Annotated in this window: 92 protein-coding genes and 2 tRNA genes (1 of these 94 only partly in view); 68 read left to right on the top strand and 26 right to left on the bottom strand. The window is 68.0% G+C overall.

Going from position 1 to position 103,326, the window contains the following annotated elements; genetic code table 11:
• The 4 genes from KF871_RS08620 to KF871_RS08605 all read left to right on the top strand — a co-directional run.
• Positions 1 to 546 (top strand): acyclic terpene utilization AtuA family protein (locus tag KF871_RS08620; protein ID WP_291140709.1); only part of this gene is annotated, 546 nt, incomplete at its 5' end.
• Positions 543 to 908, top strand: a complete 366-nt coding sequence (locus KF871_RS08615) for a hypothetical protein (protein WP_291140707.1) — start codon at positions 543 to 545, stop codon at positions 906 to 908. The genes KF871_RS08620 and KF871_RS08615, both read left to right, overlap by 4 nt.
• Before the next feature lie 31 nt (positions 909 to 939).
• Positions 940 to 1,941: a tripartite tricarboxylate transporter substrate binding protein gene (locus KF871_RS08610; RefSeq protein ID WP_291140704.1), complete on the top strand. Its 1,002-nt coding sequence runs from the start codon at positions 940 to 942 to the stop codon at positions 1,939 to 1,941.
• A gap of 36 nt (positions 1,942 to 1,977) precedes the next feature.
• Positions 1,978 to 2,394: a PPC domain-containing DNA-binding protein gene (locus KF871_RS08605; protein WP_291140702.1), complete on the top strand. Its 417-nt coding sequence runs from the start codon at positions 1,978 to 1,980 to the stop codon at positions 2,392 to 2,394.
• A gap of 88 nt (positions 2,395 to 2,482) precedes the next feature.
• On the opposite strand, the gene rpoD is transcribed toward KF871_RS08605, so the two are convergent.
• The 3 genes from rpoD to KF871_RS08590 all read right to left on the bottom strand — a co-directional run bounded on the left by rpoD (position 2,483) and on the right by KF871_RS08590 (position 8,984).
• Positions 2,483 to 4,873, bottom strand: a complete 2,391-nt coding sequence (gene rpoD / locus KF871_RS08600) for an RNA polymerase sigma factor RpoD (RefSeq protein WP_291140699.1) — start codon at positions 4,871 to 4,873, stop codon at positions 2,483 to 2,485.
• A 323-nt stretch (positions 4,874 to 5,196) separates the two neighbouring features.
• The gene (gene dnaG / locus KF871_RS08595) at positions 5,197 to 7,089 is read right to left on the bottom strand and encodes a DNA primase (RefSeq protein WP_291140696.1); all 1,893 of its coding nucleotides are present in this window, start codon (positions 7,087 to 7,089) and stop codon (positions 5,197 to 5,199) included.
• A 38-nt stretch (positions 7,090 to 7,127) separates the two neighbouring features.
• Complete coding sequence (locus KF871_RS08590; protein WP_291140693.1) at positions 7,128 to 8,984, bottom strand: gamma-glutamyltransferase family protein; 1,857 nt, start codon at positions 8,982 to 8,984, stop codon at positions 7,128 to 7,130.
• A 165-nt stretch (positions 8,985 to 9,149) separates the two neighbouring features.
• Between KF871_RS08590 and KF871_RS08585 the strand changes: the two genes are divergently transcribed.
• Positions 9,150 to 11,069 carry a GspE/PulE family protein gene (locus KF871_RS08585; RefSeq protein WP_291140690.1) on the top strand — a complete coding sequence of 640 codons (1,920 nt, stop codon included), beginning with the start codon at positions 9,150 to 9,152 and terminating at the stop codon, positions 11,067 to 11,069.
• Between the two features lie 16 nt (positions 11,070 to 11,085).
• On the opposite strand, the gene KF871_RS08580 is transcribed toward KF871_RS08585, so the two are convergent.
• Together KF871_RS08580 and KF871_RS08575 are read right to left on the bottom strand one after the other, a co-directional pair.
• Complete coding sequence (locus KF871_RS08580; RefSeq protein WP_291140687.1) at positions 11,086 to 11,844, bottom strand: 3-hydroxyacyl-CoA dehydrogenase; 759 nt, start codon at positions 11,842 to 11,844, stop codon at positions 11,086 to 11,088.
• 93 nt (positions 11,845 to 11,937) lie between these two features.
• Positions 11,938 to 12,618 carry a hypothetical protein gene (locus tag KF871_RS08575; protein WP_291140684.1) on the bottom strand — a complete coding sequence of 227 codons (681 nt, stop codon included), beginning with the start codon at positions 12,616 to 12,618 and terminating at the stop codon, positions 11,938 to 11,940.
• Positions 12,619 to 12,822: 204 nt separating this feature from the next.
• Between KF871_RS08575 and ppk2 the strand changes: the two genes are divergently transcribed.
• The gene (ppk2, locus tag KF871_RS08570; protein WP_291140681.1) at positions 12,823 to 13,731 is read left to right on the top strand and encodes a polyphosphate kinase 2; all 909 of its coding nucleotides are present in this window, start codon (positions 12,823 to 12,825) and stop codon (positions 13,729 to 13,731) included.
• Between the two features lie 57 nt (positions 13,732 to 13,788).
• Here ppk2 and KF871_RS08565 read toward each other — a convergent pair whose 3' ends face one another.
• Positions 13,789 to 14,844: an extracellular solute-binding protein gene (locus KF871_RS08565; protein ID WP_291140678.1), complete on the bottom strand. Its 1,056-nt coding sequence runs from the start codon at positions 14,842 to 14,844 to the stop codon at positions 13,789 to 13,791.
• Between the two features lie 101 nt (positions 14,845 to 14,945).
• Between KF871_RS08565 and KF871_RS08560 the strand changes: the two genes are divergently transcribed.
• The gene (locus KF871_RS08560; RefSeq protein ID WP_291140675.1) at positions 14,946 to 15,875 is read left to right on the top strand and encodes a patatin-like phospholipase family protein; all 930 of its coding nucleotides are present in this window, start codon (positions 14,946 to 14,948) and stop codon (positions 15,873 to 15,875) included.
• 22 nt (positions 15,876 to 15,897) lie between these two features.
• Here KF871_RS08560 and KF871_RS08555 read toward each other — a convergent pair whose 3' ends face one another.
• Entirely contained in the window at positions 15,898 to 16,554 is a 657-nt protein-coding gene (locus tag KF871_RS08555) for a phosphatase PAP2 family protein (RefSeq protein WP_291140672.1), read from the bottom strand.
• Between the two features lie 269 nt (positions 16,555 to 16,823).
• Here KF871_RS08555 and KF871_RS08550 point away from each other — a divergent pair, with 269 nt between their 5' ends.
• Genes KF871_RS08550 through fabG form a run of 16 tightly spaced genes read left to right on the top strand, consistent with a single transcriptional unit; the run spans position 16,824 to position 30,250 of the window.
• Positions 16,824 to 17,063, top strand: a complete 240-nt coding sequence (locus tag KF871_RS08550) for an acyl carrier protein (protein WP_291140670.1) — start codon at positions 16,824 to 16,826, stop codon at positions 17,061 to 17,063.
• Between the two features lie 2 nt (positions 17,064 to 17,065).
• Positions 17,066 to 18,325, top strand: a complete 1,260-nt coding sequence (locus KF871_RS08545) for a beta-ketoacyl synthase (protein WP_291140667.1) — start codon at positions 17,066 to 17,068, stop codon at positions 18,323 to 18,325.
• A 25-nt stretch (positions 18,326 to 18,350) separates the two neighbouring features.
• Positions 18,351 to 18,638, top strand: a complete 288-nt coding sequence (locus KF871_RS08540; protein ID WP_291140664.1) for a phosphopantetheine-binding protein — start codon at positions 18,351 to 18,353, stop codon at positions 18,636 to 18,638.
• Positions 18,635 to 19,297, top strand: coding sequence for a hypothetical protein (locus tag KF871_RS08535; protein ID WP_291140661.1), 663 nt, complete (start codon positions 18,635 to 18,637; stop codon positions 19,295 to 19,297). The genes KF871_RS08540 and KF871_RS08535 overlap by 4 nt, the downstream gene beginning before the upstream one ends.
• Positions 19,294 to 20,703: an AMP-binding protein gene (locus tag KF871_RS08530; RefSeq protein WP_291140658.1), complete on the top strand. Its 1,410-nt coding sequence runs from the start codon at positions 19,294 to 19,296 to the stop codon at positions 20,701 to 20,703. The genes KF871_RS08535 and KF871_RS08530 overlap by 4 nt, the downstream gene beginning before the upstream one ends.
• A gap of 37 nt (positions 20,704 to 20,740) precedes the next feature.
• Complete coding sequence (locus tag KF871_RS08525) at positions 20,741 to 21,052, top strand: hypothetical protein (protein WP_291140743.1); 312 nt, start codon at positions 20,741 to 20,743, stop codon at positions 21,050 to 21,052.
• The gene (locus tag KF871_RS08520) at positions 21,049 to 21,951 is read left to right on the top strand and encodes an acyl-CoA synthetase (protein WP_291140656.1); all 903 of its coding nucleotides are present in this window, start codon (positions 21,049 to 21,051) and stop codon (positions 21,949 to 21,951) included. The genes KF871_RS08525 and KF871_RS08520 overlap by 4 nt, the downstream gene beginning before the upstream one ends.
• Positions 21,948 to 22,517, top strand: coding sequence for a LolA-related protein (locus tag KF871_RS08515; RefSeq protein ID WP_291140653.1), 570 nt, complete (start codon positions 21,948 to 21,950; stop codon positions 22,515 to 22,517). The genes KF871_RS08520 and KF871_RS08515 overlap by 4 nt, the downstream gene beginning before the upstream one ends.
• Positions 22,514 to 24,844 (top strand): MMPL family transporter, encoded by a 2,331-nt coding sequence (locus KF871_RS08510; protein WP_291140651.1) that lies wholly within the window; start codon positions 22,514 to 22,516, stop codon positions 24,842 to 24,844. The genes KF871_RS08515 and KF871_RS08510 overlap by 4 nt, the downstream gene beginning before the upstream one ends.
• Entirely contained in the window at positions 24,841 to 25,494 is a 654-nt protein-coding gene (locus KF871_RS08505; RefSeq protein ID WP_291140648.1) for an alpha/beta hydrolase-fold protein, read from the top strand. Before KF871_RS08510 ends, KF871_RS08505 begins: the two co-directional genes overlap by 4 nt.
• Positions 25,491 to 26,291 carry a polysaccharide deacetylase family protein gene (locus KF871_RS08500; protein ID WP_291140645.1) on the top strand — a complete coding sequence of 267 codons (801 nt, stop codon included), beginning with the start codon at positions 25,491 to 25,493 and terminating at the stop codon, positions 26,289 to 26,291. Before KF871_RS08505 ends, KF871_RS08500 begins: the two co-directional genes overlap by 4 nt.
• Complete coding sequence (locus KF871_RS08495; RefSeq protein WP_291140642.1) at positions 26,288 to 27,007, top strand: trans-aconitate 2-methyltransferase; 720 nt, start codon at positions 26,288 to 26,290, stop codon at positions 27,005 to 27,007. Before KF871_RS08500 ends, KF871_RS08495 begins: the two co-directional genes overlap by 4 nt.
• 35 nt (positions 27,008 to 27,042) lie before the next feature.
• On the top strand, positions 27,043 to 28,233 hold the full coding sequence (locus KF871_RS08490; protein ID WP_291140640.1) for a beta-ketoacyl-[acyl-carrier-protein] synthase family protein: 1,191 nt from the start codon (positions 27,043 to 27,045) through the stop codon (positions 28,231 to 28,233).
• Positions 28,230 to 29,021: a beta-ketoacyl synthase chain length factor gene (locus KF871_RS08485; RefSeq protein WP_291140637.1), complete on the top strand. Its 792-nt coding sequence runs from the start codon at positions 28,230 to 28,232 to the stop codon at positions 29,019 to 29,021. The genes KF871_RS08490 and KF871_RS08485 overlap by 4 nt, the downstream gene beginning before the upstream one ends.
• Before the next feature lie 39 nt (positions 29,022 to 29,060).
• Complete coding sequence (locus KF871_RS08480) at positions 29,061 to 29,534, top strand: 3-hydroxylacyl-ACP dehydratase (protein WP_291140634.1); 474 nt, start codon at positions 29,061 to 29,063, stop codon at positions 29,532 to 29,534.
• Positions 29,531 to 30,250, top strand: coding sequence for a 3-oxoacyl-ACP reductase FabG (fabG, locus tag KF871_RS08475; protein WP_291140631.1), 720 nt, complete (start codon positions 29,531 to 29,533; stop codon positions 30,248 to 30,250). Before KF871_RS08480 ends, fabG begins: the two co-directional genes overlap by 4 nt.
• Positions 30,251 to 30,261: 11 nt before the next feature.
• On the opposite strand, the gene KF871_RS08470 is transcribed toward fabG, so the two are convergent.
• The 5 genes from KF871_RS08470 to KF871_RS08450 all read right to left on the bottom strand — a co-directional run bounded on the left by KF871_RS08470 (position 30,262) and on the right by KF871_RS08450 (position 34,978).
• Entirely contained in the window at positions 30,262 to 31,017 is a 756-nt protein-coding gene (locus tag KF871_RS08470) for a glycosyltransferase family 2 protein (protein ID WP_291140628.1), read from the bottom strand.
• Positions 30,987 to 31,808 carry a 1-acyl-sn-glycerol-3-phosphate acyltransferase gene (locus tag KF871_RS08465; RefSeq protein WP_291140625.1) on the bottom strand — a complete coding sequence of 274 codons (822 nt, stop codon included), beginning with the start codon at positions 31,806 to 31,808 and terminating at the stop codon, positions 30,987 to 30,989. Before KF871_RS08465 ends, KF871_RS08470 begins: the two co-directional genes overlap by 31 nt.
• Positions 31,809 to 31,811: 3 nt before the next feature.
• Entirely contained in the window at positions 31,812 to 32,798 is a 987-nt protein-coding gene (locus tag KF871_RS08460) for a hypothetical protein (RefSeq protein ID WP_291140622.1), read from the bottom strand.
• Positions 32,795 to 34,108 (bottom strand): NAD(P)/FAD-dependent oxidoreductase, encoded by a 1,314-nt coding sequence (locus KF871_RS08455; RefSeq protein WP_291140618.1) that lies wholly within the window; start codon positions 34,106 to 34,108, stop codon positions 32,795 to 32,797. The genes KF871_RS08460 and KF871_RS08455 overlap by 4 nt, the downstream gene beginning before the upstream one ends.
• Before the next feature lie 327 nt (positions 34,109 to 34,435).
• Positions 34,436 to 34,978, bottom strand: a complete 543-nt coding sequence (locus KF871_RS08450; RefSeq protein ID WP_291140615.1) for a phasin family protein — start codon at positions 34,976 to 34,978, stop codon at positions 34,436 to 34,438.
• A gap of 255 nt (positions 34,979 to 35,233) precedes the next feature.
• Here KF871_RS08450 and KF871_RS08445 point away from each other — a divergent pair, with 255 nt between their 5' ends.
• The 14 genes from KF871_RS08445 to KF871_RS08380 all read left to right on the top strand — a co-directional run bounded on the left by KF871_RS08445 (position 35,234) and on the right by KF871_RS08380 (position 48,928).
• Positions 35,234 to 36,232, top strand: coding sequence for a histone deacetylase (locus KF871_RS08445; RefSeq protein ID WP_291140612.1), 999 nt, complete (start codon positions 35,234 to 35,236; stop codon positions 36,230 to 36,232).
• Positions 36,229 to 36,678, top strand: coding sequence for a thioesterase family protein (locus tag KF871_RS08440; protein ID WP_291140609.1), 450 nt, complete (start codon positions 36,229 to 36,231; stop codon positions 36,676 to 36,678). Before KF871_RS08445 ends, KF871_RS08440 begins: the two co-directional genes overlap by 4 nt.
• Entirely contained in the window at positions 36,675 to 37,391 is a 717-nt protein-coding gene (locus KF871_RS08435; RefSeq protein ID WP_291140606.1) for a nitroreductase, read from the top strand. The genes KF871_RS08440 and KF871_RS08435 overlap by 4 nt, the downstream gene beginning before the upstream one ends.
• A 29-nt stretch (positions 37,392 to 37,420) precedes the next feature.
• Entirely contained in the window at positions 37,421 to 37,768 is a 348-nt protein-coding gene (locus KF871_RS08430; protein ID WP_291140603.1) for an FKBP-type peptidyl-prolyl cis-trans isomerase, read from the top strand.
• A 13-nt stretch (positions 37,769 to 37,781) separates the two neighbouring features.
• Positions 37,782 to 39,197 (top strand): sodium:proton antiporter, encoded by a 1,416-nt coding sequence (locus KF871_RS08425; protein ID WP_291140601.1) that lies wholly within the window; start codon positions 37,782 to 37,784, stop codon positions 39,195 to 39,197.
• A 31-nt stretch (positions 39,198 to 39,228) separates the two neighbouring features.
• Positions 39,229 to 40,224, top strand: a complete 996-nt coding sequence (locus KF871_RS08420; protein WP_291140599.1) for a D-glycerate dehydrogenase — start codon at positions 39,229 to 39,231, stop codon at positions 40,222 to 40,224.
• On the top strand, positions 40,224 to 41,681 hold the full coding sequence (gene rmuC / locus KF871_RS08415) for a DNA recombination protein RmuC (RefSeq protein WP_291140740.1): 1,458 nt from the start codon (positions 40,224 to 40,226) through the stop codon (positions 41,679 to 41,681). Before KF871_RS08420 ends, rmuC begins: the two co-directional genes overlap by 1 nt.
• An 8-nt stretch (positions 41,682 to 41,689) precedes the next feature.
• Positions 41,690 to 42,889, top strand: coding sequence for an MFS transporter (locus tag KF871_RS08410; protein WP_291140738.1), 1,200 nt, complete (start codon positions 41,690 to 41,692; stop codon positions 42,887 to 42,889).
• A gap of 78 nt (positions 42,890 to 42,967) precedes the next feature.
• A complete protein-coding gene (locus tag KF871_RS08405) occupies positions 42,968 to 45,793 on the top strand; it encodes a monovalent cation/H+ antiporter subunit A (RefSeq protein ID WP_291140597.1) in 2,826 nt (941 codons plus the stop codon).
• Entirely contained in the window at positions 45,790 to 46,128 is a 339-nt protein-coding gene (locus KF871_RS08400) for a Na+/H+ antiporter subunit C (protein ID WP_367172040.1), read from the top strand. The genes KF871_RS08405 and KF871_RS08400 overlap by 4 nt, the downstream gene beginning before the upstream one ends.
• Positions 46,125 to 47,768 carry a monovalent cation/H+ antiporter subunit D gene (locus KF871_RS08395; RefSeq protein WP_291140594.1) on the top strand — a complete coding sequence of 548 codons (1,644 nt, stop codon included), beginning with the start codon at positions 46,125 to 46,127 and terminating at the stop codon, positions 47,766 to 47,768. The genes KF871_RS08400 and KF871_RS08395 overlap by 4 nt, the downstream gene beginning before the upstream one ends.
• A complete protein-coding gene (locus KF871_RS08390; RefSeq protein WP_291140592.1) occupies positions 47,765 to 48,301 on the top strand; it encodes a Na+/H+ antiporter subunit E in 537 nt (178 codons plus the stop codon). The genes KF871_RS08395 and KF871_RS08390 overlap by 4 nt, the downstream gene beginning before the upstream one ends.
• Positions 48,298 to 48,573 (top strand): K+/H+ antiporter subunit F, encoded by a 276-nt coding sequence (locus KF871_RS08385; protein ID WP_291140589.1) that lies wholly within the window; start codon positions 48,298 to 48,300, stop codon positions 48,571 to 48,573. Before KF871_RS08390 ends, KF871_RS08385 begins: the two co-directional genes overlap by 4 nt.
• Positions 48,574 to 48,586: 13 nt before the next feature.
• Positions 48,587 to 48,928: a Na+/H+ antiporter subunit G gene (locus KF871_RS08380; RefSeq protein WP_291140586.1), complete on the top strand. Its 342-nt coding sequence runs from the start codon at positions 48,587 to 48,589 to the stop codon at positions 48,926 to 48,928.
• Here the strand turns inward: KF871_RS08380 and KF871_RS08375 are convergent.
• Entirely contained in the window at positions 48,843 to 49,544 is a 702-nt protein-coding gene (locus tag KF871_RS08375; RefSeq protein WP_291140584.1) for a TetR family transcriptional regulator, read from the bottom strand. The two genes, KF871_RS08380 and KF871_RS08375, sit on opposite strands and share 86 nt — an antisense overlap.
• A gap of 110 nt (positions 49,545 to 49,654) precedes the next feature.
• Here KF871_RS08375 and KF871_RS08370 point away from each other — a divergent pair, with 110 nt between their 5' ends.
• Genes KF871_RS08370 through KF871_RS08360 form a run of 3 tightly spaced genes read left to right on the top strand, consistent with a single transcriptional unit; the run spans position 49,655 to position 55,424 of the window.
• A complete protein-coding gene (locus tag KF871_RS08370; protein ID WP_291140583.1) occupies positions 49,655 to 50,851 on the top strand; it encodes an efflux RND transporter periplasmic adaptor subunit in 1,197 nt (398 codons plus the stop codon).
• Between the two features lie 42 nt (positions 50,852 to 50,893).
• On the top strand, positions 50,894 to 54,052 hold the full coding sequence (locus KF871_RS08365; RefSeq protein WP_291140580.1) for an efflux RND transporter permease subunit: 3,159 nt from the start codon (positions 50,894 to 50,896) through the stop codon (positions 54,050 to 54,052).
• A complete protein-coding gene (locus KF871_RS08360) occupies positions 54,042 to 55,424 on the top strand; it encodes an efflux transporter outer membrane subunit (RefSeq protein WP_291140577.1) in 1,383 nt (460 codons plus the stop codon). Before KF871_RS08365 ends, KF871_RS08360 begins: the two co-directional genes overlap by 11 nt.
• Before the next feature lie 45 nt (positions 55,425 to 55,469).
• Here KF871_RS08360 and KF871_RS08355 read toward each other — a convergent pair whose 3' ends face one another.
• The 4 genes from KF871_RS08355 to earP form a co-directional block, all read right to left on the bottom strand.
• Positions 55,470 to 56,342 (bottom strand): TIGR00730 family Rossman fold protein, encoded by an 873-nt coding sequence (locus tag KF871_RS08355; protein ID WP_291140574.1) that lies wholly within the window; start codon positions 56,340 to 56,342, stop codon positions 55,470 to 55,472.
• A 26-nt stretch (positions 56,343 to 56,368) separates the two neighbouring features.
• A complete protein-coding gene (locus KF871_RS08350) occupies positions 56,369 to 57,247 on the bottom strand; it encodes an AEC family transporter (RefSeq protein ID WP_291140571.1) in 879 nt (292 codons plus the stop codon).
• A gap of 148 nt (positions 57,248 to 57,395) precedes the next feature.
• On the bottom strand, positions 57,396 to 57,950 hold the full coding sequence (gene efp / locus KF871_RS08345) for an elongation factor P (RefSeq protein WP_291140568.1): 555 nt from the start codon (positions 57,948 to 57,950) through the stop codon (positions 57,396 to 57,398).
• A 95-nt stretch (positions 57,951 to 58,045) separates the two neighbouring features.
• The gene (gene earP / locus KF871_RS08340; RefSeq protein WP_291140565.1) at positions 58,046 to 59,080 is read right to left on the bottom strand and encodes an elongation factor P maturation arginine rhamnosyltransferase EarP; all 1,035 of its coding nucleotides are present in this window, start codon (positions 59,078 to 59,080) and stop codon (positions 58,046 to 58,048) included.
• Positions 59,081 to 59,135: 55 nt separating this feature from the next.
• Here earP and uvrC point away from each other — a divergent pair, with 55 nt between their 5' ends.
• The 3 genes from uvrC (at position 59,136) to KF871_RS08325 (ending at position 62,814) form a co-directional block, all read left to right on the top strand.
• The gene (gene uvrC / locus KF871_RS08335; RefSeq protein ID WP_291140732.1) at positions 59,136 to 61,229 is read left to right on the top strand and encodes an excinuclease ABC subunit UvrC; all 2,094 of its coding nucleotides are present in this window, start codon (positions 59,136 to 59,138) and stop codon (positions 61,227 to 61,229) included.
• Between the two features lie 85 nt (positions 61,230 to 61,314).
• A complete protein-coding gene (gene pgsA, locus KF871_RS08330) occupies positions 61,315 to 61,884 on the top strand; it encodes a CDP-diacylglycerol--glycerol-3-phosphate 3-phosphatidyltransferase (protein WP_291140562.1) in 570 nt (189 codons plus the stop codon).
• 69 nt (positions 61,885 to 61,953) lie between these two features.
• Positions 61,954 to 62,814, top strand: coding sequence for a DMT family transporter (locus tag KF871_RS08325; protein ID WP_291140729.1), 861 nt, complete (start codon positions 61,954 to 61,956; stop codon positions 62,812 to 62,814).
• Here the strand turns inward: KF871_RS08325 and KF871_RS08320 are convergent.
• The gene (locus KF871_RS08320; RefSeq protein ID WP_291140725.1) at positions 62,771 to 63,748 is read right to left on the bottom strand and encodes a LysR family transcriptional regulator; all 978 of its coding nucleotides are present in this window, start codon (positions 63,746 to 63,748) and stop codon (positions 62,771 to 62,773) included. The genes KF871_RS08325 and KF871_RS08320 overlap by 44 nt on opposite strands.
• A gap of 95 nt (positions 63,749 to 63,843) precedes the next feature.
• On the opposite strand from KF871_RS08320, the gene KF871_RS08315 reads away from it, so the two are divergent.
• The 5 genes from KF871_RS08315 (at position 63,844) to KF871_RS08295 (ending at position 67,687) form a co-directional block, all read left to right on the top strand.
• A complete protein-coding gene (locus tag KF871_RS08315; RefSeq protein ID WP_291140560.1) occupies positions 63,844 to 64,929 on the top strand; it encodes a tartrate dehydrogenase in 1,086 nt (361 codons plus the stop codon).
• Between the two features lie 267 nt (positions 64,930 to 65,196).
• Entirely contained in the window at positions 65,197 to 65,469 is a 273-nt protein-coding gene (locus tag KF871_RS08310; protein ID WP_166226995.1) for an HU family DNA-binding protein, read from the top strand.
• A gap of 22 nt (positions 65,470 to 65,491) precedes the next feature.
• Positions 65,492 to 65,567: transfer RNA gene (locus KF871_RS08305), tRNA-Val, on the top strand.
• 92 nt (positions 65,568 to 65,659) lie between these two features.
• Positions 65,660 to 67,573: a SurA N-terminal domain-containing protein gene (locus tag KF871_RS08300; protein WP_291140552.1), complete on the top strand. Its 1,914-nt coding sequence runs from the start codon at positions 65,660 to 65,662 to the stop codon at positions 67,571 to 67,573.
• A 38-nt stretch (positions 67,574 to 67,611) separates the two neighbouring features.
• Positions 67,612 to 67,687 (top strand) — tRNA-His (locus KF871_RS08295).
• A 66-nt stretch (positions 67,688 to 67,753) separates the two neighbouring features.
• Here KF871_RS08295 and KF871_RS08290 read toward each other — a convergent pair.
• Together KF871_RS08290 and KF871_RS08285 are read right to left on the bottom strand one after the other, a co-directional pair.
• Complete coding sequence (locus KF871_RS08290) at positions 67,754 to 68,422, bottom strand: GntR family transcriptional regulator (RefSeq protein WP_291140549.1); 669 nt, start codon at positions 68,420 to 68,422, stop codon at positions 67,754 to 67,756.
• Between the two features lie 25 nt (positions 68,423 to 68,447).
• Positions 68,448 to 70,172: a thiamine pyrophosphate-binding protein gene (locus KF871_RS08285; protein ID WP_291140546.1), complete on the bottom strand. Its 1,725-nt coding sequence runs from the start codon at positions 70,170 to 70,172 to the stop codon at positions 68,448 to 68,450.
• 180 nt (positions 70,173 to 70,352) lie between these two features.
• Between KF871_RS08285 and KF871_RS08280 the strand changes: the two genes are divergently transcribed.
• Positions 70,353 to 71,906, top strand: a complete 1,554-nt coding sequence (locus tag KF871_RS08280; RefSeq protein WP_291140544.1) for a class I adenylate-forming enzyme family protein — start codon at positions 70,353 to 70,355, stop codon at positions 71,904 to 71,906.
• 5 nt (positions 71,907 to 71,911) lie between these two features.
• On the opposite strand, the gene KF871_RS08275 is transcribed toward KF871_RS08280, so the two are convergent.
• A complete protein-coding gene (locus KF871_RS08275; RefSeq protein ID WP_291140542.1) occupies positions 71,912 to 72,664 on the bottom strand; it encodes a phosphatase PAP2 family protein in 753 nt (250 codons plus the stop codon).
• 125 nt (positions 72,665 to 72,789) lie between these two features.
• Between KF871_RS08275 and KF871_RS08270 the strand changes: the two genes are divergently transcribed.
• From KF871_RS08270 to KF871_RS08235, 8 genes are all read left to right on the top strand, one after another.
• Entirely contained in the window at positions 72,790 to 74,466 is a 1,677-nt protein-coding gene (locus KF871_RS08270) for a phosphoethanolamine transferase (RefSeq protein ID WP_291140540.1), read from the top strand.
• Between the two features lie 108 nt (positions 74,467 to 74,574).
• A complete protein-coding gene (locus tag KF871_RS08265; RefSeq protein ID WP_291140537.1) occupies positions 74,575 to 75,729 on the top strand; it encodes an imelysin family protein in 1,155 nt (384 codons plus the stop codon).
• Positions 75,730 to 75,770: 41 nt separating this feature from the next.
• A complete protein-coding gene (locus KF871_RS08260; protein WP_291140721.1) occupies positions 75,771 to 77,165 on the top strand; it encodes a di-heme oxidoredictase family protein in 1,395 nt (464 codons plus the stop codon).
• Complete coding sequence (locus KF871_RS08255) at positions 77,162 to 78,220, top strand: imelysin family protein (RefSeq protein WP_291140534.1); 1,059 nt, start codon at positions 77,162 to 77,164, stop codon at positions 78,218 to 78,220. The genes KF871_RS08260 and KF871_RS08255 overlap by 4 nt, the downstream gene beginning before the upstream one ends.
• A gap of 7 nt (positions 78,221 to 78,227) precedes the next feature.
• Positions 78,228 to 79,322, top strand: coding sequence for a DUF1513 domain-containing protein (locus KF871_RS08250; protein WP_291140531.1), 1,095 nt, complete (start codon positions 78,228 to 78,230; stop codon positions 79,320 to 79,322).
• A 75-nt stretch (positions 79,323 to 79,397) separates the two neighbouring features.
• Positions 79,398 to 80,555, top strand: coding sequence for an aromatic ring-hydroxylating dioxygenase subunit alpha (locus KF871_RS08245; protein ID WP_291140528.1), 1,158 nt, complete (start codon positions 79,398 to 79,400; stop codon positions 80,553 to 80,555).
• 88 nt (positions 80,556 to 80,643) lie between these two features.
• Positions 80,644 to 81,153 carry a hypothetical protein gene (locus KF871_RS08240; protein WP_291140526.1) on the top strand — a complete coding sequence of 170 codons (510 nt, stop codon included), beginning with the start codon at positions 80,644 to 80,646 and terminating at the stop codon, positions 81,151 to 81,153.
• Between the two features lie 216 nt (positions 81,154 to 81,369).
• Positions 81,370 to 84,099 (top strand): hypothetical protein, encoded by a 2,730-nt coding sequence (locus KF871_RS08235; RefSeq protein WP_291140523.1) that lies wholly within the window; start codon positions 81,370 to 81,372, stop codon positions 84,097 to 84,099.
• Between the two features lie 59 nt (positions 84,100 to 84,158).
• Here KF871_RS08235 and KF871_RS08230 read toward each other — a convergent pair whose 3' ends face one another.
• From KF871_RS08230 to KF871_RS08220, 3 genes are read right to left on the bottom strand one after another with little or no spacing between them, the layout of a single operon-like run.
• On the bottom strand, positions 84,159 to 85,418 hold the full coding sequence (locus KF871_RS08230; RefSeq protein ID WP_291140520.1) for an MFS transporter: 1,260 nt from the start codon (positions 85,416 to 85,418) through the stop codon (positions 84,159 to 84,161).
• Between the two features lie 48 nt (positions 85,419 to 85,466).
• The gene (ilvD, locus tag KF871_RS08225) at positions 85,467 to 87,194 is read right to left on the bottom strand and encodes a dihydroxy-acid dehydratase (RefSeq protein ID WP_291140517.1); all 1,728 of its coding nucleotides are present in this window, start codon (positions 87,192 to 87,194) and stop codon (positions 85,467 to 85,469) included.
• 26 nt (positions 87,195 to 87,220) lie between these two features.
• A complete protein-coding gene (locus tag KF871_RS08220; protein WP_291140514.1) occupies positions 87,221 to 87,871 on the bottom strand; it encodes a GntR family transcriptional regulator in 651 nt (216 codons plus the stop codon).
• A gap of 191 nt (positions 87,872 to 88,062) precedes the next feature.
• On the opposite strand from KF871_RS08220, the gene KF871_RS08215 reads away from it, so the two are divergent.
• The 6 genes from KF871_RS08215 (at position 88,063) to KF871_RS08190 (ending at position 93,650) form a co-directional block, all read left to right on the top strand.
• Positions 88,063 to 88,614, top strand: a complete 552-nt coding sequence (locus KF871_RS08215) for a TRAP transporter small permease (protein WP_291140511.1) — start codon at positions 88,063 to 88,065, stop codon at positions 88,612 to 88,614.
• A gap of 61 nt (positions 88,615 to 88,675) precedes the next feature.
• Complete coding sequence (locus KF871_RS08210; protein WP_291140508.1) at positions 88,676 to 89,965, top strand: TRAP transporter large permease; 1,290 nt, start codon at positions 88,676 to 88,678, stop codon at positions 89,963 to 89,965.
• A gap of 49 nt (positions 89,966 to 90,014) precedes the next feature.
• Positions 90,015 to 91,019, top strand: a complete 1,005-nt coding sequence (locus tag KF871_RS08205; RefSeq protein ID WP_291140505.1) for a DctP family TRAP transporter solute-binding subunit — start codon at positions 90,015 to 90,017, stop codon at positions 91,017 to 91,019.
• 5 nt (positions 91,020 to 91,024) lie between these two features.
• Complete coding sequence (locus tag KF871_RS08200; RefSeq protein WP_291140502.1) at positions 91,025 to 91,987, top strand: C-terminal binding protein; 963 nt, start codon at positions 91,025 to 91,027, stop codon at positions 91,985 to 91,987.
• A 71-nt stretch (positions 91,988 to 92,058) separates the two neighbouring features.
• A complete protein-coding gene (locus tag KF871_RS08195; protein WP_291140499.1) occupies positions 92,059 to 92,706 on the top strand; it encodes an RraA family protein in 648 nt (215 codons plus the stop codon).
• Positions 92,706 to 93,650 carry a sugar kinase gene (locus KF871_RS08190; RefSeq protein WP_291140496.1) on the top strand — a complete coding sequence of 315 codons (945 nt, stop codon included), beginning with the start codon at positions 92,706 to 92,708 and terminating at the stop codon, positions 93,648 to 93,650. The genes KF871_RS08195 and KF871_RS08190 overlap by 1 nt, the downstream gene beginning before the upstream one ends.
• Here the strand turns inward: KF871_RS08190 and KF871_RS08185 are convergent.
• A complete protein-coding gene (locus KF871_RS08185) occupies positions 93,578 to 94,672 on the bottom strand; it encodes a hypothetical protein (RefSeq protein ID WP_291140493.1) in 1,095 nt (364 codons plus the stop codon). The two genes, KF871_RS08190 and KF871_RS08185, sit on opposite strands and share 73 nt — an antisense overlap.
• A 211-nt stretch (positions 94,673 to 94,883) precedes the next feature.
• On the opposite strand from KF871_RS08185, the gene KF871_RS08180 reads away from it, so the two are divergent.
• The 4 genes from KF871_RS08180 (at position 94,884) to KF871_RS08165 (ending at position 101,432) form a co-directional block, all read left to right on the top strand.
• Positions 94,884 to 95,381, top strand: a complete 498-nt coding sequence (locus KF871_RS08180) for a c-type cytochrome (RefSeq protein ID WP_291140490.1) — start codon at positions 94,884 to 94,886, stop codon at positions 95,379 to 95,381.
• Positions 95,382 to 95,539: 158 nt separating this feature from the next.
• Entirely contained in the window at positions 95,540 to 96,724 is a 1,185-nt protein-coding gene (locus KF871_RS08175; protein ID WP_291140487.1) for an efflux RND transporter periplasmic adaptor subunit, read from the top strand.
• A 12-nt stretch (positions 96,725 to 96,736) separates the two neighbouring features.
• Positions 96,737 to 99,976 carry an efflux RND transporter permease subunit gene (locus tag KF871_RS08170; RefSeq protein ID WP_291140483.1) on the top strand — a complete coding sequence of 1,080 codons (3,240 nt, stop codon included), beginning with the start codon at positions 96,737 to 96,739 and terminating at the stop codon, positions 99,974 to 99,976.
• The gene (locus KF871_RS08165) at positions 99,969 to 101,432 is read left to right on the top strand and encodes an efflux transporter outer membrane subunit (RefSeq protein ID WP_291140481.1); all 1,464 of its coding nucleotides are present in this window, start codon (positions 99,969 to 99,971) and stop codon (positions 101,430 to 101,432) included. Before KF871_RS08170 ends, KF871_RS08165 begins: the two co-directional genes overlap by 8 nt.
• Positions 101,433 to 101,445: 13 nt before the next feature.
• Here KF871_RS08165 and KF871_RS08160 read toward each other — a convergent pair whose 3' ends face one another.
• A complete protein-coding gene (locus KF871_RS08160) occupies positions 101,446 to 102,432 on the bottom strand; it encodes an NADPH:quinone oxidoreductase family protein (protein WP_291140478.1) in 987 nt (328 codons plus the stop codon).
• A 119-nt stretch (positions 102,433 to 102,551) separates the two neighbouring features.
• Between KF871_RS08160 and surE the strand changes: the two genes are divergently transcribed.
• Positions 102,552 to 103,326: the 5' portion of a 5'/3'-nucleotidase SurE gene (gene surE, locus KF871_RS08155; protein WP_291140475.1), read on the top strand. 8 nt of this gene lie beyond the right edge of the window; the window shows 775 of its 783 coding nt (coding positions 1-775); it begins with the start codon at positions 102,552 to 102,554; the stop codon falls past the right edge of the window.

The raw sequence follows: 103,326 nt of genomic DNA, 5'->3' as shown, positions 1-103,326 counted from the left end.
GATCCGCGCGCGTACCTCACGCCGGATGTGGTTGCCGACATCGGCGAGGTCGACGTCGAAACGCTGAGCGCCGATCGCGTGCGCGTGAGCGGGGTGCGTGGCCACCCGAGACCGGCAACGCTCAAGGTCAATGTGTGCCACGCCAGCGGCTGGCTGGCCGAAGGCGAGGTGTCCTACGCGGGCGCGCGTGCGACTGCCCGCGCACGGCTTGCCGCCGACATCGTGCGAGAGCGCCTCGGTGCGACGGTGCCGCTGCGGGCCGACCTTATCGGCGTGGCCAGCGTCTGGGGCGACGACCAGGGGCGCTGGCTGGCCGGCCTCACGGCAGCGCGGGCCGAAGATGTGCGCTTGCGTCTTGCCATGCGCCACGCCGACAAGTCGCAGGCCGAGCGTTTGCTGCGCGAGGTGACGGCGCTCTATACCTGCGGCCCGGCTGGTGGCGGCGGCATTCGCACCAGCCTGCGGCCGACGCTGGGCACTTTGTCGGCCCTGGTCTCGCGTGAGCAGGTGCCCACACGCCACGTGATGGTAAAGGCCGACGCATGACAGAACCCCTGATCACCGTGCCGCTGTGGCGGGCCGCCCACGGGCGCACTGGCGACAAAGGCAATCGATCCAACATCTCGCTGATCGCGTGGAGCCCCGAGCTGTTCGCGTTGATCGAAGCGCAGATCACGGCGCAGAAGGTGCGCGAGCTCTTTGCGCACCGCCAGCCCAGCGGTGTGCAGCGTTACGTGCTGCCACGCCTGCAGGCGATGAACTTCGTGCTCGACGAGGTGCTTGATGGCGGTGTCAACGACTCGCTCAATCTCGACAGCCATGGCAAGGCGCTGTCCTTTCACCTGCTTGCCATGCCCTTGCAGGTGCCGACCAGTTTGATTTCGCAGTTGCGCGGCACTGCCGTGTGACGACCTTTCCCCAGAACCACAGGAGACACACATGACCCGCCTCACCCCATTTCTGTTTGCCCGGCGGACTGCGCTGGCACTGATTGTCTGCACGGCCGCCGCACCATTTGCCGCGTCAACCGCCTTCGCGCAATCGGGCAGCTTCCCCGACAAGCCGATCACCTTCGTCGTGCCCTTTGCCGCTGGCAGCGCCACCGACAGCCTGGCGCGCGCCATCGGCCTTGGCGTGGCGGCCAAAGGCGGCCAACCGGTGGTGGTCGACAACAAGGCCGGCGCCAGCGGCCAGATTGCTGCGCAACAGGTGGCCAAGGCCGCGGCCGATGGGTACACGGTGCTCATCACCACCAACACCACCCACGCGGCCAACGAGCATCTCTACAAAAAGCTCAGCTACGACCCGGTGAAAGACTTTGTGCCGCTGTCCGGCCTGGGCAAGGGCGGGCAGATCCTGGTGGTGCGTGCCGATGCGCCCTTCAAGAGCGTGGCCGATGTGCTTGATGCCGCGCGCCAGGCGCCGGGCAAGCTGTCGTTTGGCAGCGGCAGCTCGTCCAGTCGCGTGGCGGGCGAGTTGTTTCAGCAGATGGCGGGCGTGCAACTGCTGCACGTGCCCTACCGCAGCAACCCGATGGCCATCACCGACTTGCTGGGGGGCCAGATCACCCTGATGTTCACCGACGCCTCCACCGGCGTGCCGCAGATCTCCGCTGGCAAGCTGCGCGCTCTGGGCGTCACCTCGCAACGCCGCATGGCGGTGCTGCCCGAGGTGCCCACGATCGACGCCTCGGGTGTGAAGGGCTACGACATGGGCTACTGGTTTGCCGCCTATGCCCCGGCCGGCACGCCTGCGCCGGTGGTGGCCCGTCTCAACGCGCTGATCGTCGACGCCCTCAAGGGCGCGCCGGTGCAGCAGTTCTTCGCCACCAGCGGTGGCGAGGTGTTCCCCACCACGCCCGACGAGCTGGCCAGGTTCCAGGCCGCCGAAACCGCCAAGTGGGGGCGCGTGATCAAGGCGGCGGGCATCGAGCCGGAGTGATCGCGCTGGAACGACCCGTGGGGCATCATGCTGGGCATGAGTGTCCCTTCAACTTCTTCCACGCCCCTGCGTCTGATGCCGGGCGAAGACCTGCGCGATGCCCTGCAAGCCGCTGTTCGCGCAAAAGGCCAGCAGGCGGCGTTTGTGGTGGCGGGCATCGGCAGCCTGATCGATGCGCAGCTGCGGCTGGCCGCTGCCGATCGCGCGACGGTGGTGCCCGGGCCGAGCGAGATCCTCTCGCTCAGTGGCTCGGTGGGCGCCGACTACACGCACCTGCACATGAGCCTGTCGGATGCGCAAGGCCGGGTGTGGGGTGGGCATGTGCTGCCGGGGTGCGTGGTGCGCACCGCGGCTGAGGTGTTGATCGCCTGGCTGCCCGATTGGGCGTTTTCGCGCGAACCCGACCCGGCCACCGGATACGCCGAACTGGTGGCGCGGCGGCGAGACCTCTGAGAGGGGCTGCTTCACGCCGCAGCAAAAAAGAGGGGAGCCACTGGCTCCCCTTTGGTCTGGCGACGCGCCTGTCGATCAGCGCCCGTGATCAGAGCGAATCGATGAAGCTGCGCAGCTTGTCGCTGCGGCTGGGGTGCTTGAGCTTGCGCACCGCCTTGCTCTCGATCTGGCGGATGCGTTCGCGCGTGACGTCGAACTGCTTGCCCACTTCTTCCAGCGTGTGGTCGGTGGACATCTCGATGCCGAAGCGCATGCGCAGCACCTTGGCTTCGCGCGGGGTGAGGCTGTCGAGGATTTCCTTCACCACCTCGCGCAGGCCGGCCTGCATGGCGGCCTCGATCGGGGCGGTGTTGGTGGTGTCCTCGATGAAGTCGCCCAGGTGCGAATCGTCGTCGTCGCCGATGGGGGTTTCCATCGAGATCGGCTCCTTGGCGATCTTCATGATCTTGCGGATCTTGTCCTCGGGCATCTCCATCTTCTCGGCCAGGATGGACGCATCGGGCTCGAAGCCGAACTCCTGCAGGTGCTGGCGGCTGATGCGGTTCATCTTGTTGATGGTCTCGATCATGTGCACCGGGATGCGGATGGTGCGCGCCTGGTCCGCGATGGAGCGGGTGATGGCCTGGCGGATCCACCAGGTGGCGTAGGTCGAGAATTTGTAGCCGCGGCGGTACTCGAACTTGTCGACCGCCTTCATCAGGCCGATGTTGCCTTCCTGGATCAGGTCGAGGAACTGCAGGCCGCGGTTGGTGTACTTCTTGGCGATCGAGATCACCAGACGCAGGTTGGCCTCGATCATTTCCTTCTTGGCGTCGCGCGACGAGGCTTCGCCTTCGTTCATGCGCTTGTGGATCGCCTTGAGGTGCTCGATCGGCACGACCACGCTGTTCTGGATGTCGATCAGGCCCTGCTGCAGCTCCTGCACCGGCGGGATGTTGCGCTCGAGCACGACGCTCCAGGACTTGCCAGCGGCGGCCTGCTTCTCGACCCACTTGAGGTTGAGCAGGTTGGGCGGGAAGTCCTTGATGAAGGTCTCCTGCGGCATGCCGCACTTGTCGACGATGATGCGGCGCAGCTCGCGCTCTTTCTTGCGCACCTCGTCGACCTGACCGCGCACCGTGCTGCACAGCTTCTCGATGGCCTTGGCGGTGAAGCGGATGGTCATCAGCTTCTCGGTCAGGGCGTGCTGGGTCTTGGTGTAGTTCGCACTGCCGTAGCCTTCCTTGTCGTAGGCCTTGTGCAGCTTCTCGAACATGCCTCGCATGGCGTCAAAGCGCTCCAGCGCTTCGCGCTTGAGTTCTTCGAGCTTGCGGGTCAGCGCCTTGGAGCCGCCCTTGCCATCGTCGTCGTCGGCTTCGTCGTAGTCGTCGAAGTCTTCCTCTGCCACGTAGTCATCGGCCTCGTCGGCGTCGGCAAAGCCGTCCACCACGGTGGAGATGACGACCTTGCCTTCGCGGATCTCTTCGGCCATGGCCAGGATCTCGGCGATGGTGGCCGGCGATTCGCTGATGGCTTCCATCATGCTGTGCAGGCCGCTCTCGATGCGCTTGGCGATCTCGATCTCGCCTTCGCGCGTGAGCAGCTCGACCGTGCCCATCTCGCGCATGTACATGCGCACCGGGTCGGTGGTGCGGCCGAATTCGCTGTCCACCGTGGACAGGGCGGCTTCGGCTTCTTCCTCGGCTTCTTCTTCGGTGGCGGCGGTGGGGCCGGTGTTGTTGAGCAGCAGGGTCTCGGCGTCGGGCGTCTGTTCGTAGACGGCCACGCCCATGTCGTTGAGCAGGGACACCACGACCTCGAGCGTCTCGGCCTCGACCAGCTTGTCGGGCAGGTGGTCGTTGATCTCGCCGTGCGTGAGGTAGCCGCGGGTCTTGCCGAGCTTGATCAGGGTCTTGAGGCGTTCGCGGCGGGCGCGGGCTTCTTCTTCGGACAGGATGGTTTCATCCAGTCCGAATTCCTTCATCAGCGCGCGCTCTTTGGCCTTGCTGATCTTCATGCGCAGCGGCTTGGCCTTCTCGGCCGGCTGCGCTTCCTCGACCACCTCTTCGGTGACGTCCTCGCCCAGATCGCCGTCACTGTCGACGTCGTCCATGTCGCCCAGGTCGTCGCCCATGTCCTCTTCGGACTTGCCGGCGGCGGCTTTGCCGGGCTTGCGACCGCGCTTGGCAGCGGGCGTGGACTTCTCCGCGGCGGCCTTGGCCGGGCGGCCGGGTTTTTTCTTGGCCGGCACCGCGTCGTCGAGCAGTTCTTCGCTCAGCGCTTCGGGTTTGGCCTTTTTGGCGGTGGTCTTGGCTTCGGCCTTGGCGGCCGGGGCCTTCTTGGCAGGCGCGCTCTTGGCGGCGGCCTTGGCGGGGGTCTTGGTGGTCACTGCAGGGGCTTTCTTGGGGGTCGCCACCGGTTGGGCTTTGGCCGTTACGGCCTTCTTGGCAGGGGACTTGGCACTGGCAGCTACGGACGCACTGGCTTTCTTCGCGGGCATGGATACCTCAAAAAAAATCGTCGAACGGACCGGCAGAAACTCGTCAGCCGCCAGAAGGCCCCATCAGATGGTGCCGAACCGGTGGATTTGAAGGGCACTCAAGCCCACCACGCGCCGGTGCGGGTGAGCCTGCAAGCTGTGGGGGCGAACATTTGGTGTGCAGTCCTTGCGGGTTTCCGCGCGCCTTCTCACGGGGGAGACAGGCGGGGTGGCCAGGAGGGTGATCCATGTAGCCCTTGCATGAGGGCCGGGCCGGTGCCGGAGGTGCTGCTGTCGCGCTTGCGGTGCAAGGCGTGGATTATACCGGCGCGGTCACGGTTTGGTCACGAGGTCTGCGCCCGGGGCAATTGGGCCTGCATCAGGGCTTTCTGCCGGCGGCTGAGCTCGTACAGACGCTCCATGCGCTGGGGGTCGGAGGCCGGCAACTGGCTGGTCTTGACGATCTCATCGGCAATGGCGTCCAGGTGAATGGCGGTCACCAGCCGGCGCAAATCGTCCTCGCCGATCTCCTCGATCTCGTAGGTCTGGCCCGTGGGCTGCAGGTGGTCCAGGCCGATCAGGCGGGTGGCCAGGTCGGCAAACGGCTGTCCTTCGACGCCCAGTTGCAGCACGGCCCAGGGTTCGGCGCCGTGTTCGTTGAAGCGCACGTCGATCCACGAGAACAGGTCACCGTGGGGTGACTGCAGCTCGCACAGCACGTGGTGGTCGTCGTTGGTCAGCTGGTCCCAGGCCGAGGAGTTGCGCAGCGCCGCCAGGGCAATGTGCTCGGCCATGGCGATCGACTTGGGTTTGATGGCGTGCCGTGCGCCGGCGCCATAGGCGCGCTGCTTGTAGCGCGACTCGGCGCCACGGCCGCCCTTGCCGCCTTTGCCACCGCGGGCCGTGGGCGTTCGCTCGTTGGCCGACAGGCCCCACAGCTCGGGCAGGTCCTGGGGGTCGAGCTGGGCCTTCTCGGCCAGCACGCCCATGAGCTGTCGCTTGAGCGCGCCCTCGGGCAGCGCCTTCCACAGCGGCGCCGCGTTGGTGACCATGCGCGAGCGGCCCTCCATGGTGGCCAGGTCGCAGCCGTCGGCGGCCGCTTCCACCAGAAATTCGCTCAGCGGGACCGCCTGGCGCACGAAGCGCGCGAAGGCCTCGGCGCCGTGTTCGCGGATGTAGCTGTCGGGGTCGTGCTCGGGCGGCAGGAACAGGAACTTCACGCTGCGCGTGTCGGTGGCCAGTGGCAGGGCGGCGTCGAGTGCCTTGCGCGCGGCACGCCGCCCGGCGCTGTCGCCGTCGAAACTGAACACCACCGCTTCGGTGAAGCGAAACAGCTTGTGCACGTGATCAGGCGTGCAGGCGGTGCCCAGCGTAGCCACGGCGTTGGCAAAGCCCAACTGGGCCAGCGCCACCACGTCCATGTAGCCCTCGGTGACCAGGGCGTAGCCGTGCTGGCGGATGGCGGTGCGCGCCTCGAACAGGCCGTAGAGCTCGCGTCCCTTGCTGAACACCGGGGTCTCGGGCGAGTTGAGGTACTTGGGCTCGCCCTTGTCGAGCACGCGGCCGCCAAAGCCGATGCACTCGCCCTTGACATTGCGGATCGGGAACATGATCCGGTCGCGGAAGCGGTCGTAGCGTTTGGCCTGTCCGTCGTGCCCTTGTTCGTCGGCGTGCTCGATCACCAGGCCCGACTCGGTGAGCAGTGGCGAGGCGTAGTCGGGGAACACATTGGCCAGGTGGCGCCAGCCTTCGGGCGCGTAGCCCATGCCGAAGGCCTTGGCGATCTGCCCGGACAGGCCGCGGCGCTTGAGGTAGTCGATCGCGCGCGGTGAGCCCTTGAGCTCCTTCTGGTAGGCGGCGGCCGCTTTCTCCAGCACCTCATTGAGCGTGGCCTGCTGCTGGCGCATTTGCGCAGCGCGTTCTCGCTCTTGTGGCGATTCGCCGTCGTCGGGCACCTGCATGCCGACCTGCGACGCCAGCTCCTTCACGGCCTCGATGAAGCCCATGCCGGTGTGTTCCATCAGGAAGCCGATGGCGTTACCGTTGGCTCCGCAACCGAAGCAGTGATAGAACTGCTTGGCCGGGCTGACGCTGAACGAGGGCGACTTCTCGCCGTGGAAGGGGCACAAGCCCATGAAGTTGGCGCCGCCCTTCTTGAGCTGCACGTAGCGACCCACCACGTCGACCACGTCGACGCGGCTGAGCAGGTCCTGAATGAAGCTTTGCGGGATGGCCATGGGAAGGGCAGGGAGCTTACCCGGTCGCAAGCCCGTCTTCAGTCGCCGCTGACCACACCTTCGCGGCGCGGATCGGCCCCGCCCAGCCAGCGGTCGCTGCGTCGCACCAGCGCCTGAGCGCCGCTGGTGAGATCGACCTGCTGCACCTGGTGGCCGAGCGACTCGAGCGCCTGCACGGTGGCGGGCGCAAAGCGGTCACGCTCAAGCAGAAGCGGCCCGCCCAGGCTGCCGAAGTTGGGCAGGTCCAGCGCGGCCTGCGGGTGCAAACCCCAGTGCAGGCTGCCCCAGAGGGCCTTGGCGGTGAAGTGGATGATCATGGCGCCGCCCGGGCTGCCGGCGCTCATCACTGGCGCCCCCGTGTTGGCGTCGAACACCAGGGTGGGCGACATGGAGGAGCGCGGTCGCTTGCCCGGCTGCACCCGGTTGGCAATCGGGCGGCCAGCCTCGTCGGATGGCGCAAAGCTGAAGTCGGTGAGCTCGTTGTTGAGCAGGAAGCCGCCGGGGCGCGTCGGGTCGGTGGTGACCATCAGGCGAGCGCCGAAGGCGGCCTCGATGGTGGTGGTCATGGACAGGACATGACCCTGACCGTCCACGATGCTGATGTGGCTGGTGCCCGACTCGGGTTGGTCGGGCATGGGTGCCATGGCCACGGGCGTGCCCGCAGGGCGGCCGGGCAGGGCCTGCGGCAGGCGCGTGGGGCCGATCAGCGCCGCGCGCGCGTTGAGGTAGTCGCTGGTCAGCAGGCTCTGCCAGTCGCCGCCAGGAGCGGGCACGAAGTCGGGGTCGGCGACGTAGAGGGCGCGGTCGGCAAAGGCCAGCCGTGAGGCCTCGGTCCAGGCGTGCAGCCAGTCGGCGCCCGGAATGCCATTGCGCAAGGAGGCCATGGCTTGCGGCGTGCGCGATAACAGTCCCAGGATCTGCCCGATGGCGATGGCGCCCGAACTGGGTGGTGGCATGCCGCACACCCGCCACCAACGCGCACCTGCCCTCAGCGGGTGGCACAACGCGGGGCGTTCGCGGGCCTGGTAGTCGCGCAGGTCGGCCAGGCTCAAGGTGCCGGGAAGGTCAGGGTGCTGGCGCACTTTGTCGACGATGGCCTGGGCGATCGGGCCTTCACTCAAGGCCGCCGGTCCGCGCTCGGCGATCTGGCGCAGCACGGCGGCAAGCTCAGGGTTGCGCAACACATGGCCGACCGGCCAGGGGCGGGCGTCGGGCTGAAAGAAGTACGCGCGCGCCACCGGGTCCCTGGGCAATGCGGTCTCGGCCGACAGCAAGGCGTTCAGGCGTGGGCTGACCGCAAAGCCCTGTTCGGCAAGCGCAATGGCCGGCTCAAACAGGCGCGCCCAGGGCAGGCGCCCATGCTGTTGGTGGGCCAGGGCCAGCATGGGCACCGTGCCGGGCACACCCACCGATCGGCCGCTGGCCACCGCGCGGCCAAACGGCATCAGGTTGCCGTTGCCGTCAAAGAACAGGCGTTCGGTGGCGGCGGCGGGTGCGGTCTCCCTGCCGTCGTAGGCCTGCACGCGGCGGCCGTCCCAGTGCAGCAGAAAGGCGCCGCCGCCGATGCCGCTGGACTGCGGCTCGACCAGTGTGAGCACCATCTGCACGGCGATGGCGGCATCGACAGCGCTGCCGCCGGCGCGCAGCACCTGCAGGCCGGCGTCAGCAGCGAGTGGGTTGGCTGCCGCCACCGCCTGCCGCTCGAACGACCAGCCGGGTTTGGCGGTGAAACCCGATGCGGCTTCGGGTGGCGTTGGTGTGGCGGCCGCCGCGGGCGGTTTGGTCGAAATGGTTGAGCAGGCCGTGAGTGCAAACGCCAGGCACAGTGCCAGCCAAGGGGACAGGCATCGTGTTTGGCGCCAGAGGCAGGCGAACGTGTGGACCGGACGGAACATGGACGTGACTTTACGCACGTGGAGGACGTTTGCGTTGGCGGTGCCATCCGTCACCTTGCGGTGCATCAATCGAGCACCGGTGCCGATATCTATCGTGGTCACTGTGCTGCCACGGCCCGCGGGATCGGCTCTCGGGTCAATGGGGCACGCTAAGGAGACGCCACCTTGCGCACCGAATCCATCCAGTCGATCACCGTTGGTCCTCTCGCTCGCGACATGATCGAGCTCGCCGAAGCAGCCGACCAGGCCCGCCATCGTGCCGTGGTTGCGCTGGGCGATGCGCTGGTGCTTGATGGTTGTCTTGACGCGCAGCAGGTGGATGCCTTGCGGCGCGAGAACCCTGACCTGCTGCGCTCGCGCTCACACGAACTGGTCGAGCGGTTTCTGATCACCGACGAAGAGTGGCAGCGCGCGCTGGCTCGGGTGGCGGGACTGCCCGACATCGATGCGGATGCGTTCGAGACCGAGGCGGGCGTGTCTGACTTGCTGCCCGCATCTCAGGCGCGGGGCTTCGAGGTGTTGCCATTGGGTCATTTGCAGGGGCAGTTCGTGGCGGCTTCCTGGCGACCCACCGACGAGACGCTGCATCAGCAGTTGCAGCAGGCCACAGGCCACGCGGTGTGGATGGTCTGGGCCGATCGCGAAGCCATTCAGCGCAGACAGCTGGGGCAGCGAGCACCCATGACGGTTGGAGGTGCCACCGCAGCACCGACCTTGCGCCGCCCGGCACCGGCGTCGGCAACGACCGTGCACCCGGGTGCGGTCGATCAGCTGGCGCTCGACCAACTGGTGGCTCTGGCCGTGGACGAGGTGGGTGCTGGCCCTGAGACACAGAGCGATGCGGCCGGCAGCGATACCGTTGGCATGGTGCAACTCGTCAATCGCATGATTGCCGACGCTCAGCGCACGGGGGCGTCCGATATCCACATCGAGACCAACGTGGGCGAGCGGCTGACGCTGGTTCGCATGCGCCACGACGGTGATCTCGAGCCCTACCTGTCGCTGCCCGCCAGTCTGCGCGCGCCATTGGTGTCGCGCATCAAGATCATGGCCCGGCTGGACATTGCCGAGAGGCGACGCCCGCAAGACGGCAAGATCGATTTCTCGACCCACGGTGGCGCGCCGCTTGAACTGCGCGTGGCGGTGTTGCCCACGCACGATGGGCTGGAAGATGTGGTGCTGCGGCTGCTGGCTTCCAGCCACCCGTTGCCCTTGTCGCGCCTGGGTCTTCAGGCGCGCGATCGGGCGGCGATCGAAGCGCTGTCGCGCCGCAGCTTCGGCATGGTGCTGGCGGCTGGACCCACAGGTTCGGGCAAGACCACCACGCTGCATTCGATGCTGGCGGAGGTCAATACACCGGAGCGAAAGATCTGGACGGCCGAGGACCCGATTGAAATCACCCAGGCTGGTCTGCGTCAGGTGCAGATGAACGACAAGATCGGGCTGACCTTTGCCAGCGCCATGCGCAGCTTCCTGCGCGCCGATCCCGACATCATCATGATCGGCGAGATCCGCGACACCGAGACCGCGAAGATCGCGATCGAAGCCTCTCTGACGGGACACCTGGTCCTGTCGACGCTGCACACCAACAGCGCGTCAGAGAGCGTCGTGCGACTGCTCGATCTGGGCATGGACCCGATGAACTTTGCCGATTCGCTGCTGGGCATCGTGGCCCAGCGCCTGGTGCGCTGCCTGTGCCCGGCCTGCGCCCGGCGGCGCGCGATCACGTCGTCGGATTGGGATGCGCTGGTCGATGAATACCGGGAGGGCTCGTCTCTCACCCGCGACGAAGCGGGGCAGCGCCTGCTCGAAGCGGCCGGCGTCGACTCGCCAACCGACATCCGCATCGGCCACGCGGTGGGGTGCAGCCAGTGCAAGGACAAGGGACACCGCGGGCGCATCGGGGTCTACGAAATTCTTCAGAACGGGCGCGAGATCCGCACTTTGATCCAAGACCGTGCACGGCCGTCGGTGATTTTCGACACCGCCGTGGCACTGGGCATGCGCAGCCTGCGCCACGACGCGCTGGAGAAGGTCGTGCAGGGACTGATCGACCTGCCCCAGGCGCGTACGGCCTACCACTGAGCGAGGGCTGGCCCGATCACTTCGGTGCGAGGCGGATCGCGCCGTCGAGGCGGATCACCTCGCCGTTGAGCATGTCGTTTTCGATGATGTGCTTCGCCAGTTTGGCGTAGTCCTGTGGCGTACCGAGGCGGCTGGGGAAGGGCACGCCGGCGGCCAGGGCGTCCTGCACTTCCTGCGGCATGCCGAACAGCATGGGCGTGCCGAAGATGCCGGGGGCAATGGTCATGTTGCGGATGCCGTTGCGCGCCAGGTCGCGCGCAATGGGCAGCGTCATGCCGACTACACCGCCCTTGGACGCGCTGTAGGCGGCCTGCCCGATCTGGCCGTCGTAGGCGGCCACGCTGGCGGTGCTGATGAGCACGCCGCGCTCGCCGGTGGACTCCGGCTCGTTCTTGCACATGGCCTCGGCGGCCAGGCGGATCATGTTGAAGCTGCCGACCAGGTTGACCATGATGGTCTTGGTGTAGACGGCCAGCGAGTGCGCGCCGTTCTTGCCCACGGTCTTCTCGGCCGGAGCAATGCCCGCGCAGTTGACCAGGCCCATGAGCTTGCCCATCGACACGGCCTTAGCCACGACGGCCTGGCCGTCGGCCTCGTTGCTCACGTCGCATTTGACGAAGGCGCCACCGATGTCCTTGGCCACCGCCTCACCCTTGTCGACCTGCATGTCGGCGATGACGACCTTGCCGCCGTTGGCGGCCAGCATGCGCGCCGTGCCTTCGCCCAGCCCCGACGCGCCGCCGGTGACGATGAATACCTTGCCTGCGATGTCCATGTGTGCTCCTCGTTGTGCCGCAACCGGCGTTTGACGTTGACGTAAACGTCAATTATGCGTCGGTTGGAGAGCGAGGGAACGACGCCCCGAAGCCTAGTGTCGATCGTCGCCACCAAGGATGTCGTCAATGTCCGTCATTGGCTGGGGGGCCTGGGGTGTTGCGGGATTGGGCTCGCGCGCGACTGCCGGCTGGACCTCTGCGCGACCGGCAAGGATGTCGTCAATGTCGATATGCGTTGATTGCACTTCTGGCGCATCCGCAGTTGGCGGCTCGGACTGTCGTGCGCGAACAGGGTATTGCGATGCATCGCCATCGAACCGGATGTCGGCAGCCGTCAGCGGACGACTGCTGGGCCTCTCGCCCACAAACCGGATGTCTTCCGGTGTGACGTCACGCTCAGCGGGCAGGGGCGGGTGCTCGGCGGCCCAGGCCAGGTCCTGTACGCATTGCCGCAGCGCTTCCTGACCCGACGTGGGGTTGAACAGCACGCGGGCGGCCTCTTTGGCTTTTGGGTGGCCGGACTTTTCGATCAGTCGCGCGGCGCCAGCGCTGGCTTGGCTGGTGTCGACTGGCTTGCGCCGTGCAGGCTGCCAGAGCGCACTGTGATTCAGCTCAGGGAAGCTGGCCTTGGATGGGGTGCCCGCAGCGCCCTTGGCATGCAAGACCTTGGTCGACCCGGGATCCGGCCGAACCTGCTCGGTGACGGGTGCCTGGTGAGCGCGAAGGACGGCGGCTGATGCGTTCCGCGCGGGATTGAACGAAGGGATGGTCATGTCTTGGATTGCTGATAGGGCGCTGATGCCGGCTCGTTGGCAGGTTACGGCTTGGTGACAAAGGGCGGGTTGTGGTTCCAACCCGGCAGGCGCCCTGGTGCGCTTGCCATGGGTGCTGAGGGTTCACATGACTGTCACCAAACCGTCACGTCATGGCGCCACACTGCCCGTCCGATCCCTCAGCGCTGCTCCGCCCGGCCCACCATGTCCCCTCAAACCGACGATTTCATGCGCCGCGTCAGCGAAGACCTGATGGACGGCTACGACGAAGAGCTGGAGATGGAGATCGAGGACCGCGACCTCGATGAAGAGGCCGATCCGGCGATTGCGGCCGAGCGGCGCGAGGCGCGTCGGGTGTATTTCCGCGAGCTGTTCCGGCTGCAGGCCGAGCTGGTGAAGCTGCAGGACTGGGTGGTGCACACCGGACACAAGGTGGTGGTGCTGTTCGAAGGCCGCGACGCGGCCGGCAAGGGCGGGGTGATCAAGCGCATCACGCAACGCCTGAACCCTCGGGTGTGCCGCGTGGTGGCGCTGCCCGCGCCCAACGACCGCGAGCGCACGCAGTGGTACTTCCAGCGCTATGTGACGCAGCTGCCCGCCGGTGGCGAGATCGTGCTGTTCGACCGCAGTTGGTACAACCGCGCCGGCGTCGAAAAGGTCATGGGTTTTTGCAACGCCGACCAGGTGGAGGAGTTCTTCCGCACCGTGCCCGAGTTCGAGAAGATGCTGGTGCGCTCGGGCATCCAGCTGGTGAAGTACTGGTTCTCGATCTCGGACGAAGAGCAGGAGGCGCGCTTTCTCGGTCGCATCCACGACCCGCTCAAGCAGTGGAAGCTCAGTCCCATGGACCTGGAGAGCCGCCGGCGCTGGGAGCTCTACACCAAGGCCAAGGAAGAAATGCTGGCGCGCACCAACGTGCCGGAGTCACCCTGGTGGGTGGTGCCGGCCGACGACAAGAAGAAGGCGCGCCTGAACTGCATCCACCACCTGCTGTCACTCATTCCGTACCACGAGGTGGAGCGCGCAGGCATCACGCTGCCGGAGCGCATTCGCCACGAGGGCTACCGCCGCCACCAGGTGCCCGGCGAAATCTACGTTCCGCCGACGTACTGAGCCCGCTACCCATGAAAAAGGCCCGCATCGGCGGGCCTTTTTCATGGTGTGTGCGGGTCACTTGTAGCCGGCGCGGTCCAGCATCTGCTGCACCTTGGTGAGGTTCCTGGCCACCGAGGCCAGCGGCACGGTCTCGGCCTTGAAGTCGTCGCCGCCCATGGCCTTGAGGGCTGCGTTGGCGATCTTCACGCCCTTGGCGGCCGGGAACTCGTTGTTGCCGTTGGCGAAGTACTCCTGTGCCGAGGGGCTGGCGAGGTATTCCATGAAGGCCATGGCGGCTTCGGGGTGCTTGGCGTGGCGGGCCACGGCCGCACCCGAGATGTTGACGTGCGTGCCACTGGTGCCCTGGTTGGGGAACACCACGCGCACGCGCTCGGTCACGGCGCGGTCCTCGGGCTTGTTGGACTTGAGCATGCGCGCGAAGTAGTAGCTGTTGGTCAGCGCCACGCCGCATTCGCCGCTGGCCACGCCCTTGATCTGGTCGGTGTCGCCGCCTTTGGGGTCGCGCGCCATGTTGTCGACCAGGCCCTTGAGCCAGGCTTCACCCTTCTGGTCGCCCAGGCGTTCGACCACGGTGGCAAACAGCGACAGGTTGTAGGGGTGCGAGCCCGAGCGGGTGCACAGCATGCCCTTGAGCTTGGGGTCGGCCAGCTGCTCGTAGGTGGCGACGTCGGCGGCCTTGACGCGGGTCGGGTCGTAGACGATCACGCGGGCGCGGGTGGAAAAGCCGGTCCAGGCCACGCCATCGGGCGTGGCGGCGCTGCGCAGGTTGGCGGGAATGGTGGCGTCGAGCTTGGCCGACTTGATGGGCAGGAACAGGCCCTGCGATTCGGCCACCGCCAGGCGCGCGGCGTCGACCAGCAGGATCACGTCGGCCGGGGAGGCTGCGCCCTCGGCGCGCAGGCGCGCCACGATGCCGGCGTCGTCGGCGTCCACGCGGTTGATTTTGATGCCGGTGGCCTTGGTGAAGTCGCTGTAGAGAGCCTCGTCGGTCTGGTAATGGCGGGCCGAGTACAGGTTGAGCACCTTGTCTTCGGCGTGGGCAGCGGTCCAGCCGGCGCTCAGGGCGGCAGCGGCAAGCAGACTCAGGGTGAAGCGGCGGTTGGTGGTCATGGGGAGGTCTCTCGAATCGAAATCGGCGATCAGGTGAACGGCTTTGGAACAATGTGCGGTTTGCCGGGTTCCAATCTCGGTGCATGCTAACAGAAACGAGAATGGTTCTTAATAAGTGTCTGGGTCGTTGGGCGGGGCTTTTCGCCGCCCTGGTGCTGGCGGGTTGCGCCAGCGTGAGCACGCCGCCGGCGCCACCCGAGGTGGTGGCGCCCGCCCAGCCTGAGCCGCCCGTGGTGCTGACCCGCGCACCGCGCGTGGGGCTCGCACTGGGTGGCGGGGCCGCGCGCGGCTTTGCTCACATCGGCGTCATCCAGGAGCTTGAACGCGCGGGTGTGCGGCCGGACATGGTGGCGGGCACCTCGGCGGGCAGCCTGGTGGCTGCGCTGTATGCCAGCGGCATGACCGGCACCGAACTCGAGCGCAAGGCCCTGCAGATGCAGGAGGCCGAAATCGCGGACTGGTCGCTGCCCATCCTGGGGCGCGGTCTGCTGCGCGGCGAGGCGCTGCAGCGCTATGTGCGCCGCTCGGTCGACAACCGGTTGATCGAAGACATGGCACTGCCGCTGGGCATCCTCGCCACCGACCTGCACAGCGGCCGCGGCGTGCTGTTCAGGCGCGGGGACACCGGCATGGCGGTGCGGGCGTCGAGCTCGGTGCCGGGCGTGTTCTCGCCGGTGTCCATCGCAGGCACGGAGTACGTCGATGGCGGTCTGGTGGCGCCGGTGCCGGTGCGTCAGGCGCGGGACATGGGCGCCGAGGTGGTGGTGGCGGTGGACATCTCCAGCGCGCCGGAGGGCAACACCGCCTCGGGCAGCCTGGAGGTGCTGCTGCAGACCTTCGCGATCATGGGCCAGAACATCAACCGCCACGAACTGGTGGGGGCCGATGTGGTGGTGCGTCCGGCACTCAACGGCATGGGTGGCGCCGACTTTTCGGTGCGTCAGCGCGCCATCGAGGCGGGGCGGCAAGCCATGCGCGCGGCGCTGCCGGCACTCATGCGCGTGCTGGTGGAAAAACGGCAGCCGCTGTGAATGGGGTAGCCGAAGCCGACGCCTAGAACCGGTGATCCCGGTGGCGCATCGACAGCCAGGCGAACAGCAGGCCGACCGCTGCCCCACACACCGCGTCGATCGCCACATGCTGGCGGATCGCCAGCGTCGACCAGACGATGGCCAGGCATTGGGCAACGATGGCCCAGCGCGTCCATACCGGCGCGCCCACGGTGCGCATCTGGCCCAGCAGCCAGAACGTGGCGTGCACGGCGGCCGCGACGTGCAGTGACGGGCAGGCATTGCCCGCGGCGTCAATGCCTTTGAGGAAGGCCAGTTGGGGGTGGGCCGACCAGTCGACGTCGAAGTGCGGGGTCTGGGTGGGCCACAGCCAGAAGATGCCCAGACTGAGGGCGCACATCAGGGCCACCCAGGCGCCGTAGCGCAGCAGCGAGCGAAAGTCGCCAATGAAGGCTGGTGGCAGTGAGACGAAGACCCACAGCCAACCGTAGGCGTACAGCGCCACAGGGGTGACGGGGATCCAGTGATCGAGCGCGAGCGCCGGCACCACGGTCGGCGTGCCGCCGGGGTGCTTCAACACCCAGAAGTAGGCCTGGAAGAACAGCACCATGAAGGCCGCCGTGCCCACGGCCTTGAGGTACCACAGGGTCGCAAAGCGCTGGGCGAGTTGGCGGGACCAGCCCGTGGTGGGGTCGTGCATCGGGTGTGGGGCCGCGAAAGGGACGTCAGACGATCGCGGCGTACTGTAGCCGAGCCCTGTGGTCAGGCCTGTGACGGGCCCATGGTGCGGGGGCATGAAACAGGGGCGCGTCGCTATAATCCGCCGCTTCTTCAGGATTGCTCAGGGCATGCCCGAGTGGTTTGCCCCTGACCACCAGGGCCATCACCGATCCCGCCCGTGTACCGGCCTGATTCATTACTCCAAAGACCGATGACCGCCCGGTGGCAGCGCCGGCGGGAGGGAACGACATGAATGCGCTCGAACTGATCCGCCAGTTCCTGGTTGATCGCCTTGGTGTGGCCGAGGCCGATGTGAAGCCCGACGCCGTGCTGGCCGACCTTGGCGTGGACTCGCTCATGCTGGCCGAGCTGATGTTCGAGGCCGAAGACCGCCTGGGCATCGAGATCGCCTCCGACCAGACGCCGCCGAGCACCGTGGCCGACATGGTGGCCATCATCGAGGCACTGTCGTCGACCAAGACGGGGTAAGGATGACGCGGCGTCGGGTCGCCATCACGGGTCTGGGCCTCGTGAGCCCCTACGGGGCCGATCTCTCCGATTTCTTTGAACGCCTGTGCGCTGGTGAATCGGCCGTGCGCTGGATGGTCACGCAAGACGAGCCGCGTCCGCTGAAGACGCCGTTCGTGCTGTGTCAGGGGTTCGAGCCCGACCGCGTGCTCGGCAAACCACTCGCGTCCATGATGGAGCGCTTTGCCCACCTTGGCATGACGGCGGTCTTCAATGCCTGGCAGGACGCCGCCCTGCCGCGCTCTGCCAAGGACGATGACAGCGACCGTTCTGGCTGGGGCTGCTCCTGGGGCACGGCACTGGGCGGCCTGGCCGCGCATGAGCGCGGCGCCCGCGATCTCTGGCTCAAGGGCCGCGAGCGTGTCTCGCCCTTGTCGGTGGTCATGGGCATGAGCAACGCGGTCAACGCGCACGCGTCCATCCAGCTCGGCCTGGGCGGCGTCAGCAGCAGCCACACAGCCGCTTGTGCCTCGGCGTCGATCGCCATCGGCGAGGCTTACCGGCGCGTGCGCTCTGGCGAGGCCACGGTCATGGTCACCGGTGGCTCGGATGTCTGCCAATCGGTCAGCGTGGTGCGCGCCTGGGAGGCCATGCGGGTCATGGCGCAAGGCGATGAACACACCTCTGCGCAGGCCTGCCGGCCGTTCGCTGCCGACCGCACCGGCCTTGTGCTGGGCGAGGGTGGGGCAGCGCTGGTACTCGAAGACTGGGACCACGCGGTGGCGCGCGGTGCGCGCATCCACGCCGAGTTGATCGGCTACGCCACCAACTGCGACCACAGCCACCTGGTGCGGCCTGATCGTTCAGGTCAGGCGCGCGCCATGCGCGGCGTGCTCGACGACGCGGGCATCACCGCCGATGCGGTGGGCTACATCAACGCGCATGGCACGGCCACACCCGAGGGTGACCCGATCGAGGTGCAGTCCATCGTCGATGTGTTCGGCGCTCGCGCGCCCGGCTTACCGGTCAGTTCCACCAAATCCATGCACGGTCACCTGCTGGGTGCCGCCGGCGCCATCGAAGCCGTCGCCACCGTGATGGCGCTGCGCGAGCAAGCCATACCACCCACCGCCCACCTGTCCGGTCGGCTGGACCCCGCCTGCGAAGGCGTCGACCATGTGCTCGAAGGTCGGCGCGTGAATGGGCTGCGTGTGGCCTTGTCCAATTCATTTGCCTTCGGGGGCAGCAACGCCGTGCTGGCGTTTGCCGCCACTCCCGCCTGACGCCCAAGCGTCCCACGAGGAAACCATGTCGTCCGAGACCGTCGATCCCACCGCCGTCGAACAGCTGCTGCCCGAACTCATCGCGCTGATCATCGAAGCCCTCAACCTGGAGGTGAGCGCCGCCGAGGTCGACCCGGACGCGCCGCTGTACGGCGAAGGCCTGGGCCTGGACTCGATCGACATGCTCGAGATCGCTCTCGTCATTTCCAAGCGCTACGGCTTTCAGATGCGCTCGGACAACGACGACAACCTGAAGATATTCGCGAGCGCGCGGTCCCTGGCCGCGCACGTCGTGCAACACCGCACCACATGAATGCCCTTGGCTGGCTGCGAACCGCCCTGGTCGGCCTGTTGCTGCTGGCCTGGATGTTGGCGTCGCACCTGGGGTCGATCGGCAAAGGGCCTGCCGACCTGAACGCAGCCGTGGCCATCGCCCCCGTGTTGCTGGCCTTCGGCATCGTGATTGCGCGCACTTGTGCACCGGTCTGGCGGGTGGTGCTGTGGCTGCTCTGCCTGGCTCTGTTGTGGGCGCTGTGGCCGGTGCTGCGCACCCAGATCGCGTTGCTGCACTACCTGCCGCACCTGGGCGTTCACCTCGCGCTGGCGGCCTGGTTTGGAGCCTCCTTGCGGGGTGACGGCGACCCGTTGATCACGCGCTTCGCCCGCCATTCAATGGGGCAGTACCTTTCGCCGGCGAAGCTGCGCTACACCCGCCAGGCCACGCTGGCCTGGACGCTGTATTTCGTGATCAACGCGGCGGTGTCCACCGGGCTCTTCCTGTGGGCGCCGCGCGAGGTCTGGTCGGTGTACGGCAACATGCTGACGGGCCCTCTGGTGGGCCTCATGTTCGTGCTCGACGCACTGTGGCGCCGTGTGGTGTTGCCACCTCATGAGCGGCCGACGCTGAAGATGGTGGTGCAGTCCTACCGCCAAGACCTCGCCCGGCGGCGCGCCACGCGGGAGCCGACATGACGGCCGCTGCACGCGCACAGGGCGTCGTCCCATTGCCTGCTGATCCCATGGACGTATCGACGCCGCTGGTCACCGGTCTGGGGCTGGACGACGTGCTGGCCTGGACGCCCGGTGCCGCCGTGACCGTGCGCCAGTACATCGCCGACGCCCAGGCGTTGGCCGGGCGGCTGCCGCCGCAAGGCGATCTGATCAACCTGTGTGAAGACCGCTACCGCTTTGCCGTGGGTTTTGCGGCCGGTCTGCTGCGCCAGCGTGTGAGCCTGCAACCTTCGTCCCAGCTGGCGCACAGCCTGCTGCAAGTGGCTGAGGATCACCCGGGCGCGGTGTGTCTGGTGGAGCGCGACGATGTCGACACGGGCGGCTTGCCGCGGCTGGCGGTCGGTCCCGGTGAGGGTCGACCCGACGCGGTGTACGACATTCCCGCCATCGAACACACCCGGCTGGCGGCGATCCTGTTCACCTCCGGCTCGACCGGGCGGCCGCAGCCGCACCGCAAGCACTGGGGTCGGCTGGTGCGCAACGGGCGTGCCGAGGCAGCAGCGCTGGGGCTGGACCGGCAACCCCATGTCCTGGTCGGCACGGTGCCGGTGCAACACAGCTACGGCTTCGAATCCACCTTTCTGCTGGCCTTGCACGGTGGCTGCGCGTTCTGGAGCGGCAAGCCGTTCTACCCCAGCGACATCGATGACGCGCTGGCCAGGGTGCCTGCACCGCGCATGCTGGTCAGCACCCCGTTTCACCTGGCCAACTGGCTGGCCGCGGGTGTGAGCGGGGGGCGTGTGGAGCGTGTGCTGTCGGCCACCGCGCCGCTGGCCGAGGGCCTGGCCCGCCAGCTGGAGGCGGCCACCGGTGCTGAGGTGCACGAAATCTATGGCTCCACCGAGTCGTCGGCGCTGGCCAGCCGGCGCACCGTGCTGGGCGCGGCCTGGACGCCGATGCGCGACGTGACGCTGCAGGCCGATGGCGATGTGACGCACGCCGAAGGCGGGCACGTCGAAGGGCGCGTGCCGCTGGCCGATTTCATCGAGACCTTGCCCGACGGACGCTTTCTGCTGCACGGGCGCCATGCGGACCTGATCAATCTGGCCGGCAAGCGCACCTCTCTCGCTTACCTCAACCAGCAATTGGCCGGCATCGAGGGCGTGACCGACGCGGCCTTCTTTCTGCCCGACGAGGCCGCTGCCAGCGAGCAGGCCGCGGGGCTCACCCGCCTCGTCGCATTTGCGGTGGCGCCGGGCCTTGGCAGCCAGGCGCTGCTGCAGGCCTTGCGTGCACGCGTGGACGCCATCTTTCTGCCGCGTCCGCTGGTGCTGCTGCCGGCCTTGCCGCGCAATGCCACGGGCAAGCTCACGCGCGATGCGTTGCAGACCCTCTACCGCCGCGAGGTGCTCGGTGAGTCCGCCTGAGTCCTCGGCCCCGGTGACCCCATCGGCGTTGCCCCAGGTGCCGGAGCCGCTTGAGCGTGCGTGGCAGGTGCCGCTGGACCACCCGGCCTTCGCGGGGCACTTTCCCGGGCACCCGGTGCTGCCCGGTGTCGTGCTGCTTGACCTCGCGCTTGAGGCCGCGCGCAGCTTCCAGACTTCGGCGGCCGATGGGGTCTGGCTCGTTCCGCAGGCCAAGTTCCTGCAGGTGGTCAGACCCGGCGACCGACTGCTGCTGCGGCTCACACCCACCGCCACCGGCACGCTGAACTTCGAATTCCGGCGCGACGGCGAACAGGTGGCCAGCGGCCAGTTGCGGGCCGGCGCGGCATGACGGCCCCCAAGGCGCCCGCCTGGCGCGCGCAACCCGAACGCGGCCACCAGCTGGTCATGCGCCTGATGGTGCTGATCTCGCTGATCCTGGGTCGCCGGCTCAGCCGCTGCGTGCTGCACGGCATCACGCTGTACTTTCTGCTCTTCGGTGCGTCTGCCCGGCGCGCCAGCCGCGAGTACCTGTCGCGCGTCTTGGGCGGGCCTGTGCGCTGGCGCGACCTGTACCGGCACCTGCTCGCATTTGCCACCACGGTGCACGATCGCGTCTACCTGCTCAAGGACCGCTTCGACCTGTTCGACATCGAAATCGAAGGCAGCGAGGCCTTGCTGGACGCGATGGCCGACGGGCGTGGCGTGCTGCTCATGGGGGCGCACCTGGGTAGCTTCGAGGCCTTGCGCTGTGTGGGCCGGCGCCACCCGGGCATTTCGGTGTCCATGCTCATGTACGAGGACAACGCGCGCAAGGTCAACGCCGCGCTGCAGGTCATCAACCCGGCCCTGCAGCAGGAGGTGGTGCCACTGGGCCGACCCGACTCGATGATCGAGGCCGCCGCCCGGCTTGAGCAGGGGCACCTGCTCGGTCTGCTGGCCGATCGCTCGCTGCACAACGACGCGCGCGCCACGCACGACTTTCTGGGGGCGCCCGCGCCGTTTCCGACGGCACCCTGGCGGCTGGCGGCGGTGTTCAAACGCCCGGTGTTCTTCATGGCCGGGCTGTACATGGGGGGCAACCGCTACCGCCTGGTGTTTCGGCCCCTGGGCAACTTTGCGGCGGTGCCTCGCCTCGAACGCGACAAGGCCATCGACGGTATCCGGCAGGCCTATGTGCAAGCATTGCAGGCCTGCTGCCGGCAGGCGCCGATGAACTGGTTCAACTTTTTCGACTTCTGGCGCGCATGAGGTTTCGTCTGCTGCTGTCTTTGGTCTTGCTGCTGATGGCGCCGCTGGCGCAGGCGCAGGACCTGCTCGATCAACTCATGGCCCGCCTGGCGACCAACGCGGGCGGGACAGTGCGCTTTGTCGAACTGCGTCACCTGGCCATGCTCGATGCCCCGCTGCGATCGACCGGCGAGATGATCTACAACCCGCCGGACTGGCTGGAGCGTCGCACCCTGCGCCCCCGTGCTGAGCGGGTGCTGCTCTACAAGGACACCATCACCATCGAGCGCGAGCGCACCCGTATGAGCGTGCAGATCGCGCAGCGCCCCGAAGTGCAGGCCTTCGTGGCCAGCATCCGCAGCACCTTGCGCGGCGATCGCGCCGGGCTGGAGCGCCACTACAAACTTCAACTGCAGGGCAGCCTGCGCCGATGGACGCTGGTGCTGGAGCCCATCGAGCCCGCCATGCGGGCCATCGTCACCCGCATCACGCTCAACGGCGACGACATCAATGTGCGCCACATCGAATACGCCCAGGCCGACGGCGATCGTACCGAGCTGCAACTCGAGCCGATGGTGACCCGATGAAGGTGCGTGCGCGGTTGGTGCTGGCGGCGACCTGGCTGGCAGCCATGCTGCTGGCGGTCTGGTGGGTGTCGCACAGTCGCTTCACCACCGATCTGTCGTTCTTTCTGCCGTCCGAGCCCACGCCCGAGCAGGAGGTGTTGGTCGATCAGCTGCGCGAAGGCGTGGTGTCGCGGTTGCTGATGGTGGCGATTGAAGGCGGCGACGCGCGAAGCCGTGCGCAGGCTTCGCACGCCCTGCGCGACCGGCTCGCCGCCGACCCGGCGTTTGTGTCGGTACAGAACGGCGAGCTGGGCGCGCTCGATGGCGAGCTGTCGGTGCTGATGCGCCACCGTTACCAGTTGAGCCCGGCAGTGACTGCCGATCGCTTCAGCGTCGACGGCCTGCGCTCGGCGGTGCTCAACACCATCGACATCGTGTCTTCGCCGGCCGGTCTGCTGCTCAAGCCGCACTTTCTGCGCGATCCCACGGGCGAAGTCATCGAGTTGCTGAGCGGCCTGCAATCCCAGGGTCAGCCGGCCATGGCCGAGGGCGTGTGGTCTTCGCGCGATGGCCAGCGCGCGCTGCTGCTGTTGCAGACCCGTGCGCTGGGCGCCGACACCGACGGCCAGGCGCAGGCCGTTGAGCGGGTGCAGCAGCTGTTCGCCGAGGAATCTCAGGCCACGCCCGCGCTGAGCCTGCAGGTGGCCGGCCCGGGGGTGTTTGCGGTGCAGACGCGCGCTGCGGTGAAGGCCGACGTGGCGCGCCTCACGCTCATGAGTGCGGCCGGCATCAGTCTGCTGCTGTGGCTGGTCTACCGCCGCCCCTGGCCGCTGCTGCTCACGCTGGTGCCGGTGCTCAGCGGCGCGCTGGCCGGCTTGGTGGTGGTCTCGCTGGTGCACGGGTCGGTGTTCGCCATCACCGCCGGTTTCGGTGCGGCGCTCATTGGTGAGGCGGTCGACTACGGCATCTATTACTTCGTGCAGGCCGGCCGCGGGGATCTGCGCGAATGGCACAGCCGCTTCTGGCCCACGATCCGCCTGGGCGTGGCCACCTCGGTGCTGGGCTTCGGTGCACTGCTGTTTGCCGGTTTTCCGGGGCTGGCGCAACTGGGCCTGTATGCCTTGAGCGGCGTGGTCACGGCCTCGCTGGTGACGCGCTTCGTGCTGCCCGCGATGGCGGGTCAGGTGCAGGTGCGTACGCCCGGTCTGCCCCCAGGTTTTGTCGGTCTGGTGCGCCGCGCGCGTGCGCTGCGCTGGCCGGTGCTGCTGCTGGGTGCGATCGCGCTGACCTATCTCGCCATGCACCGGCAGGCCCTGTGGGAGCCCAATTTGTCGGTGCTCTCCAGCATCACCGAAGCCGATGCGCAGCGCGACACGCAATTGCGCAGTGACCTGGGCGCACCCGATGCGCGCTACATCGTGGTGGTGCGTGCGGCCAGCCGCGAGCTGGCTCTGCAAGGCGCCGAGCTGGCCGGCGAGCGCCTCGCGCCCCTGGTTGAGCAGGGACGCATCGGCGGCTTCGATTCGCCCGCCCGCTTTCTGCCGAGCGAGGCCTTGCAGTCGCAGCGCCAGGCCAGCCTGCCCGAGTCGCAGGTGCTGAAGGGCCGACTCGACGACGCCCTGGCCGGTCAGCCCATCTCACCCGCGCGCCTTGCGCCTTTCGTCGCGGAGGTGGCCCAGGCGCGCACGGCGCCACCGCTGCGCCGCGCCGATCTGGACGGCACCGCGCTGGCCCTGGCGGTCGACTCGCTGTTGCAGTCGCACCCCTCGGGGTGGACGGCCCTGCTGCCCCTGCGGCCGGTGGCCGGGCAGGGCGGCTCCGATCTGCCGGCGCACGAGCTGGAGCGCGCCCTGCAAGGCAGCGGCGCCTTGTTTGTCGACCTCAAGGCCGAGTTCGAGCACATGTACGCCGACTACCTGCGCCAGGCCATCGTGTTGTCCTTGCTGGGCATGGTGGCCATCGTGGCGCTGCTCTCGCTCACCTTGCGCTCCGCGAGGCGGCTGGCGGCCGTGCTGCTGCCGCTGGTGGCGACGGTGGCGGTGGTGATGGCCGGCCTTCATCTGGGCGGTGCGCGCCTGCACCTGCTGCACTTGGTGGGCATGCTGCTCATCGTGGCGGTGGGCTCCAACTACGCCCTGTTTCTGGAGCGCTGGTGCAGCGACCCGGCGGCGGACGCCACCTCGCTGCTGTCGGTGCTGGTGGCCTGCGGCACCACGGTGATCGGCTTTGGCGCGCTGGCCATGTCGGCGGTGCCGGTGCTGCAGGCGGTGGGGGCCACCGTGGCGCCCGGCGCCTTGCTGGCCCTGGTGTTTGCGGCGGCGCTCGCGCCGCGGGAGCGGGCGGCATGAACGCCGTGCCGGGGCAGGGTTTCACGGGCCGCGCACCCTGGCGGCTGGTGTGGCTGCCCGGTGCGGCCATGCGCGCGCAGGACGTCGTGGACCAGGGCTTCGATCGCCAGGCACAGGCCGCGGGCCTGGACCTTGATCTGGTGGCGGTGGATCTGCAGGCGCAACGACTGGACGGTGTGGACCAGTTGCAGGCCCTGGTGGATCAGCATCTGCGACCAGTGCGCGCGCAAGGCACGCGGGTCTGGCTGGCCGGCATCTCGCTGGGCGGCTGGCAGTCGGTGCTGTGCGCGCGGCGCTGGCCCGAGGCCGTGGATGGCTTGTGCCTGCTCTCGCCCTACCCGGGCGAGCGCAGCGTGTGGCGACGCATCGAGCTGGCCGGCGGCCTGGACACCTGGACCCCACCCGCTGTGCCCGACGACCCGGTGCTGGAGACCTGGGCCTGGTGGCAACAACCTCCGCCCGATCTGCCGGTGTGGATGGGCTATGGCGTGCGCGACCGCTTTGTCGATGGCATGGCGCGCATGGCCTCGCGCCTGCCGCGTTCATCGGTGCACACCCTCGATGGCGACCACGACTGGGCGTGCTGGCAGGGTCTTTGGCAGGCCTTCGTCGCCCACGCGCGTGCGGGCGGCAGCGAGGTGGCGCCGTGAGCGCGCGCTGGCGTCCGGCACCGGCCTTGCCGGCCTCACTGCTGTTGCACGGCGTGGCCGCGGGCGCCGCGCTGTGGCAACCGGCGTGGTGGCCCTGGGCTGCGTCGGCGGTGGTGGCCAATCACGCCGCGCTGGTGGGCGGCGGTCTTTGGCCGCGCTCGCAATGGCTGGGCGTCAACTGGGCCCGCTTGCCCGCGGGCGAGGCCACGCATCAGGCCATCGCCCTCACCATCGACGACGGCCCCGACCCGGCCGTCACGCCGCAGGTGCTCGATGTGCTCGACGCGCTGGGTGCGCGCGCCACGTTCTTCTGTATCGGCCATCGCGCCCAGACCCACGCGGCGCTGTGCCGCGACATCGTGCGCCGCGGCCACCGGGTGGAAAACCACGGCTTCAGCCACTCGCACGCGTTCTCGGTGTTCGGCCCGTCGCGCATGCGCGACGACATCCTTGCCGCGCAACACATGCTCAGCGACATCACTGGGCAGGCGCCGCGCTTTTTCCGTCCCACCGCCGGCCTGCGCAATCCCTGGCTGGACCCGGTGCTGCACGAGCTGGGGCTGACCCTGGCCAGCTGGACGCGGCGCGGCTTCGACACCCGAACCGGCGACGCCGCCACCGTGCACCGTCGTCTGACGCGCGGGCTGCAAGGTGGCGACATCCTGTTGTTGCACGACGGCCATGCCCGCCAGACCGCGCAGGGCACGCCGGTGCTGAACGCCGTGCTGCCCTTGCTGATGGCCGACGCGCATCGGCTGGGGCTTCGCACGGTCACCCTTGCGCAATGCCTGCCATGAACAGCGCGGCCATTCAGCAGCTTGTGGACCACGCCAGTGGGCGCTTCGCACACGCCGGGCAATTCGCATACCACTACGCGCGCGGCAAACTGGGGCACGACACCCTCTTTCACGAAATCGTCCGCACCGGTTTGCTGGGCGACGCGGGCCGCGTGCTCGACCTGGGCAGTGGCCAGGGCAGCCTGTTCGCCTGGCTGCTCAGCGCTCGCGAACTGGCCGACGCGGGCCAATGGCCCGCCGAGTGGCCGCAACCTGAGCGGCATACGCAGTTGCAGGGCATTGAACTCATGGCGCGCGACGTCGAGCGCGCACGGCGCGCCTTTGGCACAGACCATCCGGTGGTCTGCATCGAACAGGGCGACATGACCGAGGTGGCCCTGGGTCGGCCCGACGCCATCACCATTCTGGATGCCCTGCACTATGTCGACCCTGCGCGCCAACGCGCGCTGCTGGGGCGCATCCGCGACGCCTTGCCGCGCGGTGGCGTGTTTCTCACCCGCATTGGCGACGCCGACGCCGGCTGGCGGTTTCATGTCTGCAATGGTGTTGATCGCGCGGTCACGTATGCGCGCGGGCACCGCTTGCCCCGGCTGTACTGTCGCGGCCTTGCCGATTGGCGCGGCGAGCTTGAGCATCTGGGCTTTGCCGTCGAGCACCGCGACATGAATGGGCGCAAGCCCTTTGCCAATGTCATGCTTCACTGCCGGGTGCGCTGACAACGCCCGCCATCATCCTGCTTCGATCCGACCCGATGAATCCCTTGCCCCTCACCGCTTACACCGCCACCTCCTGCCTGGGGGCAGGCATCGACGCGCACGCACTGGCATTGCGCGAAGGCCGCAGCGGCCTGCAGCCGTGTCGGTTCGAAACCGTCGACCTGTCGACCTGGGTTGGCGAGGTGGCGGGTGTGGACGATGTCGCTTTGCCCGATGCGTGGCGCGAGTTCGATTGCCGCAACAACCGCCTGACCTGGCTGGGCCTGCAACAGGACGGCTTCGCCGAGCGGGTGCGCGAGGCAGTGGCGCGTCACGGTGCCGATCGGGTGGGGGTCTTCATGGGCACCAGCACTTCGGGCATTCTGCAGACCGAACTGGCCTACCGGCGGCGCGACCCGGCCACCGGCGCGCTGCCGGACGATTTCAATTACGCAGGCACGCACAACACCTACTCGGTGGCCGCCTTTGTGCGAGCCTGCTTCGGTATCGAAGGCATGGCCATGGCTTTGTCGAGCGCCTGCTCGTCCAGCGCCAAGGCCTTTGCCGCTGCGGCCCGGCAGATCCGCGCCGGCGCCATCGATGCGGCCGTGGTGGGCGGGGTGGACTCGTTGTGTCTGACCACGCTGTACGGCTTCGCCTCGCTGCAGCTCACGTCGGCGCAGCCCTGCCGCCCGGGCGACGCGCAGCGCGACGGCATTTCCATTGGTGAGGCGGCGGCCTTCGCTTTGCTGGAGCGTGGGCCCGCGCAGGCCGGCGACATCGTGCTGCGGGGCGCAGGCGAATCCAGCGACGCGCACCACATGTCGGCGCCGCACCCGCAAGGCCTGGGTGCCTTGCAGGCCATGCAGGCGGCGCTGCGCAGCGCGGGCGTGTCGGCCGATGACATCGGCTACATCAACCTGCACGGAACCGCCACACCCGCCAACGACGCCGCCGAAGGTCTGGCGGTGGCAGAGCTGTTTGCACAGCGTGTGCCCGCCTCGTCGACCAAGGGCGCCACCGGCCACACGCTGGGGGCCGCGGGCGCGCTGGAAGCTGTGGTCTGCGCGCTGGCCCTGCGCGATGGCTGGCTGCCGGGCAGCCCGGGCACCCTGACGCCCGATCCGGCCATTCAGGTGGACTACCGCCTGGGCGGATCGGCGGCACCGGGGCTGCAATTGGCGTTGAGCAATTCCTTCGGTTTTGGTGGCAGCAATTGCAGCCTGGTGTTCGGGAGGTCCGCATGAGTGCGCCGTCGGTGTGGTTGCATGGCGTGTCCTTGATTGCACCGGGTCTGCCGGACTGGGGCCAGACCGCGCGCACCTTGCGCGGCGAGCAGGCCTGGACTTCGGCGCCCACGGTGTTGCCGGTGGCCGAGCGTTTGCCCGCGGCCGAGCGCCGACGCGCCAGTCGGGTGGTGCGCGTTGCGCTGGCCCTGGGCTGGCAGGCACTGGGTGAGCAGGACCCCGCGCCGGTGGCCACGGTGTTCAGCTCCTCCGGTGCCGACGGGCACAACTGCCACGCGCTGTGCGAGCAACTCGCGGGCAGCGACCGCGCCGTCTCGCCCACGCGTTTTCACAACTCGGTCCACAACGCCGCGGCCGGCTACTGGGGCATCGCCTCGCGTTCCATGGCGCCCAGCCAGGTGCTGTGCGCCTACGACGCCAGCTTCGGCGCCGGCTGGCTCGACGCCGTCGGCCAGCTGGCCGATGGGCTCGATCAGATTCTGCTGGTGGTCTACGACAGCGAATACCCCGAGCCTTTGCACACCTGCCGCCCGGTGCCCGACGTGGCCGGTGTGGCGCTGTGGCTGGGCACCCAGGCCCGCGAAACCAGCCTGGGCCAGTTGCAGGGCACACCCACGCGCGAGCCACCCACCACCATGGCAGATGGCGGACTCGATGGCCTGCGCCAGGCCTTCCCATCGTTGCGGGCCTTACCGCTGTTGCAGGCCATTGCAAAGGGGCAGACAACGCGCGCGGTCATCGACCACCTGGCGCCCTTGCACCTCGAGCTGCGCTTCACGCCGCGCTGAACCTTCGCATCGCCTTCGCAGAGCCTTCGCCGAACGCCCATGAGCCCAGACACCCCCCTTGACCGCGCGTGGATCGCGCAGCGCATTCCGCACCAGGGCAGCATGTGCCTGCTCGATGCGGTGCAGCAGTGGTCCGACGACGCCATCACCTGCAGTGCGCACATCGCCCCTGGCACCGAGCACCCCTTGCGACGCGACGGGGTGTTGTCGAGCGCGCACGCCATCGAGTACGCCGCGCAGGCCATGGCGGTGCATGGCGCACTCACCGCCGGCGACAGCCCCGCACCCGCCGCCGGCTACCTCGCCAGCGTGCGCGCGGTGCAGTTGCACCACAGCGAACTGCTGGCCGAGGACTCGCCCTTGCAGATCACCGCACAGCGCCTGTCGGCGGTGGGGGCGAACGTGATGTACGGCTTTCGTGTCGCCTCGGCGCGCGGTTGCCTGGCCGAGGGCCGCGCTGCCGTGGTGCTCGATGTGGGTGCGAACGCGGGCGCGAGTGGAGGTGACGCATGAAACGCGCGCTCGTCACTGGCGCCAGTGGCGGCCTGGGCTCGGCCATCGCGCAGCGCCTCGCGCGCGATGGGCTGGAAGTGCTGGTGCACGCCAACCAAGGGCTGGCACGGGCCGAAGCCCTGGCGCAGCAACTGCGTGAGGCGGGTGGTTCCGCGCGCGCCGTGCAGTTCGATGTGTGCGACCGCGAAGCCACGGCCACTGCGCTGGCCGCGCTGATCGACGAGGCACCGATCCAGGTGCTGGTCAACAACGCGGGCGTGCACGACGACGCAGTGCTGGCCGGCATGCGGGGCGAGCAATGGGACCGGGTGGTCGATGTCTCGCTCAATGGCTTCTTCAACGTCACCCAGCCGTTGTTGCTGCCGATGATCCGTACCCGCTGGGGCCGCATCGTCAACATCACCTCGGTGTCGGCGGTGCTGGGCAACCGCGGCCAGACCAACTACGCCGCGGCCAAGGCGGCCCTGCACGCGGCGGGGCGTTCACTCTCGCTGGAAGTGGCCTCGCGCGGCATCACGGTCAACGCGGTGGCACCGGGCATCGTCGATACCGGCATGGCCGACGGTGCGTTTGATGCCGCGACCATTCGCCAGATGGTGCCGATGCAGCGCGCCGGTCGGGCCGACGAGGTGGCGGCGCTGGTGTCGTTTCTGGTCGGGGAAGAGGCCGGCTACATCAGCGGGCAGGTGATCGGCATCAACGGCGGCATGGGCTGAGACCAAAGGCCTCAGCCGCGCCACTTGCGCCACAGCAGCATGGGCAGGCGCAGCACGAAGCCGATGAACAGGCGCGTGTGCATCCAGGTGAGCAGGGTGTTGTCGCGCAGGTATTTGAAGTGCGACACGCCGCCTTCGTCGGCGCCCAGGTAGCGCACCGGTGCGTCCACATTGATGGGTCGAACACCGGCCCAGCACAGGCGCACCACCGCCTCGGGGTCGAAGTCGAAGCGGCGCATGAAGCGCGTGGACGCCATCACGCGGCGCAGCGCAGCGATCGGGTAGACCCGAAAGCCGTACAGCGAATCGCCCACGCCCATGCCGAGAGTTTCGAGGTTGGCCCAGGCGTTGGACACCCGCCGGCCTTGCACGCGCAGCGCGGGGGCGTCGGCGCCAAAGACCGGCTTGCCCAGCACCATGGCCGCGGGGTCGGCGGTGGATGTGGCCATGAAGTTGGGGATGAGTTCGGCGGGGTGCTGACCGTCGGCGTCCATGGTGAGGGCGTGTGTGAAGCCCGCGGCCGCTGCGGCCTTGATGCCGGCCAGCACCGCCGCGCCCTTGCCCTGATTGACGGGCAGCACGATGACCCGAAGCCCGTCGTCCTGCGCGGCCAGTGCCTGCACCTGCGCGGTGGAAGCATCGGTGCTGCCGTCCACCACCACCCACACCGGCGCCCATTGGGCACGCGCTGCCCGCACGGTGCCGAGCAACAGATCGCCCGGGTTGTAGCTTGGAATCAGGACGAGATGGGTCGTGGAGGCGTGCATGGTCGGGCCGTATCGGTGGCGGCATCGGCGGACTCGGGGCTCAGCGCGTCGTCAAAGTGGCGCTGCAATGCGTCGGTGAAGGTCGGCACATCCTGCGGCGCGTCAAAGCGCTGGCCCAGCCGCGCGGTGACCACCAGCGGCAGCGAGGGGCGGCGCCAGATGGGCCAGCCCTTGCCGAGGTAGGGCGACGAGAAATCGAGCAGCACCACCTGAACGGGCACCTGCGCGCGCTGGGCCACCAGGCCAATCGAGGGCAGGACACGATCGATAGGGAATTGTTCGGTGCGGCTGCCTTCGGGGAACACGATGATCTGCGTGCCTTCGCGCAGCGCAGCGCGGCTGCGCGAGATCAGGTTGACCAGGTTGTCGTTGCGGATGTAGCGCGCCAGCCGGGCGCCCGCGCCGAACATGGGGTTGTCAAGCAAGGCCGCTTTCATGATGCAGACGGCGTTGGGTAGACGGGAAACCAGCAGCACCGCGTCAAGCAGGCTGGGGTGGTTGGCGGCGACGATCATGGCGCCCTCTCGGCCCAAGCCGTCAAGAGCCGCCAGGTCGAAGCGGCAGCCGCAGGCCAGCTCAAGCACCCGCAGGTAAAAGCGGAAGCCGTGGCAGGCGACGCGCCGGCCCAGCCACTGGCCGGTGCGCCGGGGCAGCAGCAGGTGCAGCACGGCGGCCGCGGGGAACCAGCTCAGGCACAGCAGCGCCAGCGTGCCCAGCCCCACCACCATGGCCACGGTCTCGCGTGTGGCTTGCCACCAGGGCATGCGGGGGACGGTTGCTTCGGTGCGCATGGGTCAGCGTGCCGGGTTGGCCACCGATTCGACTTCCACGAGCAGGTCCTGGCGGCACACGTCGGCCTGCACCAGCGCCAGCGGCGCGCCTTGCAGGGCATCTGTCAGGAACGCGCGCACGGCCGCGACGTCGTTGCTGTGGCGAACGTAGACGCGGTGCTCTGCTTGATGGGCGAGGTAGTGGTGGCCGCCACCGGCGTGGCTGGCTTCGGCGAACACGGCGTTCAGGTTGCGCGCGGTCTCTGCGCATTGGGCCAGCACGTCCCCTGCGTGCACCGTCTCGTGGCCCACGATGCTGGCCGTGCCCGAAACGAACAGGGTCGGCTGGCCCATATCGCCCGCCAGCACGGCGCGGGCAAACACCGGTGGTCTCGGGCCGTATTGGTCGGGGTAGTGGTAGGCACTGACCTGACGCGGGTTTTCGATGGCGCGAGGCGGATGACGCCCCGCCAGGCAGGCGATCGACAAGGGGCCGCCGGCCGACCCCAGCGCACTGGCCGCGGGCGCATGCTGCGCCACCGCTGTGCCACGCGCGTCGTAGGCCTGGTGGCGCCCGAGATTGAACCAGCGGTAGCGCTCCAGGCCGTCGGCCTCTGCGTTGATGTCGGGCAGGTAGTTCCAGACCCGCCACAGGTGCGGCGTGCCCTGTGTGGCCATCAGGTCGAACAGCTGGCCATAGGCCCGCTCGGTGAGTGCCCGCAGGGCCTCACCCGCACCTTTGGCCGTTGATCCGGAGGGCTCTTCCAGCTCAACCAGCGCGAACATCACCTCTTGGTTGGCGCGCCACAGCACGTCCCCGTGCTGCCCGGCGTCGATGTCGCCGGCCACGCCCCAGGCCTCGCGCCAGGGCGCATCGAAGCCGGTCATGTGCAGTGTTTGTTCGGGCCAGTCGGGGGCGCCTTGGGCGTCGGCGATCGCCGATCCGCCCAGGACCTGCTCAATGGACGATGGCCGGGTGGGGCAGGGGTGCAGGCGCTGCAGGCGGTTCATGCGCCGGTCTGTGCAGGTGCGGCCTGCACGTTGCCGCGCCGCTGACGCCAGGCCCGCCACGCGCGCCGGGGGTGCACCAGGTTGACCGAGAAGTACAGCGCCTTGAATGCCCACAGCGATGGCCAGATCGGTGTGCGCCCGAACAGGTCGCCCGCCAGCACCGAAAGCAAGGCCTCCTTCATGCGCAAGGGGTTGTGGGGCTGCATGAAGAAGCCGCGCATGGTTGGGTTGGTCATGCGGTAGATGAACCAGGAGAAGGCGCGCGGACCCAGGCGCATGTGGCGATCGAAGCGGGCCAGTTCGGTTTTGGCGCGCTCGGGCGAGCTGAGGCAGGCGTGCACCACCTCGGCGCCGACCTCACCGCCGCTCATGGCCAGCCACACGCCCGACGAGAACACCGGGTCGATGAAGGCATAGGCGTCGCCCAGCAGCAGGAAGTTGTCGCCGTGACACTGCGTGGCGCTGTACGAGTAATTGCCCGCCGCTTCGGCCTCGGTGCACAGCGTGGCTTGTGCGAGGCGTTGCGCCAGCGCCGGGCACTGGCGGATGTTGTCGAGCAGGAAGTCGCTGAGGCTGCGTTCGCCACGCGATTTCATGTGGTACGGCCAGGTCACCATGCCCACGCTGGTGGCGCCGTCGTGCAGCGGAATGAACCAGAACCAGCCGTGCTCGAACCAGAAGACCGAGATGTTGCCGGCGTCCTGACCCGGTAGGCGCTGCGCGTTCTGAAAGTGCGCATAGACCGCCGCGCTGTTGTGGTCCGGGTTCTTGGTCTTGATCTTGAGGCGGCCCGCCAGAAAGGTGTCGCGCCCCGAGGCATCGATCAGGAAGCGGGGGCGCCAGGTGGCGCTGGCCCCGTTGTCGTCGCGCGTGGTGACCGAAGCGACCTTGCGGCCGGGCGCATCCCACTGCACGTCGACCGCGCGCGTGCCTTCAAACACCTCGACACCGCGGGTGCGCGCGTTGTTGAGCAGGATGTGGTCGAAATCGGCCCGGCGGACCTGGTAGGCGCCGGGCATGGTCTTGTCCCAGGCGTCGGCGAAGTAGTAGGTCTGCGTGTGGCTGTGCTGCGGGGAAACGAACTCGGCGCCGGGCTTGGGCATGCCGATGGCACGCACCGCCTCGCCCACGCCCATGCGGTCGAGCAAGGGCAGGTTGGCCGGCAGCAGGGATTCACCGATGTGAAAACGCGGATGGTGGTCCTTGTCGACCAGCACCACGCGGTGGCCCTGGCTGGCCAGCAGTGCCGATACGGTCGAGCCGGCGGGGCCGCCCCCGATCACGAAGACGTCGCAATCTTGGGCAGGCATCTGGGCAGGTGAATGGTCTGGTTGCACGAAGTCCTCGCCCGTTTGGAATCTGTGTGGGTTGCGCAGCCGGCCATTCTAGGCGTCGCGATTGCACTCAAACCCCGGGGGAGTGGGCGTCGAACCAGGCAAAAAAAAGCCCTCACCGTGTGGTGAGGGCTGATAAGGGTCCGATGAAACGGAATTTCGAAAAGGACCCGAGGAGACAACCAAAAAAACCGGGTGGACAGCAAACCTTGGGTCAGAGACTAAGGCTTGCGACCATGGAGCAATTGTGGCCGGGCGACGAAATGTCAAGTCCTGCGATCAACGGCTCCAAAAGTGTGCAATTCAGCGCTTCTTGGCAGCGGTCTTGGTGGCGTTGACGGCGGTGGCCGTCACGGTGTTGAAGTTGGCTTCGGCCATTTCGGTGGCTTGCTTGACAGCCTTCTGCACCGATTCGATGGCGTTGTTGGCAGCCGAGACAGCGCTCTTCATGACGGCGACGGCGCTCTCGGAGCCGGCGGGGGCGTTCTTGGCGGCGTTGTCGACGACGGCCATGAATTTCTTCTGGGCGTCGGTGGCGGTGGCTTCAGCGGCTTTGCTGAATTCGGCGCCGGTGCCCGAAGCGATGTCGTACAGGTGGCGGCTGTAGGCCACCGACTTCTCGGCCAGGGGCTGCATCATGCTGGCTTGCAGGTTCAGCAGTTCCTGGGCGTCTTTGACGCTCAGCAGGGCCTGGGTGTTGTTGGCGGACTCCGACAGGGCGGCCTTGGTGGCCTGGATGTTCAGTTCGACCAGCTTCTCCACGCCTTCGAAAGCCTTTTGCGTCAGGCCAAAGAGGGTGTCGATCTGGGTTTTCTGGGCGGCGATCACTTGTTCAACGGTCAGCATGTCAGTACTCCTAAGGGTGGATGAAAAAAAGCAAGGCACTCGGTTGCGGCGTGGACGCAGGCACTGGGTTCAGGCTCTTGTTTCGTCCGTTTATGCTGCGCTGCAACATGGGTCGAATTATAGGGAGGGGACAGGGGAGCGCAAGCACTTTTTGCTGCGGCGCAACATTCTAGGGAGGCGTTTCTAAAACCCGGGGGCCGCGCTCGGAAGGCACGCCCTCGCCACAATGCGCCCGACGCCCCGTTTCCCCGAGCCGTGCACGCCTACTACGCCGACCATTTCGTGCTGCCCTTGCCCACAGGGCACCGCTTCCCCATGTCCAAGTACGGTCGTTTGCGGGAGCGGCTGGCGCTGGACCTGCCAGAGGTGAACCTGAGCGAAGCCTTGCCGGCCACGGATGGCGAACTGGCCTTGGTCCACACGCCGTCGTACATCCAGGCGGTGGCCACTGGCACGCTGGCGCCCACCATGCAGCGCGAGATCGGTTTTCCCTGGAGCCCGGCCATGGCCGAGCGCGCGCGCCGCTCGGTGGGCGCCTCGGTGCTGGCGGCGCGCCGGGTGATGGCGCAGGGCGGCGGGGTGGCCGCCAATCTGGCGGGTGGTACCCACCATGCCTACGCCGACAAGGGCGGTGGCTTCTGCGTCTTCAACGACTTTGCGGTGGCCGCGCGCCTGATGCAGGCCGAGTACCTGCGGCGCCATGGCAGCCGGGCGCCGCTGCGCGTGGTGATCGTCGACCTGGATGTGCACCAGGGCAACGGCACCGCGCGCATCTTTGCCAACGACGCGTCGGTGTTCACGCTGTCGCTGCACGGCGCCAAGAACTTTCCCTTCCGCAAGGAGCCCAGCGACCTCGACGTCGAATTGCCCGATGGCACGGGCGACCACGACTACCTGCACGCGCTCGACCTGGCCCTGGATGAGCTCGATCGGCGCTTCGAGCCGGGCCTGGTGATGTACCTGGCCGGCGCCGATCCGCACGAGGGCGACCGGCTGGGGCGCCTCAAGCTCAGCTTTGACGGCCTGGAGGCGCGCGACCGGCGGGTGATGGACTGGGCCTGGCAGCGCTCGCTGCCGCTGGTGATGGCCATGGGCGGTGGCTACGGTCGCGACATGGAAGCCACCGTGCAGGTGCAGGTCAACACCTATCGTGTGGCCCTTTCCTACGCGCAGCGCTGGTCGCAGCGAACGCAGGCCCACGCGCCGTTGGCGACATCGGTGCACGGAGCGCACTGGCAAAATGCCCGCCCATGACCGCGAACGCACCGGCCGAACGCCCGACCCCTCGCCCGCGCAGCGACTACCGCGCCTTTCGCTCCATCACCACCCGCTGGTCCGACAACGACGTCTACGGCCACGTCAACAACGTCGTTTACTACAGCTGGTTCGACACGGCGGTCAATGCCCACCTCATCGAGGCGGGCGCGCTCGACATCCATGCCGGCGGCGTGATCGGCCTGGTGGTCGAGACGCAGTGCCACTACTTTGCGCCGCTGGCCTTTCCGCAGACCGTGCTGGCAGGCCTGCGGGTCGCACACCTGGGCAAATCCAGCGTGCGCTACGAAGTGGGCCTGTTTGCCGACGGCGCCGACACCACAGCCGCACACGGGCATTTCGTGCACGTCTACGTCGATCGCGAAACGCGCCGCCCGGTGCCGCTGCCCGACGCCCTCAAAAACGTTCTGGAGACCTTGCGATGACCCTCGCCGCCCCCGTGATCGACCCCGCCAGCGTCGATGCGGCTATCACTTCGCGCATGTCGGTGCGCGCCTTTCTGCCCAAGCAAGTCCCGCGCGAGACCATCGAGCACCTGCTCGACGTGGCGCGGCGTGCGCCATCGGGCACCAACACGCAACCCTGGAAGGTGTACGTGTTGCAGAACGCGGCCCGCGACGAGCTGGTGGCCAAGGTCTGCGCGGCGCACGACGCCATGTACGCCAACCCGGCGCTGGCGGCCGAGTACCGCGAGGAATACGACTATTACCCCGAGAAATGGGTCAGCCCGTACATCGACCGCCGCCGCGAAAACGGGTGGGGCCTCTACGGCCTGCTGGGCATCGCCAAGGGCGAGAAGGACAAGATGCACGCCCAGCACCAGCGCAACTTCCAGCTGTTCGACGCCCCGGTGGGGCTGATGTTCACGCTGGACCGCGTGATGGGCCGCGGCTCGCTGGTCGACTACGGCATGTTCCTGCAAAACATCATGGTGGCCGCGCGCGGCCACGGCCTGCACACCTGCCCGCAGGCGGCCTGGAACGGCTTCGCCAAAATCATCCTCCCGCACATCGGTGCGGGCGAAGGCGAAATGCTGGTCTGCGGCATGGCCCTGGGCTATGCGGACCCGAACGCCCCGGTCAACGACTTCATCACCCCGCGCGAGCCCGTGGCCGCGTTTACCCACTGGCTCGGTTGAGCCACCCTGTTTTTCCCGAGGAGAAGACCATGAACACCACCCCCAGCGGCCTGCAATACGAAGACACCGTGGTCGGGCAGGGCGATGAAGCCCGTGCCGGGCGCCCGGTGCAGGTGCACTACACCGGCTGGCTCTACACCAACGGCGCGGCCGGCGCCAAGTTCGACTCCAGCAAGGACCGTGGCCAGCCGTTCGAGTTTCCGCTGGGCATGGGCCACGTCATCCGTGGCTGGGACGAAGGCGTGCAGGGTATGAAGGTGGGCGGCACGCGCCGCCTGGTGATTCCGCCCGAGCTGGGCTACGGTGCGCGCGGCGCCGGTGGTGTCATTCCGCCCAACGCCACCTTGCTGTTCGAAGTCGATCTGCTGGCCGTCTGACGCGGGGTTCACCATGAAGCGTTGCGTGCTCAGGGCCTTGACCCTGTGGGCGTTGCTCGCGCCTGTGCTGGCCTCGGCGGCCGAAGTCGACGGACGTGCGCTGGCGGTCTGGTGGGGCGTGCCCTTTGCCGGTGTGCTGCTCTCGATCGCCGTCGTGCCGCTGGTGGCGCCGATGTTCTGGCACCACCATTTCGGCAAGGTTGCCGCGGCATGGGCGCTGGCCTTTCTGGTGCCTTTTGCGGTCGTGTTCGGCCCGGGCGCAGCCGGTGCCGCGGTGATGCACGCGGCGGTGGCCGAGTACATCCCGTTCATCATCTTGCTGACTGCGCTGTTCACCGTGGCCGGTGGCATTCACGTGCGGGGCAACCTGCACGGCAGCCCCGGCCTGAACACGGCCATCCTGGGCATCGGTGCGCTGCTGGCCAGCTTCATGGGCACCACGGGCGCTTCCATGCTGTTGATCCGCCCGCTCATTCGTGCCAACGACAACCGCCGCCATCAGGTGCACGTGGTGGTGTTTTTCATCTTCATCGTGTCCAACGCGGGCGGCGCACTCACGCCGCTGGGCGATCCGCCGTTGTTCCTGGGTTTTCTCAAGGGCGTGGACTTTTTCTGGACCATCCAGCACGTCTGGCCGCAGACGCTGTTTCTGGTCGGCGTGTTGCTGGCGCTGTTCTATGTGATCGACTGGTGGTACTACCACCGCCGCGAAGAGATTCGCCCGGTTGATCCGACTCCCGACACCTCGCCGGCCTTCGGCCTGGACGGCGCCGCCAACCTGGCCCTGCTGGCGGTGGTGGTGGGATTGGTGCTGCTCAGCGGCCTGTGGCACCCGGGCGTGGCCTGGCACGTGGCGGGCACCGACATCGCGCTGGAAGGTCTGGTGCGCGACATCGGTCTCATCGGTGTGGCGCTGCTGTCGCTGCGTATCACGCCCGACAGCGCTCACGAGGGCAACCAGTTTGGCTGGGGCCCGATGCAGGAGGTGGCCAAGCTGTTCGCTGCCATCTTCCTGACCATCGTGCCGGTGATCGCCATGCTGCGCGCCGGGGTGGACGGCCCGTTTGCGGCCGTGGTGCGCGCCGTGACGCTGCCCGATGGCACGCCCCACAACGCCATGTACTTCTGGGCCACGGGGGCACTCAGCTCCTTCCTCGACAACGCGCCCACCTACCTGGTGTTTTTCAACAGCGCCGGCGGCGACCCGCAGACGCTGATGACGACGCTGGCGCCCACGCTGGTGGCGATTTCGCTGGGCGCGGTGTTCATGGGCGCCAACACCTACATCGGCAACGCGCCCAATCTGATGGTCAAGGCGATTGCCGAGGACCGCGGCGTCAGAATGCCCAGCTTCTTCGGCTACATGGCCTGGTCGTTCGCCATCCTGGTGCCGCTGTTCGCACTGATCACCTGGCTGTGGTTCCGCTGATTCACACACCCACACAACAAGGAGACATTCCATGGGCAAGCCCGCCATCCTGATCACGCGCAAGGTGTTCCCCGACGTGGTCGAGCACCTGCGTCAGCACTTCGAGGTCGACCACAACGATGCCGACGAAGTGTTGTCGCCGGCGCAGCTGGTCGAGCGCCTGCAGGGCAAGGTGGGGGCGCTCACCACCGGCAGCGACCGCATCGACGGCGCCGTGGCAGCGGCATGCCCGGGCCTGCGCATCGTGGCCAACATCGCGGTGGGCTACAACAACTTCGACGTGCCGGCGCTGAGCTCGGCCGGTGTGCTGGCCACCAACACCCCCGATGTGCTCACCGAAACCACGGCCGACTTCGGCTTTGCGCTGGTGATGGCGACCGCGCGCCGCATGACCGAGAGCGAGATCTTTCTGCGCGAAGGCCGCTGGAACCGCTGGGCGCTCGACATGTTTGCCGGCGCCGAGGTGCACGGCAGCACGCTGGGCATTCTGGGCATGGGCCGTATCGGTCAGGCCATTGCGCGCCGCGGCGCGCACGGCTTCGGCATGAAGGTGATCTATCACAACCGCTCGCGCCTGGACGCCGCCACCGAGTCCGAATGCAAGGCCAGCTACGTGGACAAGGCGACCCTGCTGCGCGAGGCGGACCACCTGATCCTGGTGCTGCCCTACAGCGCCGAGAGCCACCACGCCATCGGCGCCGCCGAGATTGCGCAGATGAAGCCCACCGCCACGCTGGTCAACATCGCTCGCGGTGGCATCGTCGATGACGCGGCGCTGGCACAGGCACTCAAGCAGGGCCGCATCGCGGCCGCGGGTCTGGATGTGTTCGAAGGCGAGCCCAAGGTGCATCCCGATCTGCTCACCGTGCCCAACGTCGTGCTCACGCCGCACATCGCCAGCGCCACCATCGGCACGCGCCGGGCCATGGCCATGCTGGCCGCCGACAACGTGATCGCCTACCTCACCACGGGCCAGCCGCGCACGCCGATCAACGCCGACATCCTTGGCAAGGGCGCGCGCGCATGATGGCTTCGTGGGTGATCGTCCTGCTGCTGGTGCTGGTGGGCATCGGCGTGCTGCTGCAGCTGTTGCTGCTGCGCCGCCGCCCCGGGCCCGACGCGGACGAACTCGCCCACCGGCAGGCGGTGCTCAATCAGTTGCAACAGACCGCGCAGCGCGTTGAACATGTGGAGGCCGAACTGCGCCGCGAAATGGGCGACGCCGCGCGCGCCACCCGCCAGGAGCTGCTGCAGTCCATCACCAGCTTTCGCGAGGCGTCCGCCCACCAGGCCGCGGAGGCCGCGCGTGCCGCGCGCGTGGAGCAACAACAAAGCCTGAGCCGCTTTCAGGAGTCGATCACCGCGCAATCGGCCGAGACCACGCGCACCCAGAACGCGCAGCTCGACGGGTTTGCGCAGCAGTTGGTGCAACTGCGCGGTGCGCTGGGCGACGCCCTCACGCGCCAGTTGCAGGACATGAGCGAGGCCAACGCGCGCCGGCTGGCCGAGATCCGCACCACGCTGGACGCGCAGCTCACCCAGCTGCAACAGGGCAACGCCGCCAAGCTCGACGAGATGCGCGCCGTGGTCGACGAGAAACTGCAGAGCACGTTGCAGGCGCGACTGGGCGAGAGCTTCAAGCAGGTGGCCGACCGGCTGGAGCAGGTGCACAAGGGCCTGGGCGAGATGCAGACCCTGGCGCAGGGTGTGGGTGACCTCAAGCACCTGCTCACCAACGTCAAGACGCGCGGCATGTTCGGCGAGGCGCAACTCGCGGCCTTGCTGGAGCAGGTGTTCGCGCCCGACCAGTACGCCACCCAGGTGGCCACGCGCCCGGGCAGCCGCAACGTGGTCGACTTCGCCATCAAGCTGCCGGGCCGTGGCGACGACGGCGCGCCTTGCTGGCTGCCGATCGACGCCAAGTTCCCGAACGAAGACTACGAACGCCTGCTCGACGCTCAGCAACGCGCCGACGTTGACGGTGCCGAGGCCGCGGGCAAGGCGCTGGAGCAACGCATCCGCCTGGAGGCGAAGTCCATGGCCGAGAAGTACCTCGAGCCGCCGCACACCACCGACTTCGCCATCCTGTTCCTGCCCACCGAAGGCCTGTACGCCGAGGTGCTGCGCCGCCCGGGCCTCATGGAGCTGCTGCAGCGCGAGCACCGCGTCACGCTGGCCGGGCCGACCACGCTGATGGCCATGCTCAATTCGCTGCAGATGGGCTTTCGCACGTTGGCGCTGGAGAAGCGCAGCAGCGAGGTCTGGCAGGTGCTGGGGGCGGTCAAGACCGAGTTCGCCAAGTTCGGCGACGTGCTGGCCAAGGTCAAGGGTCAGACCCAGACCGTGCTCAACACGCTGGAGGCCGCCGAGGTGCGCAGCCGCGCCATGGGCCGCGCGCTCAAGACCGTCGAGGCTTTGCCACAGGACCGAGCAGCCAGCCTGCTGCCGCTCGACAACGATCCGCCCGAACGCGAGGCCCCGTGAACCCCGCCATACGTTCTGATCTGGCGCGGCTGATTGCCTCCCAGATCAGCGTTCATGCCTGCATGACGGGCCTGCGCATGGCCGCACCGCTGATGGCGCTGCGTGCCGGCCACAGCGCCGGCACCGTGGGCATCCTGCTCGCGCTGTTCGCGCTGGCGGCCATCTTTCTGGCCTTGCCCGCGGGTCGCCTGGCCGATCGCCGTGGCCTGCGCCAACCCATTCAACTGGCGGTGGTGGTGGCCAGTGTGGGCGCGCTGGCCTCGGCCGCGTGGCCGCATTTCGCGGTGCTGTGCCTGTCGGCCGTGGCCTGCGGTGCGGCCAGCAACCTCGCGCAGATCACGGTGCAACGCCACGTGGGCCGGCTCGCGCACGACGCCACCACGCTCAAGCAGGTGTTCAGCTGGATGGCCATCGGCCCGTCGATCTCCAACTTTCTCGGGCCTTTGCTGGCCGGGCTGGTGATCGACTTCGCGGGCTTTCGCTGGGCCTTCCTGATGCTGGGGCTGTTGCCCTGGCTGGCGCACCTGTGGGTGCGCGGCGTGCGCGAGCACGAGCCTGTGGTGCCGTCCGCACGCCGTCGGCAACGTTCGTCCTGGGACCTGTTGCGCCACCCGGCTTTTCGCCGACTGATGGTGATCAACTGGTTGCTGTCATCGTGCTGGGATGTGCACACCTTTCTCGTGCCCGTGCTGGGCCATGAGCGCGGTCTGTCGGCCACCGCCATCGGCGCCATCCTGGGTGGCTTCGCGCTGGCGGCCACGACCATCCGTGTGCTGATGCCCTGGGTGGCGGCACGCCTGCGCGAATCGCAGGTGGTGGCCAGCGCCATGCTCATCACCACCGTGCTCTTCGGTGCCTATCCGTTCGCGCACACGGCGGCCACCATGGCCGTGCTGTCGGTGCTGCTGGGCCTGGCGCTGGGCTCGGTGCAGCCTATGATCATGAGTACCCTGCACCAGATGACACCGCCGCACCGCCACGGCGAGGCGTTGGGCCTGCGCTCCATGGCGATCAATGGCTCCAGTGTGGTGATGCCCTTGTTGTTCGGATCGGCCGGCGCGCTGGTGGGACCGGGCGTGGTGTTCTGGGTGGTCGGCGCGGCGGTGGGCTCGGCCTCGCCGCTGGCCTGGCGGCTGCGCCCCGAGCCACCGCCGCCGGAGCGCCTTGACAGCCAGCTGGACAGCCGCATCGACACGCGACAGGAGTGACAGGGGCCGAATTGAGGGGCTTTGTCGGTGACGCTTACGTGACCGTTTAGCATCGCGGGTTGACCTGAGAGAGACACCGTGCTGCTGATCACCGTTCTACTGCCTCTGCTGCTGGGGACCCTGACCACCGCCTGGTTGGGGCGCTTGTCCCGCCCACTCACCGCGCTGGTCGCGTTCGGCGTGACGCTGGCCAGTCTGGCCTCGCTGCTGGTGAACGCGCCCGCCGTGATGCGCGGCGAAACCGTGTTCAACCGCTGGGACTGGGTGCCCGAACTCGGGCTGAACCTCACCTTCCGGCTCGACGGCCTGTCGCTGATGTTCGCGGGCCTGATCCTGGTGATCGGCCTGCTCATCGTCACCTACGCGCACTGGTACCTCAGCGCCAAGGATTCGGTGGCCAAGTTCTACAGCGAGATGATGCTGTTCATGGCCGCCATGCTCGGTGTGGTGCTGTCGGACAACCTGCTGCTGCTGGTGGTGTTCTGGGAGCTCACCAGCCTGTCGTCGTTTCTGTTGGTGGGCTTCTGGAGCCACCGGCCCGACGCGCGCGCCGGTGCACGGCAGGCGCTGGCGGTCACCGGTGGCGGCGGCCTGGCCATGCTCGGTGGCGTGGTGTTGCTGGGCCAGATCGCTGGCAGCTACGACATCAGCGCCATGCTGGCCATGGTGCCCACCATTCAGGCCGATGCGCGCTTCGTGCCGGCGCTGCTGCTGATCCTGCTGGGCTGCTTCACCAAGAGCGCGCAGTTCCCGTTCCACTTCTGGTTGCCCGACGCCATGGCCGCGCCCACGCCGGTGTCGGCCTACCTGCACTCGGCCACCATGGTCAAGGCGGGCGTGTTCCTGCTGATGCGCCTGTACCCGGTGCTGGCCGGCACCGGCCTGTTCGAGACCATCGTCACCACGGCCGGCCTGGTCACCATGGTGTTCGCGGCCTTCATCGCGCTCTTCAAGCACGACCTCAAGGGCCTGCTGGCGTATTCGACGGTGAGTCACCTCGGCCTCATCACCTGCCTGATCGGCCTGGGCTCGCCCCTGGCTGCGGTGGCGGCGGTGTTCCACGTGCTCAACCACGCCAGCTTCAAGGCCTCGCTGTTCATGATCGCAGGGATCGTCGACCACGAGACCCATTCGCGCGACATGCGTCAGCTCGGTGGCCTGTTCTCGCTCATGCCCTGGACGGCCACGCTGGCCATGGTGGCGGCGGCATCCATGGCGGGCGTGCCGCTCACCAACGGCTTCCTGTCCAAAGAGATGTTCTTCACCGAGGCGGTCAACGCCACGGCGGGCGTGTGGCACCTGGTGGTGCCGGTGCTGGTCACGCTGGGCGGCATCTTCAGCGTGGCGTATTCGTTGCGCTATGTGCACGACACCTTCTTCAATGGGCCCATCGGCGACGTGCCCAACCCGCACCCGCACGAGCCCCCGCTGGGCATGAAGGCGCCATCGATCCTGTTGGTGATCGTGTGCCTGGTCGTCGGCTTGCTGCCGGCGCTGACCTTCGGCCCGCTGGTGCATGTGGCCGCCACGGCGCTGACTGGCAAGGCCTTGCCCGACTACCACCTGGCGCTGTGGCATGGCTTCAACCTGCCGCTGCTGATGAGTGTGGTGGCGCTGGTGGTGGGTGGCCTGTTGTACCGCGCCTTGATGGGGCGGCGTCGCCTGCACGGCATCGAGAGCGAGCGCTGGTTCGGCGCGGCCAATGGCCGCCAGTTTTTCGAGGCGCTGGTCAACGGCCTGTTCGGCCTCGCCGGTCGACTCACCCAGCGGCTGGAGAACGGCTCGCTGCAGCGCTATGTGGCCAGCTTCGTGGTGGCGGCGCTGGTGCTGGGTGCCGCGCCACTGGTGGGCAGCGGCCTGGGCGCGGGCGAGCGGGCACCGCTGGCCGCCACGCCGCTGGCCATGGTGGTGTGGGCGCTGCTGGTGGCCACGTGCGTGGCCATCGTGCTGGGCCACCACGACCGGTTCCGCACCGTGGTGCTGGTGGGTGTGGTTGGCCTCATCGTGTCGCTCACCTTCGTCGGCCTGTCGGCGCCCGACCTCGCGCTCACGCAGTTGTCGGTCGAGGTGGTGTCGACGGTGTTGCTGCTCATGGGCCTGGCCTTGCTGCCGCAGCGCTCGCCGCGCGAATCGCCGGCGCTGCGCCGCGGTCTGCACGCGCTGATTGCGCTGGGCGCCGGTGCCGGCATTGCGGTGGTGGCGTGGTGGCTGCTCACGCGCGGCCACGACTCCATCGCCTGGTACTTCCTGGAGCAGTCCCTGCCCAAGGGCGGAGGCAGCAACGTCGTCAACGTGATCCTGGTGGACTTCCGCGGCTACGACACCTTTGGCGAGATTACGGTGCTGGGCATTGCGGCGCTGGGTGTGCTGGCCCTCATGGACGGCATGCGCACGCGGCGCGGCACGGCCGACACCGAGGGTCGCGACTGGACCTTTGCGCGCCAGCCGCTGCTGCTGCGCGTGGCCGCGTCCGTCGTGCTGCCGGTGGCACTGGTGTTTACCGTCTACATCTTCATGCGCGGTCACAACCTGCCGGGTGGTGGCTTCATTGCCGGGCTGATCACCGCGGTGGCACTGGTGTTGCAGTACATGGCCATGGGCCAGTCGCGCGCCGAGCTGCTGTTGCGCGCCGACGGTGGCCGCCGCTTCGTGCGCTGGATCGGCACCGGGCTGGGCATCGCCGGGCTCACCGGCGTGGGCGCCTTCGTGATGGGGCGCCCCTTCCTCACCAGTGCGCACGGCCATCCGCATGTGCCGGTATTGGGTGACCTGCCCTTCGCTTCGGCCGCGGCGTTCGACCTGGGCGTCTACCTCACGGTGGTGGGGGCAACGCTGTTGACCATCTCGGTGCTGGGCACCGTCTCGCGCGAGGCCCCGGCCGCCGCGTCCCGGAGCAACGCATGATCAGCATGGAATTCCTGTTGGCCAGCGGCATCGGCATCGTCACCGCCACCGGCGTGTACCTGATGCTTCGGGGCCGCACCTTCCCGGTGGTGCTGGGCCTGTCGCTGTTCGGCTATGCCGTCAACGTGTTCATCTTCGTCATGGGTCGCCTGTGGACCAACGCCAACCCGGTGCTGGTGGGCGAGGGCGCCATTGCCGACCCGCTGCCGCAGGCCCTGGTGCTGACGGCCATCGTGATCGGCTTTGCCACCACCGGCTTCATCATCGAGCTGGCGCTGCGCAGCCGGCACGAGTCCGGCACCGATCACATCGACGGTGAGGAGCCCCGCGCATGACGGCCCTGTTGGACTTCTGGCATCAGCACGCGCCGGTGCTGTCGGTGCTGCTGCCGATCTTCACCGCGGTGGCCTTGCTGCTGATTGGCGACCGCGGTGGCATGGCGGGCCTGGGTGGTGCGCACGACGATGCCCGATTGCGCTGGCGGCGTCGGCTGTCGCTGGGCTCGGTGGCGCTGGGCCTGGTGATGGCGATCGGCCTGGTACGCCAGGCCGCGGGTGGCGAGATCCTGGTCTATCGCCTGGGCGAATGGCCCGCACCCTATGGCATTGCTCTGGTGGTCGATCAGCTGTCTGCGCTGATGGTGCTGCTGACGCAACTGGTGGCGCTGCCGGTGATCTGGTACGCCAGCTGCGGCTGGGACAGCCGCGGCCGACACTTCCATGCCATCTTCCAGTTCCAGCTCATGGGCCTGTGCGGCGCCTTCCTCACTGGCGACCTGTTCAACCTGTTCGTGTTCTTCGAGGTGCTGCTGATCGCCTCGTATGTGCTGCTGGTGCATGGCCAGGGCCGCGAGCGCTTCCGCATGGGCGTGCACTACGTGGTGCTCAACCTGACGGCGTCGGGGCTGTTTCTCATTGGCCTGGCCATGCTGTACTCGGCCACCGGCACGCTCAACATGGCCGACGTGGCCCTGAGGCTGACGCACCTCCATGCCGACGCGGTGCCGATCGCTCGCGCAGCGGCTTTGCTGTTGCTGGTGGTGTTCGGCCTCAAGGCCGCGCTGGTGCCGCTGTACTTCTGGCTGCCTGGCACCTACGCGGCGGCCAGCGCGCCGGTGGCGGCGCTGTTCGCCATCATGACCAAGGTCGGCGCCTACAGCATCATCCGCGTGCACTGGGGCATCTTCGGCGTCGAGGCCGGTGAGGCCGCGCTGGTGGCTCAGCCCTGGTTGTTGCCCGCGGCACTGACCACCAGTGTGCTGGGCGTGATGGGGGCCCTGGCCGCGCACACCATGGGTCGCATGGTGGCCTACCTCACCGTGTCGTCGGTGGGGACCATCCTCGCCGGCGTGGGGCTGTTCAGCCCCGACACCTTGTCGGCGGCGCTGTATTACACGCTGCACAGCACCATCGTGATGGCGGGTTTGTTCCTGCTGGTCGAGCTCATGGCCGCGCAACGTGGCGAAGCCTGCGACCGGCTGCAACCGGCCGCGGCGCTGCGCGAGCCGGTGCTGCTGGGCGTGATGATGCTGTTCGGCGCTGCATCGGCCGCTGGCCTCCCACCCATGCCGGGCTTCCTCGGCAAGCTGATGATTCTGGACAGCGCCTCGGGCATGGCGGCGCAGGCCTGGGTCTGGACCATCGTGCTCACCGTGGGCTTCTTCACGATCCTGGGTCTGGCGCGCGCCGGCGTGGTGGTGTTCTGGCACATCGCGCCCGAGGCCGACCAGCCCGGTGCTTCGGGCTCGAGCTGGCGCATGGTGGCCTCGGCCTGGATTTTTCTGGCGCTGGGCGTGGCCATGGCGGTCTTTGCTTCGCCGATCAAGCGCTACACCGACGCTGCCGCCGCGCAACTGGGCGATCCGGGGGCCTATGCCCGCGCCGTGCTCGGCCCCGACGCCGAGGGCCAGCCCACAACGCGTCCCTACGACGGTCGCCGACCCAGGCCCCAGACCCCCACCAAGGAGCAGCCATGACGATGTCCACCGACACCGCCCCCCGCCGCCCCGGCTGGTTCGATCACCCCGTGCTGTCGGCCTTGCTGGCCGGCAGCTGGCTGGCGCTGTCGCGCAGCGTCGAGCCGGTGCATCTGCTGTCGGCCGCCCTGCTGGCGCTCATCGTGCCGCGCCTGCTGCACCGCTTTCTGGCGCCGGCCAGCCGCGGCCTGCACTGGCCCACCGTGGGTCGCCTGCTGATCGTGGTGATCTACGACATCGTCAAGTCCAACCTCATCGTCGCGCGCATCGTGCTGGGTTCGATGGACAAGCCGCAACCGGCCTGGCTGCCGGTGCCCCTGGCCAGTTCGCACGAACGGGTCAACGCCATCTTCGCCAGCATCATCACGACCACGCCGGGCACGGTGTCGGCCACCATTGACGAAGCGCGCGGCGTGATCTGGGTGCACGCGCTCGACTGCAGCGACCACCAGGCCACCATCGACGACATGAAGGCGCGCTATGAAGCGCCGCTGCTGACCATCTTCCGCGTGGGCGAGGAGGGCCAGGCATGAGCGTGCTCGACATCGCACTGAACATCGGCGCCGGTGCCGTGGCGCTGGCCATGGTGCTGTGCGGCTGGCGCCTGCTGCGCGGGCCCGAACTGACCGACCGCATTCTGGCCATCGACACCCTGTACCTCAACGCGGTGGCGCTGGTGGTCATGCTGGGCATGCGCTGGTCCACGCCGCTGCTGTTCGAGGCCGCGCTCATCGTGGCCATGCTGGGTTTTGCGTCCACCGTGGCGCTGGCGCGCTACGTCACGCGTGGCGACGTCGTCGAGTGAAGGAGAACGCCTGATGCATCCCGTCATCGAATGGCTGGCCGCCGCCCTGATCGTGGTGGCCGCTTTCTTCATCCTGGTGGGCGCCATCGGCCTGTGGCGCCTGCCCGACTTCTACATGCGCCTGCATGCGCCCACCAAGGCGTCCACGCTGGGGGTGGGCGGCGTGCTGCTGGCGTCGATGCTGGTGGCCACGGCTCAGGGGCGCTGGGGCGTGCCCGAGTTGCTGATCACGTTGTTCGTCTTCGTCACGGCGCCGGTGTCGGCCAACCTCATGGCGCAGGCCGCGCTGCACCTGCGGCTGGTTTCGCGCGCACCGCTGCCGAAGGACGTCGTGCCCGAGCGGGCGACAGACTGAGCCCCAGCCCGCTGAGGTAGGTGTCCATGGTCTGGCGGCCGTGGCGCACCAGATCGAATGCCTGCGGGTCCAGCAGCCAGTTCTGGATCAAGCCGTCGACCATCACGTGCAGACCCAGTGCCGCGGTGGCCAGCGGCACCGGCAGCGTCACGCCCTGTCGTCGCACGGCTTCCTGCAGGGCGACGCGCGTCATGGCCATGCATTCGTTGCGCACCCGCAGGTGGCGATCGCGCACGGCCTGCATCTCGTCCACGTACTCCACCTTGTGCGTGGCCACCTCGAACACGCGGCGGGTGCGTTCGTCGTTGGCGGTCTGGCGCAGCGCATGCAACATGGCATCGCGGATGGCCTGCAGTGGGTCCTCGGTGTCTGGCGCGCCGCAGCCCACATCGGCCAGGGAGGCCTCCAGCGGCATGGTCACGCGCTCCATCATGGCGTTGAACAGATCGGCCTTGTCGTGAAAGTGGTGGTACACCGCGCCGCGTGTGGCGCCGGCCGCCGTGGCGATGTCGGCCAGCGTGGTGCTGGAGACACCCTTGGCCTGAAACAGCCGCTCGGCAGCGTCGAGCAGGCGGTTTCTTGTCTCCAGAGCTTCGGTTTTCGTGCGGCGGACCATGAATGGGCTTTCAACAGGGCGGGCTATTTCCGGCTGCGGACTATACATACATACGCGTATGTATACTCGCTCGCTTTCCGAATTCCTCTTCTCTCCCGAGGCCTTTCCCCATGCATCTTTCGTCCGATCTGCCGCGGCGTGGCGCGGTCATTTCCGTTGCGGCCCTGACCCTGGCCGCCGTATTGACCGCTTGCGGCAAGACCGAGGCGCCGGCCCAGGCCGGTGGCGGCGCACCGCCGCCGGCCGAGGTGGGGGTGGTCACCATTCACCCGGGCGACGTCGGTCTGGTCAACGAACTGCCGGGTCGACTCGAAGCCTCGCGCGTGGCCGAGGTGCGTGCCCGGGCTGCGGGCATCCTGCAGCGCCGCCTGTTCCGCGAAGGCAGCGAGGTGAAGGCGGGGCAGCGCCTGTTCCAGATCGATTCGGCTCCCTACGCGGCCGCCTTGCAGAGCGCGCGCGCCACGCTGGCCCGCGCCGAGGCGAACCTGACGCAGGCCACCGCACTGGCCGAGCGCTATGCGCCGCTGGTGAAGGAGAACGCCATCAGCGCCCAGGAGTACGCCAACGCGGTGGCGGCACAGAAACAGGCCGAAGCCGATGTGGCGGCCGGGCGTGCCGCCGTGCGCACCGCCGACATCAACCTGGGTTACGCCAACGTCACGGCACCCATCGACGGTCGCATTGGCCGTTCGCTGGTCACCGAGGGCGCGCTGGTGGGTCAGGGCGAGGCCACACAGCTGGCGGTCATTCAGCAGATCAACCCCATGTACGTGAACTTCACGCAGTCGGCCAGCGAGGTCTACCGCCTGCGTCGTGCCTTCGAGGCCGGCAGCCTCAAGGGCGCGGGCAGCGAGGTTGCCAAGGTGCGCGTGGTGATGGAGGACGGCTCCGTCTACAAGCGTGAAGGCCGCTTGCTGTTCTCCGACCTGACGGTGGACAGCACCACCGGCCAGGTCACGCTGCGCGCCGAAGTGCCCAACCCCGACGGCGTGCTGCTGCCCGGGCTGTATGTGCGCGTGCGTCTGGAGCAGGCCACGGCCAGCAACGCGGTGTTGCTGCCGCAGCAGGCGGTCACGCGATCGGCCCAGGCCGACACCGTGATGGTGGTGGACGGCGAAGGCAAGGTGGCGTCGCGCAACGTCACGCTGGGTGGCGAGCAGGACGGCCAGTGGGTGGTGGTCGATGGCCTCAAGCCGGGCGAGCAGGTCATGGTTGATGGCTTCCAGAAGCTGCGCCCCGGGGCCACGGTCAAGCCTGTGCCCTGGAAGAAGCCGGGCGAGGCCGCTGCGCCCAGCACGTCGAGCTGAGGCCCGTTCATTCCCATCCGCCGAATCTAGGAACGCCGACGCATGGCCAAGTTCTTCATTGATCGCCCCATCTTTGCGTGGGTGATCGCACTCTTCATCATGGTGCTCGGCGCGGTGTCGATCACCCAGTTGCCGATCTCGCAGTACCCGCCGGTGGCGCCGCCGTCGATCGTGGTCAGCGCCACGTACCCCGGCGCTTCGGCCAAGACGCTCGAAGAATCGGTGCTGTCCATCATCGAGCAGGAGATGAACGGCTCGCCCGGCCTCATCTACATGGAGTCGACGGCGCAGGCCAACGGCACCGGATCGATCACGCTGAGCTTTCAGCCCGGCACCAACCCCGACCTGGCACAGGTCGACGTGCAGAACCGCCTCTCGCGCGCATCTCCGCGCCTGCCCTCGGCGGTGACGCAGCAGGGTGTGCGCGTGGACAAGTCGCGCAGCAACTTCCTGCTGTTCACCATCCTCACCAGCGACGACCCCAAGTGGGACCCGGTGGCCCTGGGCGACTACGCCACCCGCAGCGTGCTGCCCGAGATCCAGCGCGTGCCCGGCGTGGGGCAGGCGCAGCTGTTCGGCACCGAGCGCGCCATGCGCATCTGGATCGACCCGGCCAAGCTGCTGGGGCTGAACCTGAGCGCGGCCGACGTGACGGCGGCCATCCGCGCGCAGAACGCACAGGTCTCGGCCGGCGAAATCGGCGCGCTGCCCAACGTGGCCGGGCAGGGCATCTCGGCCACGGTGGTGGTGCAGGGCCAGCTCAGCTCGGTGGAGGCCTTCGGCAACATCGTGCTGCGGGCCGAGGCCAGTGGCGCCACCGTGCGCCTCAAGGACGTGGCGCGCATCGAGCTCGGCGCGCAGGCCTACGCGACGTCGGCCCGTCTGAACGGCAAGCCCTCGACCGGCATTGGCGTGCAGCTCTCGCCCAGTGGCAATGCCCTGGCCACGGCCGACGCGGTGCGCGCCAAGCTCACCGAGCTGGAGCGCTTCTTCCCGCAGGGCATGAAGTGGGTGATCCCCTACGACAGCTCGCGTTTTGTGCGGATCTCGATCTCGCAAGTGGCCGAGACGCTGGTCGAGGCGGTGGCGCTGGTGTTCCTGGTGATGTTCCTGTTCCTGCAGAACTTCCGCTACACCGTGATTCCCACCATCGTGGTGCCGGTGGCGCTGCTGGGCACCTTCGCCACGCTTCTGGCCATGGGTTTCTCGATCAACGTGCTCACCATGTTCGGCATGGTGCTGGTGATCGGCATCGTGGTGGACGACGCCATCGTGGTGGTCGAGAACGTCGAGCGCATCATGAGCGAGGAAGGCCTGCCGCCCTTGCAGGCCACGCGCAAGGCCATGGGCCAGATCTCGGGCGCCATCATCGGCGTGACGGTGGTGTTGATCGCGGTGTTCGTGCCGCTGGCCTTCTTCGCCGGCTCCATTGGCAACATCTACCGCCAGTTCGCCGCCGTGATGGGTGTGTCGATCGCGTTCTCCGCCTTCATGGCCCTGTCGCTCACGCCGGCACTGTGCGCGACCCTGCTCAAGCCCGTCCAGAAGGGGCATCACGTCGAGAAGAAAGGCTTCTTCGGCTGGTTCAACCGCGGCTTCGGGCGTCTCACGAACGGCTATACCGGCGTCGTGGGTGCCTTGCTGCCGCGCGCCGGGCGCATGCTCATCGTCTACCTGGCCATCGGCGCGGCCGCAGCCTGGGTGTACCGCAGTCTGCCAACTTCGTTCCTGCCGCAGGAAGACCAGGGCAACCTGCTGGTCAACGTGCAGTTGCCCCCGGGTGCCACGCAGGAGCGCACCCGCGCGGTGATGGAACAGGTCGAAGCCTTCATGCTCAAGCAACCTGAAGTGCAGAGCATGGTGGCGGTGATGGGTTTCAGCTTCTCGGGTCAGGGCCAGAACGCCGGCATTGCCTTCGTCACGCTCAAGGACTGGGACGAACGCAGCGCGCCCGGCAACTCGGCGCAGGCCCTGGCCGGCCGCGCGTTCGGTGCGCTCTCGGGCATTCGCGACGCGTTCATCTTTCCGCTGAGTCCGCCACCGATTCCGGAGCTCGGCACCTCGTCGGGTTTCAGCTTCCGTTTGCAGGACCGTGCCGGTCTGGGCCGCGACGCCTTGCTGGCCGCACGTGGGCAGTTGCTGCAACTGGCGTCGCAAAGCCCGGTGCTGACGCAGGTTCGGCCCGACGGCCTGGAAGATGCGCCACAGGTGCAGCTGTCCATCGATCGCGACAAAGCCCAGGCCCTGGGCGTGCCCTTCGACGCCATCAGCGCCGCCATCGGCACGGCGCTGGGTTCGAGCTATGTGAACGACTTCCCCAGCAGCGGGCGTCTGCAGCGCGTGATCGTGCAGGCCGATGCACCCGCGCGCATGCAACCCGACGACCTGCTGCGCCTGAACGTTGTCAACACGCAGGGCAAGGCGGTGCCGCTGTCGGCCTTCGCCTCCACCCAGTGGGTCAAGGGGCCGATGCAGGCGGTGCGCTACAACGGCTACCCCGCCATGCGCATCAGCGGCAGCGCCGCGCCGGGCTACAGCACGGGTGACGCGCTGGTCGAGATGGAACGCCTCGCAGCGCAGCTGCCGCAAGGCTTTGGCTACGAGTGGACGGGCACCTCGCGCGAGGAAAAACTCGCGGGTTCGCAGGCGCTGGTGCTGTATGGCTTTGCCATCCTGGCGGTGTTCCTCTGCCTGGCAGCCCTGTACGAAAGCTGGACCATTCCGCTGTCGGTGATCCTGGTGGTGCCGCTGGGTGTGCTCGGCGTGCTGCTGGCCACCTGGCTGCGCAACTACCAGAACGACGTGTACTTCCAGGTCGGCCTGATCACCATCATCGGCCTGTCGGCCAAGAACGCCATCCTGATCATCGAGTTCGCCAAGGATGTACAGGCACAGGGCAAGAGCGTGTTCGAGTCCGCACTGGCGGCCGCACGTCTGCGCTTCCGTCCGATCATCATGACCTCGATGGCCTTCACCCTGGGCGTGGTGCCGCTGTTCATTGCCTCTGGCGCCGGCTCGGCCAGCCAGCGGGCCATCGGCACCGGCGTGATTGGCGGCATGATCACCGGCACCATGCTGGCGGTGATCTTCGTGCCCTTGTTCTTCGCGGTGGTGCGGCGCCTGTTCAAGGGCAGCGAGCGCCAGCACCAGCGCGACCTCGAAAGCGCGCGTGCGCATGGAGCCTACAGCGATGAGTCGTGATGTCCGTTTGCGTCTGAGCACGCTGGCCGCTGCCCTGGTGCTGGCCGGCTGCTCGATGATTCCCACCTACGAGCGGCCGGCGGCGCCGGTGCCGCAGACCTTCCCGCTGGCGGCCGACACGCCCAACCAGCGCAGCGCGGCCGACACCGCCTGGCAGGACTTCGTGCGCAACCCGCAATTGCGCGAGCTGATCGAACGCGCGCTGGCCAACAACCGCGACCTGCGCGTGGCCACGCTCAACATCGAACGGGTGCGTGCGCAGTACCAGATCGCGCGCGCCAACCAGTACCCCACGGTCAACGCCGCCGCCATCGGCAACCGGCAGGGCACCAACGGCGGCAGCATCACCAGCACCTACAGCGTGGGGCTGGCCGTGAGCGCCTGGGAGATCGATTTCTTCGGCCGTCTTGCCGCGCTCAAGGAAGCCGCGTTGGCCGACTACCTCGCCAGCGAGCAGGCCCGCCACGCGGCGCAGACCAGCCTGATCTCGGCCGTGGCCAGCAGCTGGTTGAGTTTGCAGACCAACGAGGCTTTGCTGGCCATCACACGCGAGACCCAGCGCTCGCGCGACGATTCGCTGCGACTGACCAGGCTGAGGTTCGACAACGGTGCGGCCTCCGCCCTCGACCTGCGCCAGGCCGAATCGCTCGCGGCCACCGCGCGGGCCTCGCTGGCGCAACAGCAGCGCGCGCGTGCGCTCGATGCGAACGCGCTCACGCTGCTGGTGGGCGACAGCGTGCCAGCCAGTCTGGTGCAGGTGGCCGATGGCGACGCCGCGGTCCTGGCCGACGTGCCGGCCGGCCTGCCATCGGACCTGCTTACCCGGCGCGCCGACATACGCCAGGCCGAACAGGCCTTGATCGCGGCCAACGCCAACATCGGCGCGGCGCGTGCGGCCTTCTTCCCGCGCATCTCGCTCACCGCGAGCGTGGGCACGGCCAGCACCGAGCTCTCGGGTCTGTTCAAGGACGGCTCCTGGGGCTTCACGCTGAACCCGCAGGCCTTGTTGCCCATCTTCGATGCCGGGCGCAACCGCGCCGGGCTCGAGTCGGCCAAGGTGTCGCGCGACATTGCGGTGGCGCAGTACGAAAAGGCCATCCAGACCGCGTTCCGCGAGGTGGCCGATGCGCTGGCCGGTCGCGCCACCCTGGGCGAGCAGCTCAAGGCACTGGACGATCAGGTGACGGCCGAGAGTGACCGCCTGCGCCTGGCCGAGCTGCGCTACCGCAATGGCGTGGCGAGCTTCCTGGATGTGCTCGATGCGCAGCGCTCGCTGTTCACGGCGCAGCAATCGCAGGCGCAGATCCGACTGGCCCTGCAGCAGAACCGCGTGGCGCTGTACGCCGCACTCGGCGGCGGTTGGACGCAGTGATGGGGTCGGGCCCTGGCGCGGTGGCGCCTGGGCCCGCATTCAAGCTCAGACCTTGGGCAGGTCGTAGAACGCCGCGATGGCGTCCCAGGCGGTCTGCGGGTCGTCCACGTAGCGCAGCAACTGCAGATCCTCGGGTGAGATGGTGCCTTCTTCGACCAGCAGGTCGAAGTTGATCAGGCGCTTCCAGTAGTCGCTGCCATACAGCAGGATCGGCACCGGCTTGGCCTTCTTGCACTGCACCAGGGTGATCACCTCAAACAGCTCGTCGAGCGTGCCGAAGCCACCCGGGAAGGCGAGCAAAGCTTTCGCGCGCATCATGAAGTGCATCTTGCGCAGCGCGAAGTAGTGGAACTTGAAGCTCAGCTCGGGCGAGATGTAGGGATTGGCCGACTGCTCGTGCGGCAGCGCGATGTTGAGCCCCACATTGGGTGCGCCTTCGTCGTGCGCGCCGCGGTTGGCGGCTTCCATCACGCCCGGCCCGCCGCCGGTGCAGATGAACAGCTGTTCGTGCTTGGCGCAGCGCGCGCTGTAGCGCGCCACGATGCGTGCGAACTCGCGGGCCCGGTCGTAGTAGTGCGCGTTGCGCACCATGGCGCGGGCCTTGTGCAGGGCACGCGCGTCGCCTTCTTCCTCGGCGGCGGCCAGCATGGCTTCGGCCTCGCCCTGCTCGCGAAAGCGCGCGCTGCCGAACACGACGATGGTGTTTTCGATGCCGAGCTGCTGCTGCGCCAGATCGGGCTTGAGCATTTCCAGCTGGAAGCGGATGCCGCGCGTCTCGCGCCGCAGCAGGAATTCGGGGTCGGCGAAGGCCAGTCGGTAGGCGTCGGCGTGCAGCGCCTGACCGCTGTCGGAATGGGCCTGCAGCTCGGCCCAGGCGTCGGCCAGGCGGCGTTCGGTGATGTCTTGGTTGGCTTGCATGGAGATGTCCCCCGTTCTGTTCGTGTTCAGAGCCCGATGGCCAGCGCCAGTGGCACAAAGACCACCGCCAGCGCATTGCCCACCATGATGGAAGCGGCCACCTTTTCGGGCTCCTGATGGTAGCGATCGGCCAGCATGTACTGAATGACGGCCGGGGGCAAGGCGGCAAACAGCAGCAGCTGCGCGCGCGCTGCGCCCTCGACGCCCAACGCCCAGGCCAGCGGAATGCCGATGGCCAGGCCGATCAAGGGCCGCGCCAGCGCGCCCAGCAGGCCCAGCACCATGCCCTCACGGGTGAGGGCGGTCAGGCGCGCGCCGAGCGCGAACAGCATCATGGGCAGCAGCGCATCGCCCAGCAGCTTCAGGCCCGAGAGCACCACCTCGGGCGGGCGCACCTCGGTGAAGGCGCTGGCAAAGCCGAGCAGTGTGCCGATCATCAGCGGGCTGGTGAGCAGGTCGCGCGTGCGCGCCGCGTTGCTGGTGATGCGCGCCCCGAGCGAGAAATGCAGCAGGTTGCTGACCGAGAACAAGGCCACCGCCGCGCCGAAGTTCTCCTGCCCGAAGGCCAGCAGCGCCAGCGGCAGACCCATGTTGCCGCAGTTGTTGAACATGACCACCGGCACCAGCGTGCGCGGCTGCGCGCCAAAGGCCCGGGCCAGCGGCCAGGCCATTAAGCCGCTGCCGAGTATGAGCACAGTGGCGCCGATCAGCAGCGGCACGTGGTCGCCGATGACGAAGCTGCGCGAGGCCAGGGCCGAATACACCAGCAGCGGCGCCAGTACATCGAGCGCAATGCGGTTGAAGCTGGTGAGGTCGGGCGCCTTGCGGCGCGCGTAACCGTAGCCGATGGCCACGATCAGGAACACCGGGATGATGACGTCGGCAATGCGGCTGAGCAGGTCCATGGGGGCTCAATGCAGAAGGGCTCCGTGTGGAGCCCTTGCGTACGAATACGTCAGAGGAAGAATCCTGTTTCGGCGCCGGGCCGCCCCAGGCCGAAACGCGCCCCCTCGGGGGGCAGCGACCCGCGCAGCGGCGGAGCGTGGGGGCTCATCAGACGCGTTTGCGGTATTCGCCGGTGCGGGTGTCGATCTCGATGCGATCACCCTGGCTCACGAACAGCGGCACGGGGACTTCGAAACCGGTAGCGATCTTGGCCGGCTTGAGCACCTTGCCCGAGGTGTCGCCCTTGACGGCGGGTTCGGTCCAGGTGATTTCGCGCTCGACGCTGGTGGGCAGTTCAACCGAGATGGCCTTGCCTTCGTAGAACACCACTTCGACGGCCATGCCGTCCTCAAGGTAGTTGAGCGCATCGCCCATGTTCTCGGCTTCGACTTCGTACTGGTTGTAGTCGGTGTCCATGAACACGTACATGGGGTCGGCGAAGTAGGAGTAGGTGCACTCCTTGTGGTCCAGGATGATCTGGTCCATCTTGTCGTCGGCCTTGAACACGACTTCGGTGCCGATGTTGCCCAGCAGGCCCTTGAGCTTCATGCGGACGGTGGCGGCGCCACGGCCACCACGGGCGTACTCGGTGCGCAGGACGATCATCGGGTCCTTGCCGTGCATGATCACGTTGCCGGCGCGGATTTCTTGGGCGATTTTCATAGGGGGTTCCGGTGAGGCGCTCGGGCGCTGGGCACCGATGCGCGGGGTAGGGGCCTGGGTCTGGCGCCCGGCCGGTGGTCGCAAAGCCCGCGATTTTAGCCCTTTGTGGCGACGAATCCCGCCAACTGGGTGGCCAGGTCGGCCTGAGCCAGCAGTCGGGCCCGGGCCGCCTGCACCACGGGGCGCCAGCTGTCCACCGTCGTCCAGCCGGGCCAGGCGGCGCCGGGCTCGATGCCGTTCCACTGCCGGTGCAGGGTCCGCAGGCTGACCGGCGCGTCCAGCCAGTCCAGAAACGCGTCGAGTTTGGCGTGGTGCGCGTCATCGTGCTGGGGGTAGATGTGCCAGATGAAGGGCTGTCCCGCCCACAGCGCGCGCACCAGCGAATCCTCGCCGCGCACGAAGTTCAGGTCGGCGGCCCACAGCAGCTCGTCGAAGCCGGGCTGATCGAGGTAGGGCAGGGTCTGGCGGCTGGCGCCGGTCGCCAGGGGCAGGTGATGACTCGCTGCTGCCGCCCGGCCGGGCGTCACCAGCCAGTGGGTGGGCGCCTCGGCCATCACCGCGGGCAGCGCAGCGGGCTCGTAGCAGAACAGCACGCTCAGGCGTTCGTCGGGCTTGAGACCATGACCGGCGCGCCAGCGGTCGCGCTCGAACGCGGCCTGTCGCGCGGCGAGGTCGTCCTCGCGCAGCAGGCCACCGGTGCCGTCGGTGAAGCCCGGGTGGAAGAACCACTTGGTCAGGCCGCGCCCGGGCCCGTGCATCACCGGTGAGGGCAGGCCGTGCTGACGCCGTACGAAGGCCTCGGCGCTCAGGTATTCGAGGTTGAGCCAGACCGGGTCCCGGGTGCGCGCGGCCACGAAGGGCTCGGGCAGCTCGCAGCCAAAGCCCTCGATCCAGACATCGCCCGGGGTCAGCCCATGCGGGTCGAAGGGCTCGCTCCAGCGCAGCACCTGCACGCCGGGCGCACCTTGCGGTGCCATCCAGGCCAGCGCGGTGGGATCGTCGATCCACAAGCGCACGCTGTGGCCGCGCGCACCCAGCTGGGCCGCCAGCCGCCAGCACACACCCACGTCGCCGAAGTTGTCGATGACGCGGCAGAACAGATCCCACACCGGGTGCGAAGGCTTCGCCATGGCCGCGATGATGCCCGAGGCCATCGGCGCCTTGCCAAGGCCACAATACGCGCCCATGGCCGACGACGTGCATTCCGAACAACTGCTCAGCGAAGTGGCGGCGCTGCCTGCGCTGCCCGGCGTGTACCGATATTTCGACGCCCAGGGCCAGCTGCTGTACGTGGGCAAGGCGCGCAACCTCAAGAAGCGCGTGTCGAGTTACTTCCAGAAGAACCACGACGGCACACGCATTGGCCATATGGTCAGCCGCATCGTGCGCATGGAGACCACGGTGGTGCGCAGCGAGGCCGAGGCCCTGCTGCTCGAGAACAACCTCATCAAGACGCTCAACCCGCGGTTCAACATCCTGTTCCGCGACGACAAGAGCTACCCCTACCTCAAGATCACCGGCACCCGCGACGCCGCCAGGTCGGCCGGCCGCAGCACCAGTGCGTCCACGCTGTTTCCGCGCATGGCGTACTACCGCGGCGCGGTGGACAAGCGCCACAGCTACTACGGCCCTTATCCCAGTGCCTGGGCGGTCAAGGAGACCATCCAACTGATGCAGAAGGTGTTCAGGCTGCGCACCTGCGAAGACACCGTATTCGCCAACCGCACGCGGCCGTGCCTTCTGTACCAGATCAAGCGCTGCAGCGGTCCCTGCGTGGACCAGATCCACCAGGGCGACTACCTGCAGGACGTGGCCACCGCCGAGCGCTTTCTGCGCGGCGAGACGCAGTCGGTGCTTCACACGCTGGAGCAGCGCATGCTGGCGCACGCCGAGAAGCTGGAGTTCGAGCAGGCCGCCGAGATCCGCAACCAGATGAGCGCGCTCTCGCGCGTGCTGCACCAGCAGACCATGGAAATGGGCAACGACCAGGACGCAGACATCCTGGCCGTCAAGGTGCAGGGCGGGCGCGCCTGCGTGAACCTTGCCATGGTGCGCGGCGGACGCCACCTGGGCGACCGGCCGTACTTCCCCACGCACGTGGACGACGCCAGCGCCATTGAGGAACTGCTGTCCGAGGGTGCCGATGGCGAAGTCGCCGAGAAGGGCGACCCCGGCGAACGCACCGCCCTGCGCGTGCTGGAGGCCTTCATCGCGCAGCACTACCTGGGCGCGCCCCTGCCTTCGGTGCTGATCACCAGCCACGCCGTGGGCCGGCCGTTGCTCGAGGCCTTGACCGAGCAGACCGGCCAGAAGGTGCACGCCGTGCACAACCCGCGCGAGCACCGACGCCTGTGGCTGGAGATGGCGCAGAAGAACGCCGGTATCGCGCTGGCGCGCCTGCTGGCCGAAGAGGGCAGCCAGCAGGCCCGCACCCGCGCGCTGGCCGAGGCGCTGCAACTGCCCGACGACGATCTGGCGGCGCTGCGCATCGAGTGCTTCGATATCTCACACACCGCGGGTGAATCGACGCAGGCCTCCTGCGTGGTGTTCGAAGACCACAAGCTCCAGAACAGCCAGTACCGCCGCTACAAGATCGACGGCATCACACCCGGCGACGACTACGCGGCCATGCGTCAGGTGCTTACGCGCCGCTACGGGCGCATAGCCGAAGCGCTCAAGGTGGAGGCCGGTGAAGCCGAGGTGGCTGTGGCGGCACCGACAATAGATGTGCCTGCGGCCGAACCCGGGACCGTCGCTGACGCTGACGCTGATGGAGGCGTTGACGCAGCGCCCGCGACCCCGGAGAAGGACATGCCCGCCACCGGCCCCCGCATGCCCGACATCGTGCTCATCGATGGCGGCAAGGGCCAGGTCGGCGTGGCGCGCGAAGTCTTCCAGCAGCTCGGGCTTGACCTGAGCAGCATCGTCGGTGTGGAAAAAGGCGAGGGCCGCAAAGTGGGCCTGGAAGAGCTCGTGTTTGCCGATGGCCGCAGCAAGGTCTACCTCGGCCACGACTCCGCGGCCCTCATGCTGGTTGCCCAGATCCGCGACGAAGCCCACCGCTTCGCCATCACCGGCATGCGCGCCCAGCGCGCCAAGGTGCGCACCGGTGGCAGCCAGCTCGAAGACATTCCCGGCGTTGGCCCAAAGAAGCGGGCGCGCCTGCTGCAACGCTTTGGTGGCGTGCGCGGCGTGGCGGCCGCGAGCGTGGAAGACCTGGCGACGGTGGATGGCATCTCGCTGGAGCTCGCTGAGACGATCTATCGCGGATTGCGTTGAGCCATCGGTGGTACAGCGCGACCGGAGCCTCGGCCTCGCAGGCTTGTGTTACCCGTGTCAGGGTCACCCCCCATAATCCGCCCCCATGTTCTTCAACCTCCCGACCCTGCTGACCTGGGCCCGCATCGTGGCCATTCCGCTCATCGTGGGGGTGTTCTACCTGGAAGCGCTCACCACGGCAGAGCAGAACCTGGTGGCGACGGCGATGTTCATCGTCTTCGCCCTCACCGACTGGGCCGACGGCTACCTGGCGCGCAAGCTCAACCAGACCTCGGCCTTCGGTGCCTTTCTGGACCCGGTGGCCGACAAGTTTCTCGTTTGCGCGAGTTTGCTGGTGCTGGTGCACATGGACCGCGCCGACGTGTTTGCGGCGCTGATCATCATCGGTCGCGAGATCGCGATTTCGTCGCTGCGTGAATGGATGGCCATCATCGGCGCCACCAAGAGCGTGGCGGTGCACATGATCGGCAAGGTCAAGACCTCGGTGCAGATGGTGGCGATCCCGTTCCTGCTCTACGACGGGCGTTTGTTCGGTGTGATTGACACAAACCTGTGGGGCGAATGGTTGTTGTGGGCCTCGGCCATCCTGACCGTGTGGTCGATGGTGTACTACCTGCGCAAGGCCCTGCCCGAAATCCGCGCCCGCGCCCGCTGAAGCGGCGCACGCACTTCCATCGCTTCTGACGTGACCGCTTCTGCCAATGACAACGCGTGGCTGCGCGCCATGCCCTGGGTGTTCGTGCTGATCTGGAGCACGGGCTTCATCGTGGCCCGCTTTGGCATGCCGCATTCACCGCCGTTGTCGTTTCTGGCAACGCGTTATGCGCTGTCCATCCTGTGCTTTTTGCCCTGGATCCTGATCGCAGGGGTGAAGTGGCCCGCCAATCGGCGGCAATGGTGGCACCTGTCGGTCGTCGGTGTGCTCATGCATGCGGGCTACCTGGGTGGGGTCTGGGCGGCCGTCAAGGCGGGCATGGGCTCGGGCCTGTCGGCGTTGATCGTCGGGCTGCAGCCAGTGCTGACCGCGATCTGGCTCACGGTGATGGGTGGTGCACAGCAACACGTCTCCAAGCGGCAATGGCTTGGCCTGTTGCTGGGCTTTGCGGGCCTGGTGCTGGTGGTGTGGCGCAAGCTGGTTGAAGGCTCGCCGGGCGACCACGCCAACGCCGAGAACCTGAGCTATGCGGTGTTCGCGCTGTTTGCCATCACCGCAGGCACGCTGTACCAGAAGCGTTTCGTGCAGGCCTGCGACGTGCGCACCGCCAACACGGTGCAGCTCATTGCGGCATTCGCGGTCACCTTGCCGCTGGCGCTGCTCGAGCACGAAGCCATGGACTTCACCGGCTCGTTCGTGGGCGCCATGGCCTGGTCGGTGCTGGGTCTCACGCTGGGCGGCAGTTCGTTGCTGTACCTGTTGATCCAGCGTGGTGCCGCCGCGTCGGTGGCCAGCCTGATGTACTTGGTGCCGCCTTGCACGGCGGTGCTGGCCTGGCTGCTGTTTCGCGAGCCCATCACGCCGCTGACCGTGGCCGGTATTGCGGTCACCGCTTTTGGCGTGAGCCTGGTCGTGCGCGCCCCGCGCTAGTTGGCGCAGCGGGCCGCCAGGGCTCGCCCTCGAATTCCGCGGCCAACGCCGCCACCAGCAGGCGAATGCGCTTGGGCGACTGTGCTCGCCACGGCGCCAGCCAGTGGATGTCGGCGTCGCGGTGGCTCCAGGCGGGCAGCACGCGCACCAGCTCACCGCTGGCCAACTGCGGTGCGATGTCCCACAGGCTGCGCAGCATGATGCCCTGACCCGCCAGGCACCAATCGCGCACCAGTTCACCCGAATTGCTCGACAGCGGCCCGGCGACGGCAACCCGGCGTCGCCCGGGATCGCCATCGCGCTGCAGGGCCCAATGGTCCTGCCGGTGCTGTCCTGCGTCGGTGTGCTCGCGAACCACCAGGCAGTGGTGCATGGCCAGGTCGTCGGGCGTTTGCGGCACGGCGTGCACCGCCAGGTAGCTGGGTGCTGCAACCAACACTCTGCGGTTGGGCGCGAGGCGCCGCGACACCCATTCGCCGGCGCGCTGGTCGGGTGCTTGCCACAACCACACCGCGCCGTCGAAGCCTTCGGCCGACAGATCGGGCAGACGCTCGGTGAGCTGCAGGTCGATGGACACCGCCGGGTGTCGTTGCTGAAAGCGGGCCAGTGCAGGCCCCAACCAGCGCCGACCGAAGCCGAAGGTGGCGGCCAGGCGGATCGGACCTGCCGGTTCGGCCTGTCGCTCACGCAGTTCGTCTTCAAGGGCTTCAAAGCCGCGCAACAGCTCGGCGGCGCGGAGCGCCAGCGATTCGCCTTCGGCCGTGGGCGTGACCTTGCGCGTGGTGCGCTGAAACAGCCGCACTCCCAGCGACGCTTCGAGCGTGGCCAGGCGGCGAGTGATGGCCGATGGCGTCAGGCCCAGTGTCTGTGCCGCCATGGCGAGGCTGCCTTGTTGGGAGACGGTGAGCACCATCTGAAGATCGGCGCGGTCCATTTGTTGCGTTTGGCTCAAGAATGAATGCACGCATTATTGCGAATGAAACCGCTACAGTCGTGCCCGTTCCTGTTGCCCCAATGTGAGGAGACCCCATGAGCAAGCACCGCATCGCGGTCATCGCCGGCGACGGCATCGGCACCGAAGTCATGCCCGAAGGCCTGCGCGCGCTCGAAGCCGTGGCCACGCGCTTCGGCATTGATCTGAAGTTCGACCACTTCGACTTCAGCAGCTGCGACTACTACGAACGCCACGGCAAGATGCTGCCCGACGACTGGAAGGACCAGATCGGCGGACACGACGCGATCTATTTCGGTGCGGTGGGCTGGCCCGACAAGGTGCCCGATCACGTGTCGTTATGGGGTTCGCTGCTGATGTTCCGGCGCGAGTTCGACCAGTACATCAACCTGCGCCCGGCGCGGCTCATGCCCGGTGTGACCGCACCGGTGGTGCGACGCGACGGCAGCCCGCGCGCGCCCGGCGAGATCGACATGGTTATCGTGCGTGAGAACACCGAGGGCGAATACAGCAGTGTGGGTGGCCGCATGTACGCCGGCACGCCGCGCGAGGTCGTCATCCAGGAGACCGTCATGTCGCGCCACGGAGTCGACCGTGTGCTGCGCCACGCATTTGAGCTGGCGCGTTCGCGCCCGAAGAAGCACCTGACCAGTGCGACCAAGAGCAACGGCATCGCCATCACCATGCCTTACTGGGACGAGCGCGTGGCCGAGATGGCGAAAGGGTATCCCGATGTAACGGTCGACAAGTTCCACATCGACATCCTCACGGCGCACTTTGTCCAGCGTCCCGACTTCTTCGACGTGGTGGTGGGCAGCAACCTTTTCGGTGACATCCTCTCCGACCTCGGCCCGGCGTGCACCGGCACCATCGGCATTGCGCCGAGTGCGAACCTCAACCCGGACCGCACCCATCCGTCGCTGTTCGAGCCGGTGCACGGCTCCGCGCCGGACATCGCCGGCAAGGGCATCGCCAACCCGATCGGCCAGATCTGGTGCGGGGCGCTGATGCTGGACTTTCTGGGGCATCGCGAGGCACACGACGCGGTGATGCGCGCGATTGAGGCGGCGCTGGAGCCCAAGAGTGGTGCACCGCGCACGCCCGATCTGGGGGGTAGCGCCGGCACCAGCGACCTGGGTCGCGCCATTGCGTCGCTCATTTGACGACTTTCATGGAAAGTCCGTAGGCCGCAGCCCTGCTGGGCTGCGCGTCTGTGCGACTAGAATCGCCGCTCGTGTGGCCCACGCACCTCAGAGCCGGTCGCTTTGTTGACACGCTTTGCGGCACGTGGGTCTAATCGTTCGCGGCGCGTGCCCCAGTCTTCATGGTTGCGGCTTGCGCCCCCCCGGGCGTACCGGCTTTGCCACGCAGCGCACGTTGCCAGCAGCCCGCCACACAACCCAACTTTTCCATTTCAAGAGGGGCTCTTCGTGAACAAAACTGAACTCGTCGAACACATCGCCAAGCACGCCGACATTTCCAAGGCTGCGGCGACGCGCGCTCTGGACTCCACCATTGCGGCCATCCGCACCACCCTCAAGAAGGGCGGCACCGTTTCCCTGGTGGGCTTTGGCTCGTTCGGCGTGACCAAACGCCCCGCTCGCAAGGGCCGCAACCCCCGCACCGGCGCCGAGATTAAAATCAAGGCCGCCAAAGTGCCGAAGTTCCGCCCCGGCAAGGCACTGAAAGACGCGGTCAACTGACCTGTTGCACATCGGTTCCAGTGGGTGCTTAGCTCAGTTGGTAGAGCGGCTCTCTTACACGGAGTAGGTCGGCGGTTCGACCCCGTCAGCACCCACCACAAGAAGGCGAACAAGGGTTCGCCTTTTTTGTTGTTCCACTGGTCAACGTCCGTCACTCAGCGCAGGGCGCAGTCATCACAGGGTTTCACGCATGTTCGAGTCCATCCGCGATCGCAAGAAGTACCTCATGGGCTTTTTGCTGATCCTGATCATTCCGTCCTTCGTGCTGTTTGGCATTCAGGGCTACACCAGTTTCTTCGGGCGCGGCGAAGCAGTGGCGACGGTTGACGGCAAAGACATCCTTCGCGAAGAGTGGGATCAGGCCCATCGCCAGGAGGTGCAGCGGCTTCGTGACGCAATGCCGGGGATCGATGCCGCCATGCTCGACAGCGACGCGGTGCGCTACGAGAGCCTGCAGCGCCTGGTGCGCCAGCGCGTGCTGGCCACTGCGGCCACCCAGCTCAACCTGTACACCAGCGATGCGCGCCTGGCGCGTGAACTGCAACAGAACCCGTCGATTGCGGCCCTGCGCAAGTCCGATGGCTCGCTCGACGTTGAAGGCTATCGCCAGTTGCTGGCCCGCCAGGGCATGTCGCCCGAGATGTTCGAGGCCTCGTTGCGCAACGACCTGTCGCAGCGCCAGGTGCTGCAGGCCGTGCAGGGCACGGGCTTCGCCTCGACCGCCATGGCGCGCCCGGTGCTGGACGCGTTCTTCCAGCAACGCGAGCTGCGTGTGAAGACCTTCGCCGCCGGCGACTTTGCGTCGCAGGTCAAGCCCAGCGACGCCGACATCGAGGCCTTCTACAACGACAACAAGGCTTCGTTCCAGGCGCCCGAGCAATCCGACGTCGAGTACATCGTGCTCGACGCGGCAGCGCTGGCCAAAGGCATCAGCTTCACCGATGCCGAACTGCGCAGCTACTACGACCAGAACGCGGCCCAGCTCAGTGGTGCCGAAGAGCGCCGCGCCAGCCACATCCTGCTGACGCTGGCCAAAGACGCCACACCCGAACAGAAGGCCGAGGTGCGCAAGAAGGCCGAGGCGCTGCTCGCGCAGGTCAAGGCCGATCCGTCGAAGTTTGCGGAACTGGCCAAGGCCAACTCGCAGGACCCGGGGTCTGCGGCCAATGGTGGCGATCTCGATTTCTTTGGCCGCGGCGCCATGGTGCCGGCCTTCGAGCAGGCGGTGTTCTCGATGAAGAAGGGCGATATCTCCGACATCGTGGAAACCGACTTCGGCTTGCACATCATTGAGCTCACCGACATCAAGGCGCCGCCTGTCAAGCCGTTCGCCGAGCTCAAGCCGCAGATCGAAGCACAGCTCAAGCAGCAACAGGCTCAGCGCCAATATGCGGAATCGGCCGACACCTTCAGCAACCTGGTCTACGAGCAGGCCGACAGCCTCAAGCCCGCGGCCGATCGCCTGAAGCTGCAGATCCAGACGGCCAAGGACGTGCTGCGCACGCCGGTGCCTGGGCAGACTGGTGTGCTGGCCAACCCGCGTTTGCTTGAAGCGCTGTTCTCGGCCGATGCCATCGACAACAAGCGCAACACCACCGCCATCGAAACCGGCAGCAACCAACTGGTGTCGGCGCGCGTCGTGGCGCACCGTCCTGCGCGCACACTCACGCTCGACGAAGTGCGCGATCAGGTACGTGCCCAGCTCGTGGCCAAACGTTCGGCCGAACTCGCGCGCGAGACCGCCGAGAAGCAGCTGGCAGCCTGGAAGGGTGGCGCCGATGCGGCGGCCATGGGCGCCGCGGTGACGGTTTCGCGCGAGTCGGCCCAGAGCCTCGACCCGCGCGTGCTGGAAGCCGCGCTGAGCGCCGACCCGAACGCCTTGCCCGCGTGGCTGGGTGTCTCGCTGGGCGAGCAGGGCCATGCGGTGGTCGAGGTCACCAAGGTGCTGCCCCGCGCCGAAGCGCCCGAGCAGCGTCTGAGCCAGGAAGTCCAGCAAGTGGGCCAGGGCTGGGCGGCAGCCGAAGGCGAGGCCTATTACGAGATGCTCAAGGAGCGCTACAAAGTGCGCATCCTGGTGCCCAAGCCGGCCAACGCGCTGCGCTGAGAGCGGCATCCGCGGGACGCTATAATGCGCGGCTTGCGGTGGCTGTAGCTCAGTTGGTAGAGTCCCAGATTGTGATTCTGGTCGTCGTGGGTTCGAGTCCCATCAGCCACCCCACCGCATTCCCCACAAAGCCCGGCCTTGCCGGGCTTTTGTTTTGGGCAAAGCGCGATGCCACGACGGTCAGTGGCTGGCGGCTTCGGTCTTGAGTCGATCGATCATGAACTCGGCCGCTTCGAGGATGTGCTTGCGGGCCAGGCGCTCGGCCTTGGCACCGTCGCCAGCGGCCACGGCGGCCAGCAAGGCATCGTGCTGGTCCCAGATGTCGCGCGGTTTTTCGTCGCGCATCAGCACTTCGCCCATCACGCGTTGCGCGTTGGTCCAGTGGGTTTCCATCGCGGGTGCCACCAGCGGGTTGCCACTCAGTGCGTAGATGAAGTCGTGAAACGCCATGTCGGCGTTAATCATGGCGACCACCGAACCACTGGCCACGGCCTTGCGCCCGGCGCGAATGAGGGCGGGCCCTTTGCTGGCCGCCTCCTCGGCGCCGCGCTCGGCGGCCTTGCGAAAGGCCAGGCCTTCGATGACGGCTCGCACGTCGTACATGTGGCGCACGTGTTCGAGGTCGAGCGGCGCCACTTGCAATCCACGCCCGGGCGCGTCGTTGAGCACGCCCTGCTTGCGCAGCAGCGTGAGCGCCTGCTGAATCGGCTGGCGCGACACACCCAGCGCCTGCGCGATCTGCTCCTGGATGATGCGCGCGCCGGGCGGCAGGCGACCCGACGCGATCTCGGCCAGGATGGCGCCGTGCACCTGTTCGACCAGGCTGGGAGCGGCTTGCAGCGATTTCATGGCGGCGATCGTAGCCGCTGCTTGGTCAGTTGCCCGCGCGCCATTGGCGCTCGGCTTCGTCCCAGGCGGCCAGGGGTTGCAGATCGGGCACCCAGGCCAGGCCCGACTTGGCGTCGGATGAGGCGGCCTCAGGCGTGACCACCACGTCGAGCAGCGCGGGGCGGTTGGCCATGGCGCGGGCGATGGCACCGGGCAGGTCTTCGGCGCGCTCCACGCGCTCGGCGTGCATGCCGAAGCCGCGCGCCATGGCGGCGTGGTCGGCAAACTGCAGGTGCGTGCCAACCACCTTGCCATGCGTTTCCTGCTGGTCGCGCACTTCGATGGCCCACGAGCCGTTGTTGGCCACCACGATCAGCACCGGCGCCTTCTGACGCACGGCGGTGTCGATCTCCATGGCATTGAAGCCGAAGGCGCCGTCGCCGGTGGCCACCAGCACGACCTTCTCGGGGTGCACCAGGCTGGCCGCCACACCAAAGGGTGTGCCCACGCCAATGCAGCCCAGAGAACCGGGGTCGAGGTAGGTGCTGGCCGGCAGGCCCACGCGTGCAAAGCTGAGGAAGTCGCCGCCGTCGGCGACAACCACTGCGTCGGCGGGCAGGGCGTCGCGCAACGCCGCGAGCACGCGATTGGGGTGCATGCGGCCGTCGTTGCCGTGGGGTGCATCGCGCATGCCCTTGGCCAGCTTGTCCGAGCGCTGCAGGTGCTGGGCGCGCAGGCCGTGTACCCAGGCCGGGTCGCTGGCGGGTGCGCCCGTCGGAGCGGCGTCGAGGATGGCCTGCAGCGCCAACGCCGGGTCCGCCAGCACCGAGACGCTGCCACGGCGGTTGTCGCGCAGCTCCGCGGCGCAGTCGGCAATGCGCAGAAAGGCGGCGTCGCCAAACACCGCGGGCGAGCCGTAGGCCAGTTGAAAGTCCAGGCGCCGGCCGACCGTGACCACGAGGTCCGCCTGGCCCATCACGGCACCGCGCATGGCGGCCACCACGCCCGGGTGATCGTCACCGATCAGGCCGCGGCTTTCGCCGGTATCGAGGTACGCGGCGTTCAGGCGGGTGAGCAAGGCCGAGAGCGCGGGCCCTGCGCCCTGCGCGCCGCGGCCGCTGATGAACAGCGGGCGCTTGGCACGCCAGAGTGCATCGACGGCGGCGCGCACCGCGTCGGGGTGCGGTGGCGTGCGCGGCACTGCGCGGGCTTCGAACAGCTCGGGCAACTGCATGGCCTTGGCCACGTCGGCGCGCAAGGTGTCGACCGGGAAGTCCAGGTACACCGGGCCTGGCTCACCGCCTTCGCCCTGTGCACGGGCGGCGGCCTCGGCCAGTTCCTGCGGCACCAGGTCGGGGTGGCGCACGGTGCGCGCGTAGCGGGTGATGCTGCGCACGAGGTCGGTGTGCACGATGTCCTGCAGCGCACCGCGGTTTTCCTGCGCGGTGGGCGGCAGACCCGAGAGCACCATCACCGGCGCACGCGCCACGTGCGCATTCGCGATGCCGGTCATGGCGTTGGTCACGCCCGGGCCGGCGGTGACCAGGGCCACGCCCAGGCCGCCTGTGAGCAGTGCCTCGGCATGGGCCATGTAGACCGCGGCGCGTTCATCGCGCACGTCGACGATGCGGATACCTTCGGCGTCCAGCCGCATCCAGATCGGCATGACGTGGCCGCCACACAGGGCATACACGCGCTGGACGCCGCGTTGCTTCAGGAACCGCGCGATCACCGCGGCGGCGGATTGATCGCCGAAAGAGGGAGGGGCCATGCATGTCTCCTGTGGGTTTTGCCGTCCATCGGCGCGCGGGTTCTCAGGGCTTCGCGCCAAGGGTGGTGTGCGGCTACTATATTTGAACTCTGAATTCAGAGTTCATAAATCCGCATCGACTTGCCCCCCAGCCGATGACCGGTAGACCCCGAACCGATCAATCCGCCCAGGAGACAACCCATGAGCCAGTTGCTCACCATCGCCGACGCCATCGCCACGCACGCCCGGCTCACGCCCACCAAGCTGGGCGCGCGCGATTCGACCCGCCGCCTGAGCTACCTGGAATGGCACCGGCGGGCGTCGCAGCTGGGCGCCGGCCTGCTGGGCATGGGCCTGGCCAAAGGCGATCGCGTGGGGGTGGTGGCCTACAACTGCCTGGCGTGGCTGGAGATGTACGTGGCCATGGCGCGCGCCGGGCTGGTGGTGGTGCCGCTGAACTTTCGCCTCACCGGGCCCGAGATGGCCTACATCCTGGGCCACGCCGAGGTGTCGGCGGTGATCGTGGGCCCCGAGTTCTGCGACACGCTCGATGCCATTCGCGCCGAGTTGCCGGTGGCGCCCGAACGCTTCATCGTGCTCGGCGACGCTGTGACCCCGGGGTGGCGCAGCTACGAGAGCGTGGTCGCGCAAGGCAGTGCCGATTTCACCTTCGCGCCGGTGCACCCCGACGACACCTGTGCCTTCATGTACACCTCGGGCACCACCGGCCGGCCCAAGGGCGCCATCCGCAGCCACCGGGGCAGCACCTTGATTGCCCTGGCCACGGCGCTGGAGATGGGTTTCACCCGCGACGACACCGCGCTGCTGGTGATGCCGCTGTGCCACGCCAACTCGCTGTACTTCGGCACCACGTTCATGCACATGGGCGGCACCATCGTGGTCGAGGACCGTCGCAGTTTCGATCCGCAGGCGCTGTTGCAGACGCTGGCAGAAGACCGCGTGACCTTCACCTCGCTGGTGCCCACGCACTACATCATGGTGCTGGCGCTGCCCGACGAGGTGAAGTGCCGCCACGACCTGAGCGCCGTGGCCAAGCTGATGATTTCGTCCGCGCCCGCGCGGCCGGACACCAAGCGCGCCATCCTCGAGCTGTTCCGCAATGGCCGGCTCTATGAGCTCTACGGCTCGACCGAGGCCGGCTGGGTCACGCTGCTGCGCCCCGATGAACAACTGGCCAAGCTGGGTTCGGTCGGGCGGGAATGGGCCGGCAGTGGTGCGATCCGCCTGCTGGACGAGCAGCGCAACGAGGTGGCCGATGGCGAGGTGGGCGAGCTGTTCTCACGCACCGCCTACGCCTTTGACGGCTACTGGCAGAACCCCGACAAGACCGCCGAGGCGTTTGATGGCGAGTGGTGCTCGGTGGGCGACATGGCGCGGCGCGACGAGCAGGGCTACATCTGGCTGGTCGACCGCAAGAGCAACATGATCATCTCGGGCGGCGAGAACGTGTACCCGTCCGAGGTCGAGGGTGTGCTGGGCGCCAACCCCAAGGTGCGCGACGTGGCGGTGGTGGGTGTGCCGCACGACAAATGGGGCGAGGCCGTGCACGCGGTGGTGGTGCTGCACCAGGGGCAGAACGCGACGGTGCAGGAGATGCGCGACTGGTGCCGTGCGCGCCTGGCCGGCTTCAAGTGCCCGACCTCGGTCAGCTTCGTGGCCGATGCCGACATGCCGCGCACGGCCACCGGCAAGGTGCTGCACCGCGTGCTGCGCCAGCAACTGGCGCAAGCCTGAGAGCCCTACGGCCCTTCGCTCAGGTGCGCAGCCCGGGCCAGCAGCCCGCGCGCGCGCCAGCGGCGGCACAGGCCGAACACCACACCAGACGCCGTCCAGCAGATCCAGGCCGTCCAGACGCTGTGGCTTGGCGGGTGCGCACCTCGCCACAGCTGCACCGCGCCCAGCACCGCACCACCCGCCAGCGACAGCCACAGTGCCCATTGGCCGAAGCGCCAGCGCGCGCTGTCTTCCGGCGTGCTGAGACCGGGCCAGGCCAGACCGATGAAGGCGAGGGCGGTGGAGGCGTGGCCGCCGGGAAAGCAACCCCCGGGGCCGCCGTCGCCCGCCACCCACCAGCTCCAGTGCGACACCCAGTGCGCGGTACCGCCGAACTGGTCCAGGTCCCAGGGGCAACTGGTGCCGCTGTGCCGTTTGATGACGTTGACAGCCAGCAAGGCCACCGTGGTCGCCACCGCCATGGTCAGCCGCTCGCGGCGTTCGAACCGCCGCCACCCGGCGATGGGGCGCCAGACCGCGATCCAGACGCCGATCAGCAGCACCGTGCCCGCATTGCGCGCCCAGATGTGGCCGACGGTGGACAACCAGAAGTTGTCGCGTTCGGGAAAACCATGTGCGGTGCCGATGTGCTGCATGACGGCCAGATCCAGACCGCTGAAATCCCACATCACCAGCACGTAGAAGGTCAGCAGCGTCACTGTCCACCACTCGAGCGTGGTGGGCCGGAACACGGCCAGGGGCTTGAAAGGTGCATTCATCCCCCCGATGGCACCACCGGCAGATTAAGTCGACCTTAGATCGCTGTTTGTGCGCAACAGCGCCAGCCGCGATGGCTGGCTGCCGTTAATGACCGGTTAAGTCTCGCGCCCGAGCATGCGCGCCCATGACGACGACTGCTGCCCATTCGCAAGGCTGGCACCCGCTCGCCAAGGACGCCGTGTTGGCCGCCTGGCTGGTGGTGGCTGGCAATCTGCCCCTGTGGCTCACCGTGTCGCGCCTGCCCGAGGCGGCGGCAAGCCCGCTCATGCTGCCCGCGCTGGCGCTTTTTCTGCTGTGTGCGCTGCTCGCCAGCTTTGGCCTGTTGATGTGGCGCCCCTGGCGGCGCGTGCTCGGCGCGGCGCTCATTGCCCTGGCCGGCATGGGCAGCTACTTCATGTGGACCTACGGCATCGTGATCGACCCCGGCATGGTGGCCAATGTCTTCCACACCGACGCCGTCGAAGCCGCCGGCCTGTTCACGCTGCCCCTGGTGCTGGCCGTGGTGCTGGGCGTGGCCTTGCCGGTGATCTGGTGGTGGCGCGCCCCGGTGCGTACGGTGCGCTGGACGCGCCAGTTGTGGCAGCGTGGCCTGGTGGTGCTGCTGGCCTTGCTGGTGGCGGCCGGTCTGCTGTTCGCCACCTTCCAGGACCTGGCCTCGCTGATGCGCAACAACAAGTCGCTGCGCTACATGGTCAACCCCTACAACAGCGTGTATGCCCTGGTGCGCCAGGGCGTAAGCGAATCGGCCCATGCCGCGCAACCGCTGCAGGCCATCGGGCTGGACGCCCGGGCCGCGGGCACCGCCATGGCGGCCGACGCGGCGCCCGTGATCGTGCTGGTGGTGGGCGAGACGGCGCGCGCCGACAACTTTGGTGTGGGCGGCTATGCACGCGACACCACGCCACGCCTGAGCGCTCTGTCCGCCAGCGGTGACATCACCTACTTCTCGCAGGTGCACTCCTGCGGCACCAGCACCCAGGTCTCGGTGCCATGCATGTTCTCGCGCCTGGGGCGCGCCGGGCTCGATGGGCCACGCGAGGAGAACGTGCTCGATCTGCTGCAGCGCGCGGGCCTGGCGGTGGCGTGGATCGACAACCAGTCGGGCTGCAAGGGGGTGTGCGATCGGGTCCCCAACGAGCGCGCGATGGACGCGGTGGGTCAGGGTGTGTGCCAAGGCGAAGCCTGCCCCGATGCGGTGCTGCCCGAGCTGGCACTGAAGCGTTTGGCCACGCTCGACGCGCAGCGCCGCACGCTCGGCAGCGTGATCGTGCTGCACCAGATGGGCAACCACGGGCCCGCCTATTTCGAACGCTCCCAGAAGAGCCACAAGGTCTTCCTGCCCGAGTGCGAGACCAACACGCTGTCGTCGTGCGACGAACAACGCATCGTCAACGCCTACGACAACGGCATCCGCGAAACCGACGCCATGCTGGGCGAGCTGATCGATCGGCTGGCGGCCCTGCAGCGGCCTGCGGCCGTCCTGTATGTGTCGGACCACGGCGAGTCGCTGGGCGAGAACGGCCTCTTCCTGCACGGCATGCCCTGGTCGGTGGCGCCCGAGGTGCAAAAGCACGTGCCCATGGTGATGTGGCTGTCGCCGGCCATGCAAGCCCGCCTGCAGGTGCACAACGACTGCCTGCGCGGACTCGCCGCCAAGCCCTGGAGCCACGACAACCTGTTCCACACGCTGGCCGGCCTGGCACAGGTGGAGGGCAAGGACGTCAACCCTGCGCAGGACATACTGGCCGCGTGTGCGTCGGCAGACAGCGTTGCCCGCGTTGGCGTGCGCTCCCCTCAGTAGCCCGAGGGCGTTGTCGGCGGCAAACCCCTTTGCTCGGATTGGCGTTTCAAAACTGAGAATCATTTTTATTTAAACTCGGCGGATTCCGAATCCCTCAAGGAGACCGCCATGACGCCCCGCTGCACCCTGTCCGCCTTCGCCCTGGCCATCGCGCTGATCGGCCCCGCCCACGCCCAGACGGCGGCCACCCCGGCCAGTGTGGCCGCGCATTACGGGGTGCTCGTCTCGGCCGGTTACGACGACACCCTGGCCGGTGCCAAGGCCCTGCAGGCCGCGGTGCACGCCTTCACCGCCGCACCCTCCGAGCAGACGCTGGCGGCAGCGCGCAAGGCCTGGCTGGCCGGTCGCGAGTCGTACGGCCAGACCGAGGCCTTCCGCTTCTACGGCGGTCCCATCGACGACGACATGGGCCCCGAAGGCCGCATCAATGCGTGGCCGATGGACGAGTCCTATGTGGACTACATCGACGGCAAGAAGACCGCCGGCATCGTCAACAACCGCAAGCAACCCATCAGCAAGAAGGCCCTGAGCGGCCTCAACGAAAAAGGTGGCGAGGAGAACATCGCCACCGGCTGGCACGCCGTGGAATTCCTGCTCTGGGGTCAGGACCTGTCCGAGACCGGGCCCGGCAACCGCAGCTTCGAGGACTTCGTCGATGGCAAGGCGCCCAACGCCGATCGGCGCCGCCAATACCTCAACGTGGTGACCGACCTGCTGGTCGACGACCTGGCCTATGTGGCCAAGGCCTGGGCACCCGGGGTCAAGAACAACTACCGCGCCAAATTCGAGAAGGGCGGCCAGGAGTCGCTGCGCCGCATGTTCGTCGGCCTGGGCTCGCTCTCGCGTGGCGAGCTGGCGGGCGAGCGGCTCGAAGTGGCCCTGGCCAGCCAGGACCAGGAAGACGAGCACAGCTGCTTCTCGGACAACACCCACCGCGACACGGTGACCGACGCGCTCGGCATCGAGAACGTCTGGACCGGCCGCTATGTGCGCGCCGACGGCCGTGTGATCGAAGGCCCCAGTCTGCGCGACCTGGTGGCCGCCAAGGACGCCGCCCTGGCCGACAAGACCACGAAGCAGATCCATGCGTCGGTGGTGGCGGCCGAGTCCATTCCGGCGCCTTTCGATCGCGCGGTCATCGTGGGATCGCCCGGACGCGCCCACATCGAGGCCACGGTGAAGAGCCTTGTTGAACAATCCGATGATCTGGTCGCCGCGGCCGCTGCCGTCGGCATTTCGAAACTCACCCTCGTCAAGCCTTGAAACCCACCCGTCTGCTGCTCGCTTCGGCCGGCCTGCTCACGCTGTCCGTCGCGGCGTTTGTCGCTCCCCTGCAGGCCGCCACGCCGGGCGCGGACCCGTTGGCCGAGAAGGTGGCCGGTGACGCCACCGTCTGGGCCACCGGCCAGAACGCGTTCTCATTTCCGGCCGCCAACCTGCCCGATGCCGAGCGCACGCGCTTCGTCATCGGCAACTCGTTCTTCAAGCGCAACTGGGTCGAGGCGCCCGCCAGCACCACGGCGCGCGACGGCCTGGGGCCCAACTTCATCGCGCGCTCGTGCGCGGCCTGCCACCTGCACGATGGCCGCGGTGCGCCGCCGCCCTGGACCGAAGGCCTGTCGGACCAGCCGCCGCTGGCCTTGCTGTTGCGCCTGTCCGTGCCCGGTGTCGGTGAGCACGGCGGCCCAAAACCCGACCCGGTGTATGGCGACCAGCTCAACACGGCCGCGGTGCAGGGCGTCAAGCCCGAGGGCCGCGTGCGCCTGCGCTGGGAGCCACTGAGCGGCAAGTTCGCCGATGGCACACGCTACACCTTGCACAAGCCGGTCTACGAGATCGACCAACTGGGTTACGGCCCGATGGCGCCCGACGCGCTCGTGAGCCCGCGCGTGGCGCCCCAGGTCATCGGCGTGGGACTGCTCGAGGCCATTCCCGAAGCCGAGATCCTGGCCAATGCCAAGGCGCAGGCGGACGCCGGTGGTGCCGTCAGCGGGCGCCCCAACCGCGTGTGGGACGCCGTGGCCCAGCGCGAGATGGTAGGCCGCTTCGGCTGGAAGGCCAACGTCGCCACCATCGCGCACCAGACCGCGGGTGCGTTTCTGGGTGACATCGGCATCACCTCGACCACCTTCCCGAACCAGAACTGCACCCCCACCCAGACCGACTGCCAGGCCGCGCCGGCCGGCGCCCATGGCACGCAGCCCGAACTCGACCCCAAGACCTTCGAAGAAGTGGTCTTCTACCAGGCGGTGCTGGCGCCACCGGCGCGCCGCGCTGCCGGGTCTGCGCAGGTGCTCAAGGGCCAGCGCCTGTTTGCGCAGGCGCAGTGCGCGGTCTGCCACCGACCGACCTACACCACCGCTGAAGGGCCGTTTCCGCGCCTGACCAGCAAGGCCTTGTCGGGCCAGAAGATCTGGCCCTACACCGACCTGCTGCTGCACGACATGGGCGAGGCGCTGGCCGATGGCCGCCCCGATTTCCTGGCCGACGGTAGCGAATGGAAGACGCCGCCGTTGTGGGGCGTGGGGCTGTTCCACGACGTCAATGGCCACCGCCGTCTGATGCACGACGGCCGCGCCGATGGTGTGCTCGAAGCCATCCTCTGGCACGGCGGCGAAGCCGAAGCCAGCAAGCAGCAGGTGCTGCGCATGAAGCGCGCCGATCGCGACGCGCTTGTCAAATTCGTGGAGAGCCTGTGACGCCGCGCCGTTTTGTCCTGCACGCCGCCTGGTCGACCGGGCTGGCCCTGCTGCTGGGCGCCCCCCTGGGTGCCGCCGCGCAGTCCAGCGCCGACCCCGTGCCGTTCTACACCTCGCCCGACGCCGTGGCCGGCTTTCACCGCGGCCACACCGTGCCGCTGGCGCAGGCCTTTGCCGATCGCTCCGCTGCGCTGGTGCTGGCCCTGCAGCAGCACTGTGCGGGCGGCCCCGGCATCGAGCCGGCGCGCGCCGCGTGGACGCAGACCATGCTGGCCTGGGAGCGGCTGAGCGCGGTGGCCGTCGGCCCGCTGATCGAGCGCCGCTCGCTGCGCGAAATCGACTTTCAGCCCATGCGGCCCGACCTGCTCAAGCGCATGCTTGCGCGCGAGCCGAAGTCGCTGGCCGACATGGCCCGCGTGGGCACACCCGCCAAGGGTTTGCCTGCGCTGGAACACCTGCTGTGGGTGGCGCCCGTGACGGCGGGCTCGCCAGCCTGCAGCTACAGCGTGCTGGCGGCCCAGGCCGTGCAGGCCGAGGCCGATGCCCTGCACCAGGCCTTCGCGGCCCTGGCCGCCGACCCACCACAGGAAGAAGCCTCCGTGCCCGCCTTCAGTGAGTGGGTCAACCAATGGCTTGGCGGGCTGGAGCGGCTGCGCTGGGCCAACATGGAAAAGCCCTTGCGCGAGGCCGCCACGCGCGGCGGCGCGCCGGCGTTCCCGCGTGCCGCCAGTGGTCAGACCGCGGCCGCCTGGGCCCAGGCCTGGGGCAGCCTGCGCGCGGTTGCGGTGCAGGGTGCTGCTCCGGTGCCGGCGCCCGGGCAGGGGCTGATCACCATCGAAACCTACCTGCGTGGCCGAGGGCACCTGGCCCTGGCCGACCGCTGGCGCGACGCGGTGCTGCAAGCCGATGGCGCGATGAAGAACGCCTCGCCCGATCAGCCAGCGCGAGTGGACGCCGCGGCCACCGCGCTCAAGTCACTGACCGCGCTGATGCAGCGCGACGTATCCACCGCGATGGAGGTCGGCATCGGCTTCTCCAGCGCCGACGGCGATTGAGGGCTGCATGACCACCATGGTTCTGTCGCGCCGCGCCTGGCTGGGCCTGTTGGCCGCGGTGGGTACTGTGGGTGCGGGCGCCTGCCTGCCCGCGCGCGCCAGCAGTGCCCGCACGCGCTTGCTGGCCACCTGGGCCGAAGACGGGCGCTACCACGCCGGTGTGCTGCAGCCCGGCGCGGACGCAGTGCAGGTGCAGGCCCGCATCGAACTGCCCACGCGCGCTCACGGTCTGTGTCAGCAGGCCGATGGCAGCGTGCTGGTGGCGGCCCGCCGTCCCGGTGACTGGTTGCTGCACTGGCACCCCGACAGTGGTGCCGCGCAATGGGAGTGGGTCAACGACGACCGCCGCCTCAACGGCCACGTGATGCGCTCGCCCGACGCGAAGCAGCTGTGGACCACCGAGACCGACCAGGCCGACGCCTCGGGCCTGGTGGGCGTGCGCGACCCGCGCAGCCTGGCGCGCCTGGGCGAGTGGCGCACGCACGGCATGGACCCGCACGCCATGCTGGTGCTGCCGCAGTCCGTAGGCGACATCCCGGCCGGCGCGCTCATCGTGGCCAACGGCGGTATTCCGACCCAGAGCGAAACCGGACGCAGCCACCGCGACCTCGACCGCATGGACCCGTCGCTCGTGGCGCTGAGCCCACGCGATGGCCGTCTGCTGGGCCAATGGCGCCTGGACGATGCGCGCCTGAGCATTCGCCACCTGGCCTTCGACGCAGCCACGCGTCGCGTGGGCATTGCGCTGCAGGCCGAGCACGACGACGAAGCCGCACGATCGGCGGCGCCCATCCTCGCCACCTGGGACGGCCAGCGCCTGCAAGCCGCAGACCCTGCGCCGGGCGTCAAAGGCTACGGCGGCGACATCGGCGCGCGCCCGGGTGGCGGCTTCTGGGTCGGCGCCACGCGCGGAGACGCGCTGGTGGGCTGGAACGCGCAAGGCCGGGTCGTGGCACGCCAGGCATTGCCCGAGGCCTGCGCCGTGGCGGTGGCCGGTGCGCACTGGTGGGCCGGCGGCGGGGCCACCTTGCTCAGCGATGCAGGCGTCCAGCGCATGCCCGTGCCCGCTGCGCTCGACAACCACTGGTTGGTGTTGGCCTGACCGTCAGCAGCGCGGTGTCGCTCGCTTGACATCGCGGCGCTGCCATCGGCAGCAGCATGGCCGGCAGGAGACACCATGCAACACGACGAACAGGTGCGGCTGATCCGGCGTGCGCTGGCGCTGATCGCGGCCGGTGACAGCGAACGTGGCGAGGCGACGCTCAGCCCGGTGGCGCGCTACCTCGACCCGGCGCGCTTCGAGCGTGAGCGCGAGCATGTGATTTGCCGCCACCCCGTGGCGGTGTGCCCCTCGGCCCAGCTGGCCCGGCCCGGCGACACACTGGCCGTTGATCTCGCCGGATTGCCGGTGCTATTGGTGCGTGGCGAAGGCGGCGAACTGCGCGGCTTCGTGAACGCCTGCCGGCACCGCGGTGCGCGCCTGCTCGATGCCGGCGAGCACAGCAAGCGGGTGTTGATCTGCCCGTACCACAGCTGGTCGTACCGGCTCGACGGCACGCTGGCAGGGCGTCCGCATGCGGCCGATTTTGCGCATGCACCGCCCGGGCAATGTGCGTTGGCGCGCGTGGCGGTGGGCGAGTCGCTGGGCCTGGTGTGGGTGGTGCCGCGCGTGCTGGCACCCGATGAGAGCGCAGTCCTCGATCTGCGCGCCCACCTGGGCCGATTTGCGCAGGACCTGCGGCACTGGGGCTACGACCTCTGGGTGCCGTTCCACCAGCGCAGCTTCACCAATGCCGCCAACTGGAAGATCCCGTTCGAAGGCAACCTCGAGACCTACCACTTCCAGTACGCCCACCGCGACAGCATCGCGCCGCTGTTTCACGACAACCTGCTGATCGCCGATCACGACGGCGACCATCAGCGCCTGCTGCTGCCCAAGCGCAGCATGGCGGGGCTTCGCGATCAGGACCCTGCCCAATGGGACATCGGGCGGCACAGCAACATCATCTATTTCTTCTTCCCGGCCACCTTCATCCTCCACGAGGGCGACCACGCCAACCTGTTCAGCGTGTGGCCCGAGGCGGTGGACCGCAGCACGGTGCGCGCCATCACCCTGATCCCCGAGCTGCCTGCAACCGAGAAGGCGCGCGCGCACTGGCGCAAGAACGTGGACTCATTCTGGGGCGCGCTGGACGAGGACTTTGCGCTGGGCGTGTCGTGCCAGTCCACACTGGCCAGTGGCGCCAACACGCACTGGCACTTTGGTCGAACGGAATGCAGTGCAGCGCGGTTTCATGCCGCGGTGGAGCGGCTGTCGGGGCTGACCATCGGTTGAGTGTCGGATACGGAAGGGTGCGCACCGGCGGAACCAAGTCGATCAAAGGCGTGACACACCGATGCATTCGCCACTCCCGCCGCCCTTCATGTCTCACGCCCGACTCTCGCAACTGTGCCAGGCCTACGCCGGTACGCATGACCTCCGCCTTACCGAGGACCGCTCAAACGATCTGCTGACCTTGTCTTTTGGCGAAGACCTGTTCCTCATGCTTCACAGTGATCGCGATCATCCGGTCGTGACGATCTATTCCAGCCCGGGCTACGCGCAAGTGGCAGGCAGCGAAGCGCTTGGTCACATCCCGGCTGCCATTGACGAAGAGCCCGAGGGCGACGATGAGAAGGAGGATGACTGGGACGATGAATGGGATCTGGATCCATTCGCACCGCCCCAGGCATTGCCCAGAACCCGCCGGCACTGGCATGTGCAGATCAGCCCAGATTCGCGCATGCTGGTTCTCTCTCACGAATCCGACTTCGATGACCTGAGCGAGCACGCGTTTGCTGCGCTGGTGAACAGGTTCGTGGCCATGCATCGGCTGTTTGCCGATGCGCTTTCTGCTGAACGGCAGGACGCAGCACCCGCTTCGTTCGCCTGAGGCTGCTCAAACACAGATCGCCGTCCGATCGGTATCGGTGGGTCATGGCCGTTCACCGACGTGCCGGTGAAGACCCATTGTCTGGTTGGTCACCGCGCTCTCTCGACCGAACTTCACTCACACCGACTGCACACCATGCAAAAGTACTCGACAGGTTTCCGACCCTCATCGCCCCGGCCATCACATGCCGGCTCCCACCACCCCCAGGACCATCGGGTGACACCCGATGAGGCTGCACCGCGCCAGCAGGAGCTGGCCAGCTTTGTGCAGTTCAACCTGTCCCGGCGCGAGCAGGCGAACGCGAGGTGCTACGGTTTGAGCATCGTGTTCACCACCGACACAAGCCCCCGTGTGCGCAAGGCGGTGGATGCCTGCATCGCGAAACAGGTGGCGGCGGCGGCAGGCAGAACGCATTCCGTCGCCTACGAGAACGACGCTGATCGATCCGTTTTGGTTGGTCCAACGCACCGCGCGCTTGGTCACATGGGCGCCGAGATCGAGCAGGCCTTTCATGTGCTGGGTGAATGTGGGTTGGGCCTGGAGGAAGCCGCCGATGTGCTGGTGCAGCTGCCCGAGCTTGTCACACGCATCGCCAAAGGTTTCAAGTTAATCACCTTGTCACCCATCAGCGCACCCGAGCCCATGGTGACCCGCCTGGCCCCCAGGGCGGTGAATCGTCTTCTCGTCGCACTGGTGCAGGCGGAAAAACCGCAAGCTTGTTGTGCACTGATCAAGCAGCGTGGCATCCGCAGCAAGGACCTGGCTGCCTTGGTCGTGGCGGGCGGCGCAAACGCGCTCGACGCGTGGACAGGATCTCGTGTCCGTCTGGACGTCAGGCTGAAGAAGGCCGAAGCGCGCCTCGCCAGCGCTGCCAGGGGGGCCGATACCCCCGTCGATCAGAGGTTGGAGAGACTCCCTGCGTCCATGTCTTTGATCCTGGACCAAGTGGCGGTCGCAAAAGAACGCGGCGCATCAATCTGGGCCACTTACCAGTCGTTGCTGGAAGCCCCGGGCAAGGATGTGAATCCGATGAATGCCCTTCTGGCATCTTTGCCCCCGAAGCGTGAGGGGCTTGAAGGTCTGGTCGAGTTGGCGTGCGTGCTGTCGACGCTGGATGTTGACAAGGCAGCGCGCGACGCTTGTCGATCGGCGTGTGCGCAACTGGCCGGCGACTGGCTGAACGCGTGCGTCGCGGATGTACCACCTGATGCCCTTCCTTTTCCTGTGGGGTTGTCCGAGGTTGTGGGCCTGGTGGAGTTGCTGGCGCAGGCGCGCCTGGGCGAGCCCTTGCAAGACGTGCTGGGTGATCTGCTGCTGATGGTGGCGCAGTGGAGCGTTGCAGAGCAATGGCGCCAGGCTGGCCATGAGCCGATGACGCTGCCGCTGACCGAAATGCCTGAGGCAACGGAGAGTGGTGAGAGCGCCGATTGGGTGCCGCTGGTGGACATCGTCGACATGGCAGTAAACCTGAAGAAGGACGCGCAATTGACGCGCTTGTTGTCGATGCTGGACCCGACAATGGCGCAGCCGGCGCGGCAGGACACCGCCAAGGTGCTTGGGATCCTGAAGCGGTGCGTCAGCCATCTGCAGGCCAGGGGAGAGGGCATGCAACCACTGCTCCTGTCGACGCTGCGGTTCGCGCAATCGGTTCGATCGGGTTCAGGCGATGCATTGCAGCGAGGCCGAACGATCGCACTGGATCGGTACAAGCAATTGTTGACATCCGTGTCTGTGGATCAATTCCCCGAGTTGCACGCATGTGCGGACTTGATGGCACGGGCGCTTTCGCACAGGGTTGACCCAACGCAATGTTCGGATGTGATGCCTCAAGGGCGACGTATCGACGACTTGATGGAGGCCATGTCCTCGAACCCACAATGCCGCGAGTTTCTGGTATGGCTGGGAAGCAATGCCGACCTCGATGCGCTGTGGACCGTGATGGATGTGATCCAGCATGGGCGGGGGACGGCATCGTTGGGTGCGTCATTTTTAGAAGAACTGTCTTTCAGCAGAGGCGCAGATCCCAAGTCGGCAGAAACCCGCGCTCTATTGGCTTGCTGCTTTCCGCTGGCAATGCAATGCAGCCTTCCTGAACATGGTTGGAAGCAATTTGACCCCTTGTTCAGCAATGCGTTGATCGAGGGTCGACCCGATGCGCCGCTCATGATTGCGGCTCTGTCCGAGCGGAGCATCGTTGCCAGCAACATGATGATCTGGGCCAGGGCCATGTTGTTCAAGAGGGAGGTGGCCACCGGCTTGGACAGGATGCTGAGTACGTTCATCGTCGCGCAACTTAAGTCCACGAACAAGTTGCCTGAGGACACGTTCAGGGGTTTGGTGGAACTGGCCTTCGATTGCTACAGGGAACGAATTTCAGCGAATCCACAACGGGCTGTGATAAGGATGGCTGTCGCCACGCAACTCTTGACGGCGGTGCAGCGGGGGATTGCTCGTGCGGCGTGGCTGATGGGTGAAATACCGCTGCCGAGCCCTAGCAACGAATTCACCACCCTGCTGCGCGAAGTGGGCCGCAGGATAGGCCGCCATGTGGATGTGGGCAATGGGTCGCTCGAAGACCTCGGGCAGATGTTCGGCGCGCTGCTTGTGGGTCTTTCCGCTACGCAGGATCGGCCGGCGTTGATGGACAACATCCTGGACCCGTGCTTCAACCCGCTGTTGCGACCCCTTCAGGCGGGCACCTTGCAACCCGAATGGGAGCACAAGGTATTTGGGCCATTCGTGAAAGGCCTGGGCAATCAGGCTCAGGCGTTCTTCAAACTGTTCCTGGCTCGCGTGGATTGGACGACACTTGACGCCGATCTGGTGGAGGTGCTTTTGACTGCGCTGAGCAAGTCAGCAGGACCCCTCCTGGCGGATGGGGCATTGAATGCCGACGCACTCAGACATCAAATGCACGCTCGGGTCTTCAACCCGGCGAACGTCTGAGCGAGCGCGTCGTTGCAGCTTTCGGGTGAGGTCGTGTCGATGGCCTGTGCCATGGGCAGTCAGGCCGCCGCTCGCCGCAGTCCACCCGGCCCGGCGCCGCGCACGCGCCAGAACAGGAACAGCGCGATCGCCATGTTGAGCAAGTTCCAGCCGATGCCGTTGAGGAAGGCGGCGTGGTAGCTGCCGGTGAGGTCGAACACCCAGCCCGACATCCAGCCGCCCAGGGCCATGCCCACCAGCGTGGCCATGATCACCGCGCCCACACGTGCACCGGCCTCCTGCGGGGCGAAGTACTCGCGAATGATGATGGCGTAGCTGGGCACGATGCCGCCCTGGAACAGGCCGAACATGGCCGAGATCAGGTACAGCGGCACCAGGCCGTCAAAGGGCAGGAACATCAGCAGCGCGATGCATTGCAGCGCCGAGCCCAGCAGCAAGGTGCGGATGCCGCCGATGCGGTCGCAGATCCAGCCCGAGACCAGGCGGCTGACGATGCCGCTGGCCAGCATGAGCGAGAGCATTTCGGCGCCGCGCGCTGCGCCAAAGCCCAGGTCGACGCAGTAGGCCACGATGTGCACCTGCGGCATCGACATGGCCACACAGCAGCCCACGCCGGCCACACACAGCAGGGCCTGGGCGTGCGAGGGCTTGAGGCCGAAGGGGCGCGTGGTGTCGGGCAGCGTCGCACCGGGTGAGGGCGCCGCCGTGATCACCAGCGGTGGGCGCTGGCGCATGCGGTTGGCCAGCAGGTAGATGCCGCCACCGCAGACGATGGCCAGCAGAAAGTAGGTGTTGCGCCAGCCGATGGTCTCGATGCCGTGCTGCACCAGCGGTGGCCAGATCGTGCCGGCCACGTAGTTGCCGCTGGCGGCAATGGCCACCGCGATGCCGCGGCGCCTGTTCCACCACAGCGCGGTGTCGGCCAGCAGCGGTGCAAAGGTGGACGAGCTGCCCAGCAAGCCCAGCAGCAGGCCGTGCGCCAGACCGAAGGCCCAGATGTTGCCCGACAGCGCCGCCGCCGCGAAACCACCGGCCACCGCCAGCGCGCCCAGGCGCAGCACCGGCGTGATGCCGTGCCGATCGGCCAGGCGGCCGGTGAACAGGCCGCCGATGCCCAGGCAGACCATCATCAGCGTGTAGGGCAGCGAGGCGTCGCCGCGGCCGATGCCGAACTCGGCCTGCACCGCAGGCAGCACCACCGCCACCACGTACATGGCCGCGTTGCCCAGCGTGACCAGGCCGAGCACGGTCAGCAGCCGCCAGGCGGCGGTGCGCGAATCGATGAGGCTGGGGTCGGCGGGGCGTTGGGCGGCGGTCATGGCGGCGCATGCTACGCCGCGCGCCGCGACTGCGCTTGTCGCCTGGGTTCAGTCCGAAGTCGTGGGCGTGGGCGATTCGTAGGGCCAGTCGACCGCGCCCGAGTGCGTCACCGCGCCCTGCCGCGCGGGCCGCACCACCAGGGCGTACTTCTCGAGCACGCCGCCCAGGCGCGCGCGAGTGGGTGGCGTCCAGCGCGTGCGGCGCGCCGCCAGGGTGTCGGCATCGACGCGCAGTTCGATCACACCGGCATCGGCGTCGATGTGAATGAGGTCGCCGGTTTGCACCAGCGCGATTGGCCCGCCCTCTGCGGCCTCGGGCCCCACATAGCCGATGCACAGGCCACGCGTGGCGCCCGAGAAACGCCCGTCGGTGAGCAGTGCGACCGACTCGCCCATGCCTTGGCCGTAGATGGCCGCGGTCACGCTGAGCATCTCGCGCATGCCGGGTCCGCCCTTGGGGCCTTCGTTGCGGATGACCAGCACCTCGCCCGCCTGGTAGGCGCGATCCGACACGGCGCGCATGCAGGCCTCTTCGCTGTCGAACACGCGCGCCGGGCCGGTGAACTGCAGCGAGCGCAGGCCGGCGATCTTGAGCAGCGCGCCGTCGGGACACAGGTTGCCGCGAAGCACGGTCACGCCGCCGCTGGCGTGGATGGCCTGGTTGCACTGGCGCACGATGGTGCCGTCGGCATCGGGCCAGCGCTGCAGCGCGTCGGCCAGGCGTTCGCCGTCGAGCGTGAGGACGTCGCCGTGGATGTGGCCGCCGGCGAGCAGGGTCTTGAGCACCATGGGCACGCCACCCACTTCGTGCAGGTCGCGCGCGAGGTAGCGCCCGCCCGGCTGCAGGTCGGCAATCAGCGGCGTGCGCTGGAACACCGCGGCCACGTCGTCGAGCGTGAACTCGATGCCCGCCTCGTGCGCGATGGCCGGGATGTGCAGCGCCGCGTTGGTGGAGCCACCGGTGGCGGCGACCGCGGCGCAGGCGTTCTCCAGGCTCTGGCGGGTGACCAGCTCACGCGGCAAGGGGCCGCCTTGTTCGATGGCGCGCATCACGCCGGCGCCCGCGCGCTCGGCGATGGCCAGTCGCTCGCTGTAGACCGCGGGCATCATGGCCGAGCCCAGGGGCGAGAGGCCGAGCGCCTCGCCCACCATGGCCATGGTGTTGGCGGTGAACTGGCCCGGGCAGGCACCGGCGGTGGGCGTGCAGCTGCGTTCGATGGTGTGCAACTGATCGGGCGTCATCGCGCCGGTCTGCACCGCGCCCACGGCCTCGATGGCGGTGAGGATGGTGGCCTCGCGGCCCGCGGCGTGGCCGGGCAGGGTGGCACCGCCAAAGACGAAGGCCGCAGGCACGTTGAGCCGCACGATGGCCATCATCATGGCCGGTAGGGTCTTGTCGCAGCCGGCGAAGGCCACCAGGCCGTCGTAGGCGTGGCCGCGCACGGCCACCTCCACGCTGTCGGCGATCACCTCGCGGGAGACCAGGCTCATGCGCATGCCGGCGTGGTTCATCGAGGTGCCGTCGGACACCGAGATGGTGGTGAAGCTCACCGGCACGCCACCGCCGGCTGCCACGCCCAGGCGGGCGCGATCGGCCTGCGGCGCCAGGCCCAGGGAGCAGGGCGTGTTCTCACCCTGGGTGCTGACGATGCCGATCAGCGACTTGTTCTGGATCGCGTCGTCGTCGAGGCCGGTGGCGCGCAGAAAGGCGCGGTGCGGTGCGCGGGTGACGCCGTCGGTGACGGCGCGCGAGCGGTGTTTGTGCAGGGATGGCAAGGGCGTGTGCTTCTCGGGTGCGGGCTTCAGGAGCCGCCACAGGCGGCGCGATAGCGCGGTTCATTGTCCAGCACATGATCACGCAGCAGTGCGCCCGCCGCGACGCCGTCGCCATCGCCCACCGCGTCGACCAGCACCTGGTGGCTGCTCACCGCGTTGTCGATCGGCGAGCGGTGCCGCAGCGCGGTGAGTTGCGAGCGCAGCACCTCGTAGGCCGCGCGCACGTAGGGGCTGGGGCAATGCTCGAAGAATTGCCAGTGAAACGCCATGTCGATGCGCGCCAGCGCCGGCAGGTCGCGCGCGGCCTCGGCCGTCTTCATGGCCTTGACGCATTGCTTCATGCCCTTGAGCAGACCGGCGCGATCGGCCTCCATGGCTTCGAGCAAGGCCTCGGTTTCGACCATGGCGCGAAAACGGCAGAGCTGACCCACCTGCTCGGGCGTGAGGCGAAAGACGAAGGTGCCGCGCTGCGGGTGCACCTGCACCAGGCCTTGCGACTGCAAGCGCACCAGGGCCTCGCGCACCGGCGTCTTGCTCACACCCATGCGCGCGGCCAGCTGCGCTTCGGACACCTGCTCACCCAGTTTGAGGTCGCCCATCACGATGGCCTCGCGGATGCGTTCACCGACCACGTCGGTGAGCAGGCGAGGGCGTTCGAGTTCGAGCTGGCGTGTCATGGCCGCGATTCTCCGTGGTGTGCGCTGACGTGGGCGCTTGTTGTGTCGCCGTTGGCGTTCCGCCGGGGCGGATGACCTAGGGCTTTCCCTGAATCCTATATCTGAGATATCAGATACGCTTCGGGCAAAACCCTAGGTCGTCGCGTTTTGCGAAGCGGCGCCCACCGAGCACAGCAGGAGACACCCGGCCCATGGCCCCACTTCACCCACCGTCGCCCACCTCCTGGGCGGCGCGACTCGAACACGGATTCGTGCGCATCAATCAGGCCCTCATCGTGCTGCTCATGGCGTCCATGGCGGTGCTGGTGTTCGCCAACGTCGTCATGCGCTACGTCTTCAACCAGTCGATCTTCTGGGTCGAGGAGTTCACGCAGATCCAGATGATCTGGGTGGCGTACCTGGGCGCCGGGCTGGCCCTGCGCGAAGGCCGCCACGTGGCGGTCGACATGCTGCAGGACGCCTTGCCGGCGCCGCTGCGCAAGTTCGTTCGGGTGTGCATCGCGGTCGGCATTGCGCTGTTCCTGCTGGCGCTGGTGGTGCTGGGTGTGCAGATCGCCGAATTCACCTGGAGCCAGGAGACGCCGGCCATGGGGCTGCCCTCGGGCCTGCCCTATCTGGGCATTCCGCTGGGCGCGGCGGCCATGCTGCTGCACCTGTTGCTGTTCTGGCGCCAGTTCGTTGCGCGCGAGTTCGAGCACGCCGAGGAGATCGGTGACGGCTCACACGAGGGAGAGCCCGCATGAGCGCCGCCGGGCCGTTCCCAAGGCGCTCAGCCCCGCAGTGCGCAGCGCGGAGGGCTTGCGAATGAGCGCCGTGCTGTTCATCGTGTTCGCCATCGGGCTGGCGGTGGGCGTGCCCATCGCACTCACCATGGGTGGTGCGGGCCTGCTGGCCCTGGCCATCGACGGCAATCTGTCGCTGCTGTCGGTGCCGCAGCGCTTCTTCGACGGCATCAACAGCTTCCCGCTGATGGCCGTGCCCTTCTTCATCCTGGCGGCCGACCTGATGACCGCCAGCGGCATCACCACCGCCTTGCTGCGCTTTGCGGGGGCCATGGTGGGTCATGTGCGCGGCGGCATGGGCCATGTGAACGTGGTGACGTCGATGATGTTCGCCGGCATCAGCGGCTCCGCGCTGGCCGACGCGGCCGGCCCGGGCGCGATCGAGACCCGCATGATGGCCCGCAGTGGCTACGACAAGGCCTATGCGGCGGCGCTGTCGGCGGCCACCTCGGTCATCGGTCCGATCATTCCGCCCTCGATCGTGATGGTGATCTACGCACTCACCGACAGCCGCGTGACGGTGGCCGGGCTGTTTCTGGCCGGTGTGGTTCCCGGGCTGCTCATGGGCGGTGCCCTGATGGCGGTGAATCATTTCCTGTCGGTGCGTCGCGGCTACGGCACCGCCAGCGTGAGGCCACCCTGGAGCGAGCGCCTGCGCGCGTTGTGGAAGGCGCTGCCGGTGCTGGCCATGCCGGCCATCATCATCGCGGGCATCCTCACCGGCCTGTTCACGCCCACCGAGGCCTCGGCGGTGGCGGTGTTCTACGCGCTGTTCATCGGCCTGTTCGTCACCCGCACGCTCAACGCGCGATTGATCGTGCGCGTGCTGCTGCAGAGTGGCCTGGTGACGTCGGCGGCGCTCATCATCGTGTCCATGGCCTCGCTGTTTGCCTGGCTGCTCACACTGCTGCAGATTCCCCAGAGCATCGGCGCGGCCATCGGCGGCATGACCACCGACCCGGTGGCCATCATGCTGATCGTCATGGTCTTCGTGCTGGTGTGCGGCCTGTTCATCGACACGCTGCCGGCCGTGATCATTCTGGTGCCGGTGCTGGCCCCGCTGTCGGACCAGTTCGGTATCCACCCCCTGCATTTCGCGATGGCCATCGTGCTCAACCTCACGATCGGTCTGGCCACGCCGCCGGTGGGCGGGGTGCTCTTCGTCATGAGTTCGGTGGCGCGCCTGAGGATCGAAGAACTCACGCGCGCCATCCTGCCGCTGCTGGCTGCCCTGCTGGTGGTGTTGCTGGCGGTCGTGCTGGTGCCTTCGATCAGCACGTTCGTGCCTTCGCTGTTCGGCTACGCCCGATAGCTGCTATTCCCGTTGTGAGTTCCCCGTCGTCAACCAAGGAGACATACCAATGAAACTCAAGACCCTCGTCGCCGTGATGGGCCTGGCGCTGGCGCTGCCCCTGGCTGCGCATGCGCAAAAGACGCTCAAGTACGCGCACTTCCAGCCCGCCAAGGACGATCAGCCCAAGCACGTGGCCGCGATGGCGTTCAAGGAGTACGTGGAGAAGGCCACCAATGGCTCGATCAAGGTGGAGGTCTTCCCGGCCGGCCAGTTCGGCAAGGACCAGCCCACCATGGAGGCCCTGCGCCTGGGCACGCTGGAGATGGCTGTCGCACACGACGGCGCCATTGGCACGGTGCACAAGCCCATCGGTGTGCTGGGCATCCCGTTCCTGTACGACAACCACGAACACGCCTGGCGCGTGTACGACTCGGCCTGGCTGCAGGGCTTTTCGGACGACATGATCAAGAAGACCGGCATCCGCGTGCTGGGCTTTGCCGACAACGGTGTGCGCCACTTCACCAACAGCCTGCGCCCGATCCAGACGCCGGCCGACATGAAGGGCATGAAGATCCGCATCCAGCCCTCGCCGGTGTTCAAGGCGCTGGTCGAATCGCTGGGTGCTTCGGCCTCGGCCATTCCCTGGGGTGAACTGCCCACCGCGCTGCAGCAGAAGGTGGTGGACGGCCAGGAGAACGGCGTGACCAACATCCTGGCGGCCAGCCTGTACCAGCACCAGAAGTACGCCACGCTCGACGGCCACGTGTGGTCGGTGCACGGCTACCTCATCAACGACCGCTTCTACAAGGGCCTGACCGATGTCGAGCGCAAGGCGGTCAACGAAGGCGTGCAGAAGGCCATCGCCATCCACCGCAAGATGACCTCCGAGCAGGACAAGAACGCCAAGAAGATCCTGGAAGGCGTGGGCATGCAGGTCTATGAGCCCACCGCTGCGCAGATCGGCGAGTTCCGCAAGCTGGCTCAGCCGCCGGTGCGCGAATGGGCCGAGAAGGAAATCGGCAAGGACTACGTGGACGCGCTGTTCAAGGCCGTGGAGGCCACACGCAAGTGAGCGAGATGAACCAGGGAGGATCGAAGCTGGTCGTGGCCGTCGACGACGGTTACGCCAGCTACGACCAGGAAGAGAGCCTGCTCGCGCCCCTGGGCGCGCGCTTTGTGGTGAGCCCTTGCCGGCGCGACCCGCTGCGCGCGCTCGACGCGGCGCGCGAGGCCGACGTGGTACTGGTGCGCGAATCGCCGCTGCCGCGCGAGGTGATCGAAGGCCTGAGCCGCTGCAAGGCGATCATTCGCTACGGCATCGGCGTGGACAACATCGACCAGGTGGCCGCCAGCGAGCGGCAGATCATGGTCGCCAACGTGCCCGACTACGGCACCGACGAGGTGAGTTCGCAGGCAGTGGCGCTGGCGCTGGCGGTTTCGCGCCGGCTCTGGCTGCACGACCGCGAGGTGCGCGAGGGCCGCTGGTCCACCGGCGTGCTGCAACCCATGTTCCGCCTGCGTGGGCGCACGCTGGGGCTGGTCGGCTTCGGACGCATCGCGCGCATGACCTTGGAGAAGTTCGCCGGCTTCGGCTTTGCGCGTGTGCTGGTCACCGACCCGCGTGCCGAGCTGCCACCGGGCGTGGAGCGTGTCGATATCGATACCCTGTGCGCCGAGAGCGACGTGATCTCGCTGCACGCGCCGCTCAACGAACAGACGCGCCACCTGATCGACGCCGCTCGCATCGCGCGCATGAAGCCGACGGCGATCGTGGTCAACACCGCGCGCGGCGGCCTGGTGCACACCGATGCGCTGTACGAGGCATTGCGCGAGCGCCGCATCCTGGGTGCGGGCCTGGACGTGTTCGAGAAAGAGCCGCCCGGCATCCACAAGCTGTTCAGCCTGGACAACGTGGTGGTAAGCAACCACATGGGCTGGTACAGCGAAGAGGCCATGCGCGACCTGCAGCGCAAGACCGCCGAAGAGGCCGCGCGCGTGCTGCGCGGCGAGGCACCGATCAACTGGCTCAACCGCTGGTGACCCGAGCGAACAGCCAAACGAACAGCCAAACGAACAGCCGAACAAACATCCGACCGAACCGAAAGCAAGCAATGAATGAACTGATCGACGCCTTCTCGAAAGTGGCCGTGGCCTCGGTGGCCGACGCGGTGGACAAGGTCTGTGGCCAGCGCGGCTACATGGCGGCGTGCATCAAGCCCCGCATCAACGACAAACGCATCTGCGGCCCGGCGGCCACTGTGCTGGAGGCCGCCACCGATGAATTCGTGCCGCCGCAGCACGCGCTCGACCTGATCGATGAAGCGCCGGCCGGCAGCGTGATCTGCATCAGCATCGAAGGCGGCGAGCCCGACGTGGCGGTGTGGGGCGGCCTGATGACCGCGGGCGCTGTGGCCAATGGCCATGCGGGCGCCGTGCTCGACGGCGGCGTGCGCGACCTCACCGAGATCCGGCGCGACTATGGCTTTCCGGTCTATGCGCGCGACGTCAGCCCCGGCACCACGCTGGGCCGCTACCGCACCGTGGCCTCGCAGGTGCCGGTGCGCATCGCGGGCGTGATGGTGCACCCGGGCGACATCGTCGTGGGCGACGTGGACGGCGTGGTGGTGGTGCCGCAGGCCAGGGCCGCCGAGGTGCTGGCCATGGCGCAGGAGATCGACCAGCGCGAGCTCGAGCAGGCCAAGCTCATCATTGCCGAGAAGTCGCTGCGCAAGGGTCTGGCCAAGTACGGCCGCATCTGATGGCGAGCGCAGAGGCCTTCGACATCGTCTCGCTCGGCGAGGCGATGGTCGAGTTCAACCAGACCGGCGACGGCAACGGTCAGCTGTACCTGCAGGGCTTTGGTGGCGACACCTCGAACTTCGCCATTGCCGCTGCCCGCCAGGGGGCGCGTGTGGCCTATGTGAGCGCGCTGGGCGACGACCCCTACGGCGCCATGCTGCGTCGCCTGTGGGACGACGAGGGCGTGGACCACGTCAGCGTGGGCACCGACGCCGCCGCGTTCACGGCGATCTACTTCGTCACCCACGACGCGCGCGGGCACCATTTCAGCTTCTTTCGCAGCGGCTCGGCCGCCAGCCGGCTGACGGCGGCGCAACTGCCGCGCGAGCGCATCGCCAAGGCCAGGGTGCTGCACCTGTCGGGCATCTCGCTGGCCATCTCACCCACGGCCTGCGACACCGCCTACGCCGCCATGGCCATGGCGCGCGAGGCCGGCGTGAAGGTCTCCTTCGACACCAACCTGCGGCTCAAGCTGTGGGGCATCGACCGTGCGCGCGCGGTGATGAACGACGTCATCGCGCACTGCGACATCTGCCTCCCAAGCTACGACGACGTGGTCGCCATCACCGGGCTCACCGAGTCCGATGCCCTGGTCGATCACTGCCTGCGCCTGGGCGCCAAAGTGGTGGCGCTCAAGCTGGGCGAGCAGGGCGCGCTGGTGGCCGATGCGCAGCAGCGGCACCGCATCGCGCCCTTTGCCTGCCAGCCGGTGGACGCCACCGGTGCGGGCGATGCCTTCGGCGGCGCCTTCGTCACGCGCCTGGTGGCGGGCGACGATCTGGTGAGCGCCGGGCGCTACGCGGCGGCGGTGGCCGCCTTGTCCACGCAGGGCTACGGTGCGGTGGCGCCCATTCCCAGGCGCGAGGACGTGCTGGCCAGATTGGCCGGTGCCGCGTCGTCCTGAAGGGTCTGGTCGGGGCTGAGCAGACTGGCATGGCGCTCGCGCCAGTCGTCGAGGCCACCCACGCCGTCGCCCCACTGGGCCTGCAGAAACGCCAGCACCAGTTCGCGCGTGGCGGCCTTGACCGCGATGTTGAGGTCGGCGCCACCGGTGCCGAGGCGGTCGGTGAACATGCTGTGCGAGCCGTCGCGGAACACCACCAGTTGCTTGTGTTCGCTGCCGGTGGCGCGGTACAGGGCCAGGCGGTCTTTCACGTCCGAGCCGTAGCCGGGGATGCGGATGTCGTCGTCTTCGGCGGTGATGTGCAACGCCGGCAATTGCAGCCGACCCAGGATGGCCTCGGGATCGCCGTAGCCGTGAAAGGGCGGCGCGCTGATGGCGACGACCGCGCTCAGGCGGGCATCGGTCAACGAGGGCTTGCCGGGCACTTGGGCGCCGGCCACCAGCAAGGCGGTATTGGCCCCATACGAATGGCCGACGACGGCGATGCGCGCTGAGTCGATGCGCGCGGCCAGTGCGGGATCGGCCAGCAGGGTGTCGAGCGCAAAGCGCAGGTCTTGCGGGCGGGCGATGGCCTCGGCCTCGGTGGTGGCGCCGTTCAGCCGGGTCACCAGCTCGAAGGGGTTGCCGCGCCAGAGGCGGTTGTCGCTGCCCACATGCTGCACGTGCAGGGCCGCCACGCCGTGCGCCGCGAGGTAGCGCCCCAGGTAGCTGTAGCCCTGGCGCGAACCACCGATGCCGTGCGACACCAGCACCAGTGGCACCGGCGCCTTGGCTTCGCGCGGCAGGTACAGGCGCACCGGCACCGGGCGATCGCGGGCGGTGTCGACCCAGTCCGCATTGACGGTCTGCACCAGCTCGTCGCCCGGCATGGGCAGCGCCTCGGCCAGCCGGGCCTGGCGCGTGGCCTGACGCTCGGCGTCGCTGGTCGTTGTGTCCGCGGCCCGGCTCGCGCAGCCCACGCTGGCCAGGGTGACGCTCAGGCCCAAGGCGGCGGCGGAAATGAGGATGCGGGTACGTGACATGGCGGTTCGGCAAATGGCTCGGCAGCCCGCGATTGTTGGTGGGTGAGGCACCGGTGTGGATGACATTCCTGTCATTCGGGACGATCGGGGATGGTGGGTCCACAGGCGCGGCCGCGGTTAGCAAACTTTTAAGGTTTGCCCAGCGAACTTTTACGAACCGCAGGTGAGGCGGCGCAGCACACTTCGCTCCATCGCATTCGAGGAGAAGTTCATGTTCCGCATCGCCGCCGCCGCGCTGGCCCTGTTCGCATCCACCGTGGCCCTGGCCGCCGGCCCGCAACGCCCCGCCGACACCGACCTGGTCAATCTGGGCCGTTACCTGGTGAAGACCACCGGCTGCAACGACTGCCACACGCCGGGCTACGCGCCCAGCGCCGGCGCCACTCCGCCCGAGGCCCAGTGGTTGACCGGCGACGCCATGGGTCTGCAAGGGCCGTGGGGCACCACCTACCCGAGCAACCTGCGGCTGGTGATGCAGACGCTGAGCGAAGCCCAGTGGCTGGAGCGCGCCCGCCAGCCGATGCGTCCGCCCATGCCCTGGTTCGCGCTGCGCGACATGTCCGACACCGACCTCAAGGCCATCTACGCATTTGTGCGCGCGGCCGGCCCGGCCGGCCAGCCCGCGCCCGCCTACGCGCCACCCGGCGTGGCGGTGAAGACGCCGGTGGTGCGCTGGCCGTCGCCGCCGCCCACAACGGCCTCCAAATGAGGGATGCGCCGACCGCTCAACGTCGCCGGGGCTTGCACAATCCTCCGGCCAATGTGACGGTCAGCAGACTTTTTTTGTTTGCGGCTTAATCCGCAGCTCGCGCAACGCCGCGCCCCCGACCGGGGGGCTGCGGCGTCGGCAATTTCTGGAGTACCCCCATGCCTGCACATCGTCTTGGGCGCCTCGGCGCTCTGGCCGCGCTGTTTGCGCTGGCCCTGCCTTTCCTCGCCGCCTGCGGTGGCCCCGCCGATGCCCAGGGCGGCCCGCCGCCGGCCATGCCGGTCAGCGTGGCCCCTGCGGTTCAGCGCAGCGTCACCGACGTGGAAACCTTCAGCGGCCGCCTGGAAGCCGCCGAGTTCGTGGAGTTGCGCCCGCGCGTGGGCGGCACCATCGAGAAGGTGCACTTCACCGATGGCGCCAGCGTGGCCGCCGGTGCCTTGCTGTTCAGCATCGACGCCCGACCCTTCGAGGCCGAGGTGGCCCGCGCCGAGTCCGCCCTGGTGGCGGCGCAGTCGCGCGCCGAGCTGGCCAAGACCGAACTGGCGCGTGCGCAAAAGTTGCTCGACAGCCGCGCCGTGTCGCGCCAGGAGGTCGACCAGCTCAGCGCCGGTGCGCGCACCAGCGACGCCGACATCAAGGCCGCCGAAGCAGCCCTGCGTGTGGCAAAGCTGAACCTGGCCTACACCGCGGTGCGTGCGCCGATCGCCGGGCGCCTGTCGCGTGCCAACGTCACCGCCGGCAACCTGGTGAATGAGCAGGTGGTGCTGACCACCATCGCCGCCACCCACCGGGTGTACGCCAGCTTCGACGGCAGCGAGCAGACCTTCTTGCGTGTGAAGGCCTCGGGCAGCCAGAAGCCGGTGGTGCGCATGGGCCTGTCCAACGAAGACGGCTACCCGCACCAGGGCACGCTGGACTTCATCGACAACCGCCTGAACCCGCAGACCGGCGCCATTCGCCTGCGCGCCAGCTTCGACAACCGCGACGGGCGCTTTGTGCCCGGTCTGGCCGCGCGCCTGACCATGACCACCAGCGCGCCCTACGAGGCCACGCTGGTGCCCGACCGCGCCATTGGCACCGACCAGAACCGCAAGGTGGTGGTGGTGGTGGGCGAGGGCGGAGTGCCGCAGTTCCGCGTGGTGCAACCCGGTGCGCTGCAGGACGGCATGCGCGTGGTGCTGGGCGGCAGCGTCAAGCCCGGCGAGAACGTGGTGGTCGAGGGCCTGCAACGCATCATGCCCGGCGTGCCGGTGCAGCCGCAGGTGCTGAAGGTGGACGACAAGGGCATGCCCATCTTCCCGCCGCCGGCTTCTGCAGCAGCTGCGCAGCAGCCCGGTCAGTAAGGGAGCGCCACCATGGACATCTCCCGGTTCTTCATCGACCGGCCGCGTTTTGCCGCGGTGCTGTCGATCTTCATCTTCCTCATCGGCACGCTGGCCATCTTTCAGCTGCCGCTGTCCGAGTACCCCGAGGTGGCGCCGCCGCAGATCGTGGTGCGCGCCCAGTACCCGGGTGCCAACCCGCGCGTGATCAGCGAGACCGTGGCCACGCCGCTGGAGGAGCAGATCAGCGGCATCGAGAACTTGCTGTATTACGACTCGCAGGCCACGGCCGACGGCGGCATGACGCTGACCGTCACCTTCAAGATCGGCACCAGCCCCGAAGCGGCCGAGACCGCGGTGCAGAACCGCATCAACCGCGCGCTGCCGCGCCTGCCCGACATCGTTCGCCAGATCGGCGTGACGACCGAGAAGAGCAGCCCCAACCTGACCATGGTGGTGCACCTGCTCAGCCCGGACAACAGCCGCGACGCGCTGTACCTGCGCAACTACGGCCAGATGAACGTGCGCGACGATCTGCTGCGCCTGCCGGGCATGGGCTCGGTCATCCTGTTCGGTGCGGGCGACTACGCCATGCGCGTGTGGCTCGACCCGGGCAAGCTGGCTGCGCGCAACCTCACCACCGCCGAGGTGGTGGGCGCCATCCGTGAGCAGAACGCCCAGGTGGCGGCCGGCACCGTGGGTGCGCCGCCTGCGCCCAAAGGCACCGAGTTCCAGCTCGCGGTCAACACGCAGGGCCGCCTGACCACCGAGCAGGAGTTCGCCGACATCATCGTGCGCGCCGACCCGGCCACCGGTGGCCTGATCCGCGTGCGCGACATCGGCCGGGTGGAACTGGCCGCGGGCACTTACGCGCTGCGCAGTCTGCTCAACAACAAGGAGGCCGCGGCCATCGCCGTCTTCCAGGCCCCGGGCTCGAACGCGCTGGCGCTGTCCAACAGCGTGCGCGAGACCATGGACCGGCTGTCGCAAAGCTTCCCGCCGGGTGTCGAGTACGACATCGTCTACGACCCCACGCGCTTCGTGCAGACCTCGATCGAGAAGGTGGTGGCCACGTTGCTTGAGGCCGTGGCGCTGGTGGTGCTGGTGGTGGTGGTGTTCCTGCAGACCTGGCGCGCTTCGTTGATCCCGCTGCTGGCGGTGCCGGTGTCCATCGTGGGCACGTTTGCCTTCCTGCTGCTGCTGGGCTATTCGATCAACACGCTCACGCTGTTCGGGCTGGTGCTGGCCATCGGCATCGTGGTGGACGACGCGATCGTGGTGGTCGAGAACGTGGAGCGCAACATCGAGGAAGGCCTGTCGCCACGTGACGCCACCATCAAGGCCATGCGCGAGGTGTCGGGGCCCATCATTGCCATTGCGCTGGTGCTGTGCGCGGTGTTCGTGCCGCTGGCTTTCGTGCCCGGCCTCACCGGGCAGTTCTACAAGCAGTTCGCCGTCACCATCGCCATCAGCACGGTGATCTCGGCCTTCAACTCGCTCACACTGAGCCCGGCGCTGTCGGCGCTGCTGCTGCACCCGCACAACGTGTCGCCCGACAGGCTTACGCGCCTGATGGACAAGGTCTTCGGGCCTTTCTTCCGCTGGTTCGACCGCGTGTTCCACCGCGGCAGCGAAGGCTATGGCCGTCGTGTGGGCTCCATCGTGCGCCACAAGACGGTGTCGCTGGTGGTCTATGCGGTGCTGCTGGGTGCGGCCGGGCTGCTGTTTGCGCGCATCCCGTCGGGCTTTGTGCCGGCACCCGACAAGCAGTACCTGATCGGCATTGCGCAATTGCCCGCAGGCGCCTCGATTGACCGCACCGACGCCGTCATCCGCGAGATGAGCGACATCGCGCTCAAGGTGCCGGGCATCGTCGACTCGGTGGCCTTCCCGGGCCTGTCGATCGCGGGCTTCTCGGCCGCGCCGAACGAAGGCATCGTGTTCTTTGGCCTGGCGCCGTTCGAGGAGCGCACCTCGCCCGAGCTCAGCAAGTTCGCGATCCTGGGCAAGGTCAATGGCGCCATCCAGCAAATCCAGGGCGCGCGCATGTTCGTGGTGCCGCCGCCGGCGGTCGACGGCCTGGGCAACGCGGGTGGCTTCAAGCTGCAGGTGCAGGACCGCGCGGGCCTGGGCGAGCAGGCGCTGTATGGCGCCGTCTGGGGCACGCTGGGCCAGGTCTATGGCAATCCGAAGTCGTCGGTCGGTACGCCGTTCTCGAGCTACGACATCAACGTGCCGCAGCTCTTTGCCAACGTGGACCGCACGCGCGCCAAGCAGATGGGCATCAACCTGGCCGACATCTACGACACCATGCAGGTGAACCTGGGCTCGCTGTACGTCAACGACTTCACCCGCTTCGGCAAGACCTACCAGGTGGTGGTGCAGGCCGACGCGCCGTTCCGCGCCGACGCCGAGGCTATCACCAACCTCAAGACCCGCAACGCGGCGGGCGAGATGGTGCCGCTGGGCGCGCTGATGACGGTGGAGCCAACCTTCGGGCCGACGCGGGTGACGCGCTACAACGGCTACCCCTCGGCCGACATCAACGGCGCACCCAACCCGGGCTTTTCGTCGAGCCAGGCCGAAGGCGAGATCGAGGCGCTGCTGCAGCGCACGCTGCCGCGCGGCATGACCTACGAGTGGACCGAGCTGAGCTACCAGGACCGACTGACGCGCGACTTCACCATCCCGGGTACGCACATCACGCTGCCGGTGCTGGCCGCCGTGCTGGCCATCTCGGTGCTGCTGGTGATCCTGGTGCTGGCCGCGCAGTACGAAAGCTGGAGCCTGCCGCTGGTGATCGTGCTGATCGTGCCCATGGGCATTCTCTCGGCGCTGTTCGGCGTGTGGCTATCGAGCTTCCCACCCTTCATGCAGCCGGGCGACCTCAACATCTTCACGCAGGTGGCGCTGGTGGTGCTGGTGGGGCTGGCCTGCAAGAACGCCATCCTGATCGTCGAGTTCGCCAAAGACCTCGAAGAGCGTGGCGAGAAGCTCTACGACGCCATCGTGCATGCCTGCCGCATGCGACTGCGCCCGATCCTGATGACCTCGATCGCCTTCTGCGCCGGCGTGATTCCGCTGATTCTGGGCAGTGGCGCCGGCAGCGAGATGCGGCGCGCGATGGGCATCGCGGTGTTCTCGGGCATGGTGGGCGTGACCCTGTTCGGCATCTTCATGACGCCGGTGTTCTACGCGCTGCTGCGTTCGCGCCGGGCACACCGCCTCGGCCAGGACGACGCCGCGCCCGCACAGGAGACCCGCCATGCTTGACATCCGACTCAGCTCCCTGGCGCTGGCCGCGCTGGTGGTGGTGTCATTGGCCGGTTGCGCCGCCGTGGGCCCCGACTACCAGAAGCCGGCCACGCCCCTGGACGCCAGCTTCATCAATGCCGGCGCCAGTGGCACCAACGCCCAGGCGCCGGCCGATGACATCGCGCAGTTCTGGCGCGGCTTCAACGACCCGGTGCTCAATGCATTGATCGAGCGCGCCGTGGCGGCCAACACCGATGTGCGCCTGGCGCAGGCCCGGCTGCAGGAAGCCCGCGCGCTGCAAGGCGAGGCCGACGCCTCGGCCCTGCCGGGTGTGGGCATTGAGGGCAACGCGCAGCGATCGGTGGCGCCGCAGACCCAGCAGCCTGGCGCATCGCGCAGCGCGCGCACCAGCAACAGCTTCGACGCCAACTTCATCGCCGGCTGGGAGATCGACCTGTTCGGTGGTGTGCGCCGCACCCGCGAGGCCGCGGCCGCACAGGTCAGCGCCAGCGAGGCCGGTGTGCATGCTGCGCAAACGGCTGTGGCGGCCGAGGTGGCGCGCAACTACCTGGCCTTGCGGGGCCTGCAGGAGCGCCAACGCGTGACCGAGGCCAATCTGGCGAACCAGCGCGAGTCGCTGCGTATCACCGAGGCGCGGCTGGAGGCCGGTCGGGCACGCCAGCTCGACGTGGCCGGCGCCCGTGCGCTGGTGGCCAGCACCGAAGCGGTGTTGCCTGCGCTGCAGACGCAGATTGAAACCACGGCTTTGCGCCTGGCCACGCTGACGGCGCAATCGCCGCGGCAGGTGCTGGGCAACCTGGCGACGCCGCAGCCCATGCCGACGCTGCCCGTCACCGACCTGGCGACGCTGCCGTTGGGCACGCCCGAGCAATGGCTGCAGCGCCGGCCCGATGTGGCCGTGGCCGAGCGCCAGCTGGCGGCGGCGACGGCGGGCATCGGCATCGCGCGCAGCGAGCTGTATCCGCGCCTGAGCCTGTCGGGCCTGCTGGGTTTCAACGCAGCGCGCCTGGGCGACCTGTTCACCAGCGACGCAGCACGTTATGCCGTAGGCATCGGGGTGTCCTGGACGCCGTTCGACTTCGGCACCATCCGCTCGCGCATCGCCGCCAGCGAGGCGCGCACGACCCAGCGCCTGGTGGTGTTCGAGCAGACCGTGGCACTGGCGCTGGAAGAGACCGAGGGCGCGTTCAGCGCCTTCAACCGCAACACGCAGCGCAGCGAGCGATTGCAGGAAGCCGCGCGCCACGCCGACGAAGCCGCGCAACTGGCGCGCGCGCGCTTCGAGGGCGGCGTCACCGACTTCCAGACCGTGCTGCAGGCCGAGCGCGAGGTGCTGGCCATCCGCGACCAGCTGGTGCAGGCGCAGGTGGACACGGCGGCGTCGCTGGTGGCGGTGTACCGCGCGATCGGAGGGGGCTGGACGCCATCGGTCAGCACGCAGGCCGCGCGCTGATCGACGCTGACGTTCAGTTCACCAGCACCAGCTTGCCCTTGACCGAACGCGCACCCATGATCGCGTAGGCCTTGGGCAGGTCGGCCATGGGCAGGGTCTGCTCCACCAGGGGCTTGATCTCGCCCTTGGCGTACATGCCGGCCAGGGTCTGCATCATGGCGGCGTTGGCCTTGGGCTCGCGCTTGGCGAAGTCGCCCCAGAACACGCCGACGATGCTCGCGCCCTTGAGCAGCGGCAGGTTCAGCGGCAGTGCCGGGATGGGGCCGCTGGCGAAGCCCACCACCAGGTAGCGCCCGCGCCAGGCGATGGAGCGAAACGCCGGCTCGGCGAAATCACCCCCCACCGGGTCGTAGATCACGTCGGGGCCCTTGCCGTCTGTGAGGCGCTTGATCTCGTCGCGCAGCCCCGCCTGTGGCGTGTGGGTGCTGTAGTTGATGGTGGCGTCGGCGCCGAGCTTGGTGCACAGCGCGCACTTGTCGTCGGTGGAGGCGGCGGCGATGACGCGGGCGCCCGCGGCTTTGGCCAGCTGGATGGCGGCCGTGCCCACCCCACCGGCGGCACCGAGGATGAGCACCGTCTCGCCGGCCTTGAGTTGCGCGCGATCGATCAGCGCGTGGTACGAGGTGGCGTAGATCATGATGAACGCCGCCGCGTCGACCGCCGGAAAACCCGGCGGCAGGGGCATGCACAGCGCAGCCGGCGCCAGCGTGTGGGTGCCGAAGCCGCCGGTGCCGCTCAGGCAGGCCACCGACTGACCGACCTTGAGGTGCTGCACGCCTTCGCCCACCGCTTCGATGACGCCGGCGTACTCGCTGCCGGGCACAAAGGGCAGGGGCGGCTTCATCTGGTACTTGTTTTGCACGATGAGCAGGTCGGGAAAGTTCAGGCTGGCCGCTTCGATGCGGATCAACACCTGCCCCGCCGCTGGGGTGGGCGTGGGCAGTTCTTTCCATTGCAGGGCGTCGACGCCCACGGGGTTCTCACACAGCCAGGCATGCATGCTTTTGTCTCCGGTACTGGGGTTGGCGAGCATGATAGGCAGGCACTCCGGTTCTGCTCAGAGGGCACGCCCGCGAATTGTCCCGAGGGTGACCGCCATGGCCTCCTAGAATTCCGGCCATGAAGATCCTCATCGCCAACGACGACGGCTTTCAGGCGCCGGGCATCGTGGCCCTGCACGACGCACTCAAAGCCCTGCCCGATGTCGAGGTCGAGGTGGTGGCGCCCGAACACAACAACAGCGCCAAGAGCAACGCACTGACGCTGCATTCGCCGCTTTACGTGCACCAGGCGGCCAACGGATTCCGCTATGTGAACGGCACACCGGCCGATTGCGTGCACATTGCGCTGACCGGGTTGCTCGGCTACCGACCCGACCTGGTGGTATCGGGCATCAACAACGGCGCCAACATGGGCGACGACACGATCTACTCGGGCACCGTGGGTGCCGCGATGGAAGGCTATCTGTTCGGCATTCCGGCGATCGCCTTCTCGCAGACGGAGAAGGGCTGGAAGCACCTCGACGTGGCGGCAGCCAAGGCGGCCGAGCTTGTGCAGCAGTTGTTGCCGTCGCTGCCCGAGGCGCAACGGCGCCAGGAGCCCTGGTTGCTCAACGTCAACATTCCCTGCCTGCCGCTGGCGCAGATCAAGGGCTTCAAGGTCACCAGACTGGGGCGCCGTCACGCAGCGGAGCCCGTGATCCGCCAGGAAAGCCCGCGCGGGGAGACCATGTTCTGGATCGGCGGCGCCGGGCCGGCGCGCGACGACGTGGATGGCACCGATTTCCATGCCGCGCTGCAAGGCTTTGCCACCATCACGCCCTTGCAGGTGGACCTCACCGATCACGATCGCTTGCCCTACTGGGCGCCCACCGCGGCGTCTTTGTCCGGAGGCG

Source organism: Hydrogenophaga sp. (assembly GCF_019635465.1).
GTDB lineage: Bacteria > Pseudomonadota > Gammaproteobacteria > Burkholderiales > Burkholderiaceae_C > Hydrogenophaga.
Note: the sequence above shows the minus strand (reverse complement) of the source record. Positions and strands in the feature narration are given on the sequence as shown.

What these genes read in the sequence shown, in the direction of transcription:
- KF871_RS08230 (WP_291140520.1), bottom strand. Translation starts at nt 85,418, where the DNA reads ATGACCGCCGCCCAACGCCCCGCCGACCCCAGCCTCATCGATTCGCGC.
- KF871_RS08515 (WP_291140653.1), top strand. Translation starts at nt 21,948, where the DNA reads ATGAGGTTTCGTCTGCTGCTGTCTTTGGTCTTGCTGCTGATGGCGCCG.
- KF871_RS08465 (WP_291140625.1), bottom strand. Translation starts at nt 31,808, where the DNA reads ATGCGCACCGAAGCAACCGTCCCCCGCATGCCCTGGTGGCAAGCCACA.
- KF871_RS08460 (WP_291140622.1), bottom strand. Translation starts at nt 32,798, where the DNA reads ATGAACCGCCTGCAGCGCCTGCACCCCTGCCCCACCCGGCCATCGTCC.
- pgsA (WP_291140562.1), top strand. Translation starts at nt 61,315, where the DNA reads ATGTTCTTCAACCTCCCGACCCTGCTGACCTGGGCCCGCATCGTGGCC.
- KF871_RS08370 (WP_291140583.1), top strand. Translation starts at nt 49,655, where the DNA reads ATGCATCTTTCGTCCGATCTGCCGCGGCGTGGCGCGGTCATTTCCGTT.
- KF871_RS08210 (WP_291140508.1), top strand. Translation starts at nt 88,676, where the DNA reads ATGAGCGCCGTGCTGTTCATCGTGTTCGCCATCGGGCTGGCGGTGGGC.
- KF871_RS08420 (WP_291140599.1), top strand. Translation starts at nt 39,229, where the DNA reads ATGGGCAAGCCCGCCATCCTGATCACGCGCAAGGTGTTCCCCGACGTG.
- KF871_RS08490 (WP_291140640.1), top strand. Translation starts at nt 27,043, where the DNA reads ATGAATCCCTTGCCCCTCACCGCTTACACCGCCACCTCCTGCCTGGGG.
- KF871_RS08435 (WP_291140606.1), top strand. Translation starts at nt 36,675, where the DNA reads ATGACCCTCGCCGCCCCCGTGATCGACCCCGCCAGCGTCGATGCGGCT.
- KF871_RS08605 (WP_291140702.1), top strand. Translation starts at nt 1,978, where the DNA reads ATGAGTGTCCCTTCAACTTCTTCCACGCCCCTGCGTCTGATGCCGGGC.
- KF871_RS08565 (WP_291140678.1), bottom strand. Translation starts at nt 14,844, where the DNA reads ATGACCACCAACCGCCGCTTCACCCTGAGTCTGCTTGCCGCTGCCGCC.
- KF871_RS08165 (WP_291140481.1), top strand. Translation starts at nt 99,969, where the DNA reads ATGCTTGACATCCGACTCAGCTCCCTGGCGCTGGCCGCGCTGGTGGTG.
- KF871_RS08270 (WP_291140540.1), top strand. Translation starts at nt 72,790, where the DNA reads ATGACGACGACTGCTGCCCATTCGCAAGGCTGGCACCCGCTCGCCAAG.
- KF871_RS08180 (WP_291140490.1), top strand. Translation starts at nt 94,884, where the DNA reads ATGTTCCGCATCGCCGCCGCCGCGCTGGCCCTGTTCGCATCCACCGTG.
- KF871_RS08325 (WP_291140729.1), top strand. Translation starts at nt 61,954, where the DNA reads ATGCCCTGGGTGTTCGTGCTGATCTGGAGCACGGGCTTCATCGTGGCC.
- KF871_RS08450 (WP_291140615.1), bottom strand. Translation starts at nt 34,978, where the DNA reads ATGCTGACCGTTGAACAAGTGATCGCCGCCCAGAAAACCCAGATCGAC.
- KF871_RS08275 (WP_291140542.1), bottom strand. Translation starts at nt 72,664, where the DNA reads ATGAATGCACCTTTCAAGCCCCTGGCCGTGTTCCGGCCCACCACGCTC.
- KF871_RS08320 (WP_291140725.1), bottom strand. Translation starts at nt 63,748, where the DNA reads ATGGACCGCGCCGATCTTCAGATGGTGCTCACCGTCTCCCAACAAGGC.
- KF871_RS08510 (WP_291140651.1), top strand. Translation starts at nt 22,514, where the DNA reads ATGAAGGTGCGTGCGCGGTTGGTGCTGGCGGCGACCTGGCTGGCAGCC.
- KF871_RS08590 (WP_291140693.1), bottom strand. Translation starts at nt 8,984, where the DNA reads ATGTTCCGTCCGGTCCACACGTTCGCCTGCCTCTGGCGCCAAACACGA.
- KF871_RS08485 (WP_291140637.1), top strand. Translation starts at nt 28,230, where the DNA reads ATGAGTGCGCCGTCGGTGTGGTTGCATGGCGTGTCCTTGATTGCACCG.
- KF871_RS08350 (WP_291140571.1), bottom strand. Translation starts at nt 57,247, where the DNA reads ATGGACCTGCTCAGCCGCATTGCCGACGTCATCATCCCGGTGTTCCTG.
- KF871_RS08400 (WP_367172040.1), top strand. Translation starts at nt 45,790, where the DNA reads ATGATCAGCATGGAATTCCTGTTGGCCAGCGGCATCGGCATCGTCACC.
- KF871_RS08195 (WP_291140499.1), top strand. Translation starts at nt 92,059, where the DNA reads ATGAATGAACTGATCGACGCCTTCTCGAAAGTGGCCGTGGCCTCGGTG.
- ppk2 (WP_291140681.1), top strand. Translation starts at nt 12,823, where the DNA reads ATGTCCCCTCAAACCGACGATTTCATGCGCCGCGTCAGCGAAGACCTG.
- efp (WP_291140568.1), bottom strand. Translation starts at nt 57,950, where the DNA reads ATGAAAATCGCCCAAGAAATCCGCGCCGGCAACGTGATCATGCACGGC.
- KF871_RS08615 (WP_291140707.1), top strand. Translation starts at nt 543, where the DNA reads ATGACAGAACCCCTGATCACCGTGCCGCTGTGGCGGGCCGCCCACGGG.
- rpoD (WP_291140699.1), bottom strand. Translation starts at nt 4,873, where the DNA reads ATGCCCGCGAAGAAAGCCAGTGCGTCCGTAGCTGCCAGTGCCAAGTCC.
- KF871_RS08360 (WP_291140577.1), top strand. Translation starts at nt 54,042, where the DNA reads ATGAGTCGTGATGTCCGTTTGCGTCTGAGCACGCTGGCCGCTGCCCTG.
- earP (WP_291140565.1), bottom strand. Translation starts at nt 59,080, where the DNA reads ATGGCGAAGCCTTCGCACCCGGTGTGGGATCTGTTCTGCCGCGTCATC.
- KF871_RS08495 (WP_291140642.1), top strand. Translation starts at nt 26,288, where the DNA reads ATGAACAGCGCGGCCATTCAGCAGCTTGTGGACCACGCCAGTGGGCGC.
- KF871_RS08580 (WP_291140687.1), bottom strand. Translation starts at nt 11,844, where the DNA reads ATGGACATCGCAGGCAAGGTATTCATCGTCACCGGCGGCGCGTCGGGG.
- KF871_RS08385 (WP_291140589.1), top strand. Translation starts at nt 48,298, where the DNA reads ATGAGCGTGCTCGACATCGCACTGAACATCGGCGCCGGTGCCGTGGCG.
- KF871_RS08280 (WP_291140544.1), top strand. Translation starts at nt 70,353, where the DNA reads ATGAGCCAGTTGCTCACCATCGCCGACGCCATCGCCACGCACGCCCGG.
- rmuC (WP_291140740.1), top strand. Translation starts at nt 40,224, where the DNA reads ATGGCTTCGTGGGTGATCGTCCTGCTGCTGGTGCTGGTGGGCATCGGC.
- KF871_RS08390 (WP_291140592.1), top strand. Translation starts at nt 47,765, where the DNA reads ATGACGATGTCCACCGACACCGCCCCCCGCCGCCCCGGCTGGTTCGAT.
- KF871_RS08315 (WP_291140560.1), top strand. Translation starts at nt 63,844, where the DNA reads ATGAGCAAGCACCGCATCGCGGTCATCGCCGGCGACGGCATCGGCACC.
- dnaG (WP_291140696.1), bottom strand. Translation starts at nt 7,089, where the DNA reads ATGGCCATCCCGCAAAGCTTCATTCAGGACCTGCTCAGCCGCGTCGAC.
- KF871_RS08430 (WP_291140603.1), top strand. Translation starts at nt 37,421, where the DNA reads ATGAACACCACCCCCAGCGGCCTGCAATACGAAGACACCGTGGTCGGG.
- KF871_RS08440 (WP_291140609.1), top strand. Translation starts at nt 36,229, where the DNA reads ATGACCGCGAACGCACCGGCCGAACGCCCGACCCCTCGCCCGCGCAGC.
- KF871_RS08540 (WP_291140664.1), top strand. Translation starts at nt 18,351, where the DNA reads ATGTCGTCCGAGACCGTCGATCCCACCGCCGTCGAACAGCTGCTGCCC.
- KF871_RS08550 (WP_291140670.1), top strand. Translation starts at nt 16,824, where the DNA reads ATGAATGCGCTCGAACTGATCCGCCAGTTCCTGGTTGATCGCCTTGGT.
- KF871_RS08380 (WP_291140586.1), top strand. Translation starts at nt 48,587, where the DNA reads ATGCATCCCGTCATCGAATGGCTGGCCGCCGCCCTGATCGTGGTGGCC.
- KF871_RS08265 (WP_291140537.1), top strand. Translation starts at nt 74,575, where the DNA reads ATGACGCCCCGCTGCACCCTGTCCGCCTTCGCCCTGGCCATCGCGCTG.
- KF871_RS08245 (WP_291140528.1), top strand. Translation starts at nt 79,398, where the DNA reads ATGCAACACGACGAACAGGTGCGGCTGATCCGGCGTGCGCTGGCGCTG.
- uvrC (WP_291140732.1), top strand. Translation starts at nt 59,136, where the DNA reads ATGGCCGACGACGTGCATTCCGAACAACTGCTCAGCGAAGTGGCGGCG.
- fabG (WP_291140631.1), top strand. Translation starts at nt 29,531, where the DNA reads ATGAAACGCGCGCTCGTCACTGGCGCCAGTGGCGGCCTGGGCTCGGCC.
- KF871_RS08425 (WP_291140601.1), top strand. Translation starts at nt 37,782, where the DNA reads ATGAAGCGTTGCGTGCTCAGGGCCTTGACCCTGTGGGCGTTGCTCGCG.
- KF871_RS08355 (WP_291140574.1), bottom strand. Translation starts at nt 56,342, where the DNA reads ATGCAAGCCAACCAAGACATCACCGAACGCCGCCTGGCCGACGCCTGG.
- KF871_RS08520 (WP_291140656.1), top strand. Translation starts at nt 21,049, where the DNA reads ATGACGGCCCCCAAGGCGCCCGCCTGGCGCGCGCAACCCGAACGCGGC.
- KF871_RS08160 (WP_291140478.1), bottom strand. Translation starts at nt 102,432, where the DNA reads ATGCATGCCTGGCTGTGTGAGAACCCCGTGGGCGTCGACGCCCTGCAA.
- KF871_RS08480 (WP_291140634.1), top strand. Translation starts at nt 29,061, where the DNA reads ATGAGCCCAGACACCCCCCTTGACCGCGCGTGGATCGCGCAGCGCATT.
- KF871_RS08535 (WP_291140661.1), top strand. Translation starts at nt 18,635, where the DNA reads ATGAATGCCCTTGGCTGGCTGCGAACCGCCCTGGTCGGCCTGTTGCTG.
- KF871_RS08470 (WP_291140628.1), bottom strand. Translation starts at nt 31,017, where the DNA reads ATGCACGCCTCCACGACCCATCTCGTCCTGATTCCAAGCTACAACCCG.
- KF871_RS08575 (WP_291140684.1), bottom strand. Translation starts at nt 12,618, where the DNA reads ATGACCATCCCTTCGTTCAATCCCGCGCGGAACGCATCAGCCGCCGTC.
- KF871_RS08560 (WP_291140675.1), top strand. Translation starts at nt 14,946, where the DNA reads ATGGTTCTTAATAAGTGTCTGGGTCGTTGGGCGGGGCTTTTCGCCGCC.
- KF871_RS08455 (WP_291140618.1), bottom strand. Translation starts at nt 34,108, where the DNA reads ATGCCTGCCCAAGATTGCGACGTCTTCGTGATCGGGGGCGGCCCCGCC.
- KF871_RS08375 (WP_291140584.1), bottom strand. Translation starts at nt 49,544, where the DNA reads ATGGTCCGCCGCACGAAAACCGAAGCTCTGGAGACAAGAAACCGCCTG.
- KF871_RS08240 (WP_291140526.1), top strand. Translation starts at nt 80,644, where the DNA reads ATGTCTCACGCCCGACTCTCGCAACTGTGCCAGGCCTACGCCGGTACG.
- KF871_RS08365 (WP_291140580.1), top strand. Translation starts at nt 50,894, where the DNA reads ATGGCCAAGTTCTTCATTGATCGCCCCATCTTTGCGTGGGTGATCGCA.
- KF871_RS08190 (WP_291140496.1), top strand. Translation starts at nt 92,706, where the DNA reads ATGGCGAGCGCAGAGGCCTTCGACATCGTCTCGCTCGGCGAGGCGATG.
- KF871_RS08290 (WP_291140549.1), bottom strand. Translation starts at nt 68,422, where the DNA reads ATGAAATCGCTGCAAGCCGCTCCCAGCCTGGTCGAACAGGTGCACGGC.
- KF871_RS08220 (WP_291140514.1), bottom strand. Translation starts at nt 87,871, where the DNA reads ATGACACGCCAGCTCGAACTCGAACGCCCTCGCCTGCTCACCGACGTG.
- KF871_RS08250 (WP_291140531.1), top strand. Translation starts at nt 78,228, where the DNA reads ATGACCACCATGGTTCTGTCGCGCCGCGCCTGGCTGGGCCTGTTGGCC.
- KF871_RS08545 (WP_291140667.1), top strand. Translation starts at nt 17,066, where the DNA reads ATGACGCGGCGTCGGGTCGCCATCACGGGTCTGGGCCTCGTGAGCCCC.
- KF871_RS08200 (WP_291140502.1), top strand. Translation starts at nt 91,025, where the DNA reads ATGAACCAGGGAGGATCGAAGCTGGTCGTGGCCGTCGACGACGGTTAC.
- KF871_RS08505 (WP_291140648.1), top strand. Translation starts at nt 24,841, where the DNA reads ATGAACGCCGTGCCGGGGCAGGGTTTCACGGGCCGCGCACCCTGGCGG.
- KF871_RS08395 (WP_291140594.1), top strand. Translation starts at nt 46,125, where the DNA reads ATGACGGCCCTGTTGGACTTCTGGCATCAGCACGCGCCGGTGCTGTCG.
- KF871_RS08205 (WP_291140505.1), top strand. Translation starts at nt 90,015, where the DNA reads ATGAAACTCAAGACCCTCGTCGCCGTGATGGGCCTGGCGCTGGCGCTG.
- KF871_RS08555 (WP_291140672.1), bottom strand. Translation starts at nt 16,554, where the DNA reads ATGCACGACCCCACCACGGGCTGGTCCCGCCAACTCGCCCAGCGCTTT.
- KF871_RS08175 (WP_291140487.1), top strand. Translation starts at nt 95,540, where the DNA reads ATGCCTGCACATCGTCTTGGGCGCCTCGGCGCTCTGGCCGCGCTGTTT.
- KF871_RS08170 (WP_291140483.1), top strand. Translation starts at nt 96,737, where the DNA reads ATGGACATCTCCCGGTTCTTCATCGACCGGCCGCGTTTTGCCGCGGTG.
- KF871_RS08185 (WP_291140493.1), bottom strand. Translation starts at nt 94,672, where the DNA reads ATGTCACGTACCCGCATCCTCATTTCCGCCGCCGCCTTGGGCCTGAGC.
- KF871_RS08610 (WP_291140704.1), top strand. Translation starts at nt 940, where the DNA reads ATGACCCGCCTCACCCCATTTCTGTTTGCCCGGCGGACTGCGCTGGCA.
- KF871_RS08285 (WP_291140546.1), bottom strand. Translation starts at nt 70,172, where the DNA reads ATGGCCCCTCCCTCTTTCGGCGATCAATCCGCCGCCGCGGTGATCGCG.
- KF871_RS08530 (WP_291140658.1), top strand. Translation starts at nt 19,294, where the DNA reads ATGACGGCCGCTGCACGCGCACAGGGCGTCGTCCCATTGCCTGCTGAT.
- KF871_RS08215 (WP_291140511.1), top strand. Translation starts at nt 88,063, where the DNA reads ATGGCCCCACTTCACCCACCGTCGCCCACCTCCTGGGCGGCGCGACTC.
- KF871_RS08300 (WP_291140552.1), top strand. Translation starts at nt 65,660, where the DNA reads ATGTTCGAGTCCATCCGCGATCGCAAGAAGTACCTCATGGGCTTTTTG.